Annotated in this window: 77 protein-coding genes, 1 tRNA gene, 1 rRNA gene and 1 other annotated feature; of the genes, 21 read left to right on the top strand and 58 right to left on the bottom strand. The window is 48.7% G+C overall.

The annotated features are described in order from the left end of the window. The 12 genes from MOZ60_RS04915 to MOZ60_RS04860 all read right to left on the bottom strand — a co-directional run. Nucleotides 1-104, bottom strand: a 16S ribosomal RNA gene (locus tag MOZ60_RS04915); the annotation flags it as partial. 255 nt (nt 105-359) lie between these two features. Further along, a complete protein-coding gene (locus tag MOZ60_RS04910) occupies nt 360-1,049 on the bottom strand; it encodes an SDR family oxidoreductase (protein ID WP_370595861.1) in 690 nt (229 codons plus the stop codon). Next, the gene (locus tag MOZ60_RS04905; RefSeq protein ID WP_370595860.1) at nt 1,046-2,062 is read right to left on the bottom strand and encodes an SPL family radical SAM protein; all 1,017 of its coding nucleotides are present in this window, start codon (nt 2,060-2,062) and stop codon (nt 1,046-1,048) included. Before MOZ60_RS04905 ends, MOZ60_RS04910 begins: the two co-directional genes overlap by 4 nt. Then, nucleotides 2,022-2,849: a hypothetical protein gene (locus tag MOZ60_RS04900; protein ID WP_370595859.1), complete on the bottom strand. Its 828-nt coding sequence runs from the start codon at nt 2,847-2,849 to the stop codon at nt 2,022-2,024. The genes MOZ60_RS04905 and MOZ60_RS04900 overlap by 41 nt, the downstream gene beginning before the upstream one ends. A gap of 13 nt (nt 2,850-2,862) precedes the next feature. Next, nucleotides 2,863-3,903 carry a tRNA pseudouridine(38-40) synthase TruA gene (gene truA / locus MOZ60_RS04895; RefSeq protein WP_370595858.1) on the bottom strand — a complete coding sequence of 347 codons (1,041 nt, stop codon included), beginning with the start codon at nt 3,901-3,903 and terminating at the stop codon, nt 2,863-2,865. Continuing rightward, complete coding sequence (locus tag MOZ60_RS04890; RefSeq protein ID WP_277635306.1) at nt 3,900-4,700, bottom strand: energy-coupling factor transporter transmembrane component T family protein; 801 nt, start codon at nt 4,698-4,700, stop codon at nt 3,900-3,902. Before MOZ60_RS04890 ends, truA begins: the two co-directional genes overlap by 4 nt. Further along, nucleotides 4,693-5,550, bottom strand: a complete 858-nt coding sequence (locus tag MOZ60_RS04885) for an energy-coupling factor transporter ATPase (RefSeq protein WP_370595857.1) — start codon at nt 5,548-5,550, stop codon at nt 4,693-4,695. The genes MOZ60_RS04890 and MOZ60_RS04885 overlap by 8 nt, the downstream gene beginning before the upstream one ends. After that, nucleotides 5,526-6,353: an energy-coupling factor transporter ATPase gene (locus MOZ60_RS04880; RefSeq protein ID WP_108776174.1), complete on the bottom strand. Its 828-nt coding sequence runs from the start codon at nt 6,351-6,353 to the stop codon at nt 5,526-5,528. The genes MOZ60_RS04885 and MOZ60_RS04880 overlap by 25 nt, the downstream gene beginning before the upstream one ends. 213 nt (nt 6,354-6,566) lie before the next feature. After that, nucleotides 6,567-7,409 carry a hypothetical protein gene (locus MOZ60_RS04875; protein ID WP_370595856.1) on the bottom strand — a complete coding sequence of 281 codons (843 nt, stop codon included), beginning with the start codon at nt 7,407-7,409 and terminating at the stop codon, nt 6,567-6,569. A gap of 39 nt (nt 7,410-7,448) precedes the next feature. Next, the gene (locus tag MOZ60_RS04870; RefSeq protein WP_370595855.1) at nt 7,449-8,432 is read right to left on the bottom strand and encodes an aspartate-semialdehyde dehydrogenase; all 984 of its coding nucleotides are present in this window, start codon (nt 8,430-8,432) and stop codon (nt 7,449-7,451) included. Further along, the gene (locus MOZ60_RS04865; protein WP_370595854.1) at nt 8,429-9,766 is read right to left on the bottom strand and encodes an aspartate kinase; all 1,338 of its coding nucleotides are present in this window, start codon (nt 9,764-9,766) and stop codon (nt 8,429-8,431) included. The genes MOZ60_RS04870 and MOZ60_RS04865 overlap by 4 nt, the downstream gene beginning before the upstream one ends. Next, nucleotides 9,763-10,908, bottom strand: a complete 1,146-nt coding sequence (locus tag MOZ60_RS04860) for a homoserine dehydrogenase (RefSeq protein WP_370595853.1) — start codon at nt 10,906-10,908, stop codon at nt 9,763-9,765. Before MOZ60_RS04860 ends, MOZ60_RS04865 begins: the two co-directional genes overlap by 4 nt. Nucleotides 10,909-10,997: 89 nt before the next feature. Between MOZ60_RS04860 and thrC the strand changes: the two genes are divergently transcribed. From thrC to MOZ60_RS04845, 3 genes are read left to right on the top strand one after another with little or no spacing between them, the layout of a single operon-like run. Then, complete coding sequence (gene thrC, locus MOZ60_RS04855; protein ID WP_370595852.1) at nt 10,998-12,488, top strand: threonine synthase; 1,491 nt, start codon at nt 10,998-11,000, stop codon at nt 12,486-12,488. Continuing rightward, on the top strand, nt 12,475-13,344 hold the full coding sequence (thrB, locus tag MOZ60_RS04850; RefSeq protein ID WP_370595851.1) for a homoserine kinase: 870 nt from the start codon (nt 12,475-12,477) through the stop codon (nt 13,342-13,344). Before thrC ends, thrB begins: the two co-directional genes overlap by 14 nt. Then, nucleotides 13,341-13,778: an ACT domain-containing protein gene (locus tag MOZ60_RS04845; protein ID WP_277008234.1), complete on the top strand. Its 438-nt coding sequence runs from the start codon at nt 13,341-13,343 to the stop codon at nt 13,776-13,778. The genes thrB and MOZ60_RS04845 overlap by 4 nt, the downstream gene beginning before the upstream one ends. 24 nt (nt 13,779-13,802) lie before the next feature. On the opposite strand, the gene MOZ60_RS04840 is transcribed toward MOZ60_RS04845, so the two are convergent. Both MOZ60_RS04840 and MOZ60_RS04835 read right to left on the bottom strand, forming a co-directional pair. Next, the gene (locus MOZ60_RS04840; protein ID WP_370595850.1) at nt 13,803-14,150 is read right to left on the bottom strand and encodes a DUF1016 N-terminal domain-containing protein; all 348 of its coding nucleotides are present in this window, start codon (nt 14,148-14,150) and stop codon (nt 13,803-13,805) included. Between the two features lie 55 nt (nt 14,151-14,205). Further along, a complete protein-coding gene (locus MOZ60_RS04835) occupies nt 14,206-15,099 on the bottom strand; it encodes a DMT family transporter (protein WP_370595849.1) in 894 nt (297 codons plus the stop codon). Nucleotides 15,100-15,167: 68 nt separating this feature from the next. Between MOZ60_RS04835 and MOZ60_RS04830 the strand changes: the two genes are divergently transcribed. After that, on the top strand, nt 15,168-15,503 hold the full coding sequence (locus MOZ60_RS04830; RefSeq protein ID WP_135358335.1) for a hypothetical protein: 336 nt from the start codon (nt 15,168-15,170) through the stop codon (nt 15,501-15,503). Nucleotides 15,504-15,512: 9 nt separating this feature from the next. Then, nucleotides 15,513-16,277 carry an SDR family NAD(P)-dependent oxidoreductase gene (locus MOZ60_RS04825; protein WP_370595848.1) on the top strand — a complete coding sequence of 255 codons (765 nt, stop codon included), beginning with the start codon at nt 15,513-15,515 and terminating at the stop codon, nt 16,275-16,277. A gap of 51 nt (nt 16,278-16,328) precedes the next feature. Here MOZ60_RS04825 and sdaAA read toward each other — a convergent pair whose 3' ends face one another. Genes sdaAA through MOZ60_RS04810 form a run of 3 tightly spaced genes read right to left on the bottom strand, consistent with a single transcriptional unit; the run spans nt 16,329 to nt 18,153 of the window. Further along, nucleotides 16,329-17,213, bottom strand: coding sequence for an L-serine ammonia-lyase, iron-sulfur-dependent, subunit alpha (gene sdaAA, locus MOZ60_RS04820; protein WP_277652709.1), 885 nt, complete (start codon nt 17,211-17,213; stop codon nt 16,329-16,331). Further along, on the bottom strand, nt 17,198-17,881 hold the full coding sequence (sdaAB, locus tag MOZ60_RS04815) for an L-serine ammonia-lyase, iron-sulfur-dependent subunit beta (RefSeq protein WP_108775333.1): 684 nt from the start codon (nt 17,879-17,881) through the stop codon (nt 17,198-17,200). The genes sdaAA and sdaAB overlap by 16 nt, the downstream gene beginning before the upstream one ends. A 2-nt stretch (nt 17,882-17,883) precedes the next feature. Then, nucleotides 17,884-18,153 carry a DUF1294 domain-containing protein gene (locus tag MOZ60_RS04810; RefSeq protein WP_277008248.1) on the bottom strand — a complete coding sequence of 90 codons (270 nt, stop codon included), beginning with the start codon at nt 18,151-18,153 and terminating at the stop codon, nt 17,884-17,886. A gap of 56 nt (nt 18,154-18,209) precedes the next feature. Here MOZ60_RS04810 and MOZ60_RS04805 point away from each other — a divergent pair, with 56 nt between their 5' ends. After that, nucleotides 18,210-20,027 carry a glycerophosphoryl diester phosphodiesterase membrane domain-containing protein gene (locus tag MOZ60_RS04805; protein ID WP_370595847.1) on the top strand — a complete coding sequence of 606 codons (1,818 nt, stop codon included), beginning with the start codon at nt 18,210-18,212 and terminating at the stop codon, nt 20,025-20,027. Between the two features lie 42 nt (nt 20,028-20,069). On the opposite strand, the gene MOZ60_RS04800 is transcribed toward MOZ60_RS04805, so the two are convergent. Then, nucleotides 20,070-21,479, bottom strand: a complete 1,410-nt coding sequence (locus MOZ60_RS04800; RefSeq protein WP_370595846.1) for a L,D-transpeptidase family protein — start codon at nt 21,477-21,479, stop codon at nt 20,070-20,072. A gap of 201 nt (nt 21,480-21,680) precedes the next feature. On the opposite strand from MOZ60_RS04800, the gene MOZ60_RS04795 reads away from it, so the two are divergent. Next, nucleotides 21,681-24,914, top strand: a complete 3,234-nt coding sequence (locus MOZ60_RS04795; RefSeq protein WP_370595845.1) for a DEAD/DEAH box helicase — start codon at nt 21,681-21,683, stop codon at nt 24,912-24,914. Between the two features lie 49 nt (nt 24,915-24,963). Here the strand turns inward: MOZ60_RS04795 and MOZ60_RS04790 are convergent, their stop codons facing one another. The 19 genes from MOZ60_RS04790 to argS form a co-directional block, all read right to left on the bottom strand. Further along, entirely contained in the window at nt 24,964-26,013 is a 1,050-nt protein-coding gene (locus tag MOZ60_RS04790; protein WP_370595844.1) for a hypothetical protein, read from the bottom strand. Further along, a complete protein-coding gene (locus MOZ60_RS04785; protein WP_370595843.1) occupies nt 26,010-26,291 on the bottom strand; it encodes a helix-turn-helix domain-containing protein in 282 nt (93 codons plus the stop codon). The genes MOZ60_RS04790 and MOZ60_RS04785 overlap by 4 nt, the downstream gene beginning before the upstream one ends. Nucleotides 26,292-26,475: 184 nt before the next feature. After that, nucleotides 26,476-29,226: an AAA family ATPase gene (locus MOZ60_RS04780; RefSeq protein ID WP_370595842.1), complete on the bottom strand. Its 2,751-nt coding sequence runs from the start codon at nt 29,224-29,226 to the stop codon at nt 26,476-26,478. Beyond that, the gene (locus tag MOZ60_RS04775; protein WP_370595841.1) at nt 29,223-30,365 is read right to left on the bottom strand and encodes an exonuclease SbcCD subunit D; all 1,143 of its coding nucleotides are present in this window, start codon (nt 30,363-30,365) and stop codon (nt 29,223-29,225) included. Before MOZ60_RS04775 ends, MOZ60_RS04780 begins: the two co-directional genes overlap by 4 nt. A 110-nt stretch (nt 30,366-30,475) precedes the next feature. Next, nucleotides 30,476-31,945 carry an amidophosphoribosyltransferase gene (gene purF / locus MOZ60_RS04770; protein ID WP_245309481.1) on the bottom strand — a complete coding sequence of 490 codons (1,470 nt, stop codon included), beginning with the start codon at nt 31,943-31,945 and terminating at the stop codon, nt 30,476-30,478. 173 nt (nt 31,946-32,118) lie between these two features. Next, a complete protein-coding gene (locus tag MOZ60_RS04765; RefSeq protein ID WP_277635285.1) occupies nt 32,119-32,325 on the bottom strand; it encodes a type II toxin-antitoxin system Y4mF family antitoxin in 207 nt (68 codons plus the stop codon). Nucleotides 32,326-32,523: 198 nt separating this feature from the next. Further along, nucleotides 32,524-32,880 (bottom strand): DUF1304 domain-containing protein, encoded by a 357-nt coding sequence (locus MOZ60_RS04760; protein WP_370595840.1) that lies wholly within the window; start codon nt 32,878-32,880, stop codon nt 32,524-32,526. 55 nt (nt 32,881-32,935) lie between these two features. Then, nucleotides 32,936-33,856 carry a 1-phosphofructokinase gene (gene pfkB, locus MOZ60_RS04755; RefSeq protein WP_370595839.1) on the bottom strand — a complete coding sequence of 307 codons (921 nt, stop codon included), beginning with the start codon at nt 33,854-33,856 and terminating at the stop codon, nt 32,936-32,938. 9 nt (nt 33,857-33,865) lie between these two features. After that, entirely contained in the window at nt 33,866-34,837 is a 972-nt protein-coding gene (locus MOZ60_RS04750) for a diacylglycerol/lipid kinase family protein (RefSeq protein WP_370595838.1), read from the bottom strand. A gap of 3 nt (nt 34,838-34,840) precedes the next feature. Next, nucleotides 34,841-36,193 (bottom strand): MATE family efflux transporter, encoded by a 1,353-nt coding sequence (locus MOZ60_RS04745; protein ID WP_370595837.1) that lies wholly within the window; start codon nt 36,191-36,193, stop codon nt 34,841-34,843. Between the two features lie 54 nt (nt 36,194-36,247). Continuing rightward, nucleotides 36,248-37,594 carry an NADP-specific glutamate dehydrogenase gene (gene gdhA / locus MOZ60_RS04740; RefSeq protein WP_370595836.1) on the bottom strand — a complete coding sequence of 449 codons (1,347 nt, stop codon included), beginning with the start codon at nt 37,592-37,594 and terminating at the stop codon, nt 36,248-36,250. A 63-nt stretch (nt 37,595-37,657) separates the two neighbouring features. Continuing rightward, nucleotides 37,658-38,959 (bottom strand): M18 family aminopeptidase, encoded by a 1,302-nt coding sequence (locus MOZ60_RS04735; RefSeq protein ID WP_370595835.1) that lies wholly within the window; start codon nt 38,957-38,959, stop codon nt 37,658-37,660. Continuing rightward, nucleotides 38,946-40,157, bottom strand: coding sequence for an SseB family protein (locus MOZ60_RS04730; RefSeq protein WP_370595834.1), 1,212 nt, complete (start codon nt 40,155-40,157; stop codon nt 38,946-38,948). Before MOZ60_RS04730 ends, MOZ60_RS04735 begins: the two co-directional genes overlap by 14 nt. After that, complete coding sequence (locus MOZ60_RS04725) at nt 40,154-40,507, bottom strand: BlaI/MecI/CopY family transcriptional regulator (RefSeq protein WP_167836327.1); 354 nt, start codon at nt 40,505-40,507, stop codon at nt 40,154-40,156. The genes MOZ60_RS04730 and MOZ60_RS04725 overlap by 4 nt, the downstream gene beginning before the upstream one ends. A 72-nt stretch (nt 40,508-40,579) precedes the next feature. Continuing rightward, nucleotides 40,580-40,765: a hypothetical protein gene (locus MOZ60_RS04720; protein ID WP_135358337.1), complete on the bottom strand. Its 186-nt coding sequence runs from the start codon at nt 40,763-40,765 to the stop codon at nt 40,580-40,582. A 14-nt stretch (nt 40,766-40,779) separates the two neighbouring features. Then, the gene (pflB, locus tag MOZ60_RS04715) at nt 40,780-43,059 is read right to left on the bottom strand and encodes a formate C-acetyltransferase (protein WP_370595833.1); all 2,280 of its coding nucleotides are present in this window, start codon (nt 43,057-43,059) and stop codon (nt 40,780-40,782) included. A gap of 1 nt (nt 43,060) precedes the next feature. Then, on the bottom strand, nt 43,061-43,792 hold the full coding sequence (pflA, locus tag MOZ60_RS04710; RefSeq protein WP_370595832.1) for a pyruvate formate-lyase-activating protein: 732 nt from the start codon (nt 43,790-43,792) through the stop codon (nt 43,061-43,063). Between the two features lie 135 nt (nt 43,793-43,927). Further along, nucleotides 43,928-45,262 (bottom strand): branched-chain amino acid transport system II carrier protein, encoded by a 1,335-nt coding sequence (gene brnQ, locus MOZ60_RS04705; protein WP_370595831.1) that lies wholly within the window; start codon nt 45,260-45,262, stop codon nt 43,928-43,930. A gap of 34 nt (nt 45,263-45,296) precedes the next feature. Then, nucleotides 45,297-45,533, bottom strand: a binding site (T-box leader). Between the two features lie 38 nt (nt 45,534-45,571). After that, entirely contained in the window at nt 45,572-47,230 is a 1,659-nt protein-coding gene (gene argS, locus MOZ60_RS04700; RefSeq protein ID WP_370595830.1) for an arginine--tRNA ligase, read from the bottom strand. Between the two features lie 107 nt (nt 47,231-47,337). Between argS and MOZ60_RS04695 the strand changes: the two genes are divergently transcribed. Then, nucleotides 47,338-48,216, top strand: coding sequence for an HAD family hydrolase (locus MOZ60_RS04695; RefSeq protein WP_370595829.1), 879 nt, complete (start codon nt 47,338-47,340; stop codon nt 48,214-48,216). Nucleotides 48,217-48,372: 156 nt separating this feature from the next. On the opposite strand, the gene MOZ60_RS04690 is transcribed toward MOZ60_RS04695, so the two are convergent. The 4 genes from MOZ60_RS04690 to MOZ60_RS04675 all read right to left on the bottom strand — a co-directional run bounded on the left by MOZ60_RS04690 (nt 48,373) and on the right by MOZ60_RS04675 (nt 51,646). Next, nucleotides 48,373-49,185: a carbon-nitrogen hydrolase family protein gene (locus tag MOZ60_RS04690; protein ID WP_370595828.1), complete on the bottom strand. Its 813-nt coding sequence runs from the start codon at nt 49,183-49,185 to the stop codon at nt 48,373-48,375. A gap of 73 nt (nt 49,186-49,258) precedes the next feature. Next, nucleotides 49,259-49,519 (bottom strand): hypothetical protein, encoded by a 261-nt coding sequence (locus MOZ60_RS04685; protein WP_277009476.1) that lies wholly within the window; start codon nt 49,517-49,519, stop codon nt 49,259-49,261. Continuing rightward, complete coding sequence (locus tag MOZ60_RS04680) at nt 49,458-50,762, bottom strand: C1 family peptidase (RefSeq protein ID WP_370595827.1); 1,305 nt, start codon at nt 50,760-50,762, stop codon at nt 49,458-49,460. The genes MOZ60_RS04685 and MOZ60_RS04680 overlap by 62 nt, the downstream gene beginning before the upstream one ends. 50 nt (nt 50,763-50,812) lie before the next feature. Beyond that, nucleotides 50,813-51,646 (bottom strand): tRNA threonylcarbamoyladenosine dehydratase, encoded by an 834-nt coding sequence (locus tag MOZ60_RS04675; protein ID WP_370595826.1) that lies wholly within the window; start codon nt 51,644-51,646, stop codon nt 50,813-50,815. Nucleotides 51,647-51,768: 122 nt separating this feature from the next. On the opposite strand from MOZ60_RS04675, the gene MOZ60_RS04670 reads away from it, so the two are divergent. From MOZ60_RS04670 to MOZ60_RS04655, 4 genes are all read left to right on the top strand, one after another. Further along, a complete protein-coding gene (locus tag MOZ60_RS04670) occupies nt 51,769-52,851 on the top strand; it encodes an endonuclease/exonuclease/phosphatase family protein (protein ID WP_370595825.1) in 1,083 nt (360 codons plus the stop codon). A gap of 54 nt (nt 52,852-52,905) precedes the next feature. Further along, nucleotides 52,906-53,889, top strand: a complete 984-nt coding sequence (locus tag MOZ60_RS04665) for a D-isomer specific 2-hydroxyacid dehydrogenase family protein (RefSeq protein WP_370595824.1) — start codon at nt 52,906-52,908, stop codon at nt 53,887-53,889. A 1-nt stretch (nt 53,890) separates the two neighbouring features. After that, nucleotides 53,891-55,123 carry an alpha-L-fucosidase gene (locus tag MOZ60_RS04660; protein ID WP_370595823.1) on the top strand — a complete coding sequence of 411 codons (1,233 nt, stop codon included), beginning with the start codon at nt 53,891-53,893 and terminating at the stop codon, nt 55,121-55,123. 109 nt (nt 55,124-55,232) lie between these two features. Then, the gene (locus MOZ60_RS04655; protein WP_370595822.1) at nt 55,233-56,237 is read left to right on the top strand and encodes a DUF362 domain-containing protein; all 1,005 of its coding nucleotides are present in this window, start codon (nt 55,233-55,235) and stop codon (nt 56,235-56,237) included. Between the two features lie 95 nt (nt 56,238-56,332). Here MOZ60_RS04655 and MOZ60_RS04650 read toward each other — a convergent pair. The 3 genes from MOZ60_RS04650 to MOZ60_RS04645 form a co-directional block, all read right to left on the bottom strand. Then, nucleotides 56,333-56,405 (bottom strand) — tRNA-Lys (locus tag MOZ60_RS04650). A gap of 311 nt (nt 56,406-56,716) precedes the next feature. Beyond that, on the bottom strand, nt 56,717-56,917 hold the full coding sequence (locus MOZ60_RS11565) for a PF20097 family protein (RefSeq protein ID WP_371832627.1): 201 nt from the start codon (nt 56,915-56,917) through the stop codon (nt 56,717-56,719). A 236-nt stretch (nt 56,918-57,153) separates the two neighbouring features. After that, on the bottom strand, nt 57,154-57,363 hold the full coding sequence (locus MOZ60_RS04645; RefSeq protein ID WP_370595821.1) for a hypothetical protein: 210 nt from the start codon (nt 57,361-57,363) through the stop codon (nt 57,154-57,156). Nucleotides 57,364-57,907: 544 nt separating this feature from the next. Here MOZ60_RS04645 and MOZ60_RS04640 point away from each other — a divergent pair. Both MOZ60_RS04640 and MOZ60_RS04635 read left to right on the top strand, forming a co-directional pair. Next, on the top strand, nt 57,908-58,225 hold the full coding sequence (locus tag MOZ60_RS04640) for a hypothetical protein (protein WP_277635577.1): 318 nt from the start codon (nt 57,908-57,910) through the stop codon (nt 58,223-58,225). 117 nt (nt 58,226-58,342) lie between these two features. Continuing rightward, a complete protein-coding gene (locus MOZ60_RS04635; protein ID WP_277635578.1) occupies nt 58,343-59,410 on the top strand; it encodes a GGDEF domain-containing protein in 1,068 nt (355 codons plus the stop codon). Between the two features lie 15 nt (nt 59,411-59,425). Here MOZ60_RS04635 and MOZ60_RS04630 read toward each other — a convergent pair whose 3' ends face one another. Genes MOZ60_RS04630 through MOZ60_RS04620 form a run of 3 tightly spaced genes read right to left on the bottom strand, consistent with a single transcriptional unit; the run spans nt 59,426 to nt 61,793 of the window. Beyond that, nucleotides 59,426-60,451: a P1 family peptidase gene (locus tag MOZ60_RS04630; protein ID WP_370595820.1), complete on the bottom strand. Its 1,026-nt coding sequence runs from the start codon at nt 60,449-60,451 to the stop codon at nt 59,426-59,428. Further along, entirely contained in the window at nt 60,448-61,185 is a 738-nt protein-coding gene (locus MOZ60_RS04625; protein WP_370595819.1) for a gamma-glutamyl-gamma-aminobutyrate hydrolase family protein, read from the bottom strand. Before MOZ60_RS04625 ends, MOZ60_RS04630 begins: the two co-directional genes overlap by 4 nt. Further along, nucleotides 61,182-61,793, bottom strand: coding sequence for a C39 family peptidase (locus MOZ60_RS04620; RefSeq protein ID WP_370595818.1), 612 nt, complete (start codon nt 61,791-61,793; stop codon nt 61,182-61,184). Before MOZ60_RS04620 ends, MOZ60_RS04625 begins: the two co-directional genes overlap by 4 nt. Before the next feature lie 174 nt (nt 61,794-61,967). Here MOZ60_RS04620 and MOZ60_RS04615 point away from each other — a divergent pair, with 174 nt between their 5' ends. Continuing rightward, nucleotides 61,968-62,816 (top strand): aldo/keto reductase family protein, encoded by an 849-nt coding sequence (locus MOZ60_RS04615; RefSeq protein ID WP_108775453.1) that lies wholly within the window; start codon nt 61,968-61,970, stop codon nt 62,814-62,816. Nucleotides 62,817-62,837: 21 nt separating this feature from the next. Here MOZ60_RS04615 and MOZ60_RS04610 read toward each other — a convergent pair whose 3' ends face one another. After that, entirely contained in the window at nt 62,838-64,208 is a 1,371-nt protein-coding gene (locus MOZ60_RS04610) for an MATE family efflux transporter (protein WP_370595817.1), read from the bottom strand. A 130-nt stretch (nt 64,209-64,338) separates the two neighbouring features. Next, entirely contained in the window at nt 64,339-65,229 is an 891-nt protein-coding gene (gene murQ, locus MOZ60_RS04605; protein ID WP_370595816.1) for an N-acetylmuramic acid 6-phosphate etherase, read from the bottom strand. Between the two features lie 147 nt (nt 65,230-65,376). Between murQ and MOZ60_RS04600 the strand changes: the two genes are divergently transcribed. Continuing rightward, nucleotides 65,377-66,234: a MurR/RpiR family transcriptional regulator gene (locus MOZ60_RS04600; protein WP_370595815.1), complete on the top strand. Its 858-nt coding sequence runs from the start codon at nt 65,377-65,379 to the stop codon at nt 66,232-66,234. A gap of 65 nt (nt 66,235-66,299) precedes the next feature. Here MOZ60_RS04600 and nagB read toward each other — a convergent pair whose 3' ends face one another. After that, nucleotides 66,300-67,025: a glucosamine-6-phosphate deaminase gene (nagB, locus tag MOZ60_RS04595; protein ID WP_370595814.1), complete on the bottom strand. Its 726-nt coding sequence runs from the start codon at nt 67,023-67,025 to the stop codon at nt 66,300-66,302. A 204-nt stretch (nt 67,026-67,229) separates the two neighbouring features. Here nagB and MOZ60_RS04590 point away from each other — a divergent pair, with 204 nt between their 5' ends. After that, complete coding sequence (locus MOZ60_RS04590) at nt 67,230-67,451, top strand: integrase core domain-containing protein (protein WP_370595813.1); 222 nt, start codon at nt 67,230-67,232, stop codon at nt 67,449-67,451. A gap of 86 nt (nt 67,452-67,537) precedes the next feature. Further along, complete coding sequence (locus MOZ60_RS04585) at nt 67,538-67,888, top strand: holo-ACP synthase (protein WP_370595812.1); 351 nt, start codon at nt 67,538-67,540, stop codon at nt 67,886-67,888. On the opposite strand, the gene MOZ60_RS04580 is transcribed toward MOZ60_RS04585, so the two are convergent. From MOZ60_RS04580 to MOZ60_RS04570, 3 genes are all read right to left on the bottom strand, one after another. Further along, nucleotides 67,885-68,475 (bottom strand): TetR/AcrR family transcriptional regulator, encoded by a 591-nt coding sequence (locus MOZ60_RS04580; protein ID WP_370595811.1) that lies wholly within the window; start codon nt 68,473-68,475, stop codon nt 67,885-67,887. The two genes, MOZ60_RS04585 and MOZ60_RS04580, sit on opposite strands and share 4 nt — an antisense overlap. Nucleotides 68,476-68,588: 113 nt before the next feature. Continuing rightward, nucleotides 68,589-71,150 (bottom strand): hypothetical protein, encoded by a 2,562-nt coding sequence (locus MOZ60_RS04575; protein ID WP_370595810.1) that lies wholly within the window; start codon nt 71,148-71,150, stop codon nt 68,589-68,591. A 216-nt stretch (nt 71,151-71,366) separates the two neighbouring features. Beyond that, nucleotides 71,367-73,439, bottom strand: coding sequence for an efflux RND transporter permease subunit (locus tag MOZ60_RS04570; RefSeq protein ID WP_370595809.1), 2,073 nt, complete (start codon nt 73,437-73,439; stop codon nt 71,367-71,369). 276 nt (nt 73,440-73,715) lie between these two features. Between MOZ60_RS04570 and MOZ60_RS04565 the strand changes: the two genes are divergently transcribed. The 3 genes from MOZ60_RS04565 (at nt 73,716) to MOZ60_RS11630 (ending at nt 74,661) form a co-directional block, all read left to right on the top strand. Next, nucleotides 73,716-73,985, top strand: a complete 270-nt coding sequence (locus MOZ60_RS04565) for an AAA family ATPase (RefSeq protein WP_277655323.1) — start codon at nt 73,716-73,718, stop codon at nt 73,983-73,985. A gap of 79 nt (nt 73,986-74,064) precedes the next feature. Beyond that, nucleotides 74,065-74,358, top strand: a complete 294-nt coding sequence (locus MOZ60_RS11635) for a DUF8612 domain-containing protein (protein WP_510969495.1) — start codon at nt 74,065-74,067, stop codon at nt 74,356-74,358. Nucleotides 74,359-74,406: 48 nt separating this feature from the next. Beyond that, nucleotides 74,407-74,661: a DUF4143 domain-containing protein gene (locus MOZ60_RS11630; protein ID WP_510969478.1), complete on the top strand. Its 255-nt coding sequence runs from the start codon at nt 74,407-74,409 to the stop codon at nt 74,659-74,661. Nucleotides 74,662-74,897: 236 nt separating this feature from the next. Here MOZ60_RS11630 and MOZ60_RS04555 read toward each other — a convergent pair whose 3' ends face one another. From MOZ60_RS04555 to MOZ60_RS04535, 5 genes are all read right to left on the bottom strand, one after another. Then, the gene (locus MOZ60_RS04555) at nt 74,898-75,290 is read right to left on the bottom strand and encodes a hydrogenase maturation nickel metallochaperone HypA (protein WP_370595808.1); all 393 of its coding nucleotides are present in this window, start codon (nt 75,288-75,290) and stop codon (nt 74,898-74,900) included. Further along, a complete protein-coding gene (locus MOZ60_RS04550) occupies nt 75,283-78,081 on the bottom strand; it encodes an FAD-dependent oxidoreductase (RefSeq protein WP_370595807.1) in 2,799 nt (932 codons plus the stop codon). The genes MOZ60_RS04555 and MOZ60_RS04550 overlap by 8 nt, the downstream gene beginning before the upstream one ends. Next, complete coding sequence (gene hypB / locus MOZ60_RS04545; protein WP_277655321.1) at nt 78,078-78,746, bottom strand: hydrogenase nickel incorporation protein HypB; 669 nt, start codon at nt 78,744-78,746, stop codon at nt 78,078-78,080. Before hypB (MOZ60_RS04545) ends, MOZ60_RS04550 begins: the two co-directional genes overlap by 4 nt. Further along, nucleotides 78,743-79,432: a hydrogenase nickel incorporation protein HypB gene (hypB, locus tag MOZ60_RS04540; protein WP_370595806.1), complete on the bottom strand. Its 690-nt coding sequence runs from the start codon at nt 79,430-79,432 to the stop codon at nt 78,743-78,745. Before hypB (MOZ60_RS04540) ends, hypB (MOZ60_RS04545) begins: the two co-directional genes overlap by 4 nt. Before the next feature lie 296 nt (nt 79,433-79,728). Continuing rightward, nucleotides 79,729-81,423: an IS1634 family transposase gene (locus MOZ60_RS04535; protein ID WP_370595805.1), complete on the bottom strand. Its 1,695-nt coding sequence runs from the start codon at nt 81,421-81,423 to the stop codon at nt 79,729-79,731. Between the last annotated feature and the right edge of the window lie 343 nt (nt 81,424-81,766).

The raw sequence follows: 81,766 nt of genomic DNA, 5'->3' as shown, positions 1-81,766 counted from the left end.
TCGCCACTCGGTCAACCCAGCAAGCTGGGTCTTCCTCGTTCGACTTGCATGTATTAGGCACGCCGCCAGCGTTTATCCTGAGCCAGGATCAAACTCTTCATTTGACTTGTGCTCACCTGATTACTTAAAATCAGGATTTCTTATAAACTCATTGACGTTGTTTGTGTTCTAATCTTTCTGTTCAGTTTTCAAAGATCTGCGCTCGCTTCCTTCTCAGAAGCAGCTTGTTTATCTTACCTCTTCAGTTTATTTTGTCAACAACTTTTTTCCTCATTGCCAACCCGATCCATGATCATTTCCTGATGCCTGAATCCCTGCTGAAGAAGCTTCATGATCTTACCCTCTCTCCTCCCTCTCTGTCAACTGGTTTTTTTAGAAATTGCATTGCGCTGGGGACGCAGCACTATTTCACTCGGGCAGATCTCCTGTCTCATGACGAGCAGATCATGCACGGCCTGCGCAATATCCTCGGGTTCCAGATGACAGTCCGGTGCTTCATTCGGTATAAAATCTGCATTTCGATACAATTCTGTTTTAGTCAGATCCGGCATCATACAGATGACCTTCATTCCGTGCTTTCTTTCTTCTTCAAACAACGATCTCGAAAAAGCAAGCAGGCCGGCTTTGGCAGCGCCATACGCAGCCGCATGGGGACTGGCAGACAGGGCAGTGACACTGGAAATATTGATGATCGTGCCCCGATTTTCCCGCAGCATTCTTCCATAGTACCGGCATAAGCGCATCGGCACTTCCAGATCCAGCCGTACCATCTGCTGAATCTGACTGTCTTTCATAAACTCATGCAGCCCATAGTACGCACAGCCCGCATTGTTTACCAGCAGTGACAGATCAAGATCCAGATGGTCAAGGCAGGATATGACTCTTTGATCATCCAGCAGATCCAGAATAACCGGATGAAATGAAGATGGGTATGGCTGCTGATCAAACGTGCGGCCAATTCCCCACACCTCCCAGCCATCTTCGCACAGCTGTATGGCAATGGCCCTGCCAATGCCATGGCTTGCGCCGGTTACAAGTGCCTGTTTCATGATTCCCTCCAGAAGAAAATCTTTTCTTTACCAATGCCATGTTCTGCCAGAGCCTCAACAATACTGTCGGTCATGTCTGCTTCCATCTGTGCAGGCAGATGATAAAAACCCTTTTCGCATACATACGGATACTGCAGCACAGCACTGTCAGGATACTGCCGGCGCATCCTTGCCATATACACCTTTGAAAGACGGAAACTGCCAATTGAGAAATCACGCACTTTCTGCAGATCGATTGTCCTGGCAGTCTCTTCCACAAGATCACGATATGCCTGTTTCTGATCAATGCACATCAGCACCGGATCAAAACAAATCCGCACCGGAAAGCCTAGATTCATTGCCTCTTTCAGCATCGTCAGACGGGCAGAAAGGGATGGTGTCCCTTTTTCCTCTTTTGCAATGATGCTGGATGGAGACAGCGTAAATGCCAGAATGGTTCTGCATGAAGCTGTCATCTTCTGCCATGTTTTATCAAAAGTTCCCTTGGTACGGATTTCAATCGTCAGGCGATCATGTGCTTTCGCAAATGCACTCCATTCCCGGCCATAGCCAAGTATGCTCTCCAGAGACAACAAATCCGCATCATAGGAAACACAGATATACAGCGGATGTTTCCGCAGTTCTTTCTCTACCGCCTCAAAATAATCTTCCAGATTGACAAAGACAGCCAGATTTCCACCCGGATACATGCCTTTGAGGAAACAATAGCTGCAGTCATAGACACAGTTCATCACACAGGAAGAATACATGAAATATGGATTGCCAAAGGACTGGCAAACGGGTGAGCCAGGATAGAGAAAGCCATCTTTCTTCTTTGCCAGGATCAGCTTCTGGCTCTTGTGCTGCAAAGCATAGGACTGCCGGGGCCGATCAAACACATCACGGTAATCTTTGATTTCAATGATATGGGCAGCAGGAAAGCGGGACAGAATGGAATCTGCCTGTGCTTTGATCCCCTGTTCCACATAAATCTCAGTGAAATCCGGCTGTAACAATCTCTCTTTCAAGCTCATGCAGCACCTGCTTTCCCTCTTCTTTGTCTTTGACTTCTGCCAACAGCGCTTTCTTTATAGAAGCATCTGTATCAATGCCTGATGCATGCCCATAGCGCAGCAGCTGGGCAATCTGTGCACGCATTGCCACTGTCGCATGAAGCTTTTCAGCTAATGCATCGATCATTTTCCCATGATCTGTTTCCGTATTCTCACACAGCAGATCCTGATATGCCAGCAGCTTATTGACAAGATCTTCCAGCACTGGTGCATACTGCAGAGATAAATCATGCAGTCTCTGCCGTGTCAGGATCCCGCTGCCATCATCCGATACAAAACGCACAAAGAACAGCTGATGCGGACCCATCACTCTGCCAGCAGCACAGGCAGCCCCTGCACACTCCATCTCATAGATGCCATGCGTTTCATCCATCCTGGCATTCTGCTGTGCATACAGCTGATAACCTGAAAGAAAGCCGGTCAGCGGAAGATCTGTATCCAGCAGTAAATCCGGATAATACGTCCTCTGCGTCACGGTATCGGTAATGCATTCTGCCTGATACACGCCCGGTTTGATCCCGGCAGCACACCCATACCACAGCAGCACATCCTGACTGCCGGCATGTACCTTTTCAAGCAAAGCGGCAGCAGACGATGCCGCATTGAGCTGGCCGGTTCCGCAAACTGCACATTTCAGCTTCTCATTGGAAAAAAGCTGAAGACCGCGGACACCCGCCTCCTTCTTCAGCTGCTTCTTTTCAATCAAAGGACGAACTTCCTCATACAATGCGGATGCAACATACAGCATGCGCCACCTCCTGTCAGCGGATGATCACAGGCATCCCGGCATCCAGACCGATCATGCCAAGCCACTGTCTGAATTGCACGAGCAGTGAAACGGCCTCATTCCTGCCTTCTCTGCAAACCGAAAAGATCTGTGCTTCACCGGGTGTAATGACAACTCTTGCCAGCATCTGCTGTGAATGCCTTGTTGTCATGACAAGATGAAGTGGATATGTCCTGTTTTCCATTTCTGCTTCTGTCTCTTTCAAAGTCATGCCTGTTGGCAGATCATCCCCCTGCAGATATTCCCGGATCATACCGCCCTCATCCAGTGCGGCAATCTCAAAGTAATTCACTTCTTCCAGCGTCAGACCGCAGGCAGGGGCATTCCGCCTTGCCTTTGTGCGGGATTTTGCCGCCAGAATCTTCTCAATATCCTGCGGCATGATGCGGTGGCGCCCTGCCTCAATCAGCTGCGCACTCATCATCCGTACCATATAGCGCAGAAACCCCTTGCCACAATAGGTAATCACAATATGCCCGTTGTTCTCCTGCAGATCAATCGACTGGATCGTCCTTGTCTGATCAGGATATTCTGAAAGCGGTGAAGAATTCAAAGATGTAAAATCATGTGTACCGACAAGATACTGCGCAGCCTGTTTCATTGCTTCAAAATCCAGCTTGATCGGACACTGGTATTCATAGTCTTTGGTAAACACATCATACGGACCGATATTGATACGGTAGGCATACTTCTTCCATCTCACATTGTAGCGGGCATGAAAGCGGAACGTCACAAGCTTCACATCCAGAATATGAATATCATCCGGCAGAAAGGCATTGATGGCACCCATCCACTTGCGCTCCTTCATCTCACGTTCCGTATCAAACATGAACACCTGCATGCGGGCATTGACACCCGCATCCGTCCTGCCTGAGGCAATAATATTTGTCTTTTTCCCGGTAATTCTTAACAGCGCAGCTTCAATCTGTTCCTGAATGGACGTACCAAGTGTCTGAGACTGCCAGCCATCGTACTTTCCGCCCATATACTCCACAACGCAGCGATAACGGTTCATATCACGTATGCCAGCAGAATCATCAAAACAAGCACACCGCAGGCACCGGCAAGAAACAGCCAGTCTGAAGAATGCATTTTCAAAATCTTATAACGGGTACGGGGTTCACCCGGGGCATAGCCCCTTGCTTCCATGGCATTGGCAAGATCCTCTGCTCTCTGGAACGCACTGACAAACAGCGGCACGATCAAAGACAGGATGGCAACAATCTTCTCTTTCATCGTACCTTCCTTCATATCCACGCCGCGGCTTTCCTGTGCCTTCATGATGCGAAGAGTCTCATCAATCAGATCCGGAATAAAGCGCAGGGCAATTGAAATTAACATGGCAATCTCATGTGCCGGCACATGAATCACCGTAAACGGCTGCAGAAGATCCTCAATACCTAAAGTCATATCCAGCGGCTTTGTCGTTGCGGTCAGGCAAGTTGTAATCATGATCATCAATAACAGTCGAACAGCGATATAGGCAGTCTGGGAAAGAGCACCGGTATACAGCCCCCATTTGCCAATGCCAAACAGGCGGATGCCATCCTTAATGACAAACGAGTTGACAATCAGCAGGAAAATCATCATGAACAGCATCGGCTTCATGCTCTTCCAGACATAGGAAAAACTCAGCTTTCCAATCAGGATGACACATGTCGCAACGGCAAAGATGATGGCATAGCCAAGCCATCCTGCCGGAAAGAAAATCGCCACCAGCATGATTAACATGGCCATGATCTTAGCCCGTGGATCCAGCTTGTGAACAGGTGAATCCAGAGGAATATAACGTCCCAGTGTAATGTTATTCATGTTTCTTCACCTGTCTGGCAATGCAGTCTGCCAGTGCTTCGATATCCACAATATCATCATCTATCTGGAAGCCCTTTGCCTTCAGGCCGTCCTTCATCTGCACGATAGCCGGCGGCACAATGCCAAGGCTCTCACAGATCGAGCCATCCCGGAAGAATTCCTTCACAGAAGTATGCAGGCGGCATTTGCCATCTGCCATCACCACAACCTCATCACAATAGCGGAATACCTGCTCCATGTCATGAGACACAACAAGCACCGTCGTGCCCATCTTGTTAAGTCTGGCAAACAGCGACATCATTTCCACGGTTCCCTGGGGATCCAGACCTGCCGTCGGCTCATCCAGCACCAGAATCTTTGGATCCATTGCCAGAATGCCGGCAATGGCAACCCGCCGCTTCTGTCCGCCGGACAATTCCAGCGGACTGCGCTGATACAATGCCTTATCAAAGCCAACCAGCTGCAGTGCCTTCTCTGCCTTTGCAATCGCTTCTTCCTCACTCGCCCCGAAATTCTTCGGACCAAAGGACACATCTTTCAGTACCGTTTCTTCAAACAACTGATACTCCGGGAACTGGAACACAAGCCCGACATCCCCGCGCAGAGACTTCAGTCCTTTGGGACGGGAGCCAGCCTCAATCTTACGATCCAGAACATACACCGTACCCTTTGTCGGCAGCAGTAATGCATTGAGATGCTGGACAAGTGTGCTCTTGCCAGAACCCGTCTGACCGATGATGGCCGTCATCTTTCCTTCGGTAAAAGAAAGCTCCAGATCATTAAGCGCCGTATATGCCATTGGCGTTCCTTCACCATAGATATGTGTTACATGTTCGAACTGTATCGGCATAGATCCTCCAGCAGGCTGTCAATTGTCAGATCACGGGGCAGCACAACCCCACGCTTGCGCAAAGCTTCCTGCAGTTTCAAAGAAAACGGAATATCCAGCTGAATCTCCTTCAGCTTCTTCTCCTGGCGGAAAATCTCAGCAGGTGTCCCCTGCATCACGCACCTGCCGCCGGCCATGACAATGACCTGATCACTGGAGGCAACCTCATCAATGTCATGGGTAATCGAAAGAATCGTCAGACCCCGGTCTTCATGAAGCTGCTTCGTCACCCGGCGGATTTCCTGACGTCCCTGGGGATCCAGCATGCTGGTTGCCTCATCAAAGATCAGAATCTTTGGCTTCATCGCCAGCACACCGGCAATGGCAACCCTCTGTTTCTGGCCGCCGGAAAGATGGGTCGGCTCATGATCTAGATACTTCGTCATGCCTACCTTTGCCGCATACGTATCAATGATCCCCTCCATCTCATCATGCGGCACACAGTGATTCTCCAGGCCAAAGGCAATATCATCCCGCACCGTGGAGCCAATGAACTGATTGTCCGGATTCTGGAATACCACACCCACCCGGCTGCGGATGGCATTGAGATTCTCCAGATTCAGCTCCAGGCCGTCAATCGTGATCTCGCCTGAAGATTTGTCCAACAGGCCGGCAATCAGCTTGGCAACTGTAGACTTACCCGATCCATTATGGCCGATAATGGCCGTATAGCTGCCCTCTTCCACGCTAAAAGAGACGTCACGGATCGTGGGGACGCCTTCTTCATAGGAAAAGTTCAGATTTTTCACCTGCAATATTGACATAGCAGGCTCATTATACACGATTGTGAAGATATCAGCAGGCAAAAGCCCGCCAAAACAGCAGGATCAATTCAGGCTGTCTGCCACTGTCCGTGCGCAAAGAGAAACAAAAACCCCGATATGTGCTTTCTTCATACCTTTTTTCTCTGGCATCATGCTAGCAGACAACGCTGTTCCCGTAAATGCACAAAAAGAAGCTCCGCAGAGCTTCCTGATTCACTGTACTAAATCGCAGTCCTGATAGGTGCCGCCAAGGGCAACTGCCTGATTGGCTACATTGAGAATATCCGAAATGATCGCACCATCCTCAACAAAGAAACGCTTGGAGGCCTGCACACTGCCATCTTCCTGATGCGTGCATGTATAGCCGGCATCATTGAGAATTCCCTCAAAGTGCAGCAGTGAATGCAGATCCGCAAATTTCACATGATGTACGGCACAAACAAGCGTATCTTCCGGAAACTGTGCATTATATGCATCATTGCGGTCCAGAATCTCCTTGATAAACGCAGGCTTGAGATACGGATACAGCTCGGCAACTTCCTTTACCTCATCACTGAAATCCTCTTCCTGTTCATCATCAGAACCGGCATCTGTCTCTGCCTCTGTATCAGGCTCTTCTTCATCCGCCGCAGGTGCTTCCTCATCCCCATCACTGATGGGAATCTCATGAGGTCCTTCCTCCTCATTCACCTGTGGCGCTGCTGCTTTTTTTTCCTCAGATTCCTCTGCTTCCTCAGGCTCTTCTTTTACATCTTCCTCATGATGATCCGCTGAATCAAACTTGTGAATTTCCACATCGTCATCATCATCCTCATCATCACTGTCATCCATCTTTACGCCATCAAGATGGGCAGAGCTCTTGTTTTCTTCACTGCCATCCTTGATCTCCACAAAATGAATCTCATCGTCATCGTCAGCAGCAACATCCTCACCATCATTTTCCCGCTGATCTTCTTCATCCTCTTCCGAGCGGCGGTCACGAAGCTCTTTCACCACCAGCACCGCTGCAGCAGCCGCTGCCACAACAAGCGCACCAAGTACTGTTTTCTGGAACATAACCCTGTCATTTCCTTTCGCTGCCTTTATTTTAGCACATCAGGCATGTTTGCAAACATACTCCATGATTTCCACCGCATTGGCAGCAGCACCCTTGCGGATCTGATCCCCGCAGCACCACAGAGCAATGCCATTGTCATTCACCAGATCACGCCGCAGACGGCCAACATACACCTTATCCTGATTGCTTGTCATCAAAGGCGTCGGCACCTCATCATCATACACATCCCCGTCAAACGCAGAAATAGCCTTCTTTACTTCATCCAGATCCAGACGATCCTCAAAAACAGCACACGCCGAAATCGCATGGCTGCGGAACACCGGCACCCGCACACATGTACAGGTCACTTTCAGATCCGGCAGATGCATGATCTTTCTGCCCTCATTGAGCATCTTCATCTCTTCGGTTGTATAGCCGTTGTCCGTCATGGATCCGATATCTGCAATGCAGTTATACGCAATCTGGGCCGGGAACACATGCGGGGTAATTTCCCTGCCCTGGCGGACATCCTCTACTTCTGTAGACAGCTCCGCAATGCCCTTCATGCCGGCTCCGCTGACCGCCTGATAGGTCGAAGCCGTCAAAGACACAAGCTTTGACAGACGTGCAATCGGTGCAATTGCCATATAGGTAATGATTGTCGAACAGTTCGGATTGGCAATTGTGCCATGATGATGCAGAGAATCCTCACCATTGATCTCCGGGACAACAAGCGGCACATCCTTCTCCAGACGGAATGCACTGGAATTATCAATATAGACAGCCCCAGCCTTTTCAATCAGCGGGCGGAACTGCTTTGAAAGATCATTGGAAACAGCTCCCAGCACAAAGTCCAGCCCATCAAAACAGCCCGGTTTCACCACATCCACCATCAGCTGGTCATTTCCATAAGGAATCAATGTTCCATGGGAACGCTCTGATGCAAACAGCCGGATCTCTTCACAGTCAATCTTTCGTTCTGCCAGGCAGTCCAGCATCTGTCTGCCAACAGCACCCGTAGCTCCAACAATTCCAACTTTCATTTGTTTTTCTCCTCGGAAATAAATTTATCATAAATCGCATGAATGGCTTTCTCAAAGTCACTGTCATTGACACCAACCACAATTGTCAGCTCATCACAGCTCTGGGAAATCGTACGGATATTGATGGCATGATTGCCAAACTCGGATAACAAAGCCCCCGACATACCCGGCCGGTTGCGCATTTCACGGCCAACCACGGCGATCTGAGAAAGATGTTCCTCAATCCGCAGATCATCCGGCTGCAGCGTATTCTTGATCTCTGAGACAATCTCATACAGATTCTGATCCACCGCATGGCTCTGCACAATGACAGAGAACGTATCCACTGTCACCGGCACAGATTCCACCGACACATTGTACTTTTCAAACGCATCCAGCAGCTTCCGCAGAAAGCCGACTTCCGTAGAACTGTGGGCCTTGATGACATTGATCGACGTAAATCCCTTGCGGCCGGTAATACCGGTAATCACATGCGGCGGTTCCAGGGCGTCCATCTCACTGCAGTCCTCCATGATCATCGTGCCAGGATTATCAGGATCATTTGTATTGCGGATATTGATCGGAATATTCTTCTGCCTCACCGGGAACACCGCATCATCATGCAGGACGTTGGCACCCATGTAGCTCATTTCCCGCAGCTCATTATATGTAATGCGCGGAATCCGCAGCGGATGCTCAATGATACGCGGATCAGCCACCAGAAAGCCAGACACATCCGTCCAGTTCTCATACACATCCGCATCCACCAGATTGGCAATCACCGCACCAGTAATGTCCGATCCACCCCGGGTCATCACCTTGATGGCACCATTGGGCATCGCCCCATAGAACCCCGGAATCACAATCCTGTCTGCACCAGCCGCAGCCTTCTCCAGCTTCTCACCTGTCACAGCCATATCAATCGAGCCATCATAGCGGAAACTCATCACCTCCGCCGCATCGACAAAGGCTGCCCCCAGATACTCTGCCAGAAGGCGCCCGGTCAGATACTCACCGCGTGAGACAAGATAATCCGTCGACACATTGGCATCAATCAGCTTCCGGATCATGGCAAACTCATGATCCAGATCCGTTGTCAGGCCAAGATCTTTCTTGATCTTTTCATACTTGTCCTGCACTGCCTGAAACAAAGAATCATACGACACATGATAGCGGACATGCGCCTCAATCAGATACAGAAGATCCGTCACCTTATGATCATCACTGGACTCCTTGCCGCACGCACTTGTCACAATGAACTTCCGGCCCGGATCAGCCTCGACAATTTTCTTTACCTTGGCAAACTGCACCGCATTGGCAACAGACGATCCGCCAAACTTGGCAACCTTGATCATAACATCACCCCCGCAAACAGTTTCTCATCCGCTGCCTTCTGCACTCTTGCACAAAGATCCATCAGAGATATTTCCCGGGTGATCAAAGCATCTCCGGCATCTTCCTGCTTCACATCATCAAACACAGCCGGATTCACAGTACGCACATAATAGCGGCCTTTCACACTGCTTTGATCCATCACAGCTGCCGGCATCACGGCTGCTCTGGCACCACTGCCTTCATACAGATCCAGAAGATCCTGCACCACGGCATGGGCAGTCGGCAGACTGCCGGCACCCGGGGCCGCAAAGGCCGATGTACCCAATGTTTCAGAATGCGATACAAGCACATTGTCATTGGCACTGATCGACGCATACAGACTGTCTGCTTTGACAAAAGCAGGCATCACCCACGCCGATACAGTATGATTGTGATTCTCACCCGTTCCAAGCAGCCGGATTGTTAAGCCATGTGACTTTGCCCAGGCAAAATCACATGCCTGAATATGACGGATGCCGAAAGTCTCTACAGCAGAAACCGGCATATATACGCCAAATGCCTGCATGCAGGAAAGCACGACTTTATTGGCCGCATCCACACCATCAATATCATCACTTGGATCACGCTCAGCATAGCCAAGCTTCTGTGCCTCTTTCAGCACATCCTGAAAGTCTGCGCCGCCCATTTCCATGCGCGAAAGAATGTAATTTGTTGTCCCATTGAAAATTCCCTGAAAGGAAGAAACCGGTTCAATGCGCGCAATCCGTTTCAGATTCGCCATCCAGGGAATCCCCCCGCCGCAGGCTGCTTCGTCCAGAAGACAGACATCATGTTCACTGGCCAGTGCATACAGCCGGGCTGCCTTTTCCGCAAGCATCTTCTTATTAGAAGTCACAACTGACTTTCCGCCTGCCAATGCCTTTTCCACAAAAGAACCAGCCGGCTCAATACCGCCCATGCATTCCACAACCACATCAATATCCGGATCATCCAGCACATCATCCGCGCATTCCGTAAAGCGCACATCCATGCCTTCACCAATCTCTTTCACCAGGATTCTGGTCAGCTGCAGGTCACTGCCTGCCTCCGTCTTTCCCTCATCCAGAATCTTCTTTACACCGCTGCCAACAACACCGCAGCCAAGCATGCCAACTTTCATCATGAACCCCTTGTCTTTATTTCAGATACACTTGTTTTTATAACGAGGACAGTGTATCATTGCACCGAAGTCAATGCAAGGAGAATATCACGATGAAATATGTCAGCACCCGAAACAAGAACGTCTCTGTCAGTGCCCATCAGGCCATTCTCAAAGGCCTGGCAGCGGACGGCGGCCTGTATACCCCCGCACAACTGCAGATTCATTTCACACCAGAACAGTTTCTGCACAAGACCTACCAGGAAACAGCCGCAATGATTCTGTCTGCCTTTCTGGATGACTATTCCAAAGAGGAAATCAGGGAAGCTGTTCAGAAAGCATATGATGACAAATTCGATGACAAAGACATCGCACCGGTGCGTTCTCTTACGGATACAAACCTGCTGGAGCTGTATCATGGCCCTACCAGTGCCTTCAAAGATCTGGCTTTGACCATTCTGCCAACCCTTCTGACAGATGCCATCCGCAAAGAAAACTGTCAGGATACCATCTGTATCCTGACAGCCACCAGCGGCGATACCGGTAAGGCAGCCCTGGCAGGTTTCAAGGACGTCCCGGGCACTGCCATCACTGTCTTCTATCCCGAGATCGGTGTTTCTGCCATCCAGAAACGGCAGATGCAGACATCCCAGGGAAACAATGTCAAAGTCATTGCCGTCAAAGGCAACTTTGATGACTGCCAGCGCATGGTCAAGCAGGCAGCCTCAGATCCGGAAATCATTGCGGCAGGCAGAGGCGTTTCCCTGTCCAGCGCCAATTCCATCAACCTGGGCAGACTGCTGCCGCAGATCGTCTACTACTGCACCGCCTATGCAAAGCTTGTCGAAAACAGCAAGATCAAATGCGGCGATGAAATCAATGTAGCGGTTCCTACCGGAAACTTCGGCGATATCCTGGCAGGCTGGCTGGCCAAAGCCATCGGCCTGCCGATCCACAAACTCATCTGTGCCTCCAACACCAACAATGTCCTCTATGACTTCCTGACAACCGGCACCTATGACAGCAGAAGACCGTTCCATAACACCATGTCACCGGCCATGGACATTCTTGTCTCCAGCAATCTGGAGCGCCTTCTCTTCCTGAAATCAAAAAAAAATGATGCCCTGGTAAAAGACCTGATGAAGCAGCTGCAGACAGATGGAAAATATACAGTGCCTGAGGAGCTTCTTGCCAGCATTCAGAATGATATGACCGGTGAATGGACAAATGAAGAAGACTGTGCCAGGACAATTCATGACACATGGCAGAATGAACATGTCCTGATTGATCCCCATACTGCCGTAGCACTGCATGGCCTGAAACAATATCAGCAGGACACAAAAGACAGCAGGCCTTCCCTGGTGCTTTCCACAGCCTCTGCCTACAAGTTCTCGCACGATGTATACAAAGCGCTCACAAACAAAGAAGAGGCAGATGATTTCAAGGCAATGAAAGATCTTTGCACACTGACCGGATATCCGATCCCGGCAAACCTTGCCAATCTTGAAAATCTCCCTGTCCGCTTCCACACTGTCATAGATCAAGAAGACGGTATGAGCACCATCAGGAATATCATGGAGGAACTCTCCCATGCCCATCATTAAAGTGCCCGCAACCTCTGCCAATCTCGGCCCCGGCTTTGACTGCCTTGGCATTGCCCTGGACCTCTATGACACGTTTACCGTAACAAAAGCAGAAAGCAAAGACGTCCTGCACAATGTCGAAGAAAAATACTGCACACCGGACAATCTGTTTCTGCAGGCATACCACAAAGGTGCCGAAAAACTTGGATACAGTGACTATATCGAAGCAGAATTTGCCTGTGATATTCCGATTTCAAGAGGCCTTGGCTCCTCCGCCGCCATGATCATCTCCGGATTGCTCGCAGCCAATGCTCTGCACGAAAAAAAGTTAACAAAAGATGAAATCTTCCAGCTTGCCTGTGACATGGAAGGCCATCCCGACAATGCCGCACCGGCTCTGGCTGGTGGATTCTGTGCAGCCATGCATGGAACAGCATGGACCATGACAAAACTGCCCCTGGATCCCTCTTTCGTCTTTACTGCCTTAGTACCTGATTTTGCCGTAGAAACAAAAAAGGCAAGAGCCATCCTGCCGGACAGCTACCCCAGAAAGGAAGCTGCTGCCAATATCGGTCATGCCATCTTTCTTGCCAAAGCACTGGAAACAGGCAATATGGACCTGCTCAAACAGGCATCAAAGGATTACCTGCATGAACCATACCGCAGCCAGTTGATCACAGATTTTGATAAGATCAAAGATATCACCGAAACAGATACCGATGGACATCTGTTTATTTCCGGTTCCGGCTCCACCTGTCTGCTTGTTTCCGCAAGACCGCTTTCCAAACAGGCACAAGACGAAATCAGTGCCCGCACAAGCCCTGCCTGGAAAATCTATTCTCTGCACTGTGACAGAGACGGAGGCAGAATCCTATGAGCTCTGATTTTCTGATCGTCCACAAAAAGATCCTGCCGGACTATCTGGAAAAAGTCATTGAAGCCCGAAACATGCTGGAAGCCAAAGAAGCTGCCACCGTTACCGAAGCCGTCCAGAAAGCAGGCATCAGCCGCAACACATACTATAAGTACAAGGACTATGTCTTCCCCTATGATGACAGCAGACAGACAAGACGTGCTGTCATTTCCCTGATCGTCAAAGATGAAAGCGGCGCCCTCTCAGCCATCCTGACATTCCTATCCGCCCACTCCATCTCCATCCTGACCATCTCCCAGGCTGTACCCATTGCCCAGAAAGCCAATGTCCTGCTCTCCCTGGATATCTCCCACACATCCATGCCCATGGAAACACTGATCCAGAGCATCAGACAATTGCCATCTGTCAAAAGCGCCCATCTGGACGCCATGGAATAAGCAAAAAGTGAGCTGATATCCGGCTCACTTTTCTTCTGAAGGCTCACTGCCTTCCGGCTTTTCAATGATTTGTCCCTGCTGCGCTAGACGCATGACTTCATTTTTGTTTTTACTCAGTATCAATCGTTGAAACAGCATGCTTTTCATTTGCCGTTTCAGCTCTCTCACGCCCCAGTTTTCCTGCTCACACTCTCGCAAATAAAATGATCTTTCCTGTGGATCATCTATCTTCCAAAGCTCCACATAATGGCTCCAGCTTAATTTGTGCGACAGCGTCGCACATTTTGGATAAGCAAGATACAACTGTCGCATCCTGCTGATATTGCTGCGGCTGAATCCGGTACCATACTGATTTGTCAGGTCCTTGGCCAAAACGTTCCACATTCAAGCATATATTTGACAGCAAATAACCACACCAACAGCCATTTCAAGCCTGCTGTTTCTGCTTGGACAGTGAGATCATTACCAGCATGGCAAAGACACATACAAAGCCGATGAAGTCTCCCACTGTAAATGGTGTACCCATGATGCCGGTCACAATCGCTGCGGTGACAGGCTCCGCAAAGCCATACAGAATGCCTTTTTCCGGTCCGATTTCTTTGACGCCCTGCATATACATCGTAAAGGCCAGCACATTGCCAACGACAACGACGAAGGCAATGCCAATGATGCCCATCACATTAGGGACATAATTGTACTGCCAGATCTTAAAGACAAAGGCAAACAGCAGGCCGCCCATCAGGAATGACCATGCCTGCAGGACAACCACCGGAAAGTGAGCCAAGAGATGTCTTGGATAGCAGTTATAGACGGTAACACAGCCTGCACACAGAACACCGCACAGCAGTGCACCAGCAGGGATGCCCAGTTCCATGCGGCCGTGCGTTGTGATTAACGTCACGCCAACCAGAGCCAGAATAATAGAGAACACATCGAATATTCCAGGCTTTTCATGCCGGTGAATGCATTCCACGATCAGGATCATGACCGGTGAAAGATCCTGCAGAATGGTGGCAGCACCAGCCGTTGATAACTGAATGGTGCGGAAATACAGATACTGACACAATGAAATGCCAAGCAGGCCATAGACCAACAGATCTCTGGCATCCCGCTTTGTCTTCCATGGCGAATATACATACTTTCCCATTCTGATCCGGCAGTAAATAAACAGAATCACACCGGCAAGAAACAACCGGATCGGCACAAGCCAGTGGGCATCCATTCCCTGCTTTGTGAACAGATACTGGCCCATAGAGCCGCTCAATCCCCAGCAGACACCGCCGCCTGCTGTTAACAATGCGCCTTTTACACTTTGTTTCATGGACTCGATTATATCGCAGCCAGGTTTTGTTTGTGATAAGGTTATGACAAAAGAAAGCAGGATTTACCATGAGAAACTATACATATGCAGCCATCATCGTTCTGATCACCGGTGCTGCCGGTGTCCTGATTGGTGTCTTTGAATCCATTTCCAGATCCAGAAAGCCATGGGGCTTTGGCAGTCTCCATGCCCCGTTTCCTGTCAAGGATGTCAGCACCTACAACAAAGCTGTTGGTAAACTCTGGATGATCACCGGTCTTGCCATTGCCGCCGACGGCATGATTCTGTATCTGTTCCCATCAAGGACCGTTGGCATTGTATGCGTCGTCCTTGCTGTTGTCATCTACAGCATCGGCACTGCGTGGTATGTCACATCCATCGAATCCCGTTTCCGCAAAAAGTGAGGTATTGCCATGAAAACAGCATTGATTACAGGTGCTTCCAGCGGCCTTGGCAAAGAGTTTGTCCGCCAGCTGGCTGATGATCCTGCCATTGCACAATTCTGGGTCATTGCCAGACGCAAAGAACGTCTTCTTGAACTGCAGAAGTTCACAAGCAAGCCCGTTATTGCCATTCCTCTGGATCTGTGCGATCCACACAGCTTCGATATTCTGGCAGAGAAACTGCAGGCCGAAAAGCCGGATATCACCGTACTTGTTGCCGCAGCAGGCCTTGGCTCCATTGGTAAAACTGAAGAGCTCAGCGTTGCAGAAACAAACCGCATGATCGATCTGAACTGCCGGGCAGCCGCTGCCGTCACGCGCCTTTGCCTTCCGTACATGCACAAAGGTGCCAGAATTCTGGAGATTGCGTCCATTGCGGCCTTCCAGCCAATGCCCGGCTTCAACGTTTATGCCGCATCCAAGGCATTCTTGATGAGCTATGCCAAAGCACTCCACCATGAACTGCTGCCAAGACAGATCAAAGTCACATGTGTCTGCCCATATTGGGTCAAAGATACCGAATTCATCCCCAAAGCCAGAACAACCGGAAACAGTTTCCGCCACACCCCGCTGGCATCTGTCTCCAAAAGCGTTGTCCGCCTGTCCCTTGCCGCATCCAAGGCAAACCTGTGGGTATGCACACCAGGCATTGTCACAACTGCCCAGCGCATTGTGGCAAAGGTCATTCCCCACTGCATCGTGGTTCCCTTCATGGATCTGATACGCCGCTTCTGACTGGCACCGGTCAATTCCGGTGCCTTTTTCATATAAAAAAGCTGTGATACATCACAGCCCCTGCGGACGGTTATCCTTCATTGCCCGGGCAATCTTCTGACCCGTCTTTGTGCCGGCAAGACCGCCAATTCCTGTTTCCCGTATTTCCACCGGCATCTTTGCACCAATCGTATGCATCGCATCAATCACTTCATCTGCCGGAATCTTTGACACAATGCCGGCCCTGGCCATGTCACAGCTTGTCACGGCATTGACAGCCCCGATCACATTCCGCTTCACGCACGGCACTTCCACAAGACCTGCCACCGGATCACAGGCCAATCCTAATAATCCCTTCAGTGCCAGTGCACAGGCATTGACAATCTCCATGTTGCCGCCGCCATCAAGATAGGCAAGAGCACCGGCTGCCATGGCACTGGCAGAGCCAATCTCCGCCTGACAGCCGCCCTGGGCACCAGACAGAGAAGCACGCTGGCCAATCACACCGCCGATCCCAGCTGCCACATACAGGCCTTCTACCATCTTATCGTCAGAACAGTTTGTTTTTTCCTGATAGGAAATCAACACTGCCGGCAGTACACCACAGCTGCCTGCGGTCGGTGCTGCCACAATACGGCGCATACAGGCATTGCAGGCCGCTACCTTCAATGCCTTCTCCATCACCGAAGACACAAAATCACCTGCCAGCATTTCCTTCTTTTCAATGCGCCGATGCAGAATGCCAGCCTCTTTGCCAACCAGGCCGGAGGCCGATGACATGCCATTTTCATAGCCGGCCACGGATGCCTTCATCGAGGCATACATACCTGCCATTCTGGCAAATGAAGCTTCTTCCGAAATATTTTCCTCATGGCAGTCCTCTGCCTGCACAACCTTCCAGAACGGCTGGCCGCTCTTGCCGGACTCTTCCAGAATTCTCTCTAATGAACTGTACATGTTTCCTCCTTCACAGGCAGATATGTGATCTTCAGAATGCCCGGATGATTCCGCAATTGTTCCAGAGCAGCAGACGGCACTTCCTGATCACACTCAATCACGGTCACTGCATGGCCGCCGCGGCTGTCACGGTCCAGCTGCACCGTGGCAATATTGATATGATGCTCATACAGCATGCCCGTTATCGCAGACACTTCACCCGGCCGGTCATCATTCTCCACGATCAATGTCGGATAATCACCCGAGAACACTGTCTTCAGACCGTCAATCTCACGGATCTGGATCTGACCGCCGCCAATGGAAGCAGCCACGATCTCCAGCTTCTTGCCATATTCACCCTTTAAGAACAGACGCACACTGTTAGGATGCGCTTCCTCACCCAGATCCACGGTGCCAAGCGTCACCTTCATTCCTGCTTTGCGCGCTTCTTCAAACGCATCCGGAATGCGCGCATCATCGCATGCCATACCCAGAAGACCCGCAATCAAAGCACGGTCCGTACCATGGCCGACACCTGTTGCGGCAAACGAACCATGCAGAAGAATCACTGCATCCACAACTTTTTCTCCCAGCAGTCTTCTTGATACAAGACCAATCCGGGCAGCACCGGCCGTATGGGAACTTGACGGTCCCACCATCACCGGTCCGATAATTTCAAAGATATTCATCCTTACCCTCTTATCTGAAATAACAGAATGATCCACAGCACAAGCAGAGCCGGAACCCCGACTGTAAACTTTGTGTGTTTTGTCTTATGGTGAAACACATACATGCCAGCCAGTGCACCTCCAGCGCCGCCCATGGCAGCACTTGCCATCAGCACACGTTCAGGAATCCGCCAGGCATGCACAACTGCCTTATGCTTATCAATACCAAACAAAGCAAAGGATACCACATTGATCACCAGCAGCCATCCTGCCATCATTCTTACTGTTTCCATGGCTTTGATGATATCACGATCTCACAAAAGGCAAAACGAATGTACAATGAAGAAACATGAACAAACGTAAAGAACCTGTGAAAATCCTGCTGCACCTGATCAAAAGCAGAGATGCACTGCCCAGACTTCTGCTGTTCCATATCTGCCTGACTGTCTTTCTGGCCCTGGTGATTGTCTTCTATGGCTGGATCGTACAGTTCCTGCTGGATGCCGGCGGGCTTGTCTCTCTGACCTCAGGCAATCTTGGCTGGATCTTCACCAGCTGGCAGGGCTGGACCATCCTGATCAGTGCAATGCTGCTGCTAATGCTGTGTACATGCACGGAAATCAATGCCCGCATCCTTTACTGCCAGCAGGTACTCAGCGGAAACCGGAAACCATCCTTTTTCCAATGCGCAAAGGAAGGCTTGAAGACACTGCCCCATTTTCTGACACCCGCCGGCATTCTCATCATGTTCTGGATTGGCATCATCATCCCGCTGGCAGGCCTTGGCACCACAACAACATGGACCTCATCACTGCGCTGGCCGGAATGGATCCTTGCCGGATACAAACGCACGCCTCTCTTCTACCTGCTCTATGGCAGCGTCGAAGGTGCCATTTTCATCCTGAGCTTTTTAAGCATCTATACCCTGCACGCAGCCATCCTGCACAAGCAAAAGCCGTGGAAGGCCGTGCGCACCTCATGGAGAATGTTCAAAACACATCAGAAGGAATGCATCACGGAAACAGCCAGTGCGATCATCACGATCTTCCTTTCCATCTGGCTTGCCGGCATCCTGACCATCCGCATACCATCCCATCTGCTGAATACATTTCTGACACAGCACACTGTCCAAGATAGAGTACTGCTTGGCACTGCAACCATGTTCTGTCTGCTTGTCTGCACCATCATCCGCATGCTTGCAAGCAGCGCTCTGCTTCTGGAACTGACCAGCATCTGGCACTGGATGCAGAAAGAAACAGAAATACCTGTCAGAAAGCCAGGAGGCAGATTTATCCGCCGTTTTCTGCTGGCATCACTGGCCTTTTCACTTGCCTTTGGCTTTGTTGCAGCAGGCTATTTTGATGAATGGTTCCCGGCCAAATCAGATGCTCTGATCATCGCCCACCGGGCAGGCGGCGCCCTTGGTGCTGAAAACACCCTGTATGATCTTGAACGCGCCCACGAACAGGGCATCACAGCAGGCGAAATTGATGTGCAGCGCACCAAAGACGGCTATTATGTCGTCACCCACGACAATACGTTCTGGCGTACTGCCCATGACAAACGCTATGTATGGGATATGACCCTGGAAGAAATCCAGACCCAGATCAACATTCTCCCGCTCCGGCAGGGACAGCCAAGCGTCACCGTTTCAACAATTGATCAGTTTCTTGCTGCGGCAAAGGCCTGGAATATGCACTTGTTTGTGGAACTCAAAGGCTATACCGCCGACAAACAGATGGCAGATGATCTTGCCAGACTTGCCCAGGAGAAAAACATGACAGACAGCTGCACGTTCATTTCTTTGAAATACAGCCTGGTTGACTACATGGAAACAACATACCCGCAGCTGGAAACAGGCTATATCTATAACATGGCCATTGGTGATACGCCGGATCTCAACTGTGACTGCTTCATTGTCGCAAGCGAAGCTGCCACCTCGGCGGCCATCTATGCCATCCAGGCAAAGGGCAAAAAGATCTATGTATGGAGTGTCAACAGCAAAAAGCAGATTGAAAAATTCCTGAAATCCGACATTGATGGCATCATCACGGATCAGCCGGTCAATGCCAGAAAAGTAGAAGAAAAGCTGGAAAGACGCTCTGACTTCCAGCGCGTCTATGACAATCTGACCACCGTCATCCCATCCTTCCTGCCGCTTTCCTGAAAAAAAGAAGCCAGGCACGACGCTCTGACCTCTGAACTTTCATCAATAGATCACAACCGGTGTATTGACATCCACCGTATTGAAGATGGACTGGGCAACACTGTAAGACAGGTTGATGCAGCCATGAGATCCTCTCGTATAATACAGTGTACCGCCAAAGGCAGACTGCCATGTCGCATCATGCAGACCAACACCTGTCCAGGTAATCGGCATCCAGTACGCAACCGGTGAACTCCATTTCGAACCATCCCAGGCTGTGCCTTTCAGAGTGGCATTCTGTTCCTTCTTCCAGATCCGGAACACACCGGTCGGTGTATCCTGGCCATGTTCCGGTTTGCCGGTAATCACATCTGCCTCCAGCACCAGTGATCCATTCTTGTAATACCACAGATGCTGGGCAGAGATGGATACTTCAATATACGTATTGCCAATATCACCATTGGTACCGTTGCGGCCGCCATACGCTGTCACATCCCAGAACGCACTGACTGTCTGAGACTGACCGGAAACTGCCGCAGCCGCAATGGCATCCTTGGTAGAATCCTCATTCATCATCCAGCCATAGGTATCCGTTGAGCCTCCGCCCACGGTCACTGTTGAGCCATCATGCGCAGTAAAGGTACGCTGTGTATAAATCGTATTGTACTTTTCTGCCAGGGAATCCACATAGGCAGTCATCTTTTCATCATTGGCCGTAATGGTTGCATCATCAATATTGATATTCAAAAGATCCACCAATGCATCACCAGACAAAGTCTCCGTTGCCCCGGACAGATCAATCGTAATCACTTCATTCTCAATTGACTTCAGCAGTGTGAGTTCCTTGGACAAAGCTTCATCATCCGACTTGATCGTCGGTTCTTCATAGCAGCCCTCTGCCTCCAGATCCACTTCACTTTCACCCTGCGACAGCGCTGTCTTGACCGCCGCAAGTGTCTTGTCTTTATCCAGCGTATTGCCTTCTGTCTCTGCCACGATCTCATACCCATTGGTTCCCCGTTCCACATGGGCATTGACCGGCGCCACGACATCAGATCCGGAAATGCAGTTCAACGCACTCAAAGCCTCTTCCAGCTTTGTCTCATCATAACTGACATCCAGATCCACAGTCTCCTCACTTGTCTTAAACAAATAGGCAGGCCACTTCCAGGCACTCTGGCTGGCAATCACTTTTTTCACATCATCGTCAGACACATCCGCCTGGTATGCAATATCATCCAGCGAGATCGTCTCTGTCTTGTCATCACGTTCTGCCAGCGTAATTACCTTGCCCTGACTGCTGGCAAGGGCACTGGCCGCTTTAGAAGCACTATCATTGCCAACGGCTGTCCCGTTAATACTGGTATGCGGCATCAGGTGGCTGCTGTAGAACCCGCAGCCAATGCCATACGCACCCGCCAGAACGCCAATGGCAGACAATGCACTGATCCAAATCACTTTCTTCTTATTCATCTGATATCCCTGCTCCCCCCGAGGTCTGTGATTCTATCCTTTGATACCAGCATAGTTTATCACGACTTCCGGCTTTTCGTCTGCATATGCTCTGAAAACCAGGTGAACATCTTATCATCCCACGATTCCATCTGAAACGGAAGCCTTTCCTCACGCTTGTTCCATGCTAAAATAGCAGGAAGGATAAGGGGGCCAGGGCATATGCTCACATTGGAAAACATCAAACGGACATGCAGTGAACCAGTCTTTCATCAGGCAGAAACACTCTGTGAACAAGGTGCAGTCAAAGATCTGACTGTATCCCGCGATCAGACATCCGGTCTGGTCGATATTGAAGCCGATGTCACCGTGGGCAGACGCAGCTATCATGTCTATGTCTGCATCAATGAAACCCTTGGCTTCATCTTTGACACCGACTGCACATGCACCCTTGGCTCTGAATGCCCCCATATTGCTGCGGTTCTGCTGCAGTATCTGAAAGAAAGCGCAAAGGAAGAAGAAGCGCCTGACAAAGAAAGAGGCAGTGATGAAACCATTGTGCATCTGCTGGAAAGAATTGAACAGGCGCCGGTTGACCTGCGCTCTGCCACCAATGTCATGCTGGTGCCGTATGTCTCTGCAGACCAGCGGGATCCCGAAGCACTGCATTGTGAATTCCGCATCGGCCGCAGTGAAAACAAGATGTATGTTCTGCCCAACATCACAGCCTTCATCAATCTCATCAACACACACGGCTACCACCGCTATGGCCGTGAACTTGAATTCATCCATGACCTGTCTGCTTTCCACAGGACATGCCGCCGTCTCGTTGTCTTTTTACGTTCCCTGGTAAACAAAGAAGACACGTTCCGCAGCATATCTGCCTTTCCCGGCTATTATGGCAATGACTATGAAATCGGCAGATCCCTGTGCCTGCGGGGCAGATATCTTGATGCCTTCATGGAAGCTGCACAACAGCTCGACCTGCATGTCATGCATGCAGAAGAATACGGCTATGCCGGCGACATCATCTATCATAAAAAGGAAGGACTGCCCGACCTGCATGCGGCCATGAAACAGACAGACGGCGGATGGCTGCTGTCATCCAGCTCTCTGCGTATGTTCAAAGGCAGCCAGCAGCTCTATATCTTCGACGGCACCAAGCCAGTCTACTACGTCTCTCAGCGCACCTCAGAAAAACTTGTTGCACTGCTGGACTACATGCAGGCCGCCGGCAAAAATGCCCAGTACATCTCTTCCAGTGATCTGCCTGCCTTTGCCAGAGACCTCTATCCGCTGCTGGAAAGCCATACTGCCTTTACCGCAAATGGCTTTGATCCCGCAAAATATCTCCCGGACAAGCCTGACTTTGAAATCTATCTGGATGCCCCGGACAAAGATGTCATCACAGCCGAGCTGTATGCCATCTATCCCAGCAATCGATACAACGTATTCGCCGGCATTCAGGCCCAGGGCAGACGGTCCATTGCGGATGAAAAGCAGATGGATGCGTTTGTCTCCCAGTGGTTCAATGCCTATGATCCCATTCACAAGCAGATGACGCTTGCCAATGATGAAGAAAAACTGTATGAACTGCTGCAGGAAGGCATCCATGCCATGCAGGAAAAGGCAAAAGTGTTTGTATCAGACACTTTGAAGAAGCTGACAATCAGAAAGGTCGGCAAGATCACCGTCGGCGTTTCAGTCAATGACAGTGATGATCTGCTGCAGCTGAACATTGGCTCGGCTACCATGAAGCCAGAAGAGATCGCTGAGATCCTGTCCCATTATGACCGCAAGAAGAAATTCTTCCGGCTTAAAAGCGGAGAATTCATTGACCTGGATGATGGCGGCCAGTTTGATGAATTTGCCAATCTTGCCAATTCCCTGCAGCTGAAAAAGAGTGAAATTGAAAATGGCAGCGTTGAGGTTGGTAAGTACAGAGCAATGTACCTGGAAGAAGAAAGCCGGGAAACAAGTCTCGAAATTGACCGGGACGCCAAATTCCGCAGTCTGATCGCCAACATCAAAAGCACCGACATCGATGACTACGAGCCGCCGAAAAGGCTGGAAAGCATCATGCGTGATTACCAGAAGGAAGGATTCCGCTGGCTCAGCGCCCTGTACCACAATGGCTTTGGTGCACTGCTCGCCGATGAAATGGGCCTTGGCAAAACCCTGCAGGTACTCTCCTTTCTTGATGCGAACAAAGGCTTTGGCAAGACCCTGGTTGTCTGCCCTGCCTCCCTTGTATACAACTGGTATCAGGAAGTACAGAAGTTCGCTCCGGACCTCAAAGCCGTCACCATCATCGGTGCTGCCGCAGAACGCGAAGATGCCATGAAACAGGCAGATCAAGCCGATATCCTGATCACATCCTACAACCTGCTGAAAAAGGACATGGAATTCTATCAGGATAAAACTTTTACGGTAGAAATCATCGATGAAGCACAATACATCAAGAATGCCGGCACAATGGCATCCAAGGCCGTCAAGGACATCAATGCAAAGTTCCGCATCGCTTTGACAGGCACGCCGATTGAAAACAGGCTCAGCGAGCTCTGGTCCATCTTTGACTTCATCATGCCGGGATTCTTCTTCTCCTATCACCGGTTCCGCTCCACCTTCGAGCTGCCGATCATCCGGGACAAGGATACGTATGCCGAAGTCATGCTGCAGAAGATGATCCGCCCGTTTGTCCTGCGCCGTCTGAAGAAAGATGTGCTCAAGGACCTGCCGGACAAGATGGAAGAAGTGTATTATGCCAATGCCGATACCGAGCAGAAGCAGCTCTATGATGCCCGTGTACAGCAGATCCGCTATGCCCTGAAGAATACGACGGATGAACAGTTCCGCCACCAGCATATCGAGATCCTGTCAGAGCTGACTCATCTGCGGGAAATCTGCTGTGATCCTGCCCTTCTCTATGACAACTACACCGGCGGTTCCGCCAAGGAAGAGCTGTGCCTGGATCTGATCAAGAATGCCACCGAAGCCGGCCATAAAGTTCTGCTGTTCTCCCAGTTCACATCCATGCTGGCAATTCTGACAAAGCGCTTAAAGGAAGAAAACATTGCCTATCATCTGCTCACCGGTGCTACCAATGCCAAAGAGCGTGCTGAAATGGTAGATGCCTTCCAGAAGGATGATGTGCCGGTCTTTGCCATCTCGCTCAAAGCAGGCGGCACCGGCCTGAACCTGACCGCAGCCGATATTGTCATCCACTACGATCCATGGTGGAACACAGCAGTCCAGAACCAGGCCAGCGACCGTGCCCACCGCATCGGTCAGAAGAATATCGTCTCTGTCTACCGCCTGATCCTGAAAGATACAATTGAGGAGCGCATCCTCAAACTCCAGGAGGATAAAGCCGATCTGGCTGGCAGAATGCTGGATGGCAAAGAGATGTCCAGAGCAGGATTTACCAGAGAAGAACTGCTCTCCCTGCTGGATTAACAACCTTCATAAATACAAAACAGGAATGCCGGATGGCATTCCCATTTTGTTATGCAGAAATCTGATCGTGATGATCCTGGTTTTCCTGTTCTTCTTTGCTTTGCAGCAGATGACAAACTGCCTCTGAAAGTGAAGCGATACTGTCGGAAAAACATAACAGCATCCATACAAGCATACTGATCATTCCTGCCTTATACGTCATCACGCCTCTCATATACAGACCACACAGGGAGGCCGCAAATACAAGCAGGCAGAGAATCCGCATTCCCTGAAAGATACCGGAAAAACGATGGGCAAACATATGGGCAAGCCAGGGCACCACGCATGCAAGGATGATGCCATCCAGCAGCCCAAGTAAGCCTAGCACCGGATTCATCACAAACAGGATGATGATCCATGCCATGCAGTACGCAATCGAAAGATAATTCCTGACGGTATCCAGCCAGCGTGATAACAATTCATACACCAGAAGCACAGCTGCCCCAAGCAGTACAAACATCCTTACATGAACACTTGCGGCAAGTCCAAGCTTGACAAGATACAGGTTCATGAACGGCACAAACAGCAGTGCCAGACCAGCTTCACCAACAGGCGAACCATCAAAGCATAGATGGCTGTACCAGCCGACAAACAACATGCTGAGCATATCGTAGGCACTGACTGAATCCAGCAGGAAACGTCGCCACATGAAGACCAGCATCATTGCATACAGCCCATAGATCACAAGCCTGCCGGCCGCAGACAGCCAGTAAATCTGTTCCTTTTTGCAGACAAGATACACAGCACAGGCAGCTGCCCATAACAGAGCAGTCTGCCACTGCAGTACAGCAAGAAACACAAAGCAGGCCGCCATCTGACAGTACCGCAGTTCTGTTTCATCCAGATTTTCCTGCAGCCAGCCATAGCCAAGACGGCAGATCACTGCCGTACCGCTGACAATCATCAGAGAAAATACCATCATGTAGAAAGTGCCGGATGTGGCAAACAATGAAGAAAACAGCGATGCCACACCATACAGAGCCGCTGCCTGCAGGCCATACAGGCACAAGCCTAACAGCATATACAATACTTTATTACGATTTAATTCCTGTACTCTCATTTGACCACCGGCTGTTTTACAGGTATAAATTCAATCTTCAGCTGCATTCCCATTCCCTTTGCAAGCCGCAGCAGTGTCCGTACAGAAGGATTTGCATTGCCATGTTCCAGTTTACTGATATCAGGTTGTGCAATTCCTGTTTTTCTCGCAAGTTCCTTCTGTGTCAGCCCGGATTGGTGTCTTGCATCAATCAACGCCTGAATCACTGCATGTTCAGCCCGAATCTCAGGATCAGGAAGCTGTTCCTGAAGAACATCATCAAAACTGTTATTGCTCATTCGTTTTCCTTTCTTGAAAGATCGTCATTTCGATACTTCTTTGCTTTCTCAATTTCTGCCCGTGGTGTCTTTTGAGATTTCCTGATCAATCTATTATTAACACTTTTGAATAGGGTTCTCTCAGCTGATAGCCGTTGTCTTCCAGCAAGACAATGGCATCAAGCTTTCAAATCCAGCTTTTCTGCTAGTCAATCACAATCTTCGCCGTACTGCCGCCATCTTCCTGCAGATTCTTTTTCACCACAATCTTCCGGCTGATTCTTTCTTCCAGCTGAGACACATGGGAAATGATGCCGATCAGGCGGTCTGCCTCTGAGATGGAGCTTAATGTATCCACTGCCTGGGCAAGAGATTCTTCATCCAGGGAACCAAAACCCTCATCGATGAACATCGCATCCATCTGCACATGGGCATGGTCCTGCGTAGCATCCGACAGGCCCAGTGCCAGCGACATCGATGCCAGGAAAGACTCGCCGCCTGAAAGAGAATCCACAGGCCGCACCGTATCGTTGTAATGATCAATGACATCCAGAGCCAGTGCTGCATGGGACTGGCGGCCAAGATGATCCTGATGGCGAACAAGCTCATACTGACCTGATGACATCTGCCTGTAGCGCCGGTTGGCATAGTACAGAATCTCATCAAAGTAATGCATCTGCACATACTCTTCCAGTGTCAGTTTCTCTTTGCCGCTCAGATGTGAATCCGCCGTGTCAGCCAGAGAACGCACCAGATCATAGTGCTTCTGCAGCCTGGCCAGTTTCTTCATCCCGGTATTTACCTTTGTAAATGTATCTTCATTATTCTTCAGACGATGGCTGATGACACTCAAAGAACGCTGCAGCGCCGACAATGTATCCTGGCTATGTACAAGACTTGCCTGATCCTTAGCTAAATTCCTGCGGAAACCCGCTTCATCACCATCTGGCAGTGAAGCTTCATATGTCTTTTTCTCCATTTCAAGATCGCGCAGTATCTGCTGTGCATTAATTACATCCTGCTGTACCTGCTGCCAGATCTTCTGCCGTTCTGCCACCTGCTGCGTCAAAGCCTTGATTGCCCGCCTTGCACTTGCTGCATCCGCATACGCAAGATCTTTCTGCAGGATCTCAATCTTCTGCTTTGCCTGCAGAATCTCTCCCTGCTGCTTTGACTCCTGCAGCGTCACTTCCTGCAGCTGTGTGCGCATCATATCTGTCTCTTTCGAAAGCGCATCAATCTCCGTTTCAATCTGATGGAGCTCTTTTTCCTGTTTCAAAAGCACATCAATATTCTGCTGATCAGATGTGATTTCCCTGCTGATCTTTGCGATGGCATCGTTTAATGCCGCAGGATCTGAAACACCTGCCTGGGCAAGTGCATTTCCCAGATTTTTCTGCTGTTCCTGCAGCTTCGCCATCACACCGGACAGTTTCTGATGCGCCGCATCACTGTCCTTCTTGGCCTGCAGGCTCTTTCTCTCCAGTTCCTCCACCGTTTTCTGATCCGGGGCACCCTTGGCAAGATGGGCAAGGGAAGGATGATGAACGGACCCGCATACCGGGCAGGGCTCTCCTTCCTGCAGACCAGATGCCAACAGGCCGGCCTGTTCCCGGAAGAATACCGAACGATTTTCCATGTACACATGATTGGCATTTTCATAAGCACACAATGTCGTTTCCACAAGCTGTTTCACTCTTGCTTTATCAATCTGTGTCTTATGAATCGCCTGTTCCAGCAATACGATCGCATGCAGCTGGCTAAGGCGGTTCTGCTTGATCTGCAGTTCACTTTCCATCTGGATCTTCTTTGCAGGCACATCCTTGCATGCCTGCTGTTTCTGATGATCTTTGGCAAGGGTGCTTTCTGCCGTTTCCAGCCTTTTTTGATTCAACCCGATCTGTTTCTGCAGATCTGCCAGCTTCTTCTTACTGTTTTTCAGCTCCATTCCTGCCTGTTCCAGCATGTCATACTTTGGCAGCTGCTCTTTTTCCCTGGCAAGCTGCACCTGCAGCGTGGCGATGGCTTCATCTTCCTGTGCTTCCTGCTTTGCATGCAGAATATTCTGCTTTGTACGCAGGGCTTCTTCTGCCGCCGGTATCTTTTTCTCGACCGCATGCAGTTTGGCGTAGCGGCCGGCTGTTTCTTCCTTCTGGCCAATGGTTCTGGAAAGAATCGCATTGGCATCTGTTCTTTCCTGCACCTGCTTTTCCAGCTTTTCTTTTTCAGCTTTGTCAAAGTCGATTGCCTTGTGCACTTCTGCAGAAAACTGTTCCTGCTGCAGGAACGGATTGTCACTGTTCCAATGAGACAGGTCACAGGCATCATTGCCCTGCAGAAAAGCGATGGCACTCTGCAGTGCGGTCATTTCTGTATTGACCTTGTCTGCAGCAGTTCTGCGCTCATCTTCCAGCTTTAACATCAGTTTCTGATAATTGCCTGTATGGAACAGGTCCTGAAACAGCTTGACCCGCTGTTTCGTATCCGCTGTCAGCAACTGGCGGAAACTGCCCTGGGCAATCATGACAATCTGGGCAAACTGATCACAGTCAATCTTCAGGATTTCTTCGATCTTCTTTGTGACCTGGGTGCTTTTAGCAGTGATGGAACCATCCGGCATGGTCAGTTCTGCATCCTGTGTCAGCAGATCCTTTTCCTTCTGATAGCGCAGTTTGCGCAGGACGTGGTATGTTTTGCCGCCATAGGAAAAATCCAGCTTCACATAGGTCTTCACACTGTTATCCACATACTGGGACCGCAGGGTTTTTACGTTCCGGTTATCGCCTGATGTCCGTCCGTACAGCGCATAGGTGATCGCATCAAAGATCGTTGTCTTGCCGGCACCTGTATCACCGGTGATCAGGTACAGACCGGAATCACCAAGCAAAGAAAAATCCAACACGGTTGGCTTTGCATACGGACCAAAAGCACACATTTCCAAGCGCAGCGGTCTCATGCCTGCTCACCTCCATTCCAGATCTCATCAATCTGATCTTTCAGATAGGAAATCTGTTCTTCAGACATCTCAATGCCATTGCGCTCTTTGTAAAACCGGGCAAACAGATCAGAAGGAGACATCGTCTGCATCGTATTAACAGGCAGAATCATTTCAGCCCGGGTCCGCTCATTGTCATAGTCCAGCCGCATGGCATTGGGATACAGCTCTCTCAGATAGCGTATCGCATCCGGCTGTTCCTGATTGTCATGCAGTACAAAGCGGACATAGTCCTCCTTGTTTTCATCCTCACTGGCAGCCGAAAGAGTCTCCTTGTAATACCCTTCGATGGTCCGCATATGATGCAGCGGCGTTAACAAGCGTGTATAGACACACACCATGCCCTTTTCCTTCAGCTCAACAAAGCCAAGCGCTTTCTGCTGGTTTTCCTCCGCAAAGGAATACGCAAGCGGTGTACCGGCATAAAACACATTTTTGCCAAGCTGCTGGCGATGATGAATATGGCCTAATGCCGCATAATCAAAGTCATCATAGACAGAAGCAGAAATCTGATCGAGACCGCCGACAATCAACTGTTCGGAGCCAAGCGGATCAACCTTTGCCCCGGTCACAAACTGATGTGAGACAATGACATTTCGTTTGGAAAAGTCCACATCCGACATGGCAATGGCCCTGGCCACAGCCTGCTGATAGCTGCCCACTCTGTCATCTTCATCCAGATAACGGTTGACATAGCTTGGCCGGATATACGGCAGCAGCCACACATGCACTTCTCCGAAATCATCCGTCAGTATATCGTGGTCCATCTTTCCCATGAAATTTCCACAAATATGAATCCCCTGGCCAGCCAGCAGGTGTCCGCCATAGGCAAGTCTGTCACCCTGGTCGTGATTGCCTGCAATCAGGTATGTCCGGATGTGATGTCCGGCAAGATCCGTCAGGAAATCATCCAGCAGATTGACCGCTTCCACAGAAGGCACTGCCTTGTCATACACATCGCCCGCAATCAGCAGTGCATCTGGTTTTTCTTTCACCAGAATTTCTACAATTTCTTTCAGAATATGTTTCTGCTCCTCTGCCATCGATACATGATTGACAATCATGCCAAGGTGCAGATCTGCCAGATGTGCAAACTTCATGAAATACCTCCTGCTTTCTCAGCTGTTCTACTATCTTATCATCCCGGATGTACAAAACGGGCAGATCCACACTGGATCCGCCCATTTCATCGCTTCTCTTTGTCAAACTCTTACAGTTCCTTGGCATCCCCGTGCACTCTTTCACGGGTGTCATTCTCTTCCCCATCAAAGCCGATCTTCTGTTCAAACTTTGACTTCTCGCTCTCTTTCGGCGTCGGTGCCGGATAATGCTCCGTAAAGCAGCCAAGGCACAGATCACAATTGGCATCTGCACACATCTGCCTTACCCCATCCACACTCAGATAGCCAAGCGAATCTGCGCCAATATACTTGCAGATCTCATCCAGACTCATCTTACAGGCGATCAGATTCTTCTTCGAATCAATATCCGTGCCATAGTAACACGGTGAGATAAACGGCGGTGCCGAGATCCGCACATGAATTTCCCTGGCACCGGCATCTCTGAGCAGGGCCACAATTCTGGCAGATGTTGTACCACGGACAATCGAGTCATCCACCATGATCACACGCTTGCCTTTGACAACCGAGGCAATCACATTCAGCTTCATCCGCACCGCATTCTCACGCTGATCCTGGGTCGGCTGAATGAACGTTCTGGCAATATAGCGGTTCTTGGTAAAGCCCATCTCATACGGAATACCGGATGCCTGGGCATAGCCAATCGCTGCATCCAGGCCGGAGTCCGGCACACCAATGACCACATCCGCATCCACCGGATGTTCCTTTGCAAGAATGTGGCCGGCATTGATGCGGGCCTGATGAATACTTAATCCTTCCATCACACTGTCCGGACGGGCAAAGTAAATATATTCAAAAGCACACATATGCTTGACGGGATTGACATGTTCACGGATTGAACGAATGCCAGACTTGTCCACGACAACAATCTCACCGGCATCCAGATTGCGGATGAATTTAGCACCCAGTGAATCCAAAGCACATGTCTCAGAGGCAAAGATAATCTGGCCGTCTTTCATCTGGCCCATGCATAACGGACGAAATCCCGTCATATCACGCACGGCAATCAGCTTCTCCGGTGACATGATCACAAGTGAATACGCACCTTCCAGGTTGTACATGGCACGGTTGATTGCTTCCTCAATCGAGGGCGCACTCAGCCGTTCCTTGATGATCATATACGCAATAATCTCAGTATCATTGGTCGTATGGAAGATGGCACCATGCATCTCCAGCTTGCGGCGCAGCTGTGGCGCATTGGTCAGATTGCCATTATGCACAAGGGCAAGCTGGCCCTTGATATGGCGCACAACCAGCGGCTGGGCATTGGTCTGATTCACCGTGCCAAAGGTTGAATACCGTGTATGGCCGATTGCCATCTGTCCCCGTCCAAGCGACATCAGCTTTTCACGTGTAAACACATCACGCACCAGGCCAACATCCTTCTCACATGTAATCACACCACGGTCATTGACCGCAATGCCGCAGGACTCCTGTCCACGATGCTGCAGAGAAAACAAACCATAATACGTATTGCCGGCAACATCTGTCCTGCCATCCTGGTCATAGATACCAAATACACCGCATTCCTCGTGGATCATGCGCATCCCTCATCTTTCCATTCAAATAACGCTGTTAGTATACATCCTCGCACAAAGAAACACAGTAAAAAAATGCTGCACGCAAAAGACTTGCCATCTGTGCATGACACAGCCAGACAAACCAGAAACCAAACCAGTTGGAAAGAATTGGCACTATCTAAATAAACTTCCTGCTATTCATGGCTGTCCATCCGGCCTGGCACCGCTGTCATACCGAACATCGCCAGTGCCTGATTCACCTTATCCATGCGGACTGTCTCTTTTCCCTGCTCCAGATCGCGCACAAACCGAAGGCCAAGCCCAGACCGCAGTGCAAACTCCTTCTGGGTCAGCCCAGCCTCACGGCGTGCTTTCTTTACATATTCTGCAATTTCATTCATATTAGAGTTATACCATATCAGGTATAATTTGTTAGAATATATATGGTTTTATACCTTATCGGTTATAATTTCATCTTGATTTCTGATAATTCCAATCTTTCAGAACTTCATATCATCTGCTCCAAGATGTAAAAAAACGCATGTTCAGCAGAATACGCTGCCATACATGCGTTTCAAGTACCAATTGCAGTGAATCACTCAAAAGAACGTTGAAATCACTGTCAGGATTGCCAGACCGCCCTGCATCAGGATAATCTTTGGATTGCTGGTGATGCTGCCATAGGCTGCTACGCCAACGATATAGCACATCAGACAGAACACGCCTTTCAGGCTGTCAAAGGCAAACACGGCCAGAAAGATCATCACCGCAATCAGTCCGTTATACACACCCTGATTCTTAAACAGGACATTCACATTCTTCTGACGCAGTTCTTCCTGCGTCATTCCAAATACACTGGACGTCTTTGCCGAGTCTGTTGCCAGAGTTTCCAGATAGAAAATATACAGAAACTCCAGTGCTGTCAGCACTGCCAGAATCTTTGTCACAATATTCATATCGATATCCTCCCCTTTTGCCGTGCAAAACAATACCAAATGGGAAGTACGATGTCTATCCTTCTGCTTCCTGCACTGCCATCTGTGCCAGTACATCATTGATCTTTTCTGCTGTGCAAAGACCGCTGCTAAAGGCCGTTGCCCCACCGCAGGCAGTTCCCAGCGTCAACGCTGCACCATAATCATTCTGCTGCAGATATCCAGCCAGAAAGCCTGCCACCATACTGTCACCAGCACCAGTGGGATTCAACACTTTGCCAGAAGCCGCCTTGCGTTCATGGGGCATGCCATTTTCATCCATCAGGAAGGCACCATCTTTGCCAAGCGACACCAGCACATTGACAGCACCCTTATCCTGCAAAGAGGCTGCCCCTTCCAGCAGATCCTCACGTGAGGCAATCGAATGGCCAAGCAATGATTCCATCTCCGGCTTATTTGGTTTGATCAGAAACGGTTTACAGGACAAAGCTGGCTCCAGCAGCTTCTTCTCTGCATCCACAATGACTTTCATGCCCTTCGGTGCAGCCTGCATCATCCTGGCATACACATCATCATCCAGCCCTGGTGCAGCACTGCCGGATAACACCAGGATATCCTCCCTGTGCAAGGCAGAAATCTGCTTCAACAACGCCTGCAGATCAGACTCTGTCACCAGCGGCCCTGGTCCATTGATCTCCGTATCATCATCGTCATGAATCTTGATATTGATGCGCGTGCTGCCTTCTGCCACATGGATCAAATCACAGTGCATACCCGTTTTTGCCAGCATGTTCTCCAGCATAACGCCGGTATCTCCTGCCGCAAAGCCCAAGGCAGTACTCCTAATACCAAGCTGCTGCAGAACCAGTGACACATTGATGCCTTTACCGCCTGGAAACAACTGTGAGCTCTCTGCCCTGTTCAGCTGTCCCTTTCTGAAATGTGCCACCTGCATGACATCATCCAATGCAGGGTTCAAAGTTACTGTACAGATCATACTTGCCCCTTAAAGCAGAAACTGCAGCTTTTCGTCCAATACACGCATCTGTACATCACGCGTCTTACAATAGACTTCCCCATCACAATGCACCCACAGAGGCACATCACTGTGCATGCGAATCACCTTTGCTCTTCTTTGCCCGACATGATCCGTATACTTTACCTGCGAACCATTGTAAGCATGCAGGAAAACACGGATAAAGGAAAGCAGATGAAAGCCAAATGCCTCACACACATCCAGCATGCCGTCTTCGGCATCCGCATACGGGCAGAACTTGAATCCACCGCCTTCATAACAGTGATTATGTACAGACAGGAAGGTCGCCCGATCGACCATTTCCCGCTTTCCATCCAGTGTCAGTACAACAGGTGCGTTTTTCTGTTTCAGAATCAGCTTCAAGGCAATCAGCACATAAATCAAGGAGCCAAGATGAATCTTATTCAGCTTTGCCTTGGCAGAAGACAGGAATACCTGCTGACAGATCGCAGCATCATAGCCAAAGCCGCTGGATACCAGAAATTTCTGCACAAACGGATCCGGACCGCCATCCGAAATCTGCTTTGTCTGATGGTCCATGAAACATGCCGGATGAAAAATCGCAGTCTCGCCGATGTCCATTGTTCTTCTGACTCTGCCTTCCAGCATGATCTGCACAAGCTTTGTCACATCTTTGTCCAGATCCATATCACGGACCATATCATTGCCAGATCCACATGGGATCAGACCGACACAGGTATGCACAAAATCCTGGATGCCATTGACCGCATCATTCATGGAGCCATCCCCGCCAATCAGAATGATGCCGATATTCTCCTGCAGGTGGGCTGTCAGCTGGGCACAGATCGCGCGGATATCATGATCCAGCGACGAAAAATGCACTGTACACGTGACTCTGTCAAATAATGGTTTGATCTTCCGCCACAGCTTCAGTGTTCTGCCAGCCGCCGCAGCCGGATTAATAATCACATGAAATTCCATACATCATGATTGTACACCCTGCACCCGCTTCTGCTGTTTTTCCAGCATCACAAAATACACCACGCAAAGCACATTCTGTACAAAGGAGGCCATCGGTGTTGCCAGTCCGATCCTGAACAGCGATACCGGCCTGACCTTGCTCATCAGATAGGAAACCGGCAGACGGATCCCGATGCCGCCGATCAGATTTTCTGCCATGACAAACCGTGTTCTGCCGCAGCCATTGAAATAACCGGCCAGATTGAAGAAGATCGGCGTGAGCAGACAGTCAATGCCATATGCCTTCAGATACTGCCAGCCAGCCGCAATGACATCCGGCTCCCTGGCAAAGATGCCGCATAAAAGATCGCCATGGAAGAAAGACAGATACGCCATGATGGCACCAATGCCCCAGGATACTGCCAGACCATACAGCAGTCCCTTTCTGGCCCTCTCCAGTTTGCCGGCGCCATAATTCTGCGCCGCAAAGGCAGCCATGGACTGACCGAACGCACTTGGCACCAGCATGATAAAGCCGCATACCTTCTCAGCCACACCGACCCCGGCACTGGCGGTGACGCCCAACACATTGACAATGGCCACAATCACCAGGAAGGAAAGACCAACAAGAAAGTCAGAGAGAGCAATCGGAAAGCCCAGTCCGGTCACCCGTTTGATAAGATCACCATTCCATCTCAGCTGTTTCTTACTGAAGGGAAACGGCAGTTCCATGCGCCGGATCAGAAGATACGAAATCAACAGAGAGAATGCCTGGGACGCCACCGTAGCAGCCGCTGCACCGGCGGCGCCCATATGCAGCACGCACACACAGAACAGATCACCGAAGATATTGATTACGGCCGCAATAGCCACTGTTAACAGAGGCAGTTTTGAATTGCCCAGCCCCCTGAACAAAGAACCAATCAGGTTATAGCCAACGATAAACACCATGCCAAAGGAACAGATCCGCATATAGTCACATGTCATGTCAAATGCCTCATCCGGTGCATTCATGATATGGGCAATCGGCTTTGTGCCTGCCACCATAGCTGCACCAAGAATCAAGGCCAGAACGGTAAAAAACACAATGGATGTTCCCATTGTTCTGCCAGCATCCTCATGATGGCCGGCCCCCATCTGCTGACCGATCAGTACGGTTGTTCCCATAGCCAGCGAGGCAACCACATTGGTCACTGTAAACATGATCTGTGAACCCGTGGCAACTGCCGAAACATCTGCACTGGTCGCAAACTGGCCGACCACCAGCAGGTCCACCGCCCCATACAATGACTGCAGAAACAAGGCCAGCAGCACCGGCAGCGCAAATTCCAGCAGCGGCAAAAAGATCTTTCCCTCAGTAAAATTTCCGTGATTCATACTTCTTCCCCTATACATAAAAATGGCCGGAACACCGGCCACTGTACTCAAACCTCAGAACAATCCCTGGGCCATCATCGCATCTGCGACCTTCTCAAAGCCCGCAATATTGGCTCCGATCACAAGATCACCCTCATGACCGTACTTCTTTGCGGCAGCCAGAGAAGAATCCACGATCGCCCGCATGATTCCCTTCAGACGGGCATCAACTTCTTCACTTGTCCAGGACAGGCGCTCACTGTTCTGACTCATCTCCAGAGCACTCACAGCAACACCGCCGGCATTGGCAGCCTTGGCAGGTCCAACCACAACACCATGTTCCTGCAGATATGCAATTGCCTCATTGGAAGCCGGCATATTGGCACCCTCAAAGTAATACTTCGTGCCATTTGCCACAATCTCTTCTGCCTCTTTCATGCCAACCTCATTCTGCGTTGCACACGGAATGCAGATATCAGCCTTCACACTCCACGGCTTTTCACCTTCATGGAACGGCAGGCCGAACTTTTCAGCATACATGCGGATATTCGCATTGCGGCTGGCTCTCATCTCCAGCAGATAATTAATCTTCTCATCTGTGACCACACCATCCGGATCATACACATAGCCATTGTGTCCAGACAGTGTCACAACCTTGCCGCCAAGCTCTCTGACCTTTTCACAGACACCCCAGGCCACATTGCCATAGCCGGATACAGCCACCGTCTTGCCCTTGATGCTGTCACCAAGATGTTCCAGAACTCTTTCAGCATAGTACAGCACACCATAGCCGGTTGCTTCCGGGCGGATCAAAGAGCCGCCATAAGCCAGTCCCTTGCCTGTCAGAACGCCATTGTCATAGGCATCACGGATTCTTCTGTACTGTCCAAACAGATAGCCGATCTCACGGCCGCCGACACCAATATCACCAGCCGGCACATCTGTATGCAGGCCGATATGCCTCTGCAGCTCGGTCATGAATGCCTGGCAGAAACGCATGATCTCACCATCACTGCGGCCATGCGGATCAAAGTCACTGCCGCCCTTGCCGCCGCCAATCGGCAGTGTTGTCAAGGAATTCTTGAACACCTGCTCAAAGCCAAGAAACTTCAGAATCGAAAGATTCACGCTCGGATGGAAGCGCAGTCCTCCCTTGTACGGGCCAAGAGCACCATTGAACTGAATCCGGTAGCCACGGTTGACATGTACCTTGCCTTCATCATCTGTCCAAGTTACCCGGAACATAATCTGTCTCTCCGGTTCCACAAGTCTCTCCAGCAAAGCTGCCTTCTCATACTCCGGATGGGCATCCACCACCGGGGCAATACTGTGCAGAACCTCTGTTACTGTCTGCAGAAACTCCGGCTGATCCGGATTGCGCTTTGCGGTCTCTGCAATCACACGCTCGACATACTCACTCATTGTGATTCCTCCTGTCATTTCCCTTATTGTACTATTTCTTTCACGATCTGAATACGTTTACATTCAGATGGAAAACTTTCCATTTCCATCACTGACAAAGCTATGCCCATAGAAGCACTTCATCGCCGCAATCAGATATGCCGTATCTTTTGTGCCGGCTGTTTCATAGCAGGAATGCATTGCCAGCTGAGGCAGACCGATATCCACCGCATTCTGTGAGAAGTGCCGGTTGGAAAGATTGCCCAATGTGCTGCCGCCGCGCTTGTCAGAACGGTTGACAAACGACTGCACCGGCACGCCTGCTTCTTTGCAGATGACCTGGAAATATGCCGAAGACACAGCATCGCTTGTATACTGCTGGTTGGCATGGTACTTGATGACGATGCCGCCATTCATCTTCGGCTTGTTCACCGGATCCGCCATCTCACTGTGAGTCGGATGCACCGCATGGGCATTGTCGCCCGACACAAGGAATGCATTGGCTGCACAGGCCATCTGTTCATCTGCGCTCTTGCCGCTGGCAATGCCGATTCTTTCAATCACATCCGCCAGGAATGTACTGTCTGCCCCCTGCTTGGTCAATGAACCTGTCTCCTCATTATCAAAGATGCAGCACAATGGCAAAGAAGCACTGTCCTTAGCCTGCAGGAACCCATTCAGGATGCCAAACACACACTGCAGATCATCCAGATGCGGTGCACTGACAAACTCATCCGCAGCACCCCACACCGTTCCCGGTGTACGCACACACAGATACAGATCATGGCCAAGAATATCTTCGGCCTTCACACCTGCTTCTTTTGCAACCACATCCAGCAAAGAGCCGCAGCCCTCCTGTCCCAGCAGCGGACAGATTTCCGTCTGCACATTCCACGAATGGCCTTCATTGGCACTTCTGTCCATATGGATGGCAAGAGACGGAATCATCAGAAGATCCTTGTCCACTCTGACAAGCTTTGTCACAAGTGAATCACCCTGTCTGACAACAATTCTGCCTGCCACGGACAGCGGCCGGTCAAGCCATGGATAGATCAGAGCACCGCCATACATCTCCACATTCAGCTTCACGTACCCGTTTTCCTTCATCTCCGGATTAACCTTGATCTTGAAAGAAGGCGAATCACAATGGGCAGCACCCATCATGTATCCGTGATAGTCATGATGATAGCGGAAAGCAATCAGCGCCGACTGGTTGCGCACCACATAGTACCTGCCGCCATCTTCCAAAGACCACGGCTCACTTTCTGCAAGTTCCTGAAAGCCTTCCTGATCCAGCTTTTCTTTCACTGCCGCAATCGCATGAAATGCGGTTACGCCTTTCGAAAGAAATGACAGCAGCTCCTGATTCACTTCATTTGTGTTCATGTTCATCCTCCTGATTGACAAAACTAAGGCCGTGCTCACCCGGTGCACCAAACTCTTTGATGTAAGAATCCTGTCTGGTAATGGCATCCACCAGCTCGCCAGTCAGGAATACATACACCGGTCCAAAGGGATTGATGACCATGCTCTGGTGGCCTTTCCACATGATACTGACAGCATCCTGGAAGGTCACCCGCAGCGTCTTTGGCTGATTGCCAGCCAGATACAGCTGCTTCCAGCGGGTCAATGCATCCTCATCCGTAAAGATGGCAAAGGACTCTGCCCCGCCGCCATCTTTGCGGCTGACACCCATGAAGCCCAGACGTGTATTCTCCACAAACTGCATGCGGCCATTGACAAGCTGAGGCAGATGATCCATCATCACCGGCACCACAAAGCTGGAATGCACAAGGGCATTGAGAAACAGACTCATGAACTGGTGATCCTTGATATAGCGCCCATACTCATAGCACATTCCCCGCAGCAGCGGATTCTCCAGCTTTGCCAGCGGACGGTTTTCCGCCTGCAGAGAACTAAGCACACTGAACTGTTCCACCGCAATGGCGGCGTCCAGCTTCACTTCCACATGACAGTCTTTTGCCTGCTGCACAGAAGCACCATTCACTTTCAGGCCAATCACACGCACATGCACCGGTGAGCGCCCTGCCAGCAGCACATCCACTTCATCGCCTGCCTTCATCAAGCCATGCACCGTGCCCATCAGAGATGCTGTCTCATGCAGACTGGACTGCTCCACCAGCATCGTATAGCGCCGCTTCTCCTTATTGTAATAGACCGTTTCCGGCACCTTCACAGGCTTCTTATGGCCATCTTCATCCATCACCGCATAAATGCCGCATGCCGCAATAATGCCCACAACCGGCCACTTCAGCTGACCCGCCGCATACAAATAACTGTTTCCAGCCAGAACCAGACTTCTGATATTGGCATACACAAACAATACGGCTGCCATGACAATTGAGCGGAAATTGCGGCCATTGCGGTAAGCATCCACACTGCGCTGTCCCATCTCCACCTGGATCATGTCCCTGCCTTCCTTCCAGACATACCAGCCGCATACAATGCACAGAACATATACAAACGACCAGAGACTTTCAATCCCTGTCATCACAAGCATCACAGCGCCGGCAATCACCAGCATCACTGCCAGGCCTTCATATGCCGCCTTCTGATTTTTCATCGAATGCCTCCCTTCGTCTTCATGCGGATCAGATGAATCAGTCTGCCCGCCTGTTCCACATCAATGCCATCTGCCGTACAGCTGGCCACAAATGCATACAGCGAACCCTGCCAGTATTGATCCAGCAGGACTCTGGCATACTGCTGGTAATAGGCTGTCCGGTCAATTGCCATATGCAGTGTGGCATGCTCATTGACCAGTACACCCTTGCGGCGCATCCTGGCAAGCAGCGTATACACCGTCGACTGCTTCCAGCCATAATTGGCTTCACACATCTTCACAAGCTTCATGGAACCAATCCCCGGATTTGCCCATACCCACTCGGCAATCCGGGTCTCTGCCTCACTCATTTTTTCATCCATACAGCCTAGTCTACATGCGTAAATGCCAGCCGTCAAACCACAGGCACCAAAAAAGAACGGCTATTCACCGTTCCTCTTCAGTACATGATCCAGCTCTTCCAGATTGGTCATATGGTTTGCGGTCTTTTCCACAAGCACTGCCAGAATTTCCTGCTGTTTGCGGGAACACTTCCGGAAATTGCGGATCAGTTTTTTCTCCGTGCCTGTATAGCCCGGATTCTGTGTATAGTATTTCTTCTTTTCCATGCCATGTGATTGTATCACATATGATCATGGCAGGTGCGGGCAATCACATCTTCCTGCTGCTCACGGGTCAGATCAATGAACTTCACCGCATAGCCGGAAACACGGATTGTGAAGTTGGCATACTCAGGCTTCTCCGGATGTTCCATAGCATCTTTCAGCTTCTCAACACCGAACACATTGACATTGAGATGGTGAGCACCCTGGTGGAAATAACCATCCAGCACATGCACAAGATTATTGACACGCTCGTCCTCACTGTGGCCAAGGGCACCCGGATTGATCGTCTGGGTGTTGGAGATGCCATCCAGCGCATATTCATATGGCAGCTTGGCAACCGAATTCAAGGATGCCAGCAGTCCGTTCTTCTCTGCACCATAGGCAGGATTGGCACCAGGCGCAAACGGCTTGTAAGCCTCTCTGCCATCCGGCAGGGCACCGGTTGCCTTGCCATAGACCACATTGGAAGTGATTGTCAGGATCGATGTTGTCGCCTCAGAATTGCGGTATGTATGATGCTTCTTGATCTTGGTGATGAAGGTACGAAGCAGCCATACGGCAATCTCATCAGCACGGTCATCATCATTGCCATAGCGCGGGAAGTCACCTTCCACCTTGTAATCCACAACCAGACCGCTCTGATCACGCACGGTCTTCACCTTTGCATATTTGATCGCAGACAAAGAATCCACCACGTGTGAGAAACCGGCAATACCCGTCGCAAACGTACGGCGCACATCCGTATCAATCAGAGCCATCTCAGCTGCCTCATAGTAGTACTTGTCATGCATATACTGAATCAGATTCAGAATATTCACATACAGGCCTGCCAGCCAGTCCAGCATCAGATCATACTTGTGCATGACTTCATCATAGTCCAGGTATTCAGAAGTGATGGGAGCCAGCTCCGGACCAACCTGCATATGATTGCCCTGCTTGTCCAGGAACTTCTCATCCTTGCCGCCATTGATGGCATACAGCAAGGCCTTGGCAAGATTGGCACGGGCACCGAAGAACTGCATCTCTTTGCCGGTCTGGGTAGCCGAAACGCAGCAGCAGATGCTGTAATCATCCGACCAGATCGGCCGCATGACATCATCGTTTTCATACTGGATCGAAGATGTCTTGATCGAGATGCGGGCTGCATAGCGCCGGAAGTTCAGCGGCAAGCGGGCTGAATACAGCACCGTCAGATTCGGCTCCGGGGAAGGCCCCATATTCTCCAGCGTATGCAGGAAACGATAGTCATTCTTTGTGACCATGTGGCGGCCATCCTGACCAAGGCCTGCCATCTCCAGAGTAGCCCATACCGGATCACCGGAGAACAGCTGGTTGTAGGAAGGAATACGGGCAAACTTGACCATGCGGAACTTCAGCACCAGATGATCAATCAGCTCCTGAGCCTCGGACTCACTGAGTTTTCCTGCCTTCATATCCCGGGAAATATAAATATCCAGGAAGGTAGAGATTCTGCCAACCGACATGGCAGCACCATTCTGTGTCTTGATGGCTGCCAGATAGCCAAAGTACAGCCACTGTACTGCTTCATGGGCATCCTTTGCCGGTGCAGAAATATCATACCCATACAGGGCAGCCATCTTTTTCATGCCTTCCAGGGCACGGATCTGATCGGCAATCTCCTCACGCTGGCGGATGACATCATCCATCATCGTGCCATCACCGCAGTTCTTCAGATCTTCCTTCTTTGCTTTGATCAGGTGATCAATGCCATACAAAGCAACCCGGCGGTAATCACCCACAATGCGTCCACGGCCATACGTATCCGGCAGACCGGTCACGATATGCGAGTGGCGGGCAGCCTTCATCTCATCCGTGTATGCATCAAACACAGCCTGATTATGTGTCTTATGATACTCATTGAAAATCTGATCATACTTGTCATTGATGTGATAGCCATAATTCTCAGCAGCCTGCTGGGCCATCTTGATGCCGCCATACGGCATGAACGCACGCTTCAGCGGCTTGTCTGTCTGCAGACCAACGACCTTCTCAAGATCCTTCAGCTTCTCATCAATATAGCCAGGCCCATATGCCGTCAGGCCAGACACAACCTCGGTCTCACAATCCAGTACACCGCCCCGTTTACGCTCTTCCTTCTGCAATTCCTGTACCTTACCCCACAGCACATTCGTCGCATCCGTAGGACCAGCCAGAAAACTCTCATCCCCGTCATACGGCTCATAATTATTCTGAATAAAATCACGGACATTGATGTCCTGCTTCCAATGGGTTCCGGCAAACCCTTCCCACTGCGCATAGTCACTTCTCACGTTCATCTCACTCTTCTCCTTCCAGCAGCCTCTGTGCATGCTCACACTTTTCTCTGCCTGGTGTTTCTACACCATCCAGCGTGTAGGCATAACCAAGCTTCTTCCACTTATATGCACCCATCGCATGATAGGGCAGCACCTCAATCCGCTTCACATTTGTCATCGGCTTCAAGAACGCACCAGCAGCCCTCAGATCCTCATCCGCATCATTGACACCCGGCACCAGCACATACCGCACCCAGATCGGCTTCCCTTTTTCACACAAGTACGAAAACCCATCGAGGATATTGGCATTGTCACGGCCGGTCAAAGACCGATGTCCTGCAGGATCCATCTGCTTGATGTCGCATAACAGCAAATCTGTCACATCCAGCAGCGCATCAAATGAAGCCAGCCAGGCAGGATCCCTTGAAAATGGCTGCAGTGCCGTATCGATACAGGTAGCAATGCCAAGTGCTTTTGCCTTCACAAACAGCTCTTTGACAAAATCCATCTGCAGCAGCGGCTCACCACCGCTCACCGTAATGCCGCCCTCAGATCCCCAGTAGCTGCGATAGCGCAGTGCCTGCTTCAAAACATCATCCACAGATCGCAATTCACCCTGATCAAGCGCCCACGTATCCGCATTGTGACAGAACCGGCAGCGCATATTGCATCCCTGCACAAATACCACAAAGCGCACACCCGGCCCATCCACCGAACCAAACGTCTCAACAGAATGTATCCTTCCAACTGTCATCCTCTGTTCTCCAACAACAGTATTCTGGCAGGATGCCGTCCGCATTTCCTTGATTACAATCAAATTGAAGAAAAAAATGCTATTTTCCAGAGATTAAAAAAGCAGGCACTTCTGCCTGCAATGACAGCTATGTTCTTACGAAGCTTCCCTGTCTGCAGAAAGAGAACACGAATCCCCCAGCCTGCCGGCAGGCAGCACCCAGCCGATCACAATGCCCGCAGCAGCCGGGATCAGCCAGCAAAGATCCGCCGTCGGAGGAATGGACAGAATCAGCCCCGTCACATAAGGAATCCGGATTCCCGCTGAAGAAAGAGCATAAATAACGGACACAATGCCAGTCAGCAGAATCGCTGATGGAAAGACCATCGGATGCTTCTCAAGATGCTTTTTAAACTGTCCCAGCAGCACCAGCACCATCGCCACTGGATAAATGGCATTGAGAATCGGCACAGAGATCTTCAGAATCTGATCCAGACCCACAATAGACATGGCAAAAGAAGAAACCGTAAACAGAATGATCCACTTCTTATAGCTCATCTTTGAAATCGATGCGAAATATTCTGCACAGGAACAAAGCAGGCCGACACATGTGGTCAGACATGCCAGCACATAGATCACGCCAAGCAGGATGATACCCTTATTGCCAAGCAGACTGCCTACTATATTAGTCAGCACATTGGCGCCATTGGTGGCATTCTGGCTCACGGTACCGGAAAGCACACCCACCTGCATCATCGCTGCATACACTACAAACAGCAGAATACCGGCAATGATGCCAGCCTTCATTGTTCCGGAAACCACTTCTTTCTTATCCTTGATGCCCATATGGACAATATTCAGAGCAATGATATTGCCAAAGTTCAATGCTGCAATCGTATCCATTGTCTGATAGCCATCCAGAAATCCCTGCAGCACCTGATGATCCGCATAGGCACCGGTTGGCTCCAATGAAACATACGGAATCCGGATCATGCACAGCACTGCCACAAACAGCATCAGCCCCAGCAGAACCGGTCCCAGGATTTTGCCAAGGGTATCGGTCAGAGATTCCGGATGCACGCACAGCAGATAGGAAATGCCAAAGAAGATCAGAGAATAGATGATGCGCAATGCAAGCGTCGGCGTTTTGACAAAGGGAACCACTGCCATCTCAAAAGACACTGCTGCATTTCTCGGGATGGCAAGACACGGCCCGATGGACAGGAAAGCCAGAATGGTAAAGATGATGGCAAACTTCTTTCCGGCTTTGCCAGCCAGATGGGGCAGATCATCAAAGCGGGCAATGGCAATCACTGCCAGCACCGGACAGATGATGGCGGTAAGGGCAAAGCCAAGCAGGCCAATCCATGCCTTTCCACCCGCCTGAAAGCCAAGATACGGCGGAAAGATCAGATTACCCGAGCCAAAGAACATGGAGAACAGCGTGATACCGACCAGAATGATACTGCGTTTGTTTAGTGTTTTCTTCATACAACGTTCCTCTCAAACAAAAATGCATCGTCTCCTATGAGACGATGCATGCATTGACACCGCGGTACCACTCATCTTGTATGTATACACATACCACTCTTTCCAGCTCCAACAAGCCTTAGGACGTTAACGTATCCCCACGGACAGAACTACTGTAATTCATCCTGCCAGCTCAGAAGCGACTCCATCCATGCTTTATCACCTGTTTTCACCATACACAGGCTCTCTTATTGATAAACTTCCGGATTTCCTTCTTCCTCAGCGCTTTTCCATATGTTAGAGCGGAAACACCATCCTTGTCAAGCGCTTTCACATCTTTTCCGGAGCCGAAACACCAATCAGATCCAGCGCATTCTTCAGCGTAATCATCGACGCATGAATCAGGCCGAGACGCTGATTCGTCAGTTCCAGATCATCCGGATTATAGACACGGGACGCATTGTAATAACTGTGGAACACCCGCACAAAGGATAGGATATAGTCCGCAATCCGGTTCGGCTTGCGGGTCTTTGCCGCATTGGCAACTTCCTGCGGGAACTCACTGATCATTTTTAACAGCTGCAGTTCCTTCTCATCCTGCAGACGGTCATACGCAGCCTCCTGATGGAAGGCAGGCACATCCTCACGTGTCACAATCGAATTCATCCGGCTGTAAGCATACTGGGCATAGTACACCGGATTATCGTTGTCCTTCTTGCGAGCCAGATTCATATCAAAGTCCATCTGCGTGCTGACATCCTTGGACACAAAGAACCATCTTGCGGCATCCACACCGACATCCTCACACAGCTCACGAATCGTAATGGCATTGCCGGTACGCTTGCTCATCTTGACCTCAACACCATTGTCAACCATACGTACCATCTGGATCAGATCCACGATCAAAGAATCCGGATTATAGCCAAGTGCCTGCAGCGCACACTTCATACGTGTCACATAACTGTGATGATCCGCACCCCACAGATCCACCAGCGTATCATAACCTCTTTCATACTTATACACATGGTTGGCAATATCCGGTGTCAGATAGGTCAGAAGACCCGTGCTCTTGCGCAGTACTCTGTCCTTGTCATCCCCGAACTCACTGCTCCTGAACCACAGAGCACCATCCTTCTCATATGTCAGGCCCTTCTGTGTCATCGTATCCAGCACCTTCTGAATACGGGCAGCGTGATTCTCATAGAAGAAACGCTCATGCATCCAGGAATCAAAATGCACACGGAACAGATCCAGATCCCTGCGGATGGCATCCAGCTTCATCTCAATGCCCTCATCCTTGAAGTAATCAAGACGCTTCTCACCATCCTCATAGAGCCACTTGTCCCCATCCTTCTCCTTGATCTTCTTTGCCACCTCAACAATATCCTGGGCATGATAACCCTCTTCCGGCAGCGGATAAGACTGTCCAAACAGCTCATAATAGCGGGACAGAATACTCTCTGCCAGCATGTCGATCTGATGGCCGGCATCATTGACATAGTACTCACGCAGCACATCATAGCCGCTGGCCTTCATGACACGGGTCAAAGCATCGCCCCAGGCAGCACCGCGCGCATGGCCGCAGTGCAGATCACCTGTCGGATTGGCAGACACATACTCGACCAGTACTTTCTTGCCATTGCCGGCATTGTTCTTCCCCCAGTCATTTCCCTGGGCAAGCACCGTATTAATCACAGAAGACAGCGCACTGGCCTTCATGCGGAAATTGATAAAACCAGGCTTGACTGTCTCCACACTGTCGGCACCATCATAATTTGCCCTCAGATTCTCCACCAGCGGCATCGCAATGTCCATTGGCGCCTTATGCAGGGTACGGGCAAGACGCATTGCCACACTGGTTGAATAGTCGCCCATCCTGGGATCACGCGGTGTCTCCACGCTCAGAATCTTCTCATCAGGCGCAAGATCATAAACATCCTTGACTGCCCTGGCAACAGCTGCTCTGATCTCAGCTTCAAAATTGCTCATATTACCTCCAACTACTGCTTCACGAATTTATGCCTGTATAATATATCATGTAAAGCAGCGAAGCGAAAATGCTAAAATAAGCTTAAACAAAGCCCCGGGAGGTTATTATGTCCAATCATAATGATGCAAAAAAAGACAAGAAGCTCAAAAAAGCAGAACGCAATGCCAAAAAGCCGGCCATTCTGTTTTCCTTCGATGGCGCGGTCATGGATACCGAGCCAGCTATTCTGGCAACGTACCGTCATGTGTTTGCCGTCCACGGCAAAGATATCCTGACACCGGACAACCAGGAAGAAATCCAGCGCGCCCCGATCATGGATGTCATGAAGAAGTATCTGCCGGAAGAAGATCCCCGCAGATGTGCAGCTGAATATGACAGCTATGAACAAAATCACCTCATCGATCTCATCCAGCCGATGCACGGGGTGCGTGATTTCCTGATCTGGCTGAAGAAAAACAACTATAAGGTCGGCATCGTCTCAGCCAGAGAAAGAAGCTCCGTGGTCGAACTGCTCAGGCATACCGATCTTGTCACCATGTTTGATGTCATCATCGGCAGTGCAGGCAATCTCGAAGACAGAGCTGACAGCATCCTGACCGCATGCAAACTCATGGATGCCGATACATGTATCTTCATCACCGACAGTTCCCACAATATCAGAGCTGCCTCCAGTGCCGGCTGCTTCACGATCGGTATTGTCTCCACTGGCAGCCGCACCCTGCCTATGAAAGAATCCGGTGCCGATTTCCTGACCAAAGACTTCAAGGAAATTAAAAAACTCCTGGAAGGAGAACCGCTCTGGCTTGCCTACCAGGTAATCCAGCCTGAAGAAAAAGGCAAAAAGAAGGGCAGAAAAGCTGATAAGAAAGAAGACAAGCCGGCAGAGAAAAAGGAAAAAGCAGAAAAGCAGAAAAAAAAGACAAAGAACGTAAAGAAGGAAAAGGCTGAAAACAAAGAAATCGTCGAGGAAGAAGACGAGAAGTAACCATACCTGCATTCACAAAGAACAGGCACGCATCATGCCTGTCCTTTTTTTGCGCCAGAATATCTCTGATATCCAAATAAACAAAAAGGAAACTGCAGGCAGCTCTGTCAAAGAGGCATGCATACAGTTTCCTTGATTTTCTGCACCTGATGCCGCTTATTCCTCAGTAAGTCTGGTTAAAAGGCCATACACATCCGGACGGCGGTTGGAAAGATAAGGCCTTTCTTTGCGGACATCTTCCACTTTGGAAAGATCAAGATCCACGCTCACCAGCTGCTCACTGCCATCTGCTTCTTTGATGACTTTGCCATCCGGCCCAATCACCACTGAATGCCCCGCAAAGTCCAGTCTGCCTTCTTTGCCAGTACGGCTGCACATGGCAATAAACAAGCCATTGTCATACGCTGCCACCCGCATCTGGGCCACTGCCATTTCCAGATCGTCATGATCTGAAACTGCAGCCGGCACAATCACAAGCCTTGCCCCAAGCAGTGCACAGCAGCGCATACTTTCCGGAAAATGGCGATCTGTCCCGATCACAATGCCAATCTTTCCCATGGATGTTTCATGCACCACAAAACCGGCACCTGGCTGAAAATAGTCCTTGTCATAGCTGCCCGCTTCATTCATAACGTGCACCATCTTGGCAGTTTCCCCCATCTGACCATCTCTGTCAAACCACAAAGACGCATCATACATTCTGCCATCCTGTTCCAGATACACATTCGGCGAGATAAACATATGATTCTTCTGTGCCTGATAAGCCATGCCCTTCAGTCTTGCATCAGACATCCGGCTCAATGCCCGGGATGCATTCAAACCCGGCATCTGTGGAAAGTAAGGCGTCAATTGCAGTTGTGGAAAGAACAGCACATCACTGCCCACAGCCTTTTCGATGTATTCCTGGGTCTTCTTATAATTCTCATTCATATTATTGCGCATCGAAATCTGCGCCATTGCAAGCTTCATAGATCAATACCTCTTGTGCCTTTATTCTACCATGAACCATTCACGTAAAAACAAAGGATCAAAAAAGCAGGGATCACTCCCCGCATAAACCACATCTTTGCAATGCATGCAGGATCCCATCCCGGTCAATCTCCTCACACACATCATATGCACACTGTTTCACAGCTTCATCCGCCTGTCCACATCCGGCAATGGCTATGACCGTACTGTCCGGCGCCTGGTGCAGAGAATGAGAGTACAAAGAGCTATCAAAGCCAAGGAAGCCGTCCTGATCAGCCCTGCCAGGGCTCCAGCCGCAGCGGTTCCTTCTGCAGCAGTTCCTTCTGCTTCTCATCCAGATACTGCCAGTCAATCACTGCCTCATACACATATCTCTGGAAATATTCACGGGAACATACAAAGTAGCCTTTATCGCCAACTTCATCTCCCCAGGAATTCTCAATCTTCCATCTGTCAGGCTTTCCATTCTCGTCCAGATGCACGCCAACCAATAACATCGCATGAGAACAGTAGCCATTCTTATAATCCAGCCAGTCCTTGCGGTCCATGTCAAAGTCCACACCGCCAAACAGACCGCTCCAGTCAAAGCTCTCAGGATCCCAGACACCTTCCTGACGGTCGCCATACGCATCCGCATCACAGCCAAACCACACCGGCTTGCCAGCTTTGAGCATGCGCACACACATCTCTTCCATCACATCCGCCGATACATTCAGACACTTCACATCACTCTCTGCCATCGAGCCAATATAGTGGAACGTATAATACGTATCCAGCGGCTTGAACGTTGTCGGCTCACATGTCAGTGTCACAAACGCATCCAGATCCAGATCCACATACTTTGCAAAGAATTCCTTTGGTGTGATGCCAAAGTCATCATGGCACATGCCATCCTGATCCTGCCAGGAGAAGTCAAACTGCTTCACCGGTTCACCAAAGACGATGCACTCCATGCGATACACCTCTGCAAGCATGTTCTTGCGTGTTTCTTCCACATCTTTGCCATCTTTGATCATATTGCGCAGAATGCACGCATCCTTGCGCAGCACTCTGTTCAGCATCCGCATGAACAGTTCCGTATGCTCAGACTGGTATGTTTCCGGCATGGCACTCTTGGGCACAATGCCATACTTCTTCACCAGATCCACGTCCATGTCCCAATAGCCCCCATCATGGAAACCCTTGAGCACATATTCCATCATCCGGTCATCCAGCGGCTTATCCGCATTCTCCACAACCAGATCCAGGAAGTTATTGGCTTTTTCCAGCTTGTCATAGAAAGCCAGATAATTCCCACTCAGCTGGAAATCGTCCAGGCCGCACTTCTTGATGACTCTTTCCCGCATCATGTTCAATGCCGCAAAGGCCCAGCAGCGGCCGCTCTTTTTCTGTGCCGTGATGCCATGCGTCTTCACCTCATACGTATAGCCGCCCTTCAAGCGCGCCGCCTGATCCGGATCAAACACCAGATCCTTCAATTCTGTACGCGCACAGGCCGCATGCATGGTCACACTGTGGCTGTCACTTTCATATGCCTGCCGGAAACCATCCAGCATTTCTTCTGTAATTGCCTTCATCTTCTTCCTCCTGATGTGCCTATTGTATCGCGCCAAAGCAAAAAGCAGAATCAGTTTTCCCCTGACTCTGCTTTCACAAGATCCGCAAACGTATGAACCGGTTCTGCTGTCGTACGGTGATTCGGATCAAAATCACACAGATCCCGCACAACTTCACTGGCAATGATCAGTCCGGCTGCCCCCGGCACAAAAGCCGTAGAACCCGGAATATCCCGGCGGTCCGTGCATTTGCGCTTGGTTCCCGGCGGACAGATGCAGTGATACCGGCATGAATTAGCCTCATCATCCATCGGCTTGATCGGCTTCTCTGTGGAATAGACAACCTTGAGATGGTCAATATGCCGTTTGCGCAGCTCATGGCGCATCACCTTTGCCAGCGGATCCCCCTTGGTATCAAACACATCTGAAACACACAGCTTTGACGGATCCACCCGATTGCCGCAGCCCATCGCCGAAATAACCGGCACATGGCACCGCTTTGCTTCCTCAATGATGTCCAGCTTGGCTGTCACTGTATCAATCGCATCCACGATATAGTCAAACTGCGTAAAATCAAACTTTTCACGCTCAGCAGGCAGATAGAAACACTTATACGTGTTAACCACAATATCCGGACAGATCACATGAACGCGCTCAGCCGCGGCATCCACCTTATACTGGCCGACCGTCTTTCTGGTCGCCAGAATCTGCCGGTTGATATTGGTCAGACAGATGCGGTCATCATCAATCAGATCCAATGTACCAATGCCGCTGCGGGCCAGCGCCTCCACCACATAGCCGCCAACGCCGCCAATGCCAAATACTGCTACCCGGCTGTGCGCAATCTTAGCCAAAGCTCCGGAACCCATAACCAGCTCGGTACGGGACAACTGATTCAATGCCATTTCTCAGCCTCCTTTGAAAACTTTGACATTTTATTGCACGCAGCCAGACATTGCAATGGTTTTGCGCCTTGGCAGATCACCCCAGAATTGGTATGATTCCTCTTAGACAGGAATTCATTCATATGTATATCATCAAACCTTTACTAAAGCTTTTACTGGCCCTTGTTATCGCAGCAATTCTGGTGACCGGCTCCATGCTTGGCTTTCTGACCATCACCGAATACAAGCCCTTACCCCAGGAAGCTGTCAATGTCACCCACAGCAGCACATCCACACCAATCACACCAGGCACACCATTCTCCGTGATTTCCTGGAATATCGGCTATGGCTCCCTTGGCAGTAACACCGACTTTTTCATGGATGGCGGCAGACATGTCACCCCTTCCACCAAAGAACAGATGAACCGGAATCTGACCGCGATCTCAGATCAGCTCATTGCCGCCAAGCCTCAAATCATCTTCCTGCAGGAAGTCGATCATGATTCAAAGCGCACCTATGATATGGATCAAACGGCATACCTCCAGCAGAGACTGAACGATTACCGCACCGCATATGCCCCCAACTTCAAGGTTGGCTTTGTGCCATATCCATGGCCGCCGATCGGCAGAGTTGACTCCGGTTTGATGACTCTGACAGATACATCTGTCAATTCTGCCGCCAGAATCGCACTGCCCAATCCCTTCACCTGGCCAAAGCGCACCGCCAACCTCAAGCGCTGTCTGCTTGTCACCAGAATCCCGGTATCCGGCAGCGATAAAGAACTGGTTGCGATCAACCTGCATCTGGAAGCCTACGATGACGGCTCCGGCAAAGAAGCACAGACAAAGAAACTGTTTGAAATTCTGGAACAGGAAGCACAGGCAGGCAATTATGTCATTGCCGGCGGTGATTTCAACCAGACCTTCAACAACGTCGATACATCCGCCTATCCCACCCTGTCCGGTAAATGGCAGCCCGGCATCATCGATGTTTCATCACTGTCTGACAGCTACCAGACCCTGATGGACAATGCCGTACCTTCGTGCCGCTCTCTGGATCAGCCATTGGATACAGCAGAAAGCAAAGATCCATCTGCGTTCCAGTACTATGTCATCGACGGCTTCCTGGTTTCCGGCAATATCGCCATCAATTCCTTTGGCACCCAGGATCTTCAGTTTCAAAACAGTGATCACAATCCTCTGCTGCTGAATGTCACGTTGCAATAGTCAGCGTGATTTTTTCATATAGGCCGCTATAATAGGCACAAAGGAGAAAGCATCATGAAAATATTCTTTTATGCTCTGCGGCCCTATGATGAGCTGCCCTACGTCGAACAATTTTCCAAAGAAACCGGAATTGAATACGGCTGGACAGCCGACTACCCGAACAAAGACAATATGGAACTGTGCAGAGGCAGCGATGTCTTCAGCTGCATTCCCTGTGATATGAGTGCACCTGTCATTGATAAACTGGCAGACCTTGGCATCAAGTGGATTGCCTGCCGTTCCATTGGCTATAACCATGTCGATCTGGATGAATGCAGAAAGAAAGGCATCCGTGTCTCCAACGTTGCCTATCCGCCTGAATCCGTCGCTGACTATGCCATCATGTGCCTGCTCATGGGCCTGCGCAAAGCTTCCCATATTCTGAAACGCTCAGAAGCACAGGATTACAGCCTCAAAGGCAAGATCGGCAGAGAAATTTCCTTTCTGACAGTCGGTGTTATCGGCACCGGCAGAATCGGCACCACTTTGATCCGCCATCTGTCCGGCTTTGGCTGCAGGATTCTCTGCTATGACCCGTATCCCAACAAGACAGCCAGCCAGTACGCCACCTACACAGATCTGGATACCCTGTTAAAAGAAGCAGATGCTATTACACTGCATGCCAATGTCACCAAAGAAAACACGCATCTGTTAAACGATGACGCATTCCATAAGATGAAGGACGGCGTCTTAATCGTCAATACATCCCGCGGCCTGCTCATTGATACCGATGCCCTTGTCAAAGCCATCACCTCCGGCAAGGTCGGCGGTGCCGTCCTGGATGTGCTGGAGAATGAAAACGGCCTGTACTACTACAACCGCACCAGCGATGTCATTGATAACAAAGATATGGCGCTGCTGCGTTCTTTCCCGAATGTCACATTGCTGCCACATACTGCGTTCTACACCGAAGCTTCTGTCAAAGCCATGGTAGAAGGCTGCTTCCAGGGTGCCATTGCCTACCGTGACGGCACAAAGACACCACTGGAGGTCCTTTGAGATGATCATCAAGCCATACATCAAGGAATTTGAAAAGCTTGGCTTTGGCATGTTTGTTCACTTCGGTGTCTACAGCCTGATCGGCCAGGGAGAGTGGGCACGCAAACTGGGCACCATGCCCCATGAACAATATGATCAGCTCTATCACAAGTTCAACCCAGATCCAGACTGGGCAGATCACCTTGCCGAAGTCGCAAAAAACGCCGGCTGCCGCTACATCACCTTAACAACACGGCATCATGACGGTTTCAGCCTGTATGACACCAAAGGCCTCAATGACTACGATGCCATGCACGCCTGCGGCAGAGACCTGGTCCAAGAATTCGTCAATGCCTGCCATGCATACGGCCTGATGCCAGTGTTCTACCATACCCTGCTCGACTGGAAACACCCCGATTACAGCACAAACTTTTCTAGGTATCTGGAATATCTGCGTGCATCCGTCAAGCTGCTGTGCACAAACTACGGTAAGATCGGCGGCATCTGGTTTGACGGCATGTGGGACAAGCGTGATGCGGACTGGGAAGAAGACAAGCTGTATCATCTGATCCGCACATACCAGCCTGAAGCGATGATCATCAATAACACCGGTCTCAGCCACCGGGGTGAGCTTGGCAATATCGAGCTGGATTCCGTTACCTTTGAACGCGGTAAGCCCCAGCCCATCAATATGGCAGACAGTCCCAAGTACATCGCCTCCGAGATGAATGAAGTGCTCTGTGACCACTGGGGCTATGCAAAGGATGACCTGGACTACAAGCCCACCGGCAGAATCATTGAAGAACTGGCCGCATGCCGGCGGTACCGCTCCAACTTCCTGCTCAATATCGGGCCCAGAGGCGACGGCACCTTAAAACCCATCGATGAAGCCATGTTCGGCATCGTCGGACAGTGGACGGCATACTTTGACGAAGCCCTCCATGAACCATATCCCACAAAAATCACCATCAAGGACAAGCCCAATGACTTCATCCTGCAAAATGGCAGTGACTATTACCTGTTCTGCCACCATCTGCCCATGCTGGTAGATCCAAACGTCGGTGAACTGCAGTCCGCCCTGTATGAAGACAAGTTCCCATTCAAGCCGGCCATCAGGACAGTCCGCTGGCTTGACTGCAATGACCCGCTGCCATTTACACAAAAAGACGGCATCACCACAATCAAGACAAATCCATTCCACTATGGGCACAACCTGGTTGTCCGGGTTGCTAAAATCACAACATCATCCAACTGATCACGAAAGCAGAATGGCACCTTCCATTCTGTTTTTGCATAGCCACAAATGCATTTTCATGTCCTCTGATCCTTCAATCATTCTACAATAGCAGCAGGAGGATAACACAATGACACAGTATAATCCTAAAGATGGTTCTCAATACATTCCCTATGAAGCCAGAAGCGGCAATGAATCCATTGTCTACTTCACACGTGATCTTTCCGCAAAAGGCCTGCAGAAAGCCTATGAACAGGTCAACGGCAATATCACCGGCAAAGTCGGACTGAAACTGCATACCGGTGAGCCGCATGGACCAAACATCATTCCAAGAAGCTGGGTGAAAGAGCTCAGAGAAGCAGAGCCCGAGCTCAAGGATTCCAGCATTGTTGAAACAAACACGTATTATGACGGTGACCGCTACACAACCCAGCAGCACCGCAAGACCCTCGAGATCAACGGATGGACATTCTGCCCGGTGGATATCATGGATGAAGAAGGCACAGCAAATCTGCCTGTGATCGGCGGACACCACTTTGACCACATGAGTGTTGGAAGCCATATGCTCAACTATGATTCCCTGGTCACTCTGACCCACTTCAAGGGCCATGTCCAGGGCGGCTTTGGCGGCTCCAACAAGAACATCGGCATCGGCTGTGCCGACGGCCGCATCGGCAAGAAGATGATCCACACCTATGAAGGCCAGGATCAGTGGTCCATCAGGAAAGAAGACTTCATGGAGCGCATCACCGAATCCACCAAGGCAACAATTGACCACTTCGGAAAACACGTGACATACGTCAATGTCATGCGCAACATGTCCGTCTCCTGCGACTGCGAAGGTGTTGCGGCCGAGCCGGTTGTCACCCCGAATGTCGGCATTCTGGCATCCACCGATATCCTGGCCATTGATCAGGCCTGCGTTGATATCGTCTATGCCATGAAGGAAGAAGAACACCATGCCCTGGTAGAACGCATGGAATCCCGGCACGGCCTCAGACAGCTCTATTACATGAAGGAGCTTGGCATGGGCAACAACCGCTACATCCTGATTGACCTGGATCATGGCAATGCCCTGATGAGTGTCAAAGATGCCGCAGCGAACCTGATTCCGTTTGATCAGGATAACCGCTGACTACACCATCCATAACCAGAAAAGAACAGTTCTGCAAAGGACTGCTCTTTTCGTATGCATAAAGATAAAAAAAGAACCGGTTTCCCGGTCATCAGTGACTCCTGAGGGATTCGAACCCTCGACCCACTGATTAAGAGTCAGTTGCTCTACCAGCTGAGCTAAGGAGTCAGTGCTTTTCAGCGCTCATTTATTATAACGCAGGCAAAGAACATTGCAACAATTATTTTTCAAAATAGGCAGCCGCACTGTCATTTTCATCATGGAAAAATGTACCAGCTTTGAACACACGATCCGTAAGAAAAGCCACACCGATGATCTTCTTGATCATTAGTGTGGCTAAGAGTGCATACTGCACCAGCTATCAGACCTTTTTACAGCCCTAACTTAATGCCATTGGACGGTAATCCTCTCCTTTTTCGGTATCATGTAGAAATTCTAACAGTACTGTGAAATGTTAAAATCCAGATACAATATAGGTCTCAAACTTTAAGTTTAGTAATAATTATGTTGCAATTTTTACAGTAATATGACAGACCGGTTTTGTGCCATTGTTTTCTTAGAACAATATCATCTGATTTTTTCATGGTATCCCATCTGTCTTTTGTGCTGAAAAGCATGCGGGTTCTTCCTGTATTGATAAATCCAGGCCGCATTTCATGATTACAGTATGGACATTTCATATTTATTGAGGGAGTGTTCTAAAAGCAGTGCTGTATTCAGCACCGTTTTCCTGTGCGAAGTGTTCAGCCATTTCCTCATATGTCATCGGTTCACTAATAGCAATAGTTGGATCATCATAGGAAGATGGAATAGCCTCACTGTCTGAAGCGTAGACTGATGTGCATCTTAAGACCGCCAAACAGACTGTAAGCAAAAATGATCATGCAACAGTATTCTTCGCAGGAATATTCAATCATTATGAGCGTGATGAGCGAACCAAACCGTCAATAAAAAATAAGATACCAATTGCAAATAGAGGAATCACAAACGCATCCCATGAAATATTTCCCAAATAATACTGATTGCCGGGAAAATGAGTCGCAAAATACTTTGAGATGCAGATAGTAAATGGAGAAACTCCAATAAGTATGATTCCCGTGACTTTTAAAATGATGGCTTTTTTCATAATAATATTCCCCATGTTGAATGATCATTCTTTGATCATTAAAAGTAATTGGAAAGAATAAAATGATGCAGAAGGGCAGAAATGGATTAATGAAATGCCATAAACAATATCATAAGACTGCACCATTTAATAAGACCAATCTCCATTTTTGTATCGCATGGGGCTATCGTTCAACATATACGCCTCCTGTAACATACGGTTAGATATGCTTGGTCCATAATGAACTGAATTACAATTATGAAATAATTGAAATCAACATAATTGTCAATATTAATAGCTCGTATTCTATTTCTCAATGTGTTTATTCCATGATCATGTCTCAAATATTGGAAAAGAGAAAATGTCTTAGTCATCCAAAGCATACCTGATATCGTAAAAAATACGGATCGAAGTATCAATTCATTGCGATAATCTGAAGATGCTTTAATTATTTGGCTAGTTCATGATATTAAACTTTTAGAAAGAATAAGGAAAAGAATATGTCAATTTACGAAACACACAAGGGAAAGAAGGCAGCAGCTATGCGGATGCCTTCAGCACCGATATGACCAGAACAGACAGTGTGGGCAATACCTTTTCCACCAGAGTGAACATGTACAGTCCGCTCTATTATCTGCTGCCATCCAGTGCCGGCTACAACACTTCCAAAGTGGCTTCCTATTTCCGGATCAATACCGGCATCTTCCAGAGTGATACTGCCGTCACCACCGAAGCCAACCTTGTCCTTGCCCTGAAAAACTATGGAGCTGACACAGACTATTCCTTCGTCTGGGGACTTGGCCATACGATGGCAGAACGCACTGGCAGCAGCACCACAAACTTCATTGCCTGGGTCAATGAATGCATGGGCACACAGGCGTAAAATATTGCAGCTTCTGAAAGACCAGTGCACAGATACTGGTCTTTTTCTGTCTCACATTGATCATTTCCAGCCAAATTGTACAATTCTTCATAAAACTGTTGTAAGCTGGAACGCGTAATGAATCGCACACAAGCCAAAAGTAAAAAGCAGCACCCATATGCCGAGCAAATCACCCAAATTATTCTTCTGCTGTTTCTGATCGGAGAGCTCTTTCTCTTCCTGACTATCTTCCATCAGATCAATGGCACCTCCAAGGTCATCAACTACGCAGGCATTGTACGCGGCTGTTCACAGCGTGTCGTCAAGCTGGAAATGGCAGATAAAGACAGCGATGATCTCATCCGCTATCTGGATGAAATCCTGGATGGTCTGGAAAACGGTGGTTCCCAATACCACCTTACCAGACTGAAAAGCAGCGATTATCAAGACAAGCTGCAGGAACAGAAAGCACTATGGGCAGATATCAAGAATCAAATCATCTCCCTGCGTGAAGACCGCAGTGAGGACAACGGCGCCATTCTCCTGCAGGAAAGCGAAGATTACTACAGTCTCTGTGATGAAACCGTCTCCCTTGCCCAGTCTTATTCGCAGTCACTTGTCAGAACACTGAACTTCCATGAAATCTTCATCGTACTGGATCTAGCCATCATGAGTGTCATCACATTGCACCGCTACTGGCTGGCCGCCATGACATTCCGGCGCAATTCCGCCATGGAAAAGCAGATGTATGATGATCCCCTCACTGGCATCTACAATCGCAAATACTATGAATCAAGGATCAAATACAGCAGCGGCATCACAGATAGCAGTATTGTCTACATTGACCTTGACCACCTGAAATACATCAATGACAACTATGGCCACAACACCGGTGATGAGTACCTGAAGAAAGCCGTCATCCATCTGAAGAATTCCTTCCGCACTTCGGATCTCATCATCCGCATGGGCGGTGATGAATTCCTTGTCATCTTAAAAGGATGCCGTCTGAAAGCAGCCGAGATTATTATGGACAAAGCTCTCAGCAGTTTCCGTCAGACCAATGACACCAAATACCCGTGCAGTTTCAGCTATGGCATCAGCTATATCAGTGATGATGGCACCAAGACCGTGCCGCAGGCCATTGCTGAAGCCGATATGAAAATGTATGCCTGCAAGAAAGACCATCAGATCATCCGTGGAGAATGACCTGATGGCCTTTTGTTATTTGAGAAACTCAGACAGACTGTGATACACCGTACCATGGATGCCAGTCACAGGTTCGGCTGCCAACAGTGCTGAAAGCACCGCTTCCTCACACATCTCACTGACCGCCTCAAATACCGGATCCAGTATCTGATCCGGATAGGCTGAAAAGCTCTGCATCTTGTCAACAGGCTTCCAGCGGTCAGCAGTTGTAAAGCCAATTACCACCTCACCAGAGCCATTGCCCGTATAGCCGCCCAGTCTGGCAAGCCCATTGGGAACCCTGCGCAGGACTCGTTTTAATTGCCGGGCAGACAGCGGACAGTCCGTTGCCAGAATCATCATGATCGATCCCTTGTCATCCTTCGTTTCTTCAATCTTTCTGGCAATCTCTGCGCCCACATTTCGGCCATGAACACGCAGACACCGCGTGCGGCCGAAGTTTGCCTGCACGAGCAGTCCAAACGTATACGTCTTCTTTTTCAGGCTGACCACACGAGAAGCAGAGCCAATGCCGCCCTTCAGTCCAAAGCAGACCGTACCAGCCCCGGCACCCTCCGACCCCAGTGCAAAGGAATCCGAAGCACTGGCAAATGCCGCCTCCAGCTCTTTTTCGCCCAGGATCCTGTCCTGAATCACATTGCACAAAGAATCATTGCACTCACCAACCACCGGATTGATTGAAGATACCGTAACACCGCGTCGCTTTTCCAAAGCAATCATATGTCCCACCAAAGCATCCGCTATCTTTCCCACATTCAATGTATTGGTCAATACAATCGGTGTTTCCAAAGTGCCAAGCTCATCCATCTGCATCAGTCCCATGCTTTTGCCAAAGCCATTCTGCACATGGCAGGCAGCCGTATACTTGCTTTCAAACACCGAAGGGAATACATCTTCCTTCTGCGGCAGAATCACCGTAATGCCCGTATGATGATCCCTTTCATGGCATGTGTAATGGCCTGCCAGCACACCCGGCACATCGGTGATCAGATTCTGATCACCAGAAGGATAAAAGCTGTCTACCAGATCTGCAGCCTTCATTTTCTTTCACCAAAAGCAGCACTGCGTGCACAAAGATCCGAAAACAGATGATTCATGACCGGATTGCTTTCCAGCAGCCCTTCCGGATGCCACTGCACCGCCACAATCGTTCCCTCTTTGTCCTCCAGTGCTTCAATGACACCATCCCTTGCCCGGCCGCTCACCGACAAACCCGGGGCGGCTTCCTTGACAGCCTGATGATGCATGGAATTGGTCATCACTACACTCTGTCCGAACAGATGTTCCAGATAACTGCTAGGTGTAATCTCCACATGATGGGTCAGATAGCTGCGTTTGCCAGACTGCAGATGCATGAAATGTTTCTTTGACATCTCATCAAGATCCTGCCACAAAGTGCCGCCCATCATCACATTGATAAACTGAATGCCCCGGCAGATGCCCAGCATCGGCATACCCGTACTTCTGGCACACGCAAACGCATTCTTCCATGCCGCGTCAATCTCCGGACGGAATTCACCGCACACCGGCAGGGGTTCCTCCCCATACAGATGCGGATCCACATCTTCCCCGCCCGGAAACAGAATGCCATCCAGACGGCTCATCACAGCACCAGCATCTTCCATCAGCACCTCATGCGGCAGGACAACAGGCACACCGCCATTGACCAGCACCGCATGAATATAATCCGCATTGCAGTACTCCTTTTCAGCACTGACAAACCTCCCCGGCTCATTCATAAACGAATCACCGGCAATTCCAATCAACGGCTTCATAGCCCCTCCTTCTTTGCAAACAGATAAAACCCAGGATCCCGGTTAGCCGTATCATCCAGCAGCACCTGACCAACAGAGCGGCATACATTGCCGTTTTTCTTCACCAGGCCCTCTCTGCCCTTTTCTTCATACTTGTGCGGATAATAGCTGGGATCCAGAATCAGAAACTCCCTGCTATTGTCATCATAATCAAAGACATAAATATAGTGGCCGCCATGAGAATACGTGCCGATATGTCCTTCACGGTCACCGCCGACATTGGCAATGCAAAGACCGCCGCGATCAAGACAGGAAATCACATCCGAAAGATCGTTACTGAAAGACATTGCCAGACTGTACTGATCACACAAAGCCTGTCCAAAGCGCTTCATATCTGTGCCAGGTGAAAGATTGGCCTGTGCATCATATGACAGCTGCACAAGCTCTTCCAGCGGCACTCTGATGCCAAAGAGGTCATACAGCATCATGCCTGCACTGCAAAGACCGCATCCAGCCTCCTTGATCGAACCATGTTCATAGAAAGCAGGATCACTTTTCCCCTGCACATCCGTCAGATATTCAATCTCTGGATGCTCATTCTGATTCAGATAATACATTCCTTTTTCCATAGTCATCCTCTTGAATTGTGTTTCATTATAGCACTCTGGCATATATCTGCCTGAAACTGCACTGCAGGCAGAATAGAGCTGAACGGAATACAATTGTGTCTCCCTGTTTGTTTTCACCTGCTTTCCATCCAGCCATAACTTTCCCCGGTATATAATAGGTACCGGAGGACTATCATGCACGCAATCAATGAAACTGTTACAAACCTGCATAATGGCGTCCGTGTACCGACGCTTGGCTACCGTGTCATTCCCGGCCATGCCAATACTGTCAACAATGTTCTGACTGCTCTGTCTGCCGGCATCCGGCACTTTGATATATCAAGCCACCCTGATGTGGAAAAGGCATTTGCCAAAGCAGCATCAAAAACAAATGTACCCCGTGAGGAGCTGTTTTTAACGGTGCGCATCGCCAATGAAGACCATGGCTATGAACGCGCCATTCATGCATTCCGCAACTCTTTGACCAGATTACAGACAGACTATGCCGACCTGCTGATGATCGACTGGCCGAATCCAAAGATGTACCGCGATAACTATGAACAAATGGCCATCGAGACATGGAAAGCACTGGAAACGGCTTATAAGAGCGGTGCTGCCAGAGCCATTGGCGTTGCCAACTATGAAGCCAGGCACATTGAATTCTGCCTCGAGCATTCTGAAATTGCCCCGATGGTTAATGAAGCACGCATTTATCCAGGCTTTCCGTTTACAGACAACCTGTACTGTGCCAATGAACACCGCATCCAGACCGAAGGATTCCTGCCTGAAAACTACCAGGCTGTCCTGCAGTCCAGAGAGCTTGGCATCTTTGCGGAAAAGTACAAAGTGACACCATTGCAGATCTTTGTGCGTTACCTGTTTGAAAAAGGATGTATTGCTCTGCTCTATGGCGAAGATCAAAAAGAGCTGGAAAGCTGCTTCAATGCCTACAACTTCCAGCTCAATCCTGATGATGTCAAATACATGGATGTCATGAAAAACTACGGTCCGGAAAATATCAATCCGGATGAAGCCGATTTCTAAGGAATGCGCAGCATTCCTTTTTTACTGCAGTCTTGCCAGTGCCTGGGCCTCTTTGATCTTTCTGTCTGTCACGTTCATGCAGTGGATGCTTAACGGAATTAGAAACAAAGATGCTGTTGTCCAGGCTGTCTGGTCTGCCCAGGTGATGGCATCATAGCCAAAGCGGCCGACAAAGCCAACCGTCACTGTAATGCGGGCTGCCATCTCAATCAGGCCGGCAAACATCGCCAGTGAAGAAAAGCCAAGACCCTGCACCATCATTCTGGATGTAATCAGAATGCCAAGCGCCGGATAGAAGAAACCCATCCTGCGCAGATACTTCGCACTGGCATCCAGCACAGCTGCTTCCTTTGCGGATACAAACAGCATACTCATCGCACGGCCTAAGAACACCATGACCGCACATGCAAACATGCCATAAATCACCGCTGTCAGAAGACCATCCCGGTAGCCTTCATGAATACGCTTGATATCATTGGCACCATTGTTCTGCGAGACAAACGTACTGACAGCAGAGCCAATCGCATCAAACGGGCACATCATCAGCTGCTTGATGCGCAGGCCTGCCGTAAAACCAGACACATACACGGTGCCAAGAGAGTTATTTCCCGACTGCATGACCATAGAGCCAATGGCAGTGATCGAAAACTGCAGGCCCATCGGCAGGCCCATGCCAAGCAGTGACTTGGAATGCATGCCATCCATGACCATATCTTCCCTGTGCAGATGCAGAAGAGCAAACCGCCTGTGTATCAATAACAGGCACAGAACACCGCTGACCGCCTGTGAGAAGATGGTCGCAATGGCCGCCCCGGCACAGCCCCAGTGCAGCACAAGAATACAGAAGAAATCCAGGCCGATGTTCAAAATGGCAGAAAAGGCCAGAAAATAAAACGGCGTCTTTGAATCACCGATGGCCCGCAGAATGGCACTGAGATAGTTATACAAAAGGGTAAACGGAATACCGCCGAAGATGATGACCAGATACCAGTAGGCATTGGTGTAGATTTCATCGTTGACCTGCAATAGATGCAGAATCGCCGGACATAACAGCACTGCAGCCAGGGTAATGAACACACCCAGAATGGCCGTCCACACAGCACCGCCAAACTCATACCGCCGCATATCGCGTTCATCACCGGCCCCAAACCGGGTAGCCACGGGAATGGCAAAGCCCTGACAGATGCCCATGCAGAAACCAAGCACAAGGAACTGGACACTGGAAGTAGCGCCAACGGATGCCAGCGCCTTGGAGCCAAGCGTCTGACCCACAATCGCCGCATCCATCATGTTATAAAACTGCTGAAACAGATTTCCCAGCAGCAGCGGAATACTGAAACTCAGAATCAGTTTCAAGGCATTCCCACTGGTCATGCTCTTCTTCATATCCACTTTCCCCCATTTATTAAGAATACGTAAAATGATAGCACAGGCATCAGGGTTTGGCGGCTTATCTCTCACCATAATAAAAAAGCCGGAAGCCATCACTTCCAGCCTTCGCAGACATTTCGCCCAGCTTCTGTCACTTCACCATGATGGCTTCACGCACATGCCCGTGGCTGCGATCAAGACGCTGTAAAGCTTCTTCTTTCGTACAGGAAGACAAAATCATGACAATCGCCGTCTTGCAGCTGCCGCCAGCATCCTGCAGCGTCTTTTCTGCCGTCACTGCATCCACGTCCGCTGCTTCCATGACAATATTTCTGGCCCGTACCTGCAGTTTCTCATTAGACTGCACCACATCCACCATCAGATTCTGATATGCCTTGCCAGCCCGTACCATGGCCGCAGTTGAAATCATATTCAGAATCATCTTCTGCGCAGTACCTGCCTTTAACCGCGTCGACCCAGTCAGCACCTCCGGCCCGCTTACCGCCTCAATGACGATCTGTGCCTCTTTGCCAATCAAAGAATCCTTGTTGCATGCAATTGACGCCGTATGGCAGCCAAGCGAGTTCGCATAGCGCAAAGCGCCGATGACATAGGGCGTTCTGCCACTGGCCGCAATACCAATCACAAAATCCTCTTTCACCAGATGATGCGCTGCAAGATCCTTCTCTCCCAGTTCCAGTGAATCCTCCGCACCTTCCACGGCATGAAACATTGCCTGCTGCCCACCGGCAATCAGCCCAATGACCACATCATCCTTCACACCGAAAGTCGGCGGACATTCGGCAGCGTCCAGTACGCCAAGACGGCCGCTGGTTCCAGCCCCCACATAAAACACCCGATGTCCGCCTGACACCGCATCACCTGCACACGCCGCAGCTTTTGCAATAGCCGGCAGCGCCGGTGCAATCGCCGCAGGAATCGCTGCATCCTCCCTGTTCATCTCTGTCACAATCGCCAGCGTATCCCAGCTGTCCAGATCCATCGTATGCGGATTGCGCTGCTCCGTTGTCAGCTTTTTCAAATTCAATCCCACCAGAACCAACCCCTTTCTTACCTGATAACCTCAGTGTAAAACCGTGTCTTATATTTTCAATAGATTAAATTCACTATGCAATAAAGTTTCAGAGATTGTACAATTGTTCTGTAGTAAACTACATATTGTTCAAATATGAAAAACGTTACCATCTTATTGCGCGAAAATGCTGATTATCTCAACCCGGCCGAAAAAGCCGCCGCTGAGTATATTCTGAAAAACCCATCCAGTGCGTCCAGCCAGTCTGTTCAGCAGATTGCTGCCAATGCTTTTGTCTCTCCCGCTGCCGTTGTCCGTATGTGCAAATCCCTTGGCTTCAAAGGCTTCAAGGAATTCAAGACTGCTTTAACCGCAGATCTTGCCTCCCAGAGCGTGACTTTTTCACTGAGTCAGGAAGATATCCAGAAGGGAGATTCCCTCAGCGATATCATCCATAAAGTCACCCAGAAAAACATCCAGTCGCTGTATGATACGCTGCGCCTGATGGATCCTGATGAACTTGACAAGTGCATTAAAGCAATGCACAAGGCAAAACAGGTCAAACTGTTCGGGCTGGGAGCCTCCCTGATTGTTGCCAAAGATGCCTACCTCAAGTTTCTCCGCATCAACAAGAACTGTATCATCAACGAAGACTGGCATGCCCAGCTGATCTGTGCCCGCAACAGTACACCCGATGATCTTGGCATCATCATCTCTTATTCAGGCGAAACAGAGGAAATGATCACTTGTGCCCAGGAGCTGAAGAAGAACGGCACGCCGATCATGGCCATCAGCAGATGTGTCGCCTCTTCCATTGCAAAAATGGCAGACATGCACCTGTATACAACTGCCAATGAATCACTATTCCGCTCCGGCTCCATGAGCAGCCGGATCTCCCAGCTCAATATCATTGATATTCTGTATACCGCCTATGCCAACAGTGAATATGACTATGCGATGGCAGAGTTGAAGAAGACGCATATCAAAAAAGAACATCAGGATGAAAAAGACTGACAAAGAGGCTGCCGTCAAATGACAGCAGCCCCTTTCTCATATGCATTTATACTTTTCAATGATGATTAAAGCTTTGACGCAGCAGCTTCATCCAGGAATACCACTGTGTCAGGATGTTTCTGCAGAATGCTTGCCGGGCAGGATGTGCTGACAGGTCCCTTGACCATGTCATGCACTGCCTGTGCCTTGTTAGCACCCGTCGCAATCAAGATAATCTTCCGGCAGCGCATGATATCCGCAAGACCTGTGGTGATTGCCATGGTCGGCACCTTGGATTCATCATGATCAAAGAAACGAGCGTTATCATGAATCGTCTGCTGTTTCAGATGAACAAGATGCACCAGGGAATCAAATGGCGTGCCAGGTTCATTGAAAGCAATGTGGCCATCCGAGCCAATGCCCAGTACCTGCAGATCAATTCTTACCTTTGCAAGCATGTTCTCATAATCATGGCATGCCTTTTCTTCATCCTGGGCACAGCCACACGGAATATGAATATTCTCTTCCTTCACATCGATATACTGGAACAGCTTTTCATGCATGAATGTGTAATAACTCTGCGAATGATTCTGCGGCAGACCCACATACTCATCCAGATTATATGTCACCACATCCTGATACGATGTCCCGTTTTCAGAATGATCCTTTGCCATCAATGCATACAGGCCCTCAGGAGAACTGCCCGTAGCCAGTCCCAGTACTGCATCCTTCTTCTCACTCACCGTATTCTTCATCACCTTGAAAGCAGCCTCAGCAACATGCTGTACATCCGGTGCAACAACAATTTTCATCACATATCTCCAATCTGCTGTGGAAACCACTGCATACCACATTCTAGACATTCCTGCCTGCTTTGATGAATCAGAATCTGAAATATTATTTCAGTGCGCAGAAAAAGCACGATCCAAGAAAAAGTGAGGGAAAGTCTGCCTGAAAAGAATGAAACATCCATTCTCTCTTTCCGCACAAATTTTCCGCACGTCAACCAGCAGAAGATGGCTCAGTATCAGCAGATTCTGAAGGAACATAAGATCGTGCAGTCAATGTCCAGAAAAGGCAGCTGTCTGGACAACTGCATCATGGAAAACTTCTTCGGCAGGATGAGGAACGAAATGTTCTATGGGCATGAATATGAATTCAAAAGCCTGGATGAGCTGAAGAAAGCCATGGAAGAATATCTTGCCTATTACAACACGGAACAGATCCAAGTCAGATGAAAAGGCCTGACGCCTTGCGAGGCAAGGAGCCAAGCCTTAAAATCTAACTAACTTATTTTGTCCAACGAATTGGGTTCACTCCAAGCATGCGCAGTATTCCTCCGCTTTTTTACGTTACAATTTCAAATATGACAGGCATAGATATCGTAGACATTTCACGCATACAACTTCTTCCATCCTTTATAAACAGAGTACTCACACCTGAAGAACAAGAAGAATACAAACAAAGGAAAACGGAACGGCTCCAAAAAGAATACATTGCCGGCCGTTTTGCGGCCAAAGAAGCCATCTTCAAAATGACTCAGGACAAAAACTATCTTCACTACAGTATTCTTCGCCAAAAAACCGGACAGCCTTATGTAAAAGACCATCCGGAAATAGAAATCTCCATTTCACATGATGCCGGCATTGCCATTGCCATTGCCGTTTCTCATTAATCCTTATTGAAAGAACCTCTGATCATCGAAAAGATCTCTGGCTTAAACATATCAATATCATCCGGGAAATGATCAATAATCGCACTATAACAAACCGAGGCAATCATTGAAAACAATGCATAGATTCTTAACAAAATCTTATGTTCTTCCAAACCAGATGACTCCGAATACTGTTCAATCATATCTCGTATAGATGACATCAAAGGATCATCCGTAGAGATAAACTCTTCTTCTGTAATTGGCCAGGTAAAGTCCTTTTTTAATACCTGCACTGTGCCTGTATCATTCTTAAAATAATCAATCAGATAATCCGCCATCTGTACCAGGTTCTCAATAAAAGACCTGTTTTTATTTACCCGTGCATATGCATTCTGCAATAAGGTATAGCTGATTCTCTTAATCAGAGACTTCAGAATATCTTCTTTATCATGAAAGTACAGATAAAACGTTCCTTTAGCAATACCCGCTTTCCGACAAATCTGGTCTATCGTTGTACTCGATATCCCCTTATCCATAAACAGCTCATACGCACTGTTCAGAAGATTTTCTCTCTTCTTTTCTTTTTTCTTGGTGATCAAGCTTTCCATATAACGCCTGCTTTTCTAAGATTATAACTTTCCTCTCTAATGAATAAAAGTCATTCCTAAACAAAAGGATCCGATCCAACGGACCAGATCCTCGAGAGGGATAGCACTTTTAATTACTTATCACTGTCATCCGCATTGATAGTATCCGTCTTGAAGATAAACCGAACTGTATTGTTCTTATCCTCAAGTGCACCACCATACGTTGTATAGTTCGCACCAGAATCAAAGATACTCTTCACTCTGTCAACAACCGATGTCAGCTCATCGCCAAAGATATCAGAGATCTTCTTGATACCTTCATCATAGAACTGCTGCATACCATTCATAAGAGTACCAGCACCATCATCAAGCTGTACAATACCATCCTGCAATGTACCAACACCACTGTTCAACTGATCAGCACCATTACTTAATGTCTTAGCACCATCGGACAGACTTGTTGCGCCATTTAATAACTGTAATGCCCCAGCAGAGAGATTACCTGTTCCATCCATCAATTGAGAAGAACCCGCAGCCAGAGACTTTGTGCCTTTGCTTAATGTATTAGCTCCATCACTCAACTGTGAAGATCCGGTAACAGCCGTAGAAGTACCGTCTTTCAATTGAGATGTACCAGCCTTTAACTTGGAAGTGCCAGCCTTCAGCTGAGATGCACCACTCTTCAAACTTGCTGCACCTGTATTCACCTGATCCGCACCAGTTGATAACTTTGATGTACCCGCAGCTAGACTTGCAGCACCCTTAGAAAGCTTACCTAATCCTTTATCACCAGCTAACTGACTTAAGCCATCACTTAACTGCTGTGTTCCATCTGTCAGTTTCTTCAACTCAGCCTGTGTCTTATCAGATGTCAACTGATCATTCGCAGCAGAGACCTTCGTATTGGCTTCATCTGCGCCAGCCTTAATCTGGTCAGCACCAGCTTTGATACTATCTGCACCTGTCTTAATGCTATCAGCGCCTGTCTTGATACTACCTGCACCCTGTGAAGCTGCAGCCACTTCCTGCTGAATTGCACCAATATTGTTAGCAGCGTTGTTTAAACCATCCGTTGTTGCTTGAGATGTTTTTTTCAAAGTATCACTTAACTGCTGAATAGAAGCCATATATGCATTACGCTGTGTTTCATCTGGTATAGAGTCTGCATATTTAGCTAAAGCCGCCACCTGGTTTGTAATTGCATCCTGGGCAGCAGTATTAGAAGCAGAAGATGCAAGTCCACTCTTAATTGCATCAAGATTAGCATTTACACTTCCAACTGTTTGTCCTTGAACCTGTACAGGATCCTTAGATGTCAGAATGTTCTGAATTGACTCAGCACCTGTGGAAATAGATTGTGCACCTGTAGAAATAGATTGTGCACCTGTAGAAATATCTCCTGCACCTTTAGAAATAGCACTTAAGCCATCCAGAAGTGTCTTCGCCTTAGATGTCAAACCTCTTAATTGACTTACTAAAGACTGCACACCTGTATTAACAGAAGATGCACCTGTAGAGAGCTTATTTGCGCCAGTCAATGCAGACTGAGCACCCTTTGCAAGATCCTGTGCACCAGAATCAGCTGTCTTCATATTAGATGCTAAGGAATATGTACCATCTGCTAACTGGGAAGCACCATCATTTAGCTGTGCTGCACCATCATCAACCTGGCCAGCACCATTCTTTACCTGATCTGCGCCATTATCTAACTGCACAGCGCCATCTTTTAACTGAGAAGCACCATCCGCCAACCGAGAAGCACCATCATTCACTTGATTAGCACCATCGTTTAATTGCTTTGCACCATCATTCACTTGATTAGCACCATCATTTAATGTTGCTGTTCCATTCTTCAACGTACCAGCACCACTGCTCAAGGTCTTTGTGCCATCAGCCAATGACTGAGAACCATCCTTTAAGGTATTAGCCCCATCCTTCAACCGGGAAGTACCATCTTTCAGTGTCTTAGTTCCATCAACCAACTGAGTAGCCGCATTATCCAGATCATTCACACTGTTGGTCAGATCAGACAGATCAATATCCTCCGATCCAGCCAGATCATTCAATAAGTTGCTTGATGCATATGTCATGGACATATCAATACCGAAGTTTGTTGTATCACCCTCGATCTCAACATATTCCGGAATATCATAGTTATCCAAATCAATATCATCATAGGAATCAAGCTTCAGAGAATCCTTTAAACCTGGGAAGGCAATACCATAGACAATATCATTGTTCTCATACTGAATCATCTTTCCATTTGTGACAGATACATTCGAGAAAGAATCATTCAGAATTAAACCAGTTACCATTGCAAACGGAACTTTAACAGTTTCGGTCTGACCATTAATCGCAACCTGTTCCGTCGCATTATTTGTATAGTCATACCGAATCTTTATATGACCTGAAGCACCACTGATCTGATCAGCACTTACTTCCTGATCATTCAGATAATATGTAACCTTAACATCTACCGGAATTTCCTTATCAGATGTACCCTGATAAGAAATATCTTTTCCATCTGACTGCCAAGTGATATTACCATCTGCATCCTGAGTGAACTCTTCATCACCTGACACATTAATAATAGCCTTCAGATCAGAATAATCCTTAATGGAACCACTCTGTCCAGCTGTATGCAGCTTATCAGAAACAATCACCTTATTCTGCTGCCCATTTGCATCGGTGAACACATAGACGGTTTCTTCCTTGCCTGTCTGATCAGAACTATAGGAAAGAGCTTTCGTCGTATCAGAAGATTTTTCCTCTGTCTTTTCACTGTCTTTGTTATTATCCGCAGAAGAATCACTCTCTGCATATACCGAGCAGCCAACCAATGAAGCTGCCAATACCGCAGCACCCGCTGCCCTGAGAAATTTTTTCATATTTGATTTCCTCCTTTTGTTGTATCAGCCTTTCTGCTTCATGGATGTCTTGTCAATCACCTTGTCCAGAAGCACAAGCATACTTGGAAGTACGAATATAACGCACATCATAGAAATAAGAGCACCACGTGCCATCAGTATGCATAGCGATGAAACCATATCAATATTGGAATAAAGACCTACACCGAATGTTGCCGCAAAGAAAGCAACCGCACTAGTGAGAATTGAATTTGCACTGGTTGTCAAAGCCTGTTTAATTGCCTCATGCTTTTCAACCCCATGGCCACGCTCACGACGATATCTTGTTGTTAAGAGAATGGCATAGTCAACCGTCGAACCCAACTGAATCGTTGATACGATAATCGATGCAATGAACGGCAGCTCCGTTCCCGTATAACATGGAATACCTAAGTTAATAAAGATACCTAAATAGATAACTGCAACCAGAATAAATGGCAGAGAAATTGAACGGAATACCAATGCAATGATCACAAAGATAATACCAATAGATACCGAACTAACTGTCGCAAAGTCCTGATTGGTTATCTCAATCAGATCCTTTGTCGCAGGAGCCTCACCAATTAACATGGAGTTGCTATCATATGTCTTAGCAATCTTCTGCAGCTCACTGATCTGATCACTCACTTCATCAGACGCAACCTTATACTTAGAGCCAATCATAATTAACTGCCAGTTACCATCTTCCAGAGAATTTCTGATATTATCCGGAATCATCTCCTTAGGCAGATCAGATGGCTTAATTGTATTCAGACCAATGACGAACTTCACGCCATCTACGTCTTCCATCTGATTTGCCATCTTTTGAATATCCTTATCTGAAACATCCGAATTAATCATCAGTACATGTGTTGCCTGCTGATCAAATTCATCAGCCAACTTGTTATTGGCAATAATTGAATCAAAGGAGGAAGGAAGACTTCTATCCAGATTGTAATATACCTTCGTGTGTGTATAACCATAATAAGCTGGTCCAAGCAGTACACATGCAATCACCAGGAATACAACCGAATGCTTTGTAACCCAGCCGCCAATCTTACCCACATCAGGCATAACTGGCTTATGACTTGTCTTCTTAAGAAGCTTATCAAAGCAGAGAACCAATGACGGAAGAATCGTAACACAGCTGATTACGCCAAACAGAACACCCTTTGCCATAACCAAGCCAAGATCCAGACCTAAGGTAAACCGCATAAAGCAAAGGGCAATAAATCCAGCAATCGTCGTTACAGAAGAACCAATGATCGAAGAGAAGGTCTCCTCAATGGCTTCTTCCATTGCCTGATCTCTTTCCTTGCCTTCCTTTAATCTTGCCGAGTATGAATGCCATAGGAAGATGGAATAATCCATCGTCACGCCCAACTGCAGCACTGCCGCAATGGCCTTGGTAAGGTAAGATATTTGCCCCAGTATCAGGTTATTCGATCCTAAATTATAAATAATTGCACATCCAATAGATGCTAAGAACAGGAATGGAACGATATAAGAGTCCATTGCCAACATCAATACAATCACAGAAAGCAAAACGGCAATACCAACATATACAGGTGCTTCCTTATCGGCCAGATTCTTTGTATCAATCAACACAGCAGTCATACCTGATAAGAAGCACTGCTTATTGGCAATCTGACGGATCTGTGTGCAGGCCTCCATCGTACCATCCTCAGATGTGGTCTGATCAAAAACGATCACCATCATCGTCGCATCTTTATCGCCATTGTTGAAAACCTTATAAATCTCATCCGGCAACATTTCCTTCGGAATAGACAGATCAGCGACTGAATCATACCAAAGTACATTCTTAACATGATCTACCTTTTCAATCTGAGCCTTCATCTTGGAAACGTCTTTATCACTCATGCCCTCACAAATAAACATAGAGAAGGCACCGGTTCCAAACTCATCTTCCAATATATCCTGTCCCTTCATCGTATCGATGTCTTTCGGCAGGTATGTGAGCATATCGTAATTCACCTTGGTATGGAGATAGCCAATCGTTGACGGAATCAGAAGTATCACCGCAATAATCAGCACCAGAATCCGATGTTTTACGACACCCCGGCTGAATTTTTTCAGCATGTTTTCCCTCCTTTGTTCAGTATTTAAAATAATGACCGGAAGTCATATATCATAATACCTACCGTAAAGTTATAATCTTTATCTAATACCGATTCAACCAGAACATTCTAAATAATTGACACTCGGTCATTTTTGTATTTAATTTCTCTGAAATTCTGAAGAAAATTGTTTTTATTAAATGGTCTAACAATAATGGAACGAGGATACCAATCCATTTATGATCCCTCTTTTTATACTTGATGGTAATCACTACAATCTGGTTGTTTATGCAGGTAATTGATTGAAGGGCCGAAACTGTGTGGAAAAATAACCACGGCCGAGCAAAAAGCTAAAAGTATTCACTATATGTCTCTTCCTGAGGATAGGGATGAAAATCTGCGCATGGCTCAGATTAATCCATCATTTCTTTTAACTGGAGCAACGCCAAGACTAATTGATGAATGGCAGATAGCACCGGAGTTATGGGATACTGTTCGTTTTGAAGTTGATCACAGAAACAAGACAGGTCAGTTTATTCTTACCGGTTCGGCCATATCTCCTGAATGAAACAAAGTATTTCATTCGGGTACTGGCAGAATTTTCTAGCTCAGAATGAGGACTATGTCACTGTGAGTCAAACGGTAACATCAATCTTGCGGACCTGTTTGCAGGGAAACGGAATCTTACCTGCCGAGAAAACTGGCCAATTGCAAGGAATCAGGGATCTCAAACATCAATCGAATCCATTCAGCAGAACATGCTTGCCAATGCTATGGACTCTCTGGATATAAAACCCGTCTATTCTTACATTGATGCTTTAAAGATGGCATTTATTATTGAAGATATGCCAGCATGGAATCCAAATCTGAGATCTAAAGCAGCGATACGAACAACTGATACAAGGTATTTCAGTGATCCCTCAATAGGGACAGCCGCTTAAGGTCTTGGGCCACAGGATTTGATACAGGATCTGAATGCGTTTGGCCTGATGTTTGAATCAATGTATATCCGTGATATACGAGTATATTCTGAATCACTTGGTGGACAGGTATATCATTATCGAGATAAAAATGGTCTGGAATGCGATGCTGTGATTCTTCTCAGGAATGGACTATATGGGCTGGTAGAAATAAAATTAGGCGGCGCTAAAACGTTGAATAAGCTTTTCGATAGTATTGACACTGATAAAAAGAAAGAATCTTCTTTCTTAATGGTTCTTACAGCAGTTGGAAAATATGCGTAGCAACGTGCTGATGGAGTATATTGCCCCGATTGGATGTCTAAAAGATTAAGTTAACGAAACTCGTATTCTTCTTCACAAGAAAGAATATATTGTCTATTACAACACGGAACGGATCCAAGTCAGATGAAAAAGGCCTGACGCCTTGCGATGCAAGGAGCCAAGCCTTTTTATCTAACTAACTTATTTTGTCCAACGAATTGGGTTCACTCCAATCCTGCTGACGCTTTCTTTCCTGATTACTGCATCGGTTCAACACTTACACTTGTGTCTTCCTGCTCTGTATCCGTCTCCGCCTCTACTTCCTTGATGATGCATTCATTGCCTGTCACAAGCCACGTATTCTCACTATGGCAATAGGGACAGATTTTGGCATATCTGACAGTTGGATACGTCTTGCCGCAGTCACCGCACATCGTGACAGCAGGAATCTCTTCGATCTTCAGCTCACATTCTGTTAACAGCGGATGCCGGTTCCGGAAATAGTTCCAGCAGTCTGTGAAGTAATCCGTCATGATGCCGGACACTTCACCCACCTGCAGCGTCACTGACCCATACTTTGTGATGTGCTGCTGCACTGCCATGTCATCCAGTGTTTTGGCAAGATGGAAGACAATGCCCATCTCATGCATTGTTGTCTGCTTTCTTCTTGTGGTTGAACAGAATCTTCATCTCACGCTTTGCTGCATATGGCGCAATCAGCTTCATCTTGTCCTCTGCCCTGATCATTCTCGAGGCATCCGGCAGATCACGCTCCAGATGAATCGCATCAAACTCGCATCTGGTTGTACACAGACCACAGCCAATGCACCGGTTGACATCCACCGTTGTTGCACCACAGCCAAGGCATCTCTTTGCCTCTGTGGACACCTGTTCTTCTGTCAATGTTGTGACCGGATTTTCAAACGGATCGTCCACTTTCCGCATTGCCGGCATCTGCCGCTTGGCATTGTCATACGATTCAATCTCAATATCATCCTTGTCCAGGGCAATGAACTCACGCAGATCACGTGCAATGGTCAAAGACTGTCCCTCATGGACGAATCTATGCATGGACTCTGATGCCTTCTTACCTTCGGCAATGGCATCAATTGCAAATCTGGCACCATGATAAATATCACCACCAACGAAGATATCTTCCTCACCAGTCTGATACGTCACTGGATCTGCCTTCACACAGCCATTGCGGGCCAGTTCAACCTTCGTACCCTTGAGAAGATCCTTCCATACCGGTGCCTGGCCAATAGCCTCAACGACATAGCTGCAGGCAATCTCCATCGTATCATTCTCATCATACTGCGGATTGAAGCGTCCTGTTTCATCCTTCACACGCAGGCACTTCTTAAACACAATGCCAGTGACCTTGCCATCCTTTGCCAGGATTTCCTTCGGGCCCCAGCCATTGTGAATCTCAACGCCATCTGCCTTTGCCGCAGCGACTTCATCATCCGCAGCCGGCATTTCATGCTCACCCTCCAGGCACAGCATCGTTACTTTGCCCTTGGTCAGGCGGGCAGCCGTTCTGGCTGCATCAATGGCAACATTGCCGCCGCCGACAATCACCACATCACCATCAAGACTGATGTGATGGTCAACATTGGTACGGTGCAGGAAGGAAACAGCAGACTCCACGCCCTCACTGTCTTCACCCGGTACATTCGTCTTTCTGCCGCCCCAGAGACCAATTGCAAGATAGAAAGCCTTGTAGCCGTCTTTGCGCAGCTGATCAATTGTCACATCTTTGCCAACTTCGCATCCCATGCGGAATTCCACACCCATCTGCTTCAGGACATCAATCTCAGCAGCGAGGATGTTCTTTTCCAGCACAAAGGAAGGAATACCATAGGCAAGCATGCCGCCTGGTTTTTCTTCTTTGTCAAAGACGGTGACATCATAGCCTCTTTCCCGCAGATAGTACGCACAGGAAATACCCGCCGGACCGGCACCGATGACAGCCATCTTATAGTCCGGTCCCCAGAAGCCGCCATGATCTGTTTCACAAAGCGGTACATAGCGCTTATCCGCGTCAAGTTCCTGCATGGCAATGAACTTCTTGATCTCATCAATCGAAACAGCACGGTCAATCGTGCCTCTTGTGCACTCCTGCTCACAGCGCTTGTTGCAGATATAGCCGCACACAGCCGGTAATGGATTATCCTGCTTGATCAGCTTCAAAGCGTCCAGATATCTGCCTTCACCTGCCATGTGCACATAGCCCTGCACAGCCAGATGGGCCGGGCATGCGGTCTTGCATGGCGCCGTTCCGGTTGTATAGCAGTTGATCTTGGCATCCTCACGATAATGCGGATTCCAGTTGTCAGCCGTCCACTTTGTCTCATCCGGCAGCAATGTCTTTGGATACACAAACGGACTGCCATCCTTGTGGCACAGCTTCTGGCCAAGCTTGGCAGCGCCTACCGGACATACCTCTACGCACTTGCCGCAGGCAACGCACTTGTCATGATCCACATGGGCACGGTACGCACTCCGGCTCATATTCGGCGTATTGTACAGCTGGCTTGTACGGATCGCATTGCACACACCCGGGGCACAATTGCACAGACCGACAATCTTGTCCTCGCCATCAATATTGGTTGTCTGATGCACAAAGCCATGACGCTCACTGCGTTCAATGATCTCCAGTGCTTCTTCCTTGGTAATGTAATGGCCGCGGCCTGTATTGACACACCACTCCGCCAGATCGCCTAAGCCGATGCAGCAGTCCTGCTCAATCTCGCCATCGCCTTCACCGCGCATCCTCTGCTGGCGGCGGCATGTACATGCACCCACAGACAGTTTTCCATCATACTTTTCCAGCCAGTGGGAAATATGCTCCACCGGAACAGAAGAGCTTTCCGATTCAATTGCCTTCTCTACCGGAATGACATGCATGCCAACACCCGCTCCGCCTAACGGCACCATCGGCGTAATACCCTCCAGCGGCATCTGCGTCATCAGATTGAAGAACGTCGCAATATTTGGATGTTCCTTGAGAAGCTCTTCATTCATCATCATGAACTCGGCAATACCCGGCACAAAGATCGGCACATCATACTGCAGATGATGATCCTCATTCTCACGGTTTGTCTCAAGACAGCCAATCCACATCAGATGATCCACGATATCCCTGGTATCCTTCATGCTCAGATGATTGCGGCGTGCAATCTCCTCCAGATCCAGATTCACCCTTGTCTTGTGGAAGCTGAGCATCACTTTGACTTCCTGCTTGCTCAGCACCTCATTCAAACACCATACCTCCGGATCATCCTCTTTGATCGTATGGGTATATTTTGCCACATAGCGGTCCGTGATCATTCCGGCAAGCTTGATCAGCAGCCGCTTCTTCTCCGGATCTGTAATCCGATCCGCAGGCCCCGGCTGCCAGTCTCTCTCATTGGTCATTCGATTCTTCTGCTCTTTCATTTCTGTTCTCCCTTTTTCCATGCCTGCACCTGGTCCTTCAGCCAGCCGCACCATGCGTCCATTCCTTCACCAGTTTTCGCCGAAAGCGGAAACACCTCAATATCCGGATTCAGCCGCTTCACGCGTTCCATGCATTTCTCCAATGAAAAATCAAAGTACGCTGCCGTATCCATCTTACTGATCACAAGCGCATCCGCCTTTGAAAACATCAGCGGATACTTCAGCGGCTTGTCATCCCCCTCCGGCACAGACAGAATCATCACATTCTTTCCTGCCCCGGTATCAAACTCCGCCGGACAGATCAGATTGCCCACATTTTCCAGAAATACAAGGTCGATGTCCTGCAGGTTCATATGCCGCAATCCTTCAGCCGTCATGCCGGCATCCATATGGCACATCCCATCGGTATGCACCTGAATGCTCTCGGCACCGTTTTGCGCCATTGTCACCGCATCCACATCACTGGCAATATCTGCTTCCATCACCGCAATATGCACATCCGGCATTGCTTTTACGGTTCCCTTTAACAAGGTTGTCTTCCCAGAACCAGGTGAACTCATCAGATTGATCAGCAGTGTGCCATCCATCTTCATCTTTGCCCGCAGCACATCTGCATCATGGTCATTCGATGCCGTCACGGATTCATGCAGCTCAATCACTTTCATTCTACCATCACCCGCCTTTGAAGATCATTGACCCAGGCATCAAAGCCTGCCCCTGTCTTTGCGGATATCTCAAAGACTTCCATATCCGGGTTCAGCTCTTTTACACGCTTCTTTGCCTTTTCCACATCAAAGTCAAATACCGGCATCACATCAATCTTGTTGATGAGCATGACATCAGACACCTGAAACATCAGCGGATATTTCAGCGGTTTATCATCACCTTCCGGCACAGACAGGATCATCGCCTTCAACTGGGCACCGACATCAAATTCCGCCGGGCACACCAGATTGCCGACATTCTCCAGAAACACAAGATCTACATCATCCAGGCCAAGTTTTACAAGACCTTCGTATGTCATCTTTGCGTCCATGTGGCAGGATCCACCGGTATGTATCTGCAGTGCCTTCGCTCCGGCTTTTTCTACCGTATCCGAATCCACCACAGCATCCACATCTGCTTCCAGCACACCGATGCGGTACTGCCCTTTGAGCATTTCAATCGTCCGCACAAGCGTACTTGTCTTGCCCGCTCCAGGCGTCGACATCACATTCACCAGAAACACATGATGCGCGCGCAGAAGGTCCTCCACCTTCTTTGCCCACACAGCATTGTCCTCCTGGACACTCTCCTTCAATTCCAATACATCAATCGACAAGTTAATTTCCTCACAATTCTCTTTAGACATTGTAGTTGAAAACGCTGTCATCCAACAAGACCACATCCGCAATTATTGCGACACAGCCCGAAAAATGATGTAGAAAACGAAGAAAATTCTGTTAATATTCCGCATCTTTTCACATATTTGGCAAAACCAGACACAAAAAGAGAGTCTTCTGCAGTGAAGGCGGGTGAACAAAGTGAAGTGAACCTTTTCAAACAAGGATCAAACAAGAACCAGACAGCTTTGCAAAATTCATGAATTCGATTAATATAACCTGACTTTAGAAGTTAACGTTAAAAAATGGTGCTAAACCTCCGATATCAGAATCGGAAGTTCAGCACTTTTTCTATTTTTCTGGAGTTCAATATATAGTGATCCAGAGGCAGCTTTGTCATCTCTGCAAATTCCTTTATAAAGGGACTGTTGGTTGCCAGATTGATGTATTTTCCATCTGCTTCTACTACATTGAATTCCTTCATGAAATTGAATATTTCTGATGAAGAGTATTTATTTTTCAAAATCTTAAATTGAAGGATCCTGCCCAGAAGAACTGTCAGATAACAGATCAGAAAATGTCCTTTGATTGTGTCTTCTTTCTGCAAGAATACAGGGCGTGCATCCAGGTCGGATTTCATGATCCGGAAGGATTCTTCAATACGCCAGAGATTGTGATAGGTGCTGTAGATGTCTTTGGGAGCCATATTAACTTCTGAAGTTACCAGCAGGTTATAACCTGCCAGCTTAAGGTCTTTCTCGATTTGCGCTTCATTTATCTCTGTAACCACCTTGTCATCTGTCTTTTCGCCTTTACTGGTTGACTTGAATGTGACGTATTTTGAAGATTCACCATATTCATTTTTCTTGGCCATAGACTGAGATAATCTGGTGGCTTTATCAACCATTTTCATGATTTCAAATTTCTTCTTTTTAGCCAGCTGCGGATTGTATGTTACAACCCGTTTTTCTTTTAAATTGACTGTATGTTTTTTGCCGTCTTTGTCTGTATAGGTATATGGGAATTTGTCGACACATGCCTTCCATTTGTATTTAAGGCTTCCATCTGGGTTCGTAACATTCTGATATCCGTTTTCCAGAAGAACCCATACTTTTTCCTTTTCAGGAAGTGTCTTTACAGATTTAGAGAAGAGATAGCCATCACCATTGCTTACCGCGTTAATGATATTTTCAGAGCAGTTGAGTCCCTTGTCAGCCACCTGTATGGTTTTCCCTTTAATGCCTTGTCTGTTTTTCATAGAGGCAATAATATCCCTGAGAACTGGTTTCTCGGATTCGTTCCCTGGATACATTCTCATCCCAATCGGAATCTGGTTGGCATCCAGCAGAAGGCCAAGCCCAATGATAGGATCTTTCCTGTTTTCCTTACTTGGCCCTTTTCTTCTGAAATCGTCTTCACGGTCAATTTCAAAATAGAAGTTTGTGCAGTCAAAGTATGTTATCGAAGTGGAAAGATCGTACTTTTCGGAAACCTGAGCAGTAAATAATTCAACAATTTTTTCATAATTACTTCCAAGAAACTCTATTCCTTTGAGCATCTGATTATAGGAGTAATCATATTCCTGAAACAGGAATGGCAGCACCTCGTGGAAAGTGCGTAATTTACTGCATGGATTAATAGCACGCGCATAGATCAACGAAAAGAGAACATCAGAAATCTTGAACTGAAAGTCATTAGTAAGCTGATACAGATCGATAAATCTTTTCACCTGCAGCTTTTCGAGAATTGCCTGCAGGGGAAAGTAGCCTAAGGAGCGCATCGGAGAAGAAGCAGAGATGCGTTTGACTTTCTCTTTCTTGCGTTCCTGATTCATCTCTTCAACAACTTGTTTGTAGTGAGTGACAGGATCCGGAATTTCATCAGTCTTCAAATCATTTACATAGCCCAAAGCCTTGTAAGAACGATGGCAGGTCTGTCTCCTTTCCGGGTTGTAGAAAGACTCGTAGATCTGCAGATAGACACCTTTTTTCAGGTTAGATTTCTTAAGAAAGTAGGCCATAGAGCACCCTTCTATATTATAACACCATATCACCATATATAGAATAGTTAAAAAATAAATTTGTCAAATTTTCACGCATCAAAAAAAGCCCATGAAATAGGGCTGAATGATTGATTTGACTAATAAGGACTCCTAAAGATTCATGGTGCTATGCTCTGTTATGTAAAAGCCAATGTCAAGTGCTAGTTTCTGATTTGTATCATTTTCCCTTTGCTGTTGAAGGCATGAGGAAAGAGTCTCGAATTTTCAACAGTTCGCGGTATTTAGCCATTCTGTTATACGTGTATCAGGGACAAATGCTCTCCCACCCCACAGGCCAATGGTTTCGCCGCCAGCTCTGCTG

It is taken from the genome of Grylomicrobium aquisgranense (assembly GCF_033971865.1).
Lineage (GTDB): Bacteria > Bacillota_I > Bacilli_A > Erysipelotrichales > Erysipelotrichaceae > Bulleidia > Bulleidia massiliensis.
Note: the sequence above shows the minus strand (reverse complement) of the source record. Positions and strands in the feature narration are given on the sequence as shown.

Bases quoted from the DNA above. Each gene is read 5' to 3' on its own strand.
- hypB (WP_277655321.1), bottom strand. From the start codon at position 78,746: ATGAAAGTGATTGAGCTGCATGAATCCGTGACGGCATCGAATGACCAT.
- MOZ60_RS04830 (WP_135358335.1), top strand. From the start codon at position 15,168: ATGAGAAACTATACATATGCAGCCATCATCGTTCTGATCACCGGTGCT.
- pflA (WP_370595832.1), bottom strand. From the start codon at position 43,792: ATGACAGTTGGAAGGATACATTCTGTTGAGACGTTTGGTTCGGTGGAT.
- brnQ (WP_370595831.1), bottom strand. From the start codon at position 45,262: ATGAAGAAAACACTAAACAAACGCAGTATCATTCTGGTCGGTATCACG.
- argS (WP_370595830.1), bottom strand. From the start codon at position 47,230: ATGAGCAATTTTGAAGCTGAGATCAGAGCAGCTGTTGCCAGGGCAGTC.
- sdaAA (WP_277652709.1), bottom strand. From the start codon at position 17,213: ATGTACAGTTCATTAGAGAGAATTCTGGAAGAGTCCGGCAAGAGCGGC.
- purF (WP_245309481.1), bottom strand. From the start codon at position 31,945: ATGATCCACGAGGAATGCGGTGTATTTGGTATCTATGACCAGGATGGC.
- MOZ60_RS04675 (WP_370595826.1), bottom strand. From the start codon at position 51,646: ATGGCATTGAATCAGTTGTCCCGTACCGAGCTGGTTATGGGTTCCGGA.
- MOZ60_RS04890 (WP_277635306.1), bottom strand. From the start codon at position 4,700: ATGAATAACATTACACTGGGACGTTATATTCCTCTGGATTCACCTGTT.
- MOZ60_RS04600 (WP_370595815.1), top strand. From the start codon at position 65,377: ATGAAAAACGTTACCATCTTATTGCGCGAAAATGCTGATTATCTCAAC.
- MOZ60_RS04875 (WP_370595856.1), bottom strand. From the start codon at position 7,409: ATGTTCCAGAAAACAGTACTTGGTGCGCTTGTTGTGGCAGCGGCTGCT.
- MOZ60_RS04655 (WP_370595822.1), top strand. From the start codon at position 55,233: ATGACACAGTATAATCCTAAAGATGGTTCTCAATACATTCCCTATGAA.
- MOZ60_RS04900 (WP_370595859.1), bottom strand. From the start codon at position 2,849: ATGCTGTATGTTGCATCCGCATTGTATGAGGAAGTTCGTCCTTTGATT.
- MOZ60_RS04550 (WP_370595807.1), bottom strand. From the start codon at position 78,081: ATGAAAGAGCAGAAGAATCGAATGACCAATGAGAGAGACTGGCAGCCG.
- MOZ60_RS04620 (WP_370595818.1), bottom strand. From the start codon at position 61,793: ATGGAAAAAGGAATGTATTATCTGAATCAGAATGAGCATCCAGAGATT.
- MOZ60_RS04535 (WP_370595805.1), bottom strand. From the start codon at position 81,423: ATGGCCTACTTTCTTAAGAAATCTAACCTGAAAAAAGGTGTCTATCTG.
- MOZ60_RS04905 (WP_370595860.1), bottom strand. From the start codon at position 2,062: ATGAGCTTGAAAGAGAGATTGTTACAGCCGGATTTCACTGAGATTTAT.
- MOZ60_RS04625 (WP_370595819.1), bottom strand. From the start codon at position 61,185: ATGAAGCCGTTGATTGGAATTGCCGGTGATTCGTTTATGAATGAGCCG.
- MOZ60_RS04835 (WP_370595849.1), bottom strand. From the start codon at position 15,099: ATGAAACAAAGTGTAAAAGGCGCATTGTTAACAGCAGGCGGCGGTGTC.
- MOZ60_RS04845 (WP_277008234.1), top strand. From the start codon at position 13,341: ATGAGCTCTGATTTTCTGATCGTCCACAAAAAGATCCTGCCGGACTAT.
- MOZ60_RS04630 (WP_370595820.1), bottom strand. From the start codon at position 60,451: ATGAAGGCTGCAGATCTGGTAGACAGCTTTTATCCTTCTGGTGATCAG.
- MOZ60_RS04660 (WP_370595823.1), top strand. From the start codon at position 53,891: ATGATCATCAAGCCATACATCAAGGAATTTGAAAAGCTTGGCTTTGGC.
- MOZ60_RS04665 (WP_370595824.1), top strand. From the start codon at position 52,906: ATGAAAATATTCTTTTATGCTCTGCGGCCCTATGATGAGCTGCCCTAC.
- MOZ60_RS04800 (WP_370595846.1), bottom strand. From the start codon at position 21,479: ATGAATAAGAAGAAAGTGATTTGGATCAGTGCATTGTCTGCCATTGGC.
- MOZ60_RS04775 (WP_370595841.1), bottom strand. From the start codon at position 30,365: ATGAAGTTTGCACATCTGGCAGATCTGCACCTTGGCATGATTGTCAAT.
- MOZ60_RS04735 (WP_370595835.1), bottom strand. From the start codon at position 38,959: ATGAACACAAATGAAGTGAATCAGGAGCTGCTGTCATTTCTTTCGAAA.
- MOZ60_RS11630 (WP_510969478.1), top strand. From the start codon at position 74,407: ATGTTTGAATCAATGTATATCCGTGATATACGAGTATATTCTGAATCA.
- MOZ60_RS04555 (WP_370595808.1), bottom strand. From the start codon at position 75,290: ATGCATGAGATGGGCATTGTCTTCCATCTTGCCAAAACACTGGATGAC.
- MOZ60_RS04570 (WP_370595809.1), bottom strand. From the start codon at position 73,439: ATGCTGAAAAAATTCAGCCGGGGTGTCGTAAAACATCGGATTCTGGTG.
- MOZ60_RS11565 (WP_371832627.1), bottom strand. From the start codon at position 56,917: ATGAAATGTCCATACTGTAATCATGAAATGCGGCCTGGATTTATCAAT.
- MOZ60_RS04615 (WP_108775453.1), top strand. From the start codon at position 61,968: ATGCACGCAATCAATGAAACTGTTACAAACCTGCATAATGGCGTCCGT.
- nagB (WP_370595814.1), bottom strand. From the start codon at position 67,025: ATGAAAATTGTTGTTGCACCGGATGTACAGCATGTTGCTGAGGCTGCT.
- MOZ60_RS04750 (WP_370595838.1), bottom strand. From the start codon at position 34,837: ATGGAATTTCATGTGATTATTAATCCGGCTGCGGCGGCTGGCAGAACA.
- MOZ60_RS04865 (WP_370595854.1), bottom strand. From the start codon at position 9,766: ATGATCAAGGTTGCCAAGTTTGGCGGATCGTCTGTTGCCAATGCGGTG.
- MOZ60_RS04790 (WP_370595844.1), bottom strand. From the start codon at position 26,013: ATGAGAGTACAGGAATTAAATCGTAATAAAGTATTGTATATGCTGTTA.
- hypB (WP_370595806.1), bottom strand. From the start codon at position 79,432: ATGTCTAAAGAGAATTGTGAGGAAATTAACTTGTCGATTGATGTATTG.
- MOZ60_RS04720 (WP_135358337.1), bottom strand. From the start codon at position 40,765: ATGGAAAAGAAGAAATACTATACACAGAATCCGGGCTATACAGGCACG.
- MOZ60_RS04690 (WP_370595828.1), bottom strand. From the start codon at position 49,185: ATGAAGCTTGCAATGGCGCAGATTTCGATGCGCAATAATATGAATGAG.
- MOZ60_RS04670 (WP_370595825.1), top strand. From the start codon at position 51,769: ATGTATATCATCAAACCTTTACTAAAGCTTTTACTGGCCCTTGTTATC.
- gdhA (WP_370595836.1), bottom strand. From the start codon at position 37,594: ATGAGTGAGTATGTCGAGCGTGTGATTGCAGAGACCGCAAAGCGCAAT.
- MOZ60_RS04725 (WP_167836327.1), bottom strand. From the start codon at position 40,507: ATGAGTGAGGCAGAGACCCGGATTGCCGAGTGGGTATGGGCAAATCCG.
- MOZ60_RS04810 (WP_277008248.1), bottom strand. From the start codon at position 18,153: ATGGAAACAGTAAGAATGATGGCAGGATGGCTGCTGGTGATCAATGTG.
- MOZ60_RS04885 (WP_370595857.1), bottom strand. From the start codon at position 5,550: ATGCCGATACAGTTCGAACATGTAACACATATCTATGGTGAAGGAACG.
- MOZ60_RS04585 (WP_370595812.1), top strand. From the start codon at position 67,538: ATGCGCAGTATTCCTCCGCTTTTTTACGTTACAATTTCAAATATGACA.
- MOZ60_RS04880 (WP_108776174.1), bottom strand. From the start codon at position 6,353: ATGTCAATATTGCAGGTGAAAAATCTGAACTTTTCCTATGAAGAAGGC.
- MOZ60_RS04805 (WP_370595847.1), top strand. From the start codon at position 18,210: ATGAACAAACGTAAAGAACCTGTGAAAATCCTGCTGCACCTGATCAAA.
- thrB (WP_370595851.1), top strand. From the start codon at position 12,475: ATGCCCATCATTAAAGTGCCCGCAACCTCTGCCAATCTCGGCCCCGGC.
- MOZ60_RS04580 (WP_370595811.1), bottom strand. From the start codon at position 68,475: ATGGAAAGCTTGATCACCAAGAAAAAAGAAAAGAAGAGAGAAAATCTT.
- MOZ60_RS04795 (WP_370595845.1), top strand. From the start codon at position 21,681: ATGCTCACATTGGAAAACATCAAACGGACATGCAGTGAACCAGTCTTT.
- MOZ60_RS04730 (WP_370595834.1), bottom strand. From the start codon at position 40,157: ATGAAAAATCAGAAGGCGGCATATGAAGGCCTGGCAGTGATGCTGGTG.
- MOZ60_RS04910 (WP_370595861.1), bottom strand. From the start codon at position 1,049: ATGAAACAGGCACTTGTAACCGGCGCAAGCCATGGCATTGGCAGGGCC.
- MOZ60_RS04635 (WP_277635578.1), top strand. From the start codon at position 58,343: ATGAATCGCACACAAGCCAAAAGTAAAAAGCAGCACCCATATGCCGAG.
- MOZ60_RS04870 (WP_370595855.1), bottom strand. From the start codon at position 8,432: ATGAAAGTTGGAATTGTTGGAGCTACGGGTGCTGTTGGCAGACAGATG.
- MOZ60_RS04825 (WP_370595848.1), top strand. From the start codon at position 15,513: ATGAAAACAGCATTGATTACAGGTGCTTCCAGCGGCCTTGGCAAAGAG.
- MOZ60_RS04695 (WP_370595829.1), top strand. From the start codon at position 47,338: ATGTCCAATCATAATGATGCAAAAAAAGACAAGAAGCTCAAAAAAGCA.
- MOZ60_RS04685 (WP_277009476.1), bottom strand. From the start codon at position 49,519: ATGAGAAGCAGAAGGAACTGCTGCAGAAGGAACCGCTGCGGCTGGAGC.
- pflB (WP_370595833.1), bottom strand. From the start codon at position 43,059: ATGAACGTGAGAAGTGACTATGCGCAGTGGGAAGGGTTTGCCGGAACC.
- MOZ60_RS04645 (WP_370595821.1), bottom strand. From the start codon at position 57,363: ATGAAAAAAGCCATCATTTTAAAAGTCACGGGAATCATACTTATTGGA.
- MOZ60_RS04760 (WP_370595840.1), bottom strand. From the start codon at position 32,880: ATGAATATTGTGACAAAGATTCTGGCAGTGCTGACAGCACTGGAGTTT.
- MOZ60_RS04640 (WP_277635577.1), top strand. From the start codon at position 57,908: ATGACCAGAACAGACAGTGTGGGCAATACCTTTTCCACCAGAGTGAAC.
- MOZ60_RS04680 (WP_370595827.1), bottom strand. From the start codon at position 50,762: ATGAAGGCAATTACAGAAGAAATGCTGGATGGTTTCCGGCAGGCATAT.
- sdaAB (WP_108775333.1), bottom strand. From the start codon at position 17,881: ATGAATATCTTTGAAATTATCGGACCGGTGATGGTGGGACCGTCAAGT.
- pfkB (WP_370595839.1), bottom strand. From the start codon at position 33,856: ATGATCTGTACAGTAACTTTGAACCCTGCATTGGATGATGTCATGCAG.
- MOZ60_RS04765 (WP_277635285.1), bottom strand. From the start codon at position 32,325: ATGAATGAAATTGCAGAATATGTAAAGAAAGCACGCCGTGAGGCTGGG.
- MOZ60_RS04860 (WP_370595853.1), bottom strand. From the start codon at position 10,908: ATGATGAAAGTTGGCATGCTTGGCTGCGGTGTTGTTGGCAGCGGTGTA.
- thrC (WP_370595852.1), top strand. From the start codon at position 10,998: ATGAAATATGTCAGCACCCGAAACAAGAACGTCTCTGTCAGTGCCCAT.
- MOZ60_RS04785 (WP_370595843.1), bottom strand. From the start codon at position 26,291: ATGAGCAATAACAGTTTTGATGATGTTCTTCAGGAACAGCTTCCTGAT.
- MOZ60_RS04590 (WP_370595813.1), top strand. From the start codon at position 67,230: ATGGCTCAGTATCAGCAGATTCTGAAGGAACATAAGATCGTGCAGTCA.
- truA (WP_370595858.1), bottom strand. From the start codon at position 3,903: ATGAACCGTTATCGCTGCGTTGTGGAGTATATGGGCGGAAAGTACGAT.
- MOZ60_RS04745 (WP_370595837.1), bottom strand. From the start codon at position 36,193: ATGAATCACGGAAATTTTACTGAGGGAAAGATCTTTTTGCCGCTGCTG.
- MOZ60_RS04780 (WP_370595842.1), bottom strand. From the start codon at position 29,226: ATGAGACCGCTGCGCTTGGAAATGTGTGCTTTTGGTCCGTATGCAAAG.